The 109,584-nt window shown below is 71.8% G+C and carries 119 protein-coding genes and 2 pseudogenes (2 of these 121 only partly in view); 56 read left to right on the plus strand and 65 right to left on the minus strand.

The genetic code is table 11. The features are described from left to right. The 3 genes and pseudogenes from IEZ27_RS02365 to IEZ27_RS55420 form a co-directional block, all read left to right on the plus strand. Positions 1-149, plus strand: the 3' end of a protein-coding gene (locus tag IEZ27_RS02365; protein ID WP_189645643.1) for a recombinase family protein. It extends 829 nt beyond the left edge of the window; only the last 149 of its 978 coding nucleotides appear in the window; its start codon lies off the left edge, out of view; it ends in the stop codon at positions 147-149. Between the two features lie 6 nt (positions 150-155). Beyond that, positions 156-311: a hypothetical protein gene (locus tag IEZ27_RS02370; RefSeq protein ID WP_189645644.1), complete on the plus strand. Its 156-nt coding sequence runs from the start codon at positions 156-158 to the stop codon at positions 309-311. Positions 312-695: 384 nt separating this feature from the next. Next, positions 696-845, plus strand: a pseudogene (locus IEZ27_RS55420) (peptidoglycan-binding domain-containing protein); the annotation flags it as partial. 64 nt (positions 846-909) lie between these two features. Here IEZ27_RS55420 and IEZ27_RS53560 read toward each other — a convergent pair. Both IEZ27_RS53560 and IEZ27_RS02380 read right to left on the minus strand, forming a co-directional pair. Then, on the minus strand, positions 910-1,458 hold the full coding sequence (locus IEZ27_RS53560) for a hypothetical protein (RefSeq protein WP_229823109.1): 549 nt from the start codon (positions 1,456-1,458) through the stop codon (positions 910-912). Positions 1,459-2,861: 1,403 nt separating this feature from the next. Beyond that, entirely contained in the window at positions 2,862-3,434 is a 573-nt protein-coding gene (locus IEZ27_RS02380) for a hypothetical protein (RefSeq protein WP_189645645.1), read from the minus strand. Between the two features lie 665 nt (positions 3,435-4,099). Between IEZ27_RS02380 and IEZ27_RS02385 the strand changes: the two are divergent. The 4 genes and pseudogenes from IEZ27_RS02385 to IEZ27_RS55425 all read left to right on the plus strand — a co-directional run bounded on the left by IEZ27_RS02385 (position 4,100) and on the right by IEZ27_RS55425 (position 7,463). After that, positions 4,100-5,326: pseudogene (locus IEZ27_RS02385) on the plus strand (IS30 family transposase). 186 nt (positions 5,327-5,512) lie between these two features. Continuing rightward, entirely contained in the window at positions 5,513-6,637 is a 1,125-nt protein-coding gene (locus IEZ27_RS02390; protein ID WP_189645646.1) for a hypothetical protein, read from the plus strand. A 117-nt stretch (positions 6,638-6,754) separates the two neighbouring features. Continuing rightward, a complete protein-coding gene (locus IEZ27_RS02395) occupies positions 6,755-7,174 on the plus strand; it encodes a hypothetical protein (protein ID WP_189645647.1) in 420 nt (139 codons plus the stop codon). Further along, positions 7,149-7,463, plus strand: coding sequence for a helix-turn-helix domain-containing protein (locus tag IEZ27_RS55425; protein WP_379478540.1), 315 nt, complete (start codon positions 7,149-7,151; stop codon positions 7,461-7,463). The genes IEZ27_RS02395 and IEZ27_RS55425 overlap by 26 nt, the downstream gene beginning before the upstream one ends. 2 nt (positions 7,464-7,465) lie before the next feature. Here IEZ27_RS55425 and IEZ27_RS02400 read toward each other — a convergent pair whose 3' ends face one another. The 3 genes from IEZ27_RS02400 to IEZ27_RS02410 form a co-directional block, all read right to left on the minus strand. Next, positions 7,466-9,136, minus strand: a complete 1,671-nt coding sequence (locus IEZ27_RS02400; RefSeq protein ID WP_189645648.1) for a TROVE domain-containing protein — start codon at positions 9,134-9,136, stop codon at positions 7,466-7,468. 790 nt (positions 9,137-9,926) lie between these two features. Further along, on the minus strand, positions 9,927-10,571 hold the full coding sequence (locus tag IEZ27_RS02405; RefSeq protein ID WP_189645649.1) for a hypothetical protein: 645 nt from the start codon (positions 10,569-10,571) through the stop codon (positions 9,927-9,929). Positions 10,572-10,832: 261 nt separating this feature from the next. Further along, complete coding sequence (locus IEZ27_RS02410) at positions 10,833-11,192, minus strand: hypothetical protein (protein ID WP_189645650.1); 360 nt, start codon at positions 11,190-11,192, stop codon at positions 10,833-10,835. Positions 11,193-11,591: 399 nt separating this feature from the next. Here IEZ27_RS02410 and IEZ27_RS02415 point away from each other — a divergent pair, with 399 nt between their 5' ends. After that, positions 11,592-12,065 (plus strand): hypothetical protein, encoded by a 474-nt coding sequence (locus tag IEZ27_RS02415; RefSeq protein ID WP_189645651.1) that lies wholly within the window; start codon positions 11,592-11,594, stop codon positions 12,063-12,065. Positions 12,066-12,462: 397 nt separating this feature from the next. Next, positions 12,463-12,798 carry a hypothetical protein gene (locus IEZ27_RS02420; RefSeq protein ID WP_189645652.1) on the plus strand — a complete coding sequence of 112 codons (336 nt, stop codon included), beginning with the start codon at positions 12,463-12,465 and terminating at the stop codon, positions 12,796-12,798. Positions 12,799-13,093: 295 nt separating this feature from the next. Here the strand turns inward: IEZ27_RS02420 and IEZ27_RS02425 are convergent, their stop codons facing one another. After that, on the minus strand, positions 13,094-13,288 hold the full coding sequence (locus IEZ27_RS02425; RefSeq protein ID WP_125637715.1) for a CsbD family protein: 195 nt from the start codon (positions 13,286-13,288) through the stop codon (positions 13,094-13,096). Between the two features lie 152 nt (positions 13,289-13,440). Here IEZ27_RS02425 and purB point away from each other — a divergent pair, with 152 nt between their 5' ends. The 3 genes from purB to IEZ27_RS54860 all read left to right on the plus strand — a co-directional run bounded on the left by purB (position 13,441) and on the right by IEZ27_RS54860 (position 16,760). Next, positions 13,441-14,871 (plus strand): adenylosuccinate lyase, encoded by a 1,431-nt coding sequence (gene purB, locus IEZ27_RS02430; RefSeq protein WP_189645653.1) that lies wholly within the window; start codon positions 13,441-13,443, stop codon positions 14,869-14,871. Continuing rightward, entirely contained in the window at positions 14,868-15,650 is a 783-nt protein-coding gene (locus tag IEZ27_RS02435; protein WP_229823110.1) for a GNAT family N-acetyltransferase, read from the plus strand. Before purB ends, IEZ27_RS02435 begins: the two co-directional genes overlap by 4 nt. A gap of 123 nt (positions 15,651-15,773) precedes the next feature. After that, entirely contained in the window at positions 15,774-16,760 is a 987-nt protein-coding gene (locus IEZ27_RS54860; protein WP_268246032.1) for a DUF4037 domain-containing protein, read from the plus strand. Between the two features lie 70 nt (positions 16,761-16,830). On the opposite strand, the gene IEZ27_RS02445 is transcribed toward IEZ27_RS54860, so the two are convergent. After that, positions 16,831-17,583 (minus strand): MerR family transcriptional regulator, encoded by a 753-nt coding sequence (locus tag IEZ27_RS02445; protein ID WP_189645654.1) that lies wholly within the window; start codon positions 17,581-17,583, stop codon positions 16,831-16,833. 58 nt (positions 17,584-17,641) lie between these two features. On the opposite strand from IEZ27_RS02445, the gene IEZ27_RS02450 reads away from it, so the two are divergent. Further along, positions 17,642-18,439, plus strand: coding sequence for a MerR family transcriptional regulator (locus IEZ27_RS02450; RefSeq protein ID WP_229823111.1), 798 nt, complete (start codon positions 17,642-17,644; stop codon positions 18,437-18,439). Between the two features lie 3 nt (positions 18,440-18,442). On the opposite strand, the gene IEZ27_RS02455 is transcribed toward IEZ27_RS02450, so the two are convergent. Continuing rightward, on the minus strand, positions 18,443-19,141 hold the full coding sequence (locus IEZ27_RS02455; RefSeq protein ID WP_189645656.1) for a TetR/AcrR family transcriptional regulator: 699 nt from the start codon (positions 19,139-19,141) through the stop codon (positions 18,443-18,445). A 53-nt stretch (positions 19,142-19,194) separates the two neighbouring features. Between IEZ27_RS02455 and IEZ27_RS02460 the strand changes: the two genes are divergently transcribed. Further along, positions 19,195-20,385, plus strand: coding sequence for an FAD-dependent oxidoreductase (locus IEZ27_RS02460; RefSeq protein WP_189645657.1), 1,191 nt, complete (start codon positions 19,195-19,197; stop codon positions 20,383-20,385). A gap of 131 nt (positions 20,386-20,516) precedes the next feature. Here IEZ27_RS02460 and IEZ27_RS02465 read toward each other — a convergent pair whose 3' ends face one another. The 3 genes from IEZ27_RS02465 to IEZ27_RS02475 all read right to left on the minus strand — a co-directional run bounded on the left by IEZ27_RS02465 (position 20,517) and on the right by IEZ27_RS02475 (position 24,392). Beyond that, the gene (locus IEZ27_RS02465; RefSeq protein WP_189645658.1) at positions 20,517-22,340 is read right to left on the minus strand and encodes an FtsX-like permease family protein; all 1,824 of its coding nucleotides are present in this window, start codon (positions 22,338-22,340) and stop codon (positions 20,517-20,519) included. 5 nt (positions 22,341-22,345) lie between these two features. Next, complete coding sequence (locus IEZ27_RS02470; RefSeq protein WP_189645659.1) at positions 22,346-23,092, minus strand: ABC transporter ATP-binding protein; 747 nt, start codon at positions 23,090-23,092, stop codon at positions 22,346-22,348. Positions 23,093-23,201: 109 nt separating this feature from the next. Next, the gene (locus IEZ27_RS02475) at positions 23,202-24,392 is read right to left on the minus strand and encodes a S41 family peptidase (protein ID WP_229823113.1); all 1,191 of its coding nucleotides are present in this window, start codon (positions 24,390-24,392) and stop codon (positions 23,202-23,204) included. On the opposite strand from IEZ27_RS02475, the gene IEZ27_RS53570 reads away from it, so the two are divergent. From IEZ27_RS53570 to IEZ27_RS02490, 4 genes are all read left to right on the plus strand, one after another. Next, positions 24,385-24,576, plus strand: a complete 192-nt coding sequence (locus IEZ27_RS53570) for a hypothetical protein (protein ID WP_229823114.1) — start codon at positions 24,385-24,387, stop codon at positions 24,574-24,576. The genes IEZ27_RS02475 and IEZ27_RS53570 overlap by 8 nt on opposite strands. A gap of 68 nt (positions 24,577-24,644) precedes the next feature. After that, positions 24,645-25,298, plus strand: coding sequence for a response regulator transcription factor (locus tag IEZ27_RS02480; RefSeq protein WP_189645661.1), 654 nt, complete (start codon positions 24,645-24,647; stop codon positions 25,296-25,298). Beyond that, entirely contained in the window at positions 25,295-26,380 is a 1,086-nt protein-coding gene (locus IEZ27_RS02485; protein ID WP_189645662.1) for a HAMP domain-containing sensor histidine kinase, read from the plus strand. The genes IEZ27_RS02480 and IEZ27_RS02485 overlap by 4 nt, the downstream gene beginning before the upstream one ends. A gap of 431 nt (positions 26,381-26,811) precedes the next feature. After that, complete coding sequence (locus IEZ27_RS02490) at positions 26,812-27,696, plus strand: alpha/beta hydrolase (protein ID WP_189645663.1); 885 nt, start codon at positions 26,812-26,814, stop codon at positions 27,694-27,696. Positions 27,697-27,706: 10 nt separating this feature from the next. Here the strand turns inward: IEZ27_RS02490 and cynR are convergent, their stop codons facing one another. Then, a complete protein-coding gene (cynR, locus tag IEZ27_RS02495) occupies positions 27,707-28,615 on the minus strand; it encodes a transcriptional regulator CynR (protein ID WP_189645664.1) in 909 nt (302 codons plus the stop codon). Between the two features lie 123 nt (positions 28,616-28,738). On the opposite strand from cynR, the gene IEZ27_RS02500 reads away from it, so the two are divergent. The 6 genes from IEZ27_RS02500 (at position 28,739) to IEZ27_RS02525 (ending at position 32,366) form a co-directional block, all read left to right on the plus strand. Beyond that, positions 28,739-29,326 (plus strand): carbonic anhydrase, encoded by a 588-nt coding sequence (locus IEZ27_RS02500; protein ID WP_189645665.1) that lies wholly within the window; start codon positions 28,739-28,741, stop codon positions 29,324-29,326. A gap of 71 nt (positions 29,327-29,397) precedes the next feature. Continuing rightward, positions 29,398-29,868 carry a cyanase gene (gene cynS, locus IEZ27_RS02505; RefSeq protein ID WP_125637351.1) on the plus strand — a complete coding sequence of 157 codons (471 nt, stop codon included), beginning with the start codon at positions 29,398-29,400 and terminating at the stop codon, positions 29,866-29,868. A 30-nt stretch (positions 29,869-29,898) separates the two neighbouring features. Further along, positions 29,899-30,399: a nucleoside deaminase gene (locus IEZ27_RS02510; RefSeq protein WP_189645666.1), complete on the plus strand. Its 501-nt coding sequence runs from the start codon at positions 29,899-29,901 to the stop codon at positions 30,397-30,399. 189 nt (positions 30,400-30,588) lie between these two features. Then, positions 30,589-30,900, plus strand: coding sequence for a hypothetical protein (locus tag IEZ27_RS02515; RefSeq protein ID WP_125637349.1), 312 nt, complete (start codon positions 30,589-30,591; stop codon positions 30,898-30,900). Positions 30,901-31,111: 211 nt separating this feature from the next. Further along, positions 31,112-32,008, plus strand: coding sequence for an alpha/beta fold hydrolase (locus IEZ27_RS02520; protein ID WP_189645667.1), 897 nt, complete (start codon positions 31,112-31,114; stop codon positions 32,006-32,008). Positions 32,009-32,114: 106 nt separating this feature from the next. Next, positions 32,115-32,366, plus strand: coding sequence for a helix-turn-helix domain-containing protein (locus tag IEZ27_RS02525; RefSeq protein ID WP_125637347.1), 252 nt, complete (start codon positions 32,115-32,117; stop codon positions 32,364-32,366). Positions 32,367-32,387: 21 nt separating this feature from the next. Here the strand turns inward: IEZ27_RS02525 and IEZ27_RS02530 are convergent, their stop codons facing one another. From IEZ27_RS02530 to IEZ27_RS54865, 4 genes are all read right to left on the minus strand, one after another. Next, positions 32,388-33,200 (minus strand): dienelactone hydrolase family protein, encoded by an 813-nt coding sequence (locus IEZ27_RS02530; protein ID WP_189645668.1) that lies wholly within the window; start codon positions 33,198-33,200, stop codon positions 32,388-32,390. Positions 33,201-33,302: 102 nt separating this feature from the next. After that, positions 33,303-34,331 (minus strand): tyrosine-type recombinase/integrase, encoded by a 1,029-nt coding sequence (locus IEZ27_RS02535; RefSeq protein ID WP_189645669.1) that lies wholly within the window; start codon positions 34,329-34,331, stop codon positions 33,303-33,305. Between the two features lie 70 nt (positions 34,332-34,401). Then, on the minus strand, positions 34,402-35,931 hold the full coding sequence (locus IEZ27_RS02540; RefSeq protein ID WP_189645670.1) for a helix-turn-helix domain-containing protein: 1,530 nt from the start codon (positions 35,929-35,931) through the stop codon (positions 34,402-34,404). A 16-nt stretch (positions 35,932-35,947) separates the two neighbouring features. Next, a complete protein-coding gene (locus IEZ27_RS54865; protein WP_189645671.1) occupies positions 35,948-37,651 on the minus strand; it encodes an enoyl-CoA hydratase-related protein in 1,704 nt (567 codons plus the stop codon). Positions 37,652-37,972: 321 nt separating this feature from the next. Here IEZ27_RS54865 and IEZ27_RS02550 point away from each other — a divergent pair, with 321 nt between their 5' ends. Next, the gene (locus tag IEZ27_RS02550; protein ID WP_189645672.1) at positions 37,973-38,347 is read left to right on the plus strand and encodes a nuclear transport factor 2 family protein; all 375 of its coding nucleotides are present in this window, start codon (positions 37,973-37,975) and stop codon (positions 38,345-38,347) included. Positions 38,348-38,377: 30 nt separating this feature from the next. On the opposite strand, the gene IEZ27_RS02555 is transcribed toward IEZ27_RS02550, so the two are convergent. After that, a complete protein-coding gene (locus IEZ27_RS02555; RefSeq protein ID WP_189645673.1) occupies positions 38,378-38,524 on the minus strand; it encodes a hypothetical protein in 147 nt (48 codons plus the stop codon). Between the two features lie 488 nt (positions 38,525-39,012). On the opposite strand from IEZ27_RS02555, the gene IEZ27_RS02560 reads away from it, so the two are divergent. Both IEZ27_RS02560 and IEZ27_RS02565 read left to right on the plus strand, forming a co-directional pair. Then, positions 39,013-39,273, plus strand: a complete 261-nt coding sequence (locus IEZ27_RS02560; RefSeq protein ID WP_189645674.1) for a hypothetical protein — start codon at positions 39,013-39,015, stop codon at positions 39,271-39,273. Between the two features lie 300 nt (positions 39,274-39,573). Further along, positions 39,574-39,918, plus strand: coding sequence for an STAS domain-containing protein (locus tag IEZ27_RS02565; RefSeq protein WP_185844841.1), 345 nt, complete (start codon positions 39,574-39,576; stop codon positions 39,916-39,918). On the opposite strand, the gene IEZ27_RS02570 is transcribed toward IEZ27_RS02565, so the two are convergent. From IEZ27_RS02570 to IEZ27_RS02585, 4 genes are read right to left on the minus strand one after another with little or no spacing between them, the layout of a single operon-like run. After that, the gene (locus IEZ27_RS02570) at positions 39,906-40,202 is read right to left on the minus strand and encodes a DUF952 domain-containing protein (protein WP_189645946.1); all 297 of its coding nucleotides are present in this window, start codon (positions 40,200-40,202) and stop codon (positions 39,906-39,908) included. The two genes, IEZ27_RS02565 and IEZ27_RS02570, sit on opposite strands and share 13 nt — an antisense overlap. Continuing rightward, positions 40,199-40,753, minus strand: a complete 555-nt coding sequence (locus IEZ27_RS02575; RefSeq protein ID WP_125637337.1) for a GNAT family N-acetyltransferase — start codon at positions 40,751-40,753, stop codon at positions 40,199-40,201. The genes IEZ27_RS02570 and IEZ27_RS02575 overlap by 4 nt, the downstream gene beginning before the upstream one ends. After that, positions 40,750-41,334 carry a TetR/AcrR family transcriptional regulator gene (locus IEZ27_RS02580; protein WP_189645675.1) on the minus strand — a complete coding sequence of 195 codons (585 nt, stop codon included), beginning with the start codon at positions 41,332-41,334 and terminating at the stop codon, positions 40,750-40,752. The genes IEZ27_RS02575 and IEZ27_RS02580 overlap by 4 nt, the downstream gene beginning before the upstream one ends. Continuing rightward, positions 41,331-41,654 (minus strand): DMT family transporter, encoded by a 324-nt coding sequence (locus IEZ27_RS02585; protein WP_125637335.1) that lies wholly within the window; start codon positions 41,652-41,654, stop codon positions 41,331-41,333. Before IEZ27_RS02585 ends, IEZ27_RS02580 begins: the two co-directional genes overlap by 4 nt. A gap of 234 nt (positions 41,655-41,888) precedes the next feature. On the opposite strand from IEZ27_RS02585, the gene IEZ27_RS02590 reads away from it, so the two are divergent. Continuing rightward, the gene (locus tag IEZ27_RS02590) at positions 41,889-42,704 is read left to right on the plus strand and encodes a radical SAM protein (protein WP_379478543.1); all 816 of its coding nucleotides are present in this window, start codon (positions 41,889-41,891) and stop codon (positions 42,702-42,704) included. Between the two features lie 7 nt (positions 42,705-42,711). On the opposite strand, the gene IEZ27_RS02595 is transcribed toward IEZ27_RS02590, so the two are convergent. Then, complete coding sequence (locus tag IEZ27_RS02595; protein ID WP_229823118.1) at positions 42,712-43,209, minus strand: GNAT family N-acetyltransferase; 498 nt, start codon at positions 43,207-43,209, stop codon at positions 42,712-42,714. A gap of 376 nt (positions 43,210-43,585) precedes the next feature. On the opposite strand from IEZ27_RS02595, the gene recD2 reads away from it, so the two are divergent. The 6 genes from recD2 to IEZ27_RS02625 all read left to right on the plus strand — a co-directional run bounded on the left by recD2 (position 43,586) and on the right by IEZ27_RS02625 (position 51,728). Further along, complete coding sequence (gene recD2 / locus IEZ27_RS02600) at positions 43,586-45,757, plus strand: SF1B family DNA helicase RecD2 (RefSeq protein WP_229823121.1); 2,172 nt, start codon at positions 43,586-43,588, stop codon at positions 45,755-45,757. A gap of 147 nt (positions 45,758-45,904) precedes the next feature. Further along, on the plus strand, positions 45,905-47,098 hold the full coding sequence (locus tag IEZ27_RS02605) for a L,D-transpeptidase (RefSeq protein ID WP_189645677.1): 1,194 nt from the start codon (positions 45,905-45,907) through the stop codon (positions 47,096-47,098). Between the two features lie 191 nt (positions 47,099-47,289). Next, complete coding sequence (locus tag IEZ27_RS02610; protein WP_125637332.1) at positions 47,290-47,598, plus strand: MiAMP1 family antimicrobial peptide; 309 nt, start codon at positions 47,290-47,292, stop codon at positions 47,596-47,598. Between the two features lie 328 nt (positions 47,599-47,926). Further along, on the plus strand, positions 47,927-48,775 hold the full coding sequence (locus tag IEZ27_RS02615) for an alpha/beta hydrolase family esterase (protein WP_189645678.1): 849 nt from the start codon (positions 47,927-47,929) through the stop codon (positions 48,773-48,775). Positions 48,776-48,826: 51 nt separating this feature from the next. Continuing rightward, positions 48,827-50,377, plus strand: a complete 1,551-nt coding sequence (locus IEZ27_RS02620; protein WP_189645679.1) for a hypothetical protein — start codon at positions 48,827-48,829, stop codon at positions 50,375-50,377. A gap of 19 nt (positions 50,378-50,396) precedes the next feature. Beyond that, positions 50,397-51,728 carry a serine hydrolase domain-containing protein gene (locus IEZ27_RS02625; RefSeq protein WP_125637329.1) on the plus strand — a complete coding sequence of 444 codons (1,332 nt, stop codon included), beginning with the start codon at positions 50,397-50,399 and terminating at the stop codon, positions 51,726-51,728. Positions 51,729-51,815: 87 nt separating this feature from the next. On the opposite strand, the gene IEZ27_RS02630 is transcribed toward IEZ27_RS02625, so the two are convergent. Further along, entirely contained in the window at positions 51,816-52,679 is an 864-nt protein-coding gene (locus IEZ27_RS02630; RefSeq protein ID WP_189645680.1) for a LysR family transcriptional regulator, read from the minus strand. A 71-nt stretch (positions 52,680-52,750) separates the two neighbouring features. Between IEZ27_RS02630 and IEZ27_RS02635 the strand changes: the two genes are divergently transcribed. Next, positions 52,751-53,464: a CTP synthase C-terminal region-related (seleno)protein gene (locus IEZ27_RS02635; RefSeq protein WP_229823126.1), complete on the plus strand. Its 714-nt coding sequence runs from the start codon at positions 52,751-52,753 to the stop codon at positions 53,462-53,464. 41 nt (positions 53,465-53,505) lie between these two features. On the opposite strand, the gene IEZ27_RS02640 is transcribed toward IEZ27_RS02635, so the two are convergent. After that, entirely contained in the window at positions 53,506-54,594 is a 1,089-nt protein-coding gene (locus tag IEZ27_RS02640) for a hypothetical protein (RefSeq protein ID WP_189645682.1), read from the minus strand. A gap of 88 nt (positions 54,595-54,682) precedes the next feature. Between IEZ27_RS02640 and IEZ27_RS02645 the strand changes: the two genes are divergently transcribed. Beyond that, complete coding sequence (locus IEZ27_RS02645; protein ID WP_229823127.1) at positions 54,683-55,897, plus strand: sensor histidine kinase; 1,215 nt, start codon at positions 54,683-54,685, stop codon at positions 55,895-55,897. Further along, positions 55,890-56,549, plus strand: a complete 660-nt coding sequence (locus IEZ27_RS02650; protein WP_189645683.1) for a response regulator — start codon at positions 55,890-55,892, stop codon at positions 56,547-56,549. Before IEZ27_RS02645 ends, IEZ27_RS02650 begins: the two co-directional genes overlap by 8 nt. Here IEZ27_RS02650 and IEZ27_RS02655 read toward each other — a convergent pair. Further along, positions 56,546-56,977, minus strand: coding sequence for an SRPBCC family protein (locus IEZ27_RS02655; RefSeq protein ID WP_189645684.1), 432 nt, complete (start codon positions 56,975-56,977; stop codon positions 56,546-56,548). The two genes, IEZ27_RS02650 and IEZ27_RS02655, sit on opposite strands and share 4 nt — an antisense overlap. A 28-nt stretch (positions 56,978-57,005) precedes the next feature. Between IEZ27_RS02655 and IEZ27_RS02660 the strand changes: the two genes are divergently transcribed. Then, complete coding sequence (locus tag IEZ27_RS02660; RefSeq protein WP_189645685.1) at positions 57,006-57,335, plus strand: YciI family protein; 330 nt, start codon at positions 57,006-57,008, stop codon at positions 57,333-57,335. Further along, positions 57,332-58,549 (plus strand): RNA polymerase sigma factor, encoded by a 1,218-nt coding sequence (locus IEZ27_RS02665; RefSeq protein ID WP_189645686.1) that lies wholly within the window; start codon positions 57,332-57,334, stop codon positions 58,547-58,549. The genes IEZ27_RS02660 and IEZ27_RS02665 overlap by 4 nt, the downstream gene beginning before the upstream one ends. A gap of 330 nt (positions 58,550-58,879) precedes the next feature. On the opposite strand, the gene IEZ27_RS02670 is transcribed toward IEZ27_RS02665, so the two are convergent. Next, positions 58,880-59,416 (minus strand): dihydrofolate reductase family protein, encoded by a 537-nt coding sequence (locus IEZ27_RS02670; protein WP_189645687.1) that lies wholly within the window; start codon positions 59,414-59,416, stop codon positions 58,880-58,882. 234 nt (positions 59,417-59,650) lie between these two features. Then, a complete protein-coding gene (locus tag IEZ27_RS02675; protein ID WP_189645688.1) occupies positions 59,651-60,241 on the minus strand; it encodes a TetR/AcrR family transcriptional regulator in 591 nt (196 codons plus the stop codon). 80 nt (positions 60,242-60,321) lie between these two features. Between IEZ27_RS02675 and IEZ27_RS02680 the strand changes: the two genes are divergently transcribed. Then, positions 60,322-61,146, plus strand: a complete 825-nt coding sequence (locus IEZ27_RS02680) for an alpha/beta hydrolase family protein (RefSeq protein ID WP_189645689.1) — start codon at positions 60,322-60,324, stop codon at positions 61,144-61,146. A gap of 20 nt (positions 61,147-61,166) precedes the next feature. Here IEZ27_RS02680 and IEZ27_RS02685 read toward each other — a convergent pair whose 3' ends face one another. Together IEZ27_RS02685 and IEZ27_RS02690 are read right to left on the minus strand one after the other, a co-directional pair. Next, a complete protein-coding gene (locus IEZ27_RS02685; RefSeq protein WP_189645690.1) occupies positions 61,167-61,583 on the minus strand; it encodes an HIT family protein in 417 nt (138 codons plus the stop codon). Positions 61,584-61,641: 58 nt separating this feature from the next. After that, on the minus strand, positions 61,642-62,523 hold the full coding sequence (locus IEZ27_RS02690) for an RNA polymerase sigma-70 factor (RefSeq protein ID WP_189645691.1): 882 nt from the start codon (positions 62,521-62,523) through the stop codon (positions 61,642-61,644). A 140-nt stretch (positions 62,524-62,663) separates the two neighbouring features. On the opposite strand from IEZ27_RS02690, the gene IEZ27_RS02695 reads away from it, so the two are divergent. Further along, positions 62,664-63,317: a maleylpyruvate isomerase N-terminal domain-containing protein gene (locus IEZ27_RS02695; protein ID WP_229823130.1), complete on the plus strand. Its 654-nt coding sequence runs from the start codon at positions 62,664-62,666 to the stop codon at positions 63,315-63,317. A gap of 27 nt (positions 63,318-63,344) precedes the next feature. On the opposite strand, the gene IEZ27_RS02700 is transcribed toward IEZ27_RS02695, so the two are convergent. Together IEZ27_RS02700 and IEZ27_RS02705 are read right to left on the minus strand one after the other, a co-directional pair. After that, positions 63,345-63,944 (minus strand): SRPBCC family protein, encoded by a 600-nt coding sequence (locus IEZ27_RS02700; RefSeq protein WP_189645693.1) that lies wholly within the window; start codon positions 63,942-63,944, stop codon positions 63,345-63,347. A gap of 35 nt (positions 63,945-63,979) precedes the next feature. Continuing rightward, on the minus strand, positions 63,980-64,321 hold the full coding sequence (locus IEZ27_RS02705; protein WP_189645694.1) for a hypothetical protein: 342 nt from the start codon (positions 64,319-64,321) through the stop codon (positions 63,980-63,982). Positions 64,322-64,459: 138 nt separating this feature from the next. On the opposite strand from IEZ27_RS02705, the gene IEZ27_RS02710 reads away from it, so the two are divergent. Then, on the plus strand, positions 64,460-65,104 hold the full coding sequence (locus IEZ27_RS02710) for a TetR/AcrR family transcriptional regulator (RefSeq protein WP_189645695.1): 645 nt from the start codon (positions 64,460-64,462) through the stop codon (positions 65,102-65,104). Between the two features lie 21 nt (positions 65,105-65,125). Here IEZ27_RS02710 and IEZ27_RS02715 read toward each other — a convergent pair whose 3' ends face one another. Together IEZ27_RS02715 and IEZ27_RS02720 are read right to left on the minus strand one after the other, a co-directional pair. Beyond that, positions 65,126-65,734 carry a dihydrofolate reductase family protein gene (locus IEZ27_RS02715; protein ID WP_185845225.1) on the minus strand — a complete coding sequence of 203 codons (609 nt, stop codon included), beginning with the start codon at positions 65,732-65,734 and terminating at the stop codon, positions 65,126-65,128. 115 nt (positions 65,735-65,849) lie between these two features. Continuing rightward, positions 65,850-66,428: a TetR/AcrR family transcriptional regulator gene (locus IEZ27_RS02720; RefSeq protein WP_189645696.1), complete on the minus strand. Its 579-nt coding sequence runs from the start codon at positions 66,426-66,428 to the stop codon at positions 65,850-65,852. A 129-nt stretch (positions 66,429-66,557) separates the two neighbouring features. On the opposite strand from IEZ27_RS02720, the gene IEZ27_RS02725 reads away from it, so the two are divergent. Beyond that, a complete protein-coding gene (locus tag IEZ27_RS02725; RefSeq protein ID WP_379478541.1) occupies positions 66,558-67,277 on the plus strand; it encodes an alpha/beta hydrolase family protein in 720 nt (239 codons plus the stop codon). 57 nt (positions 67,278-67,334) lie between these two features. On the opposite strand, the gene IEZ27_RS02730 is transcribed toward IEZ27_RS02725, so the two are convergent. The 4 genes from IEZ27_RS02730 to IEZ27_RS02745 are packed head-to-tail and all read right to left on the minus strand — an operon-like array spanning position 67,335 to position 70,620. Next, complete coding sequence (locus tag IEZ27_RS02730) at positions 67,335-68,252, minus strand: GNAT family N-acetyltransferase (RefSeq protein ID WP_189645697.1); 918 nt, start codon at positions 68,250-68,252, stop codon at positions 67,335-67,337. Positions 68,253-68,283: 31 nt separating this feature from the next. Beyond that, complete coding sequence (locus IEZ27_RS02735) at positions 68,284-68,928, minus strand: response regulator (protein ID WP_189645698.1); 645 nt, start codon at positions 68,926-68,928, stop codon at positions 68,284-68,286. Then, positions 68,919-70,019 carry a sensor histidine kinase gene (locus IEZ27_RS02740; protein ID WP_189645699.1) on the minus strand — a complete coding sequence of 367 codons (1,101 nt, stop codon included), beginning with the start codon at positions 70,017-70,019 and terminating at the stop codon, positions 68,919-68,921. The genes IEZ27_RS02735 and IEZ27_RS02740 overlap by 10 nt, the downstream gene beginning before the upstream one ends. Then, on the minus strand, positions 70,003-70,620 hold the full coding sequence (locus tag IEZ27_RS02745; protein ID WP_189645700.1) for a DedA family protein: 618 nt from the start codon (positions 70,618-70,620) through the stop codon (positions 70,003-70,005). Before IEZ27_RS02745 ends, IEZ27_RS02740 begins: the two co-directional genes overlap by 17 nt. A gap of 101 nt (positions 70,621-70,721) precedes the next feature. Here IEZ27_RS02745 and IEZ27_RS02750 point away from each other — a divergent pair, with 101 nt between their 5' ends. Continuing rightward, positions 70,722-73,451 (plus strand): DEAD/DEAH box helicase, encoded by a 2,730-nt coding sequence (locus tag IEZ27_RS02750; RefSeq protein WP_189645701.1) that lies wholly within the window; start codon positions 70,722-70,724, stop codon positions 73,449-73,451. Next, entirely contained in the window at positions 73,448-74,590 is a 1,143-nt protein-coding gene (locus tag IEZ27_RS02755) for an SWIM zinc finger family protein (RefSeq protein WP_189645702.1), read from the plus strand. The genes IEZ27_RS02750 and IEZ27_RS02755 overlap by 4 nt, the downstream gene beginning before the upstream one ends. Before the next feature lie 23 nt (positions 74,591-74,613). On the opposite strand, the gene IEZ27_RS02760 is transcribed toward IEZ27_RS02755, so the two are convergent. Next, positions 74,614-76,101, minus strand: a complete 1,488-nt coding sequence (locus tag IEZ27_RS02760) for a pyridoxal phosphate-dependent decarboxylase family protein (RefSeq protein WP_229823132.1) — start codon at positions 76,099-76,101, stop codon at positions 74,614-74,616. Between the two features lie 134 nt (positions 76,102-76,235). On the opposite strand from IEZ27_RS02760, the gene IEZ27_RS02765 reads away from it, so the two are divergent. Beyond that, a complete protein-coding gene (locus IEZ27_RS02765) occupies positions 76,236-76,742 on the plus strand; it encodes an RICIN domain-containing protein (protein ID WP_125646528.1) in 507 nt (168 codons plus the stop codon). Positions 76,743-76,761: 19 nt separating this feature from the next. Here IEZ27_RS02765 and IEZ27_RS02770 read toward each other — a convergent pair whose 3' ends face one another. Continuing rightward, positions 76,762-77,331 carry a TetR/AcrR family transcriptional regulator gene (locus IEZ27_RS02770; RefSeq protein ID WP_189645703.1) on the minus strand — a complete coding sequence of 190 codons (570 nt, stop codon included), beginning with the start codon at positions 77,329-77,331 and terminating at the stop codon, positions 76,762-76,764. Positions 77,332-77,398: 67 nt separating this feature from the next. Here IEZ27_RS02770 and IEZ27_RS02775 point away from each other — a divergent pair, with 67 nt between their 5' ends. Then, entirely contained in the window at positions 77,399-77,896 is a 498-nt protein-coding gene (locus tag IEZ27_RS02775) for an FBP domain-containing protein (RefSeq protein ID WP_189645704.1), read from the plus strand. 8 nt (positions 77,897-77,904) lie between these two features. Here IEZ27_RS02775 and IEZ27_RS55245 read toward each other — a convergent pair whose 3' ends face one another. After that, positions 77,905-78,852: a GNAT family N-acetyltransferase gene (locus IEZ27_RS55245; RefSeq protein ID WP_308427248.1), complete on the minus strand. Its 948-nt coding sequence runs from the start codon at positions 78,850-78,852 to the stop codon at positions 77,905-77,907. Between the two features lie 45 nt (positions 78,853-78,897). Here IEZ27_RS55245 and IEZ27_RS02785 point away from each other — a divergent pair, with 45 nt between their 5' ends. Further along, positions 78,898-79,509, plus strand: coding sequence for a TetR/AcrR family transcriptional regulator (locus IEZ27_RS02785; RefSeq protein ID WP_189645705.1), 612 nt, complete (start codon positions 78,898-78,900; stop codon positions 79,507-79,509). Positions 79,510-79,518: 9 nt separating this feature from the next. Here IEZ27_RS02785 and IEZ27_RS02790 read toward each other — a convergent pair whose 3' ends face one another. Next, the gene (locus IEZ27_RS02790; RefSeq protein ID WP_189645706.1) at positions 79,519-80,157 is read right to left on the minus strand and encodes an NAD(P)-dependent oxidoreductase; all 639 of its coding nucleotides are present in this window, start codon (positions 80,155-80,157) and stop codon (positions 79,519-79,521) included. Between the two features lie 44 nt (positions 80,158-80,201). Next, positions 80,202-80,843 carry a TetR/AcrR family transcriptional regulator gene (locus tag IEZ27_RS02795; RefSeq protein ID WP_189645707.1) on the minus strand — a complete coding sequence of 214 codons (642 nt, stop codon included), beginning with the start codon at positions 80,841-80,843 and terminating at the stop codon, positions 80,202-80,204. A gap of 94 nt (positions 80,844-80,937) precedes the next feature. Here IEZ27_RS02795 and IEZ27_RS02800 point away from each other — a divergent pair, with 94 nt between their 5' ends. Further along, the gene (locus IEZ27_RS02800) at positions 80,938-81,720 is read left to right on the plus strand and encodes an SDR family oxidoreductase (RefSeq protein WP_189645708.1); all 783 of its coding nucleotides are present in this window, start codon (positions 80,938-80,940) and stop codon (positions 81,718-81,720) included. 30 nt (positions 81,721-81,750) lie between these two features. Here IEZ27_RS02800 and IEZ27_RS02805 read toward each other — a convergent pair whose 3' ends face one another. The 13 genes from IEZ27_RS02805 to thrC all read right to left on the minus strand — a co-directional run bounded on the left by IEZ27_RS02805 (position 81,751) and on the right by thrC (position 95,332). Then, on the minus strand, positions 81,751-82,149 hold the full coding sequence (locus IEZ27_RS02805) for a VOC family protein (RefSeq protein ID WP_189645709.1): 399 nt from the start codon (positions 82,147-82,149) through the stop codon (positions 81,751-81,753). After that, entirely contained in the window at positions 82,146-82,763 is a 618-nt protein-coding gene (locus IEZ27_RS02810; RefSeq protein ID WP_189645710.1) for an SRPBCC family protein, read from the minus strand. Before IEZ27_RS02810 ends, IEZ27_RS02805 begins: the two co-directional genes overlap by 4 nt. Continuing rightward, a complete protein-coding gene (locus IEZ27_RS02815; RefSeq protein ID WP_125646542.1) occupies positions 82,711-83,088 on the minus strand; it encodes an ArsR/SmtB family transcription factor in 378 nt (125 codons plus the stop codon). Before IEZ27_RS02815 ends, IEZ27_RS02810 begins: the two co-directional genes overlap by 53 nt. A gap of 32 nt (positions 83,089-83,120) precedes the next feature. Continuing rightward, positions 83,121-85,160, minus strand: a complete 2,040-nt coding sequence (locus IEZ27_RS02820; RefSeq protein WP_189645711.1) for a S9 family peptidase — start codon at positions 85,158-85,160, stop codon at positions 83,121-83,123. An 87-nt stretch (positions 85,161-85,247) separates the two neighbouring features. After that, positions 85,248-87,506 (minus strand): exo-alpha-sialidase, encoded by a 2,259-nt coding sequence (locus IEZ27_RS02825; protein WP_189645712.1) that lies wholly within the window; start codon positions 87,504-87,506, stop codon positions 85,248-85,250. Positions 87,507-87,639: 133 nt separating this feature from the next. Then, positions 87,640-88,245: an energy-coupling factor transporter transmembrane component T family protein gene (locus IEZ27_RS02830; RefSeq protein WP_189645713.1), complete on the minus strand. Its 606-nt coding sequence runs from the start codon at positions 88,243-88,245 to the stop codon at positions 87,640-87,642. Further along, on the minus strand, positions 88,242-88,916 hold the full coding sequence (locus IEZ27_RS02835; RefSeq protein ID WP_189645714.1) for an energy-coupling factor ABC transporter ATP-binding protein: 675 nt from the start codon (positions 88,914-88,916) through the stop codon (positions 88,242-88,244). Before IEZ27_RS02835 ends, IEZ27_RS02830 begins: the two co-directional genes overlap by 4 nt. Beyond that, positions 88,913-90,043, minus strand: coding sequence for a thiolase family protein (locus IEZ27_RS02840; RefSeq protein WP_189645715.1), 1,131 nt, complete (start codon positions 90,041-90,043; stop codon positions 88,913-88,915). Before IEZ27_RS02840 ends, IEZ27_RS02835 begins: the two co-directional genes overlap by 4 nt. A 1-nt stretch (position 90,044) precedes the next feature. After that, complete coding sequence (locus IEZ27_RS02845; RefSeq protein WP_189645716.1) at positions 90,045-91,385, minus strand: AMP-binding protein; 1,341 nt, start codon at positions 91,383-91,385, stop codon at positions 90,045-90,047. Then, on the minus strand, positions 91,385-91,978 hold the full coding sequence (locus IEZ27_RS02850) for a biotin transporter BioY (protein WP_189645717.1): 594 nt from the start codon (positions 91,976-91,978) through the stop codon (positions 91,385-91,387). Before IEZ27_RS02850 ends, IEZ27_RS02845 begins: the two co-directional genes overlap by 1 nt. 61 nt (positions 91,979-92,039) lie before the next feature. Next, entirely contained in the window at positions 92,040-92,699 is a 660-nt protein-coding gene (locus tag IEZ27_RS02855; RefSeq protein WP_189645718.1) for a DNA/RNA non-specific endonuclease, read from the minus strand. 182 nt (positions 92,700-92,881) lie between these two features. After that, positions 92,882-94,180 (minus strand): alpha-amylase family protein, encoded by a 1,299-nt coding sequence (locus tag IEZ27_RS02860; protein WP_189645719.1) that lies wholly within the window; start codon positions 94,178-94,180, stop codon positions 92,882-92,884. 87 nt (positions 94,181-94,267) lie between these two features. Beyond that, on the minus strand, positions 94,268-95,332 hold the full coding sequence (gene thrC / locus IEZ27_RS02865) for a threonine synthase (RefSeq protein ID WP_189645720.1): 1,065 nt from the start codon (positions 95,330-95,332) through the stop codon (positions 94,268-94,270). A 55-nt stretch (positions 95,333-95,387) separates the two neighbouring features. Here thrC and IEZ27_RS02870 point away from each other — a divergent pair, with 55 nt between their 5' ends. Further along, entirely contained in the window at positions 95,388-96,200 is an 813-nt protein-coding gene (locus IEZ27_RS02870; RefSeq protein WP_189645721.1) for a MurR/RpiR family transcriptional regulator, read from the plus strand. On the opposite strand, the gene IEZ27_RS02875 is transcribed toward IEZ27_RS02870, so the two are convergent. The 6 genes from IEZ27_RS02875 to IEZ27_RS02900 form a co-directional block, all read right to left on the minus strand. Further along, positions 96,184-96,714 (minus strand): GNAT family N-acetyltransferase, encoded by a 531-nt coding sequence (locus IEZ27_RS02875; RefSeq protein WP_189645722.1) that lies wholly within the window; start codon positions 96,712-96,714, stop codon positions 96,184-96,186. The two genes, IEZ27_RS02870 and IEZ27_RS02875, sit on opposite strands and share 17 nt — an antisense overlap. A 17-nt stretch (positions 96,715-96,731) precedes the next feature. Continuing rightward, complete coding sequence (locus IEZ27_RS02880; RefSeq protein ID WP_189645723.1) at positions 96,732-97,292, minus strand: helix-turn-helix domain-containing protein; 561 nt, start codon at positions 97,290-97,292, stop codon at positions 96,732-96,734. A 34-nt stretch (positions 97,293-97,326) separates the two neighbouring features. Continuing rightward, entirely contained in the window at positions 97,327-97,614 is a 288-nt protein-coding gene (locus tag IEZ27_RS02885; protein ID WP_229823137.1) for a DUF6204 family protein, read from the minus strand. Between the two features lie 12 nt (positions 97,615-97,626). Further along, positions 97,627-98,265: a TetR/AcrR family transcriptional regulator gene (locus IEZ27_RS02890; RefSeq protein WP_189645725.1), complete on the minus strand. Its 639-nt coding sequence runs from the start codon at positions 98,263-98,265 to the stop codon at positions 97,627-97,629. 45 nt (positions 98,266-98,310) lie between these two features. Then, a complete protein-coding gene (locus IEZ27_RS55430) occupies positions 98,311-98,757 on the minus strand; it encodes a ClpX C4-type zinc finger protein (RefSeq protein WP_189645726.1) in 447 nt (148 codons plus the stop codon). Between the two features lie 64 nt (positions 98,758-98,821). Next, on the minus strand, positions 98,822-99,709 hold the full coding sequence (locus IEZ27_RS02900) for a LysR family transcriptional regulator (protein ID WP_189645727.1): 888 nt from the start codon (positions 99,707-99,709) through the stop codon (positions 98,822-98,824). Positions 99,710-99,801: 92 nt separating this feature from the next. Here IEZ27_RS02900 and IEZ27_RS02905 point away from each other — a divergent pair, with 92 nt between their 5' ends. After that, positions 99,802-100,167, plus strand: coding sequence for a YybH family protein (locus tag IEZ27_RS02905; RefSeq protein WP_189645728.1), 366 nt, complete (start codon positions 99,802-99,804; stop codon positions 100,165-100,167). A gap of 6 nt (positions 100,168-100,173) precedes the next feature. Here the strand turns inward: IEZ27_RS02905 and IEZ27_RS02910 are convergent, their stop codons facing one another. Then, a complete protein-coding gene (locus IEZ27_RS02910; protein ID WP_189645729.1) occupies positions 100,174-101,118 on the minus strand; it encodes an SDR family NAD(P)-dependent oxidoreductase in 945 nt (314 codons plus the stop codon). Between the two features lie 68 nt (positions 101,119-101,186). Here IEZ27_RS02910 and IEZ27_RS02915 point away from each other — a divergent pair, with 68 nt between their 5' ends. Together IEZ27_RS02915 and IEZ27_RS02920 are read left to right on the plus strand one after the other, a co-directional pair. After that, a complete protein-coding gene (locus IEZ27_RS02915) occupies positions 101,187-101,762 on the plus strand; it encodes a TetR/AcrR family transcriptional regulator (protein ID WP_189645730.1) in 576 nt (191 codons plus the stop codon). Between the two features lie 75 nt (positions 101,763-101,837). Next, entirely contained in the window at positions 101,838-102,797 is a 960-nt protein-coding gene (locus IEZ27_RS02920; RefSeq protein ID WP_229823139.1) for an endonuclease/exonuclease/phosphatase family protein, read from the plus strand. Positions 102,798-102,850: 53 nt separating this feature from the next. Here IEZ27_RS02920 and IEZ27_RS02925 read toward each other — a convergent pair whose 3' ends face one another. Next, positions 102,851-104,392 carry a phosphodiester glycosidase family protein gene (locus IEZ27_RS02925; protein WP_189645731.1) on the minus strand — a complete coding sequence of 514 codons (1,542 nt, stop codon included), beginning with the start codon at positions 104,390-104,392 and terminating at the stop codon, positions 102,851-102,853. Positions 104,393-104,601: 209 nt separating this feature from the next. Between IEZ27_RS02925 and IEZ27_RS02930 the strand changes: the two genes are divergently transcribed. From IEZ27_RS02930 to IEZ27_RS02940, 3 genes are all read left to right on the plus strand, one after another. Then, a complete protein-coding gene (locus IEZ27_RS02930) occupies positions 104,602-105,498 on the plus strand; it encodes a hypothetical protein (RefSeq protein ID WP_229823147.1) in 897 nt (298 codons plus the stop codon). A gap of 165 nt (positions 105,499-105,663) precedes the next feature. Then, positions 105,664-106,506, plus strand: coding sequence for a hypothetical protein (locus IEZ27_RS02935; protein WP_189645732.1), 843 nt, complete (start codon positions 105,664-105,666; stop codon positions 106,504-106,506). Next, entirely contained in the window at positions 106,503-107,414 is a 912-nt protein-coding gene (locus IEZ27_RS02940) for a hypothetical protein (protein ID WP_189645733.1), read from the plus strand. Before IEZ27_RS02935 ends, IEZ27_RS02940 begins: the two co-directional genes overlap by 4 nt. 221 nt (positions 107,415-107,635) lie before the next feature. Here the strand turns inward: IEZ27_RS02940 and IEZ27_RS02945 are convergent, their stop codons facing one another. Then, complete coding sequence (locus tag IEZ27_RS02945) at positions 107,636-108,187, minus strand: DUF305 domain-containing protein (RefSeq protein WP_229823148.1); 552 nt, start codon at positions 108,185-108,187, stop codon at positions 107,636-107,638. A 255-nt stretch (positions 108,188-108,442) separates the two neighbouring features. Next, on the minus strand, positions 108,443-109,584 hold the 3' portion of the coding sequence (locus tag IEZ27_RS02950; protein ID WP_189645735.1) for a glycosyltransferase. Its footprint extends 73 nt past the window's final position; the window shows 1,142 of its 1,215 coding nt (coding positions 74-1,215); its start codon lies beyond the right edge, outside the window — the gene reads right to left on this strand; its stop codon occupies positions 108,443-108,445.

The following is a 109,584-nucleotide window of genomic DNA, read 5'->3' on the forward strand; positions in this document are numbered from 1 at the left end:
GGGAGGATCAGGTCCATCAAGGGCTAGCGAGAGAGCTCCTGCTATCCCTGCGGATGAGCAGCGGAGAGTACGTCAGCGTCGGCTTCATCGAGGGCACCGCCGTACTGTCCGGGGCCATCGGCGGCAGCATGGAGAGCTGGCTGGACTAAGCGATCTTGACTTCCCCTCCCGTCGGCACGGTCTTCCCGTACCAGGACGGCGTGCTTCTCGTGCCCGCTGTACTCCCGATCCACATTCCCGCCGCCGCGCTCGGCCTGACCGTGGCCGAGTGGCTCAACCTCCAGCCCTCACGAAACGAGGTGATCCCGTGAAGAAGATCTCGCCTGCCTCCTGGAACGCGATCACACCGTCCGGCCTCTACGCCACCTGCCTGCCGCGAACGGGCCCGGTCTCAACTCCGGTCACTACGCGGTGCTCGGCCTGGTCGGCAGTTCCGGGTTCACGAAGCCGAACAACGCCCTGCTGCACGCCCTGCGGGACGCGATCGAATACCTGCGCGAGGAGGGCGGCGCCGGAAACGAGATCAAGGGTCACCGTGACGGCTACTCCCCTCGTGCCCCGGCGAGGAGCTGTATGCGTGGGCGAAGCGGGGCGCTCCCCGGCCGGACGGGCCGCTGGAGAAGTCCATCAATATCAAGCATGAGGACGGCATCCCGCTCTGGCCAGGTCGCGTGATCAAGTTGGCGGACCCGTACATGCAGGGCAACGACGTCAAGACCTGGCAGTACCAGCTGAAGAAGCGCGGCTGGAAGATCGGCGTGGACGGCATCTACGGCCCGATGTCGAAGGCAGTGTGCGCCAGCTACCAGGACAAGGTCGGCGCCGAGTCGACTGGCGTCATCGAAGAGACGACCTGGGGTCTCACCTGGTCGTTGGAAACCGCCCGCCGAGTGACCGGCGTGCTGGAGCTCATCCCGCTGAGTCTTGGACAGGCGCGCGCACGTCAGCCTGCAGGGTTGTTGACCTTGATATTGGATGCATCGAAGTCCGTGCGCGTACCTGGTTCGAGGCGGCCTCGACGAAGGCTAGGAGCGCGCGCTGTGATCGCTCTGCCTGCTGATCTCTCGCGGCTTCATCCACGGCACGGTGGATGGCAGTGGTGGCCTCCAACGCCTCCGAGGCCAGCCGATTGAGCTCAGCGTCCGGGTTGAGCAGTCGGAGCCTGAACAACGCCGCCTTGGCGTTCGTGCGCTCGTTGAGTGACTCAGTTCGAGCGTTGATGTACGGCGCCCCGCTCGGGTTTTCGCGCTTGCGATACCAGCGAGCGTTCTGGCTGGATCGGTACGAGGTGATGGCGCCGGCGAACGCACTGTAGGCGGCGAGCTGTTCTTGCCAGAGCCGCTCATCGCGGGCTTCTAATCGCGCCTGCCTTGCGGCGCGTCCTTGGAAAAGGTAGGTGGCGGCAGCGCCGAGCAGTGTTCCGGCGATGGCGATGAGGCTCGTGATCGCAGTCTGCACCCCGTCAGTTGAGCATGCTCTGAGTGATCCTGGGAGAGGTCTTCTGAGTGGCCTCTCAGACCGTCGATCGAATCGCGTGCCCGAGGCGCTCCTTCCCCGCCGCGCCCTTGCGCCCGGCATCAGAGGCCCTGCTGAACGAAGCACTATCATCTAGTCCCACTTGGCCTTCAGCTACGTCATGGACAGGTACCGCCCCCAGACCAGATGGCTTGCGGCTTGGTGACCCAGCTTCACCTGCCGCGCCAAGTCCTGCTCAGCCGCGGCCCTGGCCGCGGTATGCACGATGTCGACCGCCCGCTTCGAGGCGCAGTGTTGCATGGTGCGTCTCCCGTGCGATCCCAGCGCAAACCCGCGTTGCGGGCGAGGTGGGCCCTGAGCTAGGACGCGTCAAGGGTCCGCTGTGCACAAGCGTGTGGTCTGTGTGACCTATGGGTGGAATGTGTGATCCTGGAGCGCGTCAGCGACATCCGACACGCGCTCGATCACCGGCCCGACGGCAGGCCATGGATTCACACCACAGGGCACAGTGGCTTGCCGGCTGGATCCGGCATCGCTTGTCGGCATGGATCACCCTGAAGGGCGGCACGCCGCTCCGTGGCCGATGCAACAACGAGCGGCCGAGCACGCGGAGTTGCGGGCCGATGGATACAGCGACAGGTGGTCACGTTGACCGGCTGGGCAGGCCCCGGCAAGGGCGCGGCAGAACGAGGGCACGATTATGATCTACATTGTAAAGGTGGTGAGTTAGTTTTCGATCAATAATTCAAGCTGCAACAACCACATCGACGACCAGGGTCCGCTGTTCGTGGATCAGCTCCGCGAGTGGCGGCTTCAGGATGGGGGCGTCCCTTGCGGCGCGCGCTCAGGCAGCATGTGGCTGGCTGCGCCGCGCGCCCCTACTCCCTCTAGGGAGATCGCCGGAGCGCAACCTGCTCCCTTGCCACGGCAGATCGCGGACTTTGCCCCCTTCTGGTCTGTCCCTGTGTTTCTGGCCGGGGACGCGCCGCCCTAGGCGGCGGCCGCTTCATGCGCCGGCAGCAAGAGCTTGCGTGGACGCCTGTGCGGCATGCGGCAACTCGCTCACCGGACCGGTGGTCACTGATCGGCGAACGAGGACATGTCGCACAGATGCGCCTGCACGCCTGCAGTATCACACGCGACGTAGGCGTCGGCCTGCGAGCCGACGCGCAGTACACGGCGGTTCCCCTGAACTCCTCGGCGACATGCCGGTCACTCGCGTGGCATCCACCATGATTACGAGTCCACTGCCTGGACGGCGACACAGCGCAATGCCCCTGACCATTGGCCCGACACGGGCCGAAAATGGTCGAGATCAACGCGAATGCCGTGCCCGGAGATTTCAGGGCACGGCAAGCGGCGTCAGCGGATCAGGCCCGGTCGACTCAGGCGGGCGGCGTGATGTCGACGAAGGGGCTGCAGTTGGCAGGCCAGGGCCGCGTCGTCATGGTGCCCGGAGGCGGGAAGACGGTGCACGTGCTCTGCGCTATGCGGGAGTGTGCGTTGAGGACGGTGACGTGCACTGTCGTCCCCTCGTCGGGCGCGGCCAGAGTGATGTCGACCAGGCGGCCGAAGTTCCTGGGCAGCCGCGAGGACAGGTCGTGCCATCGTGGCGTCGTCCGCGGGTCCCTGATCAGTACCTTGTGCTCCCGAATGACCCCTACGAACTTGGTCGGCAGCCTCTCCTCGTCCTCTGGGTCCCCCTGGAAGGCCGAGTCGATCGCGACAGCGTTGTCGTCGTCCGTCCCGATGGGGAAGGAGCGATTGTTCGCGTTCGCGACCTTGGCATCCGCGAGGCCGTGAACGCTGACGACCGATGTCGTGTGAACGTCGGCAAAGGCTGACGCTGGAATTGAAAGAGCCGTGAGTGCGCTGGTTGCCGTTGCGGCTAGAGCAAACGCCAGCGTACCTATGATGCCGAGTGGGTGCGAAGCGCGCCCGCTCTGGTGTTGAGCCACGTGTTTCCCCTGAAGATGCCAGATTCGAACGAAAGGGGCCAATAGCTGGCCCCTAAATGGTTACAAAATTGAGGTACCCCTTCGATGAAGCGATAAAGCGTGCGAATTTTCTGTAGAAGGTAAGGAGTATCGAAAGACAAATAAAAAGTAGCTATTTCAGCTATTTAGCAGCAAATAGGGCTGGGCGTGCATAATTGGGCAAAGTGGTCCCGGGTGAGGCGAGTGGGCTCCGGGCTTGCATGTACTGGTCCGCGTACGCGACCGGCCCGACCCGGGCGGCGCGTCCTGCCGTCTGTGCACCAGCGCCCGACACGGGCCAGCCAAGCAAGGGGTCCGGCAGGTCGCCGCCGCCTACTCGGCAGGACGGATTCGCCCCGGGGGCGGCATCTTCGCGATCCGCGCGAACCGGGCCGACCGCATGCCGCTTCCTCACAGAGCGCCCGGAGGACACGGATAAGACCTGCCCGCCCTCGCTCATACACGCATCCGCATCCGGCCGACCCCGCACCGTCCCCGACCGCCTCACCCCTCGTTCACGCCCTCGGAAGGAGAACCACGTGTCCGACTCCATGCCACCTGACGGCCGCCACCGCGTCGCAAGCGCCCCCGGAGGAGCCTCACCTTCCGTTCTAGCGGTTGTCGCAACACTCCAGCCTGGGGGTGCGATGGAAGAGTTCGAGATCCGCAAGATCCGAACGCCACAGGGCCGCAAGAAGCTCACGCGTGAGCGAGAGGCATACTTCCGCCTTATGGATCAAGGCTTCAGCAGCATGGAAGCGTGCCGGATCGTCGGGATCAACTACCGCACCGGGAAGCGGTGGCGGAATGGCTCGGTACCGAACAAGGCAAAGAAGAAGGGGGCCCCGCCGGTCAGACGACCGGCGGGCCCCCTTCTGGCGTGTCCCGCTATCTGCGGGAAGACGAACGCATCCATATCGCCGACCGGGTGCGGGAGAAGGTTTCGATCCGCGAGATCGCCCGCGAACTGGGTCGTGCGCCCTCCACCATCAGCCGGGAGATCCGCCGTAACCGGCACCCTGCCCGGCCAGTATCGGCCGCACGCGGCCCAGGCTCGAGCCGACGCGCGCCAGCCCCACCCCAAGCCCAGCAAGATCGGGCAGAACCCGGAGTTACGGGCATACGTCCAGGACCACCTGCACAAGCGCTGGAGCCCAGAGCAGATCGTCCAGAGCCTGCGCAGGACCTTCCCCGAGCGGCCGGAGATGCACGTGTGCCACGAGACCATCTACCAGGCGCTCTACGTCCAAGGCCGCGGCGAACTGCGCCGCGAGCTGACCAAGGCACTGCGCACCGGTCGCGCGATGCGCAAGCCGCGTCGACAGGCTCAGCAGCGCCAGCCCCGCTACAGCGCGCCCATGGTCATGATCAGTGAGCGGCCCGCCGAGGTGGACGGTCGCGCCGTTCCCGGACATTGGGAAGGCGACCTCATCATCGGCAAGAACCAGTTGTCCGCCATCGGCACCCTGGTCGAGCGCACCACTCGCTACGTCATGCTCGTTCATCTGCCGCTCGACCACAGTGCGATCAGCATGCGCGATGCCCTGCTGGACACTATCGCGACGCTGCCAGCGCATCTCCGGCGCTCCCTGACCTGGGATCAGGGCAGCGAGATGGGCCGCCACCACGAGTTCTCCGTCGCCGCCGACATGCCCGTCTACTTCTGCAACCCGGCCAGCCCGTGGCAGCGTGGCTCCAACGAGAACGCCAACGGCCTGCTACGCCAGTACTTCCCCAAGGGCACCGACTTGTCCATCCACACTCGCGACCAGCTCGACGCCGTTGCCGCCGAATTGAACTCCCGACCTCGCAAGACGCTCGACTGGGACACCCCGGCCCAACGCCTCGCGGAACTCCTGGGAACCTGCGCCTGACCGACCTGGGAGGAGCGGTGTGATTGGGTCGGTGACGAGCGGCAGCGCTTGCTGGTCGGTTGCGACAGCGCACAGCTTCCTGCGCGCGCCAGAAAAGTTGGTGAGAAATGGCAGCGCCCGTCCTCGCCTCGGAGATCTCGGCGGGCAACCAACGTGTTGTCATGATTTTCTGGGAGGGTGCCGAACATGCGAATCGTCGTCCTTGTGATGCTTGTCGCGCCGGGTCTGTCTATGCTTCTCCTGCTGGCCGGTCGTCTTGAACTCGCTGGAATGCTGACTGGCCTGGCGGCAGGGTTCCTTCTCCGCAGCGAACCCGCGCGGGCGGCTTTGGCCACGCTGTGCGGCAGCCTGTCGGCGGTCCTGATCGGCCAGGTCTTAGGCGACGGCGTCGACGGGCCTGACTTCGCCGACCAGATGGCGGGCTGGCCAGGCTGGCCCATCGGTGCCGTGCTCGCTTACCTGATCGCGGCCAAGGGCCTGCCCCCCACGAGCGCCAGAGGAACCAGCTCTGCCGTGCTGCCCGCCGCTGTCGCCGCACTGACCGCCGGGGCGCTCGGGTGCGGGCAACTCGTCGCGGCCAAGGTCCTGCAGATGACGCGGTGGGAGGACTACCACGAGTACGACGGACCGGGCTGGTATCGCGACCTCACCAGCGCCATCTTGTACCCCGCGGCCTCGGTCGTGATCGCCTCGGTGATCGCCAGCAGGATGACAGCGGGGCGAGAAAGGTTCCTCGTCGTACCACTGGCCGCATGGTTGGGCTGTGCCCTGACAGCGGGACCCGTGCAGTACGTCCAAGCCCTCGGCGTGTCCGGCGAGCCCGCGCTGGTCGCCTTGTTGGCCTCGCTCGCCGGCGGCGGTATCGGTGCCGCCGCGGCGGCCGCCGCGCTCCGCCATGGCGGAGCGCGGCTCGGATTGGTCTCCTTCATCCTGGCATTCACAGTCGGCAAGGTGACGGCGGCTTGGCTGGAGATCAGTGACGTCACCTGGGCTTGGCTGGAGCTCCTTTTCGCGCTGTTGGCATTGATCACTCCCCTGGTCCTGATCGCCTGGGTGTCGGCGAGGACGGCATCGCGGGACGCCAGCCTGGGATCAGGCGTCATCGCGGGCGTAGCCGGACCGCTGCTGATCTGGTCGGTCTACCTGACAGTCGGGCCCAGGTTCTACGATCACGCCTCGCAGAGCAACCCGTACTGGCTGGCCTGGGCAACCGTGCCCGTGGCGCTGGTCACTGCGCTGGGCGCGGCCAGTCTGGTCACGAGCGTCCATGGGACGCGGGAGTCTGTCAGACCTGACGCAGTCGAGTCCTGATGTGACGCGGAAACCCAGGCCTTCGCTAGGCTGATTGCCGCCAGCGACAAATCACTGTGTTGCGACGACCCCTAGAAAGCGTCCACCAGCCACGGGGCGCTCATCCGCGCGCTCGCGGTGATCGCTGCCCAGTGCGACCTCGTCCTTGTCGTCGTCAACCGGCCTGCCGAGCAGGACGCCCGCGACCGGTGGGGCAGCCACGGTCTGTGGTGGCACGTCGTCAAGAACCTGGTCGCCGGCCTGCGGCCGGTCGCGATCGTCGTCGTCGACACGGCGTTTATGTACGCCACCGGCGTCAACCGGGCCACCGGCTCGCACCCCAACGAGGAAACCGTCCTCGCGCGACTGACCGACCGCTACGGCCAGGGCCACCAGCTGAACGTCGGCCAGTCCGCGGCCCTCGTCCGCGCCGCGAATTCGCCACGCCAGACGAACTTGATCGCGGTAATGGTGGGCGCAGAGCCAGTTCATCCCACCGGGCCACCGGGCCAAGGCATGAGTTCGCCGTTGCTTGCAGCAAGACAAGCCAGGCCGTGAGCTGCGGGCTCTCCGCCTGGCGCGGGACCTCACCATTGCTCAAGCCGCCCGGACGTCAGGGTGCGCGAGCGGCGAGGTCTTTCGGGTCGAGAATGGCCTGACCTTGGGCAGGCCCAGGTTCCCGGGCTGGCCAAGATGTTCTTCCATGTCTGTGAGTGACAGGCAGGAAACGCCCGACGCCCAAGCGGGGCACCATGCCGGGGCGCGCAGCAGATCAGGCCGTTCGGGCTCCTGGCGCCTTCGAGGCGGGATCCGCTTCGAAGGCGCCTCCAGCGGATCCGAGGGTTGAGTTCAGTCTCGGATGAAGCCGTTGACGATCAGTGGCAGTGAGGCGTCCAGACCCGCCACGTTGAGGACGCCCTCGTCCCGAGGGGCGCCGATCGAGTGTCCCGCTGTCGTCATCGCGGCCAGGACCACGCGGGCCCCGGGGGCGACAGTACGGCGGTAGGTGTCGAGTTCCTGCGACGGGTGTGCCCGGCCGGCCCACGTCTCGTTGTCGGTGAAGATCACGATGCCGTCCGCCCGCATGCGCTGCTCGCGCGCCCACCGGAACGGCAGGGACAGGTCGGTGCCGCCGCCGGACGGCTGCCAGGAGGCGATCTCACGCAGGTTGGTGCGCGGGGTCACCTTCGAGGCATGGACGCTGGTGTCGACATCGATGACGTGGACGTTGCCGCGCTCGATGCGGGCGAGCATGACCGCCATCGCGTTGCCGACCTCGTACGGCGACCCGATCGGCGAACCGCCCACGCGGACACCGCCGCCCCAGCTCATCGACCCGGACGAGTCCACCGCGACCAGCAACCTCTTCCCGGACGGTTCGACCGTGCCGAAAGCCGCCTCGTACGTCTCCTCCAGCGCGTCCAGGATGGCCGGGACGGGATGCCAGGTCTGGTGGTCGGCGCGCGGGTTCGGCTGTGCCCGCCCGGAGGCGTAGACGCGCATGGCGAGCCATGCGTCCATCGGGTGGATGCGGGCCCGGAGGATCGCCTCGCGGTCGGTGAGTCGCAGCACCGCACGCGACGTCGCCGCCGCCGTCGGCGTGAGCGTGCCCAGCCGGGTCATCCGTGCCAGGTTACGGATGAGCGCCGTCATGCCGACCGTCTCGATCAGGGCCTCCCACACGGCAGGCTCGCGGAGCATGGCGTCCGGCAGGAACTCCCACGGCACCTTCGTCGTGGTCACGACTCGTACCGCCTCGGACGGACTCGTGACGGCCTTCGCGGTCAGGAACCGGTCCACCGCGGGCAGCGCCTGGCGTGCCTGCTCGTCGCCGACGTTGCCGGCGATCCACCCGAACAGGGTCCTGCGCTGGTCTCCGTCCGCTGCCGGGTGCGCGATCCGGAGTACGTCGCGCAGGTCGAACGCCTCACCTTGCGGGGTCTTGCGCTGGCGGGCCTTGCACGCCTTGAACGCCACGGCGTCGGGCGTCCCGTTCAGGAACCAGGAGCCGAGCGCGGTCCGCAGCGACCGGCCCATCGTCGGCGCGACACCGCGGGCGGTCGGCTTGCCGCCCAGGTTCTTGTAGTAGCCGAAGAACTGGGCCAGATGGTCCGTCGTGCGAGCGACCTTGGGAAGAGTCACCTTGGCGGCCTGGCGGGTGTCGGCGTCGCCGTTCGCGTAGCAGGCGGCCAGCGCGAACAGAGCGGGACGCTGCTTCGGCGCGCGCGGTGGACGTGCCGTGGAGATCGCGGTCAGCAGTTCGACCACACGCGGGCCGTCCTCGGCGATCGCCTGGAACAACACGCCGGCGTTCTCGGCGGTCAGCTTGTCCTCGCTCACGTAGTAGGTACCGCCTGTCGTGCCGAGGATCAGGAAGTCCTCCAGCTTGCGCCACACGTCCTTGGCGAAGACGTAGCCACCTGCCGCGTTCTGAACCTGGTCGGGGCGACCGGGCAGCGGCCGCGTCTGCGGCGTCGCGATGGCGGAGACGCCGGCGAGAGGGTCACGGTTGCGGGCCATGGAAGTGCCTCCATAGGGATGTTCGACCCGCCGGACGGCGGATGTGAGGGACGGCGGATATGGGTGCGTCGACCGGATCAAGACCGGAGCTCCACCGCTGAGCTGTGCGCGGCAAGCCGCGCAGCGGGGACTCGAACCCCGCGACCGCCGGTGCCGGGAGATAACCGAACGACTTCGACCCGCCGTCTATCGGTCGTCAGCTCTGCCGAAGGCACGGATGTGGGGCACCGGCCGGGTGCCCAGCCGACCTGGGCGACCGGCCCCACGAGGAGGGGCCGGAAGGAATCGAACCTCTACCCTGTGGTAACCGACCGGATTCGACCCGTGCCGACGGCAGGGCTGACGACGGACCGGCGAGGTCCGGAGAAGACACGGATGTGGGACGTTCACCGGCGTTCAGGTGCTCTGCCGACTGAGCTACCGGAGCGTTTGGCCCCGGGCAGGACTCGAACCTGCGACCGCCCCATTAGAAGTGGTAACCGACGAACTTCGACCCGTGCCCTCACCGGACCGCGCCGGGATCTGAGGGGGACTTGCGAGACAGACGCTAGCGGATCAACGATCGAACCTCGATCCATTTTCCTGCGGTCACGATTACCGGCCCAGGTTGCGCATCCCGCGTCCGGGGCGGCGCGCGACCGCGTGGCCGGGTTCGTCATTCACCAGTCGCCGCAACCGGCTTCCCGACATCCTCCCTGCGTGCAGGTGCCGCAGAGCGGCCCGCCGCAGCCGGCGCGGCCGGCCGGAACGACAGCGTGACATGACGGAAGCCCCACCGCCCGAGGAGAAGTCATCTCCAGAAGCGCAACCTTTTCTTGTCCAGCTTGTCCAGCAATTCTTTCCTGTGGCGCTGCGACATGCATATCAGGACGCGTTCATGCTGGTCGCCCAAGGTGTCCTCGATGCGCAACAGTATGTCGAACTCCACCAGCATCACCGTTGCCTTCTCGGTGAACGCGACCAGCTCCAGATCTGCGTTGGTCGCGCTGCCAAGTGGCAGCCCCGCCCCGTTGGCGATGTTGGGCAGCGCGAAGTCGACCCGGTCGCGCATGTTGTGGCCCTCCAGCTTGTCGAGGACGTCGTGCCAGTCCATCCAGTCAGTCAGGGGTCCCTTTGCGGTTCCGCTTCTCGGATCGGCTATCCGGTATCTGTATTTGAGCATGAGGACAACGGCGTGGCCGGCTCCGGCGTTGCGTACGTGAATGACACGATAGGGCTTCCTGATGAAGCGGCTCTTGTGCAGTATTGACGTGTAGCTGATCACTGGGCGGCTGGTCCGGGATAGTTGGGATCGTGCCAACAGGAGGGCCAGTGCGGCGCTCGCCAAAGTGGCGCTCGTCGTAACGTCGAGCACGGTCAGCTTCCACGGCCACGAGTTGGTGGAACTGAGAGGGATGTTCTTCTTTGTGATCTCCCAGATCACATTCGCTGTCATGGCTGCAAGGAAGACTCTGGGCCACCAGTAGCTGGATCGCTTCCGGTTGATCAACCTCTGTGCTGGTCTTTCTGGCCGGCTGCTCATGTCGGACGCCTTTCGGTGGCCCTTGCGACCTTTCGGGGGGGTGCGTCTCGTCCCGAGGGTGCTGATCCGGTCGGCAACAAATCCCTCATCACAACGCCAACGAACAAGGGCGCTTCATCGTTGCAAGTGATCACGACAGGCATGCCGCTCAGGAAGACCACGACGCTCACGGAATCACTCCACGCCGTCGAGGGAAACTTCGTGCGAGCCGGGGAGGTTCCAGACGAATTCGCCCTTGCCGTCGTTGTCGAGGTCATCATCGATGGTCACGTCAGCGGTCCAGCCTCCCGTGAGCGGGCTGTCGTACCACTTGCCGTTCGCCTCCTGCTGGCCTCCGGATTTAGAGTTGATCAGGTACGTGAGCCCGACGTGGGCCTGGTCCTTGGCGACGTCGTTGCGCTCAAGGCGTGTGTGGACCAGGAAATCGTCGAAGGCGTTGAGCGGTCCGCCGTTCGGGCGACTCCACGCGACGTTGACCTGAGCCTCATGCTTGGTGCCGGATTTGCCGACACACACCTTCACCGCGACCAGCACCGGGCCACGTCCCGGTGGATAGAAGGTCTTCGTGTTGTCCGGGATGGGCCAGCAGGAGTCTGCTGCATGAGCCGCTGACGGGGCCAGGGCGGCAGCGGTGAGTCGCCAACGCCTGTCCAAGGCGCCTACGAAAGGCGGTCGGAGTGACTGGCTGGAAGTGTCGCGGCAAGGGTGCCAGAGAAGGGGCGCCCGGCGTGCAGGCGGCACGGGCGGCAACCTTCAGGAAGGATGGAGCCTCTGGCAGTGCATGCTGCGGCGGGGGCCCGGGTCTGTCGTCGATTCTTTTCGCCTGACGGCATCTCCCTGCTGTCGGATCTGGTGGTGGGAGTCATGTGGTTGCCAGGCTGGGTTGTTGAATTGGTCATCATCCGACGAGTGTGTTTCTGGAGGGCGGCACGCATGGTGCTGACCGAGGCGGTTCCGGCCAGCTTATCGAGGCAGCGGCGGAGGAGGTGGCCGTTCTTCGTGGGGCTGGTGCTTCTTGCTGTCGTCGTCGCCTACGTCCTGGCGTTCAAGGTTCCCGAGTGGCGGAACGATGAGAGGCTGGCCCGGTTCGAGGAGCGGGTGAGCATGGCTCCGTATCCGCCTGACACGGAACCAGGGGATCGCCCTGTGCAGGGGGTCGTGGGTCTTCAGTCCGGCAACAGCAATCACTGCGACTTCGCGGTCCGCCTGTCCCTGCTCACCAAGCTGCCGGACGCCGAGATCGCGCGCTACTACGAGTCGCTGACCGTCGAAGGGGTTGACGGGCGCGGGATCGCCGGCAGCGTGTTCGTCAACCCGAGTGGATCGTGGCGGGCCGGATACAAGAGCGTCATCGTCGAGTTCTTCGACGGATTCCACGAGCCTGGTCTCGATTGGCGCTGTCACTGAGAAGCGACGGCGTCCGGCCCCGGGCCGCGGGTGCCGTGATCTGCGACCGAATCCGCTGAGGCGGAGGATCGAAGAGGCCGCAACGCGAGCGGCGCTCGGGTTGGATGTGGTCTCCGGAGGCGCCGCGACGTGGCGGCAGCCGTAAAAGAAGGGCGCGCAAAGGTAAAGCACGCATTTGGCGGTGGCTTTCTTATCGCCAGGACGATGTGTCCGAGAGTTTCTGTCGTGAAAATGCGTCCGGCGGCCGGGAAAGAAATTCGGGCCGCCCGTATTGACGTTTCCCGGTAATGGCGGGTCACCATGGAGGGGCCAAAGGAAGACGCGAACAGTGGGAGGAAACGTGCTCAAGGAAGCATGCGCTGTCAGCGCCCTTGTCGCTGCCGCCCTCGTCCCTTCGATGGCTTCGCAGGCGCTGGCGGATACAGTCCACACCACCGCCACGTCCGCCACCTCCGCCGCGCCGGACGACTGCGCCGCCAGGAACGCCGGGCACGCCCGGAACGCTCCGTGCAAATGGCTGGAGGAAGGCAACAAGAGGTGCTACTACTGCCGCGACAAGAAGGGCAGTGGGTACAAGAAGCAGTACTGCGAGAGCAAGCCCAAGCAGCAGGAGTCGACGGAGCGCGAATGCAAGACCACGAAGGAACCGCTCCCGACGGCTCCGGACCGTACGTGCAAGACGTGCACGGACACCAAGACCGGGAAGGTCCTTTCCCGGGAGTGCAACAGCTGACATCCGGTACGCGCTCGTGACGGTTCCGCCCGGCTCAAGGGGCTCAGAGGGTTCGGAGGGCCCAACGGGCTCCCGCGGGCGGTGAGCGACGGGAGGCGGCGCGGCGGCGAGTCGACGTGACCCGCCGTGCCGTCCCCCCGCCGTCCCCCCGCTTTCGCGGGCGGGCGCGCGCCCGCCGTCGGCCGACCCCTCGTCCATCGGGTCGTAGGGTTTCGGGGACGACCCGCCGTACCGAACCACCCGGGCCGGTACGGCGGCGGGCGAGCGGCTAACACACCCGAGCCGACGGCGGCCGTCACTTCTTGAAGGTGTCCTTGACCTTCTTGCCGGCGTCCTTGACCTTCTCGCCGGCCTGCTTCAGGCCGCCCTTGGTCTGATCGGAGCGCCCCTCGGACTGCATGCGCCGGTCGCCGGTGGCCTCGCCGACGTTCTCCTTCGCGCGTCCCTTGAGCTCCTGCGCCTTGTTACGGATCTTGTCCTTGCTGCCCATGTTCATGCCTTTCTGGTCGAATTGTCGCGACCTCTTGTACTGTCCAGCCGGCAGGGGCGGAAACCTGGTTCCGGTCAGGCCGATGCCCGGCGCGGCCCTCGCCGCCCGCTGGGTGCCGAGCGAGTGGGGGCGTGTGAATAGACTTGTCCAACGTGACTTCCAAGCCGCGCATCCCGAACGTCCTGGCCGCCCGTTACGCCTCACCTGGGCTGGCCCGCCTGTGGTCCCCCGAGTACAAGATCATCGCTGAGCGGCGGTTGTGGCTGGCGGTGCTGCGTGCCCAGGCCGAGCTCGGGATCGCGGTGCCCGAGGGCGCGGTCGCCGACTACGAGAAGATGGTCGAGCAGGTCGACCTGGAGTCCATCGCGGCGCGCGAGCGGGTGACCCGGCACGACGTCAAGGCCCGGATCGAGGAGTTCAACGCGCTGGCCGGGCACGAGCAGGTGCACAAGGGCATGACCTCGCGCGACCTGACCGAGAACGTCGAGCAGCTGCAGATCCGCGACAGCCTGCTGCTGGTACGCGACCGGGTGGTGGCGCTGCTGGCGCGCCTGGCGTCCCTGGCCGAGGAGCACACGGCCACGGTCATGGCGGGGCGTTCGCACAACGTGGCGGCGCAGGCGACGACGCTGGGCAAGCGCTTCGCCTCGGCCGCCGACGAGCTGCTGGTGGCCTACCGGCGGCTGGAGGAGCTCATCGGACGTTATCCGCTGCGCGGCGTCAAGGGCCCGGTCGGCACCTCCCAGGACATGCTCGACCTGCTCGGCGGCCAGGAGGACCGGCTGGCCGAGCTGGAGGAGAAGGTCACCGCCCACCTGGGGTTCTCGCGGCGGCTGACGAGCGTCGGCCAGGTCTATCCCCGTTCGCTGGACTTCGAGGTGGTCACGGCGCTGGTGCAGCTGGCCGCGGCGCCGTCCTCGCTGGCCAAGACGATCCGGCTGATGGCCGGGCACGAGCTGGTCACAGAGGGTTTCAAGGAGGGCCAGGTCGGCTCCTCGGCGATGCCCCACAAGATGAACACCCGTTCCTGCGAACGTGTCAACGGCCTGACCGTGGTGCTGCGCGGCTACGCCTCCATGGTGGGCGAGCTGGCCGGCGACCAGTGGAACGAGGGCGACGTGTCCTGCTCGGTGGTGCGCCGGGTCGCGCTGCCGGACGCGTTCTTCGCCTTCGACGGGCTGGTGGAGACGATGCTGACCGTGCTGGACGAGTTCGGGGCGTTCCCGGCGGTGATCTCCGCCGAGCTGGGCCGCTACCTGCCGTTCCTGGGCACGACGAAGATGCTGATGGCCGCGGTGCGCGCCGGCGTGGGCCGCGAGCAGGCCCACGAGCTGATCAAGGAGCACGCGGTGGCGGCGGCGCTGGCGATGCGCTCGCGCGGCGCCGCCAACGAGCTGCTCGACCTGCTCGGCGCCGACGAACGTTTCCCGCTGGACCGCCAGGAGCTGGAGGCCCTGCTGGCCGACCGGGTGTCGTTCACGGGAGCGGCGGCCGCGCAGGTCGCCGAGGTGGCGCGGCAGGTCGGGCAGGTCGTGGCCGAGCACCCGGAGGCCGCCGCGTACCGGCCGGGCGAGATCTTGTGATTCACGAGCTGCGCGATCTGGACGGCCTGCGGGCCGCGTGCGGCGACGACGACCTGATCGTGTGGGCCGCGCAGGACCTGCGCGGCCCGGCCCGCGCCTGGGCGGGCGGCAACGCGGTGGTGGCCGCGGCGCCGGACATCGCGCGCCACGACCGCCTGGCCGTGTGGGGCGACCCCCGCGACGCGGTGACGCTGGTCGGGCACGCGCTGGCCGAGCTGGGGCCCACCTACCGGCCGCTCGGCGAGCGCGAGCTGATGCGGCAGGTGATCGCCATGCTGGAGGGCTTACGCGACAGCGCCGAGTTCACCTGGATGAGCCTCGCGGCCACGCCTGACACAGCGCCTGGCACGGCGCCTGGCGCGGCGCCCGGCCCTGTGCCGCCTTCGGAGGTCGGCTGGCTGGACAGTGACGCCGAGCCGGAGATCACGGCCCTGCTGGCCGGGGACGCGCCCTCGTCGTACGCGGTGCCGGGCGCGTCCGGGGTGCGGCGCTGGGCCGGCGTGCGGGTGGGTGACGAGCTCGCGGCGGTGGCCGCCGACGCGTGGTCGGCGCCGTCGGTGGGGTTGCTGGCCGGTGTCGCCACGGCGGCCCGCTTCCGCGGGCGGGGGCTGGCCGAACGGGTGTGCGGCTGGGTGTCGTCCCAGCTCGTGGCCACCCACGGACGGGCCGCGCTGATGGTGGACGACGTCAACACCGCGGCGATCAAGGTCTACGAGCGCATCGGGTACCGCCGGCTCCCCGTCCTGGCCTGCCACGTCACCGCCCCCGCCTCCGCGTGACGGCCACGTGACGGCCGCCGGGAAAACCGGGTGAGGTTCGGGCGGGGCTCGTGCAGAGTTGACGGCGTGATGTGCGACTTTGTGCCTGGTATTGAGCTTTCTCGCGCCTTCTATGGCGAAGTGGTGGCGCCGCTGTTGCCCGGGGTGCGCCACAGTGCGGCGCTGATCGGCCCGGGGTCGGAGGTGCTCGCGTTCGACACGGCCCGTTCGGCCGACCACGACTGGGGGCCGCGGGTCCTGCTGTTCGTGCCCCCCGCGCAGGTGGAGCCGGTACGCGAGCGGGTCGCGGCCGGGTTGCCCGAGCGGTTCGGCGGGTTCGACACCGTGTTCGACTACCACGGTGTGCGGCAGCCGGGCGTCGTGGTCGCCGAGCTGGGGGAGTGGCTGGTGGAGCGGCTCGGGTTCGACCCTCGTGAAGGGGTGTCGCTGCTGGACTGGTTGTCGGTGCCGTGGCAGAGCCTGGCCGAGGTGACGCAGGGCGAGGTGTTCTGCGACGAGCTGTCCGGCGCCGGGCTGGAGACGGCCCGGCAGGCGTTGCGCTGGTACCCGCAGGACGTGTGGCGGTACGTGCTGGCCTGCCAATGGCAGCGCATCGGCCAGGAGGAGCCGTTCCCCGGCCGGTGCGCGGAGGTGGGCGACGAGCTGGGGTCGGCGGTGGTCGGGGCGCGGCTGGCGCGCGAGGTGATGCGGCTGGCGTTGTTGCTGCGGCGACGCTATCCGCCGTACGCCAAATGGCTGGGCAGCGCGCTGGCGCGGCTGCCGGGCTCGGCCGAGCTGGGCGAGGCGCTGGGGTCGGCGATGGCGGCGCGGTCGTGGCGCGAGCGCGAGGAGGGGCTGACGGCGGCCTACGGGCGGCTGGCGGCGCTGCAGAACCGCACGGCGCTGGCCGAACGGCAGGAGGAGCAGCTGCGGGGGTTCTTCGACCGGCCGTTCCGGGTGATCGGCGGGGAGCGGTTCGCGCGGGCGTTGATGGCGTCGGTGACGGATCCGGTGGTCAGGGGGCTGCCGGTGGCGGGGTGCGTGGATCAGTTGTCGGACACGGTGGAGCTGGTGACCTCGCCGCGGCGGGCTCGGGCGCTGACGGCCGCGGTTCTGGATCTCGGCGCTTAAAAATCTACGTTGTAAAGGTGTTGGGGTCGATGAAGATCATCTTTTTCGGTCATTCAAACCCTCTGCGACGTCAGCGGCGCGCGTTGGCGTGGATGGCCTGGCGGTAGTACGCGGCCAGGCCGGGGGCCAGGGCGTCGTAGGTGGCGGTGAAGCGGGGGTCGGTGGCGTACAGGTCGCCGAGGCAGCGGTGCATCTCCGGGGTGCAGTCGTAGAACCAGCGGGTGATGTGGGCGCGGTGGCGTTCTGCGATCTCCATGACCTCGGGGCTGTCGGCGGGACGGCCGGCTCGGCGGGCGGCGAGGAGGTCGTCGTTGATGGCTGCGGCCTCGGCGGTGAGCCGGCGCCAGTCGGCTTCGGTGTAGGTGGCGACGCGGCTCTGGCTCTGGGCGTAGGCGGCGGTGTGGCCCCAGCGGCGTTGGACTTCGGCCTGGTGGTCTTCGGGGCGGAAGTCGCCGAAGATCGCGAGGCGTTCTTCGGGGGTGAGGGGGATGTGCAGGGTTTGGGCTTGGATGGCGCGTTCGACGTTGGTGATGACCTGGTGGAGGCGTTCGGCTTTGCGGGTGAGGAGGTCGTGCTGGCGTTGGAGGTGGGTGAGTTCGTCGGTGTGGGGGTGGTCGAGGATGCCGGCGATGTCGTCGAGGGGGAAGCCGAGTTCGCGGTAGAGGAGGATCTGCTGGAGGCGGAGGAGGTCGTGGTCGGTGTAGCGGCGGTAGCCGGCGGTGGTGCGGGTGCTGGGGGTGAGCAGGGCGATCTCGTCGTAGTGGTGGAGGGTTCGTACGGTGATGCCGGCCAGTTTGGCGACCTGGCCGATGGACAGGGTCATGGGTCTGACGTTACGTGAGGGTGGACTCTCCTGTGATGGGAGGGTTCATGCTGGTGGGGTGGATGGGGATTTGTTGCCGATCGGTCAGTTCGCGCGGCTGGGCCGGTTGAGTGTGAAGCAGTTGCGGCATTACGACGAGTTGGGGTTGTTGCGTCCGGCGTATGTGGATGCGGGGACGGGTTACCGGTATTACCGGGCTGAGCAGGCGCGGGAGGCGTTGTCGATCGCGTTGTTGCGGTCGTTGGAGGTGCCGTTGCCGGTGGTGGGTCGGGTGTTGTCGGGGGAGACGGGGGCGTTGGAGTCGGTGCGGGTGTCGTTGGAGGCGGAGTTGGCGCGGCGGCGGCGGGTGCTCGCGTCGTTGGAGCGGGTGTTGGCTGAGGGGTTGCCGGCGCCTGAGGTGGGTTTGGTGCGTGAGGTGTCGTGGCGGGCGGCGTTCGTGGGTGAGCGGGCGTCGGGGGCGGAGGATGTGGGCCGGGCGACGTCTGTGGCGGTGGCGCGGGTGTTGGCGGGGGTTCGTGGGGTTTCGGGGGCGGTGCGGTTGGTGGGGTTGTTTCCGGTTGATGTGGGTGAGGTGGTTGATGTACGGGTGGCGTTGGTGTTGGAGGGGGATGGTGGTTGGGTCGTTGATGAGGGGGTCGAGGTGGGGGTGTTGCCGGGTGGGGTGTTCGCGCGGGCCACTCATGTGGGGCCTTATGACCAGATTTCGTTGACGGTGCATGCTGTTCTGGCGTGGTGTGCTGAGCGGCGGTTCGTGGTGCGTGGTGCGGTGCGGGAGGTGTATGTGTCGGATCCGGCGCGTACGTCGCCTGGTGAGTTGGTGACGCATGTGCTTGTTCCGGTGGATGAGGAGTTGTGAGGGTCAGGCCGGTGGGTGGGTGAGTTTGGCGGCGACGGCGTCGAGGATCCAGTCGAGGCCGGTGGTGAAGGATGTCTCGGCGTCGGTCTCGGTGCCGTCGTGGACGACTTTGGCCAGGGTGGGGAAGCGGCCGGTGGCGAGCATTCTGGTGACGTGGGGGCCGTGGGTGCGCTGCCAGTCGAGTTTGGACAGGCCGGTGGTGCGTTCGGCTCGTAGGTTGGCGATCTCGCGTCTGATGGCGCCGATGGTGTAGGCGCTGACGGTCTGTACGGCGCGCATGAGGGTGTCGAGGTCGGCGAGGCCGTCGAGGGCGGCCAGGGTGGTTTCGGTGGCGGCCAGGGCGTTGGGGCCCAGGGTGGGTCGGCCGCCGAGCAGGTCGGCGAGCCATTCGTGGCGGAGGGTGGCTTGTCTGGTGCGTTGGGCGTGGGTGTGTAGTGCTTGGCGCCAGTCGGCGGGCTGGTCTGTGGGGGTGGGGAGTATTTCGGCGTGGACTTCGTCGACCATGAGGTCGAAGAGTTCTTCTTTGGTGGTGATGTAGCCGTACAGGCGCATGGGGCCGGCGTCGAGGCGGGCGGCGACTTTGCGGAAGGAGACTGCTTCGAGTCCGCCTTCGTCGGCCAGGGCGATGGCGGCGGTGACGATGCGCTCCCGGTCGAGTGGCGCGGGGCGTGTCGGTGGTTCGGGCCGGTCCCACACAGTCATGGGTACATCGTACTGTTGCGATACATTGTCTCGGCCAAATACAGTGTATCGATATGAGACATCGTATCGCTGTGGTGGGTGCCGGTCCCGCCGGTCTGACCTTCGCGCGCGTCCTGCACCGGCACGGGCATCGTGTCACCGTCCTGGAGCGCGATCCCTCCCCTGAGGCCCGTCCTCCGGGTGGCACGCTGGACATGCACGAGAAGCTGGGGCAGCTCGCGCTGGACAAGGCGGGGCTGCTGGCGCGGTTCCGGGCGCTGTCGCGTCCGGAGGGGCAGGCCATGCGCATCCTGGACACGGACGGGACCGTGCTGCGCGACTGGGGGCCCGGTCCGGATGAGCAGGCCCATCCGGAGATCGATCGCGGGCAGCTGCGTGACCTGCTGCTCGGCCCGCTGGAGGTCCGGTGGGGGCAGGGCGTGACGGAGGTGGCGCCGGGGGCCGGGGACGGGGGCGGGGTGTCGGTCGGGTTCGCGGACGGGCGGCGGGAGACGTTCGATCTGGTGGTCGGCGCGGACGGCGCCTGGTCGCGGGTCCGTACGGCGGTCTCGCCGGTGAGGCCGCACTACACCGGCATCACGGCGGTGGAGACGTCCCTGGACGACGTCGATGCCCGTCACCCCGATCTGGCCCGGCTGGTCGGCGACGGTGCGATGGCGGTGTACGGCGTGAACCGCTCCCTCGTCGCCCAGCGCAACAGCGGCGGCCACGTCAAGGTGTACGCCCAGTTCCGCGCACCGCTGGACTGGCACACGAACGCGGAGCGCCATCTGGGCCTGAACCGGCACGCGAGCTCGAACGAGGGCGCGGATGAAGGCGCGGGCCTGGACCTGGCCGACGCCGAGGCCGTGCGGTCCGGTTTGCTGGCCCTGTTCGACGGCTGGGCCGCTCCCGTCCTCGACCTCCTGCGCCACGGCGCCGCGTTCGCCCACCGCCCCCTGTACGTCATGCCCGTGTCCCACACCTGGGCCCACGTCCCCGGGGTGACGTTGCTGGGCGACGCCGCCCACCTGATGCCTCCGCTGGGGGTGGGTGCGAACCTCGCGATGCTGGAGGGCGCCGAACTCGCCGAGTCCATCGCCGCCGGCTCCGGCGATCTGGACGAGATCGTCCGCGCCTTCGAGGAGCACATGTGGCCCCGGGCCGCCAAGTGGGCCGAGTTCACGGCGGCCGGCCTGGAACGCCTGGTCAGCCCGGACCCCGCCGAAGCCCTCGCCCTCTTCGACGACGTCCAGTCCTCCTGACCCTCCAAGGCGGGCACACCACCCCTGACGCCGGCCGGCCGGCGTCAGGGGTCCAAGGTGAGCGGGGTTGAGGAACAGTGGTACAGCCATGAGCGCTACGCGGCACCACCAGGCTTGCCGTGGTGGTCGGCTCAGAGAGTCGCGGCCACGGGACGGCGGCCGCCGAGGTGGGCGGGAACAGAGGTGAGCGCCGCCACCACGAGCACGGTTGCCGGCACCAGGGCGATCAGCTGCCAGGGTGCGGGAAGCGTGGCCTTGTCGCTGTCGCCGCCGGTGATCGTGGTGATGGAGGCGAACAGCAGGAAGCCTCCCGGGAAGACACCCATGACGGCGCCGAGGAGCGCGGGCAGCATCTGCGCGGTCGCCAGGGCGACGGTCACTTCCCGCGGGGTGGCGCCGAGGGCGCGTGCCAGCGCCGACGCATGCCGGTTGTCGAGCGCCGTCGCCCAGGTGATGACGATGGCGTTGACCGCCGCCAGGGTGAGCAGGATGACCGTCCAGACCAGGAGCACGTGCCGCAGCACTGTCACCTGGGCTTCGGTGTATGCGCCGGTGCCTGGCTGGTCGGCGAGGAAGGCGTTGAGCACCAGCAGGACGTAGATGCCGCTGACCGTGACCGCGATGCTGACCACGCCCAGCACGACCCGTCGCGGCCGGCGGGCGGCGACCCGCAGAGCGAGCAGCAGCGGGACGGGCAGTCGCGCCGAGACAGTGATCAGCCAACCGGTGCGGCGAGCTGGGCGTGCCGCGTCGGCCAGCGCGCTGACGGTGCTGGAGCGGGCGCCGCGCACGGCCGGAACAGCGGTCGCCACCACGGCGACGCCGAGTGCCACGGCGGTCACCAGACCGATCGTTGACCAGGTCAACGAGGCCGTCCCCGCGCTGCCGACGAGGCCGGCACTGGACTCGGTGAGCAACGGAGCGCTCAGCGCTGCGATCGTCAGCCCGGCCGCGGCCGCGACGACGGCCACGAGGAGATACTCCGCGAGCAGCACGGCGGCGACCAGACTCGGGGTGCCGCCGACTGCCTTGAGGAGTCCGACGCGTCGGTGCTGGTCGGCCATCCGGCCGCCGACCAGCACCGAGAGACTGGCCACGGCGAGCAGGCCGAGCAGCCAGGCGCCGATGAGCAGCAGGATCTGGGAGTCTTCGGCCAGGTCGGTGGCGTCGGCGAGGATGCTCTGCCAGGTCTGCATCGGCATGGCGTCGCCATGGTCGCCGCCGGTCCGGTCGACGAATACCTGCGCTTCGTCCGGCTCGGCCAGCTTCAGGTTCATCACGTAGGACAGGGAGCTCGGGTCCGAGGCGAGGCTCCGCACATCCGTCCGGGTGAGCCAGATCAGCCCGGGATTGTGCAGCAACCCTGCCGGCAGGTCCCGGTCGTCGGGGATGGCGCCGTTGATGCAGCCGGCGGAGACGATGCAGGACGCCCCGGGATAGGGCGGCATGGCGGCGGTGACCGCGACGCCGACGACCTTGAACGACCTTCCGCCCAGGGTGACCGAGTCACCGACGCCCACGTCGAGCGAGCCGGCGAAGGCGGCCTCGAGCACCGCACCGCCGTCGCTGACCCAACTGCCCTGCGTCACCTTCGGCTGATCGACCGCCGCGATGGTGGCGTCGCGCCCCATGGCCTGGACATCCGACGTCCGGCCGGACGCCTCGAACGTTCCCGCGATGACGGGGTACGGTCCGCTGTGCTCGGTGACGCCGGGGGCGGTGGCCAGCTTCCCGAGCTCAGCGAGGCCGGCGAGGCCGGCGCCCGCGACCACGTCGGGTCCGTTGGTCGCCGCCCGGGTGCTCTGGTACGGGTCGCCGGCCGCGTCGCGCAGGACGAGCCCGAGCGTCAGCGTCGTGGTGGCGGCCAGGATGGCGATCAGCACAAGCGCGGCCTCGGTACGGCGACGCCGGAGGTCTCGCAGGGCGAGACGGATCACGAGAAGGATGCGGCCCATCGCGGTCAATCCTCCAGTCCGACGAACGCGCCGAGCCGCCCGGTGGCGCCGCCGGTCAGCCAGGTCTCATCCACGAACGCGCCGTCGCGCATCGAGAACCTCCGGTCCGCGGTGGCCGCGATCCGCGCGTCGTGGCTGACGATGACCAGCGTCTGCCCGGACTCGTGCAGGTCCTTGAAGAGCTGGAGGACGTCCAAGGTGGCGGCGCTGTCGAGGTTTCCGGTCGGTTCGTCGGCGAGGACGACCAGCGGCTCGTTGCTCAGCGCCCGGGCGACCGCGACCCGCTGCCGCTGGCCGCCCGACAGCGCGGAGGGCAGGAACCGCGCCCGGCCGGCGAGCCCGAGCTGATCCAGCAGTTCCTCCGCGCGCCGCCGTGCGACCCGTGGCGAGCGTCCGGCCAGCAGCGCCGCCAGCTCGACGTTCTCGACGGCGGTGAGCTCCTCCATCAGGTGGAAGGATTGGAAGACGTAGCTGACCTCGGCCCGCCGCATCCGGGCCAGCGCCTTCTCGCTGATGTCGTCGATGCGCCGGCCGTTCAGCGACACCTCGCCGGCCGAGGGCCGGTCCAGCCCGCCGAGCAGGTGCAGCAGTGTGGACTTACCGCAGCCGCTGGGCCCCGTGATCGCCACCGTCTCTCCCGCGCTGACGTCGAGATCGACGCCGTCGACGGCGTGCACCAATCCTTCCCCTTTGCCGTGCTCCTTCCGCAGCCCGCGGGCGCTCAGTACGGGCGTGCCGACGGCATTGCTCACGATCCACTCCTTCCGATAGGTCCGGTTCTGCTTACGGGTCTTGAGCCGGCGCAGGTCCGCCTCAAGCGGCGGTGAGAGAGGCGGCCGCCCAGCCGCCGCGGCATGCGCGTCAAAGAAGCGCCAGCGCCTTGGCCACACCCGGGTCGCGCCCGGTGGTCAGGTCGAGGGCGGTCATGGGGACATGGTGGTCGACCGGTACGCCGATCGTGTCGATGATTTCGCGGGCGGGCCCGAGGTGCCGGACCTTGGGCAGGAGCACGGCGCTGCCGTCGTCGAGGAGGTATGCCTGGCTGGGGCCGGAGACGGCTCCGGCGGTGCGGGTTCCGATGAGGGTGCCCAGGCCGTTGTCCTTGACCGCCGCGCTGAAGTCCTCGCAGGCCGAGGCGCATCCGCGGTCGGTGAGGACGAGCAGGCGCGAGCCGAGCAGCGGGACGCTGTCGTCGGTCCGGTTGGGCACGCACTCGCCCTTGAGCGGGCAGAAGTAGCTGGTGACCTTGCCGTGCGCGAACGCGCCGAGCAGCCGGGTGACCTCGCGAGGTGACCCGCCGCCGTTGCCGCGCAGATCGAGGACCACGACCTCCGGTTTGTCCCGCAGCTTGGCGAGGACCTGGTCGGCGGCGCCTTCGGAGAATCCGGGCAGTTGAACGTAGGTGACGCCGTCGGCGAGCTTCTTCGACGTCACCGCCGGAGGCTGCCGCGTGATGGGGCCCTGTTTGAGCTCGACGGTGCGGGTTCGTCCTGTTGTGGGGCGCTTGAGCGTGAGCCGTACGGCGCCGGGGGTGGTGATGGCCTGGACGAGGCTCTGGTTCACGGTGTCGCCGATGAACGCCGGCACGCCGTTGGCCTTGACCACGATGTCCCCTGGCCTGATGCCGGCCTTGGCGGCGGGGCTGCCGGGCAGGACCCGGGTGATGAACAGCGGCGGCCGGGCCGCGGGGTCGAGCTGCGGGCCGTGCTCGGCCGACACGCCCGCGATGCCCGTCCCGATCGGCTCGCCCTGCGACGGGTCCGGCCGGACCCAGCGGGCGTGGTTGTCGTGGAGGCCGGCCAGCATGCCGGCGATCGCGGCGCGCAGCGCGGCGGGGTCGCCGTCACCGAGGGTCTTCGCGACGGCCGCCCAGTCGGTGTCGCGGTTCCCGCTCAGGGCGGGCAGCTGGAGGTGGCGCCGGTCGGCGCCGCGCCGCATCAGGTTCTGGGTGTAGGCGGCGAAGGCGCTCCGCAGCAGTTCCTTCGGGTCCATGCCGGGGCCGCTGTAGTAGTTGTCCAGCACGCAGAAGTACGCCTGCCGGAGCGTGTTCACCGATGTCGGCGGAGCCGATTGCGGCGGTGGCGCCGTACTGGTGGTGCAGCCCCCGCCTGGAGTGGCCGATGGGGACGCCGGCCGGGACGTCGTGGCCGATGCTGACGCGGGTGCGGACATGGAGCAGGCCGCCACCAGGACGGCCGCGCAGAGGGCTCTGATCATGGCCGCCAGCGTGGCCTGAAGCGGGTTACACGGTCGTGAACGGATCCGTTAACGCCACTGTAACCCCGGTTCGAGTATGAATGTCGGGTGCGCATTCTGGTGGCCGAGGACGAACGCGACCTGGCCGATCTCGTGGCGGTGGGATTGCGCCGCCATGCCATGGCCGTCGACGTGGTGTACGACGGGGCCGCCGCGGTGGAACGGTTGGCGGTGCACGACTACGACGTTCTCGTGCTGGATCGGGACCTGCCCGAGATGCACGGCGACCTCGTGTGTCGTGAGCTGGTGGCACGCGGGAGCCGTACGCGGATCCTGATGATGACGGCGGCGGCGTCGGTGCCGGAGCGAGTGGCGGGTCTGGGGATGGGGGCCGACGACTATCTGCCCAAACCGTTCGACTACGCCGAGCTGGTCGCGCGGGTGCAGGCGCTGGGACGGCGCAGCCAGTCGGCGGTGCCACCGGTGCTGATGCGGCACGGGATCGTGCTCGACAGGCACCGGCTGCAAGCCTCGCGGGACGGGCGGCACCTGCACCTGTCGCTCAAGGAGTTCGCCGTCCTGGAGGTGCTGATGAGGGCGGACGGCACCGTCGTGAGCTCCGAACGGCTGCTTGAAGAGGCCTGGGACGAGAACGCCGATCCGTTCACCACGGTGGTGCGGGTCCTGATCAGCCGCCTGCGGGCCAAGCTGGGCGGTCCGCCGTGCATTCAGACCGTTCCCGGCGCCGGATACCTGTTGTGACGACGATCCGGGTCCGGCTCACCCTGATCTACTCCGGACTGTTCCTGCTGACCTCGGTCGTGTTGCTGCTCACGGTCAACCTCCTGCTGCGCCAGGCGCTGAAGACGCGGATCGCCCGGCTACCCGGGGGAGTGATGGCACCGGGTGATCGGCCGCTGCGGCCGCGGCTACCCGAGCTGGTGAACGACGTGATCGGCTACCAGTGGGAGATGACCACCTTCACGGTGGGGATCTTGACGCTGGTCTCGTTGGCCGTCGGATGGCTGGTCGCCGGGCGGATCCTGCGGCCCATCCACCGGATCACCGCCACCGCTCAGCGACTGTCCCTGTCGACCCTGCACGAGCGGATCGCGCTCACCGGGCCGAAGGACGAGCTGAAGGAACTGGCCGACACCTTCGACGCGATGCTCGACCGGCTCGAACGCTCCGTCGAGGGGCAGCGGCGGTTCATCGCCAACGCCTCCCACGAGTTGCGGACCCCGCTGGCCGTCCAGCGGGCGGCGATCGAGATCGGGCTCCCCGAGGACGGCGCCGAGATCCGCGGCACGCTCCTGCGCCACAACCGCCGCGCGGAGAACCTCATCGACGCCCTGCTGGTCCTGGCCCAGGCGGAAAACGGCCTGGACAACCGGAGACCGGTGGCCCTGGACCAGGCGGTACGGCTCGTCCTGGCGGAAACAGGTTCGGACGGCGTCACCGTGACGGGGCGGGTAGAGCCGTTCGTCATCGATGGGGACCTCGTCCTGCTGAACCGGCTCCTCACCAACCTCCTCGACAACGCGGTCCGCTACAACCACCCCGGCGGAACCGTTGAGGTGACACTCTCCCGTGGAGTGCTGACGGTCCGTAACACCGGCCCGCACGTGCCCCAGGAACGTTTCGGCGACCTCTTCAAGCCCTTCCGGCGGCTCGACACGACCTCCGGACAGGGCGCCGGGCTCGGATTGTCGATCGTCGCGGCGATCGCGAAGGCTCACGGGGCCGACGTGCGAGCGAGCCCCGATCCGGGTGGCGGGCTGGAGCTCGTCGTGGTTTTCGCGGGATCGGAGGAGGCATCCCTCGCAGGAGAAGCAGCGCAGTGATGCATGTGACACAGAATCTGCGTCATCTGTCACACCGATCCCTGCGCCCGAGACGATGCCCAGTTCGCGAACTCCAGGCCAAGTCCCGCCGCCGGCATCGCGGCAGCCTCGGTCGCCACGTCCGGCCCGGCGAGGAGACTTCCGCCCGCGTCACCGCTGAGGCCGCCCCTGCCACCCGTCGCCATACTCGCCAACGCCCAGCTCCACGCCGAGATCATTCTCAGCGCTGTCGGCCGTACCGCTCAACCCCCGGTGACGCGAAGGGCATGGTGCTCAGCACCGATGGGGACGTACCGGGGGGCGATCCCTTCTGGGGCTCCTCCTTCGTCTGAGGCGGTTCGGCCACGGAGCGTTGGGCTCGCCGATGGGGAGGTTCACCATTCTCCGCCTCAGCGTGTTCGCCGTACCTCCATGCGATCGGACTGGTTCACATGTCATCCATGAGCACTCGACCCGCTTCCGGCGCCGCTCCCACGTTCGTGCTGGTCCACGGTTCCGGCACCAGTTCGTTCATGTGGGCCTCGGTCCAGCGTGAACTGGCGCTGCTCGGCCACCGCAGCTTCGCGGTCGACCTGCCGGGGCACGGCCTCGACGCGCAGTACCCCGTGGCCTATCAGGCTCCCCAGGACCTGCCTGCGTGGGCGGAGGAGCCGTCGACGCTGGCCGGGGTCACTCTGCGGGACAACGTCGAGGTGGTGCTCGACGTCGTCCGCCGTGTGGCCGAATATGGGCCGGTGGTGCTGGTGGGCGCCAGCCTCGGAGGGGTGACCATCAGCGGTGTGGGCAACGCGGCACCCGATCTGGTCGATCGGCTCGTGTACATCTCCGCGTGGTCATGTGTGGAGCTGGCCAACCCCGTCGAGTACATGCGGGCGCCCGAGTTCGGGGCCAGCCTGCTGCCGGCCCTGGCCGCGCTGAACGTCGGGGACCCGGCTCGACTCGGTGCCGGCCGGGCCAACTACCGTACCGCCGACCCGGCCCTGCTGGCCGGTCTCAAGGCGGCGACCATGGCCGATGTCAGCGACGAGCGGTTCCGGGCGTTTCTCAACATCCTGCAGCCGGATGAGTCCATCGCGGTGATGACGGCCGATGCCCGCGTTCAGGCGGGAACCTGGGGGACGATCGCCCGCAGCTACATCCGCCTCACCGGTGACCGGTCGCTGCCGATCGCGATGCAGGACCGGCTGATCGCCGAGGCGGACGCGCTGACGCCCGGCAATCCCTACGACGTGCACACGCTGGACACGACGCACGCGGGGTTCGTGTTCAGGGCGGCGGAGGTGGCCGCCGTTCTGGACGGACTGTCTTCGGCGTAGCGCGGGTGGTTCACGTCGGCGGGGCGTAGTCGCGGGTGCGGACGAAGTCGTGGGTGAGGTCGGTGAAGGCGCGGGTGGCGGCGCTGCAGTAGGCGCCCTCGCGGTGCAGGAGGGCGACCGTACGGATGGGCAGGGGCGGGTCGAGGGGCACGGGCGTGAGGTGGGGGTGGTCGTGGGTGATGGCGTCGGGCAGGACGGTGGCCAGCGGGGTACGCCGGACGATCTCGGTGAGCGCCTGGATGGAGTTGGCCTCGACCGCGATGCGGGGGACGGCCCGGTGGTGGGCGAAGTAGGCGTCGATGTGGCTGCGGGTGGCGAAGTCGCCGCTGAGCAGGGCGAGTTGCTCGTTCTTGATGGTGTGGACCGGTAGGGGGCTGGGCAACGTCTGGGCGCGCGGGGTGGCGGTGACGAGGCTGAGGGTCTCGGTGAACAGCGCGGTGGCGGTGATGCCGGGCAGGTGGGGGCCGGCGAAGGCGATGCCGAGGTCGAGGTCGTCGGCGAGCAGGGCCGCTTCGATGCGGTCCTGGGTCGTCTCGGTCAGGGTGAGGCTGATGCCGGGGTGGCGGGTGTGGGCCTCGGCGGTGAGCGGGCCGATCAGGTAGGCGGTGAAGGTGGGGGTGAGGCCCAGGCGCAGGTGGCCGCGGGAGAGGTCCTGGACGTCGTGGACGGCGCGTTCGGCGGCGGCCAGGTCGCGCAGCGCGCGCCGGGCGTGGTCGGCGTAGACGGCTCCCGCGTCGGTGAGCCGTACGGTGCGGCCGGTACGGTCCAGCAGCTGCACCCCGAGGGTCCGTTCCAGCTGCTTGATCTGCTGGGAGAGGGTGGGCTGCGAGATGTGCAGTACCTCGGCGGCGCGGGTGAAGTTGCCGTGTTCGGCCACGGCGAGCAGGTAGCGCAGGTGGCGAAGTTCGAGGACAGCCATGGATATGACTATAGATGCAGTCAATAGTTTTCAGGGAAGATGCCTCTTGGACACTATAGGACCAGGTCATGCATGATGGATGACGCCAGCCAAGAGGACCGGCCTTCACCGAAGGGAGTGATCATGCGGGACCTCACCGAGGGCGTCGCCCGTTTCCAGCGGGACGTCTTCCCGGCCATGGCGGAGCTCTTCGCCCGTCTGGCCACGCATCACACACCGCACACGCTGTTCATCGGCTGCTCCGACGCCCGCGTCGTCCCCGAGCTGATCACCGGCACCGAACCGGGTGACCTGTTCGTCATCCGTACCGCCGGCAACCTGGTGCCCGCCTACAGCCCCGAGGCCGACGGGGTGGCGGCCAGCATCGAGTACGCCGTCGCCGCCCTTGGGGTGCGGGACATCGTCGTCTGCGGCCACTCCGCGTGCGGCGCGATGACGGCTCTGGCCGAGGGGCACGACCTCAGCGGCGCCCCGACGGTCGCCGCCTGGCTGCGGCACGCGGACGCCTCCCGCGCCCGCGCCGCCGCCGACGGTGACGTTCCCGCCCTGGTGCGGCAGAACGTCCTCGCCCAGCTGGCGAGCCTGGCCACCCACCCCTCGGTCGCCCGCGCCCTGGCGGGAGGGAAGGTCGCCCTGCACGGCTGGGTCTACGACATCCCGACCGGCCGCGTGGAGGACCTGACCGCCGCCGGCCCCGCGCTGGCGGCCTGAGCCTCCCGCCCGGAGGCCGCCGGGAACCCGGTATCCACCATCACTTCACCTGAGAGAAGGACGTACCGATCATGGTGCACGCACAGTTCGACCCCACCGCCCGCGAGGCCCTGGCAGCCGCCGCAGTCGAGGCCAAGACCCGCAGGAACCTGTCCTGGCAGCAGATCGCCGACGCCGCCGGCCTGTCGGTGGCCTTCACCACCGCCGCCGTCCTGGGCCAGCACCCGCTGCCGGAGAGGTCCGCCAAGGCTGTGGCCGAACTGCTGGGCCTGGACGAGGACGCGGCGATCCTGCTGCAGACCATCCCGCTGCGCGGCTCGATCCCGGACCGGATCCCGACCGACCCGACCATCTACCGCTTCTACGAGATGCTCCAGGTCTACGGCACGACGCTCAAGGCGCTGGTCCACGAGCAGTTCGGCGACGGCATCATCTCCGCGATCAACTTCAGGCTCGACGTGAAGAAGGTCGCCGACCCCGAGGGCGGCGAGCGCGCCGTCATCACCCTGGACGGCAAGTACCTGCCGACCAAGCCCTTCTGACCGTCCGGCACCGACCTTCGGAGGACCTTCATGGACTTCGCCCAGCGCACCATCGACATCGCCCGCCAGAACGTCGCCGAGGGCGGCCGCCCGTTCGCCACCGTCATCGTCAAGGACGGCGAGATCGTGGCCGAGAGCCCCAACATGGTCGCCCAGACGGGCGACCCCACCGCCCACGCGGAGATCCTCGCCATCCGCGAGGCCTGCACCAAGCTCGGCACCGAGCACCTGAGCGACGCCACCATCTACGTGCTCGCCCACCCCTGCCCGATGTGCCTGGGCGCGCTGTACTACTGCTCCCCGGCCGAGGTCGTCTTCCTCACCACCCGCGACGCCTACGAGCCCCACTACGTGGACGACCGCAAGTACTTCGAGCTGGGCACCTTCTACGAAGAGATCGCCAAGCCCTGGCAGGAGCGCCGGTTGCCGATGCGCCACGAGCCGCGCGAGGACGCCGTCGAGGTGTACCGGTTCTGGCAGGAGCGCAACGGCGGCGAGCGCCGCGTCGCCGGTGCCCCCATCTCCGTCTGAACCGGGCGGCCGAGGTGGGCGCGTGAGGTTGCCGGTGCGCGCGGGGTTGACGCGCCGCGGTTGGCACGTATCTTTCGCTTAGGAAAGTTTCCTAAGAGTTCCCTCTGTGGCACATCCCCGGGAGCCGGACCTGCACCGGGGCGTACGGAACGTCGAACGGCCATCCGTCACCCAGTACAAGGAGAGGGTATGACAACAACCCTGCGCGTCCTGGCCGCGACCGTGCTCGCGGCAGGAGCCGTCACCGTCGGGTCGAGCATGCTGAGCCCGGCGTCGGCGAGAGCCGGCGACTGCGAGTACGGCATCGGCCAGAACTCCTTCTCCGCCCGATGCGCGACCAGCGGCCCCGCCTACGAGTTCCGCGCATGGGTCCAGTGCGTCAACGGCCGCAGGGACGGCGGCTGGGTGACCACCAACAGCGGCCAGTGGAGCGTGGCCAGCTGCGGCCCCTGGTGGATCGACCGCCAGAGCTACGGCATGGACGTCCGCCCGCTCCCGTAGGGGCTGGCCCCGGCACAACAGGACACCAGGACGAATCCGCAGCGCTGTTCGCCCGGCCCGGAGCCACGCGCACCGCCGCACCGGGCGAACAGCGCATCTGCGGCTCACGCGCCAGGCAGACGCCGGGGGAGCAGCTCCTCGACCGGCCCGGCGCGGACGAAGGCGCCGCTCCGCCTTCCGTTCCCCCGGGTGAGAGGGGATGGTGGAGGGCATGGCCGAGGAGAGGGTGTCCGGGGTCGGGCCCGCGGGCATCGAGATCGTCTACGAGCGGCTGGGAGACCCGGCCGCCCCGCCCGTCCTGCTGATCATGGGTGCGGGCGGGCAGCTCATCAACTGGCCGGACGGGCTGTGCGCCGCCCTGGTGGCCCACGGCCTGCGGCTGATCCGCTTCGACAACCGCGACAGCGGCCGCTCCACCCACTTCGACGACGCGCCCGAGCCCGACATCGCGGCGGCGCTGGCGGGTGACCTGTCCACGGTCGCCTACCGCCTGTCCGACCTGGCCGCCGACACCGTCGGCCTGCTGGACGCGCTCGGCCTGGACAGCGTCCACCTCGTGGGCGCCTCGCTCGGCGGCATGATCGCCCAGACGGTGGCCATCACCTGGCCGCGGCGGGTCAGATCGCTCACGTCGATCATGTCCACCCCCGGCGACCGCATGACACCCCCGCCGCGTCCCGGCGGCGCGCCACCGGTGACCGGCCCGCCGCCGACCACCCGGGAGCTGTACGTCGAGCGCATGGTGGCCGGCGCCGCGGCGGGCGGAGCCGTCACCGACCTGGAGACGGCACGGGCCACCGCGGGACGGGCGTGGGATCGCGGCTGGTCCCTGCCGGGCATGCTGCGGCAGGCGGCCTCGGTGATCGGATCGGGGGACCGTACGCCAGGACTGCGCGGCCTGGAGGTGCCCGCGCTGGTGATCCACGGCGCCGCCGACACCTCCGCCGACCCGGCCAGAGGACAGGCCACGGCCGAGGCGATCCCGGGAGCGCAGTTCGCGCTGGTCGAAGGCATGGGACACAACTTCCCGCCACGGGCGTGGCCCGAGGTCAGCGCCCGGATCGCCGCACTGGTCCACCGCGCCGAGCACGAGCTCGACAACGCCTGAGAACGCCTGAGAACGACACCCCCGGGCACCCCACCGGACCAGAGGCCCCCGAAACGGCTCCGATAGAAATACCGGTATTTGTATCCCGAGGTGTAGGGTGGGGGGCATGGTGCGATCCCCGCTGACTCCCGAGGAGCGGCTGCGCGGCGAGCAGCTCGGCCACATGTTGCGCCAGGCCCGGGGCGAACGCAGCATCGTCGAGGTCGCCGCCGCCGCCGGCATGTCCGCCGAGACCCTCCGCAAGATCGAGACGGGCCGCATCGCGACGCCGGCGTTCTTCACCATCGCCAGCCTGGCCGACGTGCTGGGCATCTCCCTGGAACTCCTGGCCGTCCGCACCACCCCCGCCCCCACCTGACCCTCACACCGCGGGCGCGGGTCACTCGCCGGCCCGGCCCAGCACCTCCTCGATCAGCTTCCACGCCTCCCGCGCCGAGTCCGCGTGGAAACTGTCCCGCTCGTCGGCCGCGAACCCATGACCGGCCCCCGCGAACGCCACCGTCTCCAGACGCTCGGCGATGGCCCGCTGCTGACCGGCGTCGATGATCGGATCGTCGGCGCCCAGCAGCACCACCAGCCGCCCCGCCGACAGCCCCGCCGCCCGCGCGGCCAGCTCCAGCGTCGGCACCGGCCGGCTCAGCGGCAGCTCCGTGCCCGTCAGCCAGCCCGGGTACAACGCCACCGCCGCCCGCAGGCCCAGCTCGCCCGCCACCGAGCACACCACGTGCCCGCCCAGGCTGAACCCGACCGCCGCCGCCGGATCGGCCCCCACCTGCCGCAGATGCTCCAGCGCCGCACCGGCGTCGGACAACACCTCCTCCCGCCGCAGCAACCAGGCCAGCTCCAGCCCCCGCTCCCGCCCGGCCGCATCGGCCGGCAACTCCACCACCCGCCCCTTGGGCCCGCCCGTCACCGGATCCACGGTGAGCGATACGGCGAGCGGCACCACGCCACCCGCCCCGGAAGCGGCCGACCGCCCCGCCCGGAGGCCATGGCGGTGGTTGAAGTCGGGCACGACGACCGCGTGCCCGAGACCGGCCAGCCGATCGGCCATCCGCCGCACGTACCCGCTCACCCCGAAGATCTCACCCGCGACCAGCACCCCCACAGGCCGCCGCACTCCAACGGGCAGCGCCGTGTAGGCCGTCATGCCCGCGATGTCCACCCATCCGGTGGTGATCCGTCCATTCACGCCGCCGAGGCTAACCACCCCCTGCCGGCCCCGGCCAATCACCGAGACGATGACCGCCATCACCAGAAAGATGCCAGGCAGAAGCCAGCCCCGGCGGCCGGATCAGCGGGAAGGTTTGTCCCGCAGCAGCGGATGCGACCGCATCGCCACCTCCAGCTCCCCGGGCAGCTCATCGCGGTAACGCCCCAGCGTCGACAGATCACTGTGCCCCAGCACCCGCCGCACCGCGTCCATGTCGACCGCGTCGGCCAGCAGGTGCGTGGCCGTGGTGTGCCGCAACCCGTGCGGCGTCACCGAACGCCGCTGGTCGGGATCGACATGCCGCTGCACCCGGTCGATCACCGCCTGCACGTCACCCCGCGCCAGCCGCCGCCCCCGCCACGACAACAACAGCGCCTTGTCACCGTCGGCCCCGGCCACCTGACCCCGCCCCCGCGCCAGATACGCCTGCAACACCTCGGCCACGTCGTCGGGCAGCGGCACATCCCGAGTACGGCCGCCCTTGCCGAAGATCCGCCAGTAGCGCACCCCGTCGTTGGTGAAGAAATCCTCCACATTGGCGCGCACCAGCTCCGACACCCGAGGCCCCATCGTCGACAACAGCAACACGATCACCGCGTCACGCAACTGCGTACGCTGATCACGCCGCTTGCTCTCCTGCTCCGGAGCCTCCCGCAACGCCCGCGCCGCCCCGATCAACCCCTGGGCCTGCTCCCGCGTCAACGCCCGCCGCTCCGGACGCAACCCGCCCCGCTGCTTGGCCGTCACCGTCGCCGCCGTCATCGGATTGATCTGCACCCACCCGGCCAGCGTCGCGTGCTTGAACAACGCCGAGATCGACCGCCGGAAACGCGCCTGCGAGGACGGCGACTGCCCCGCCCCCGACCCGCCCGCCTGCCGGGCGTCCGGCTTGCGCGCGAACGCCAGCAAGATCGCATCGACGTCCTCACCGGTCAGATCGTCGAGCACCACCTCGGCGCCGGCCAGCACCACCAGCGTGGCCACGTCACGCGCGTAGACCTCCGCCGTGGCCGGCGACAACGCCCCCGTGGACGTCCTGGCCACCACCAGCTCCACATAGCGGTCAGCCGCCTGTTGCACCGTCAACCTGTCGAGCTCCGCGGGCCGCACCGGCTCCCCTCCTCACATCCCGGAGATGCTGCTTGCAGAGGAGACGGTAGCGGCCGCCACCGACGAAAACTCAGATGTCGCGGAAGGTCTCGATCCGCGCCCCCAGCGCGTTCAGCCGCTCGGCCAGGTCCTCGTAACCCCGATTGATCACGTACACGTTGCGCAGCACCGACGTGCCCTCGGCGGCCATCATCGCCAGCAGCACCACCACGGCCGGACGCAACGCCGGCGGGCACATCATCTCCGCGCTGCGCCACCGCGTCGGACCCTCCACCAGCACCCGGTGCGGATCCAGCAGCTTGACCGAGGCGCCCAGCCGCGTCAGCTCCGTCAGATAGATCGCGCGGTTGTCGTAGACCCAGTCGTGGATCAGCGTCGACCCCTGCGCCGTGGCCGCGATCGCCGCGAAGAACGGCACGTTGTCGATGTTCAGCCCGGGGAACGGCATCGGATGGATCTTGTCGATGGGGGAGACCAGCTTGGAGGGCCGCACCGTCAGGTCCACCAGCCGGGTACGCCCGTTGGCCGCCTGATACTCACCCGTACGGTCGCAGTCGAGCCCCATCTCCTCCAGCACCGCCAGCTCGATCTCCAGGAACTCCACCGGCACCCGGCAGATCGTCAGCTCCGAACTGGTCACCACCGCCGCCGCCAGCAGGCTCATCGCCTCGACCGGGTCCTCGGAGGGGGAGTAGTCGACGTCCCGCTCGATCGTGGCCAGCCCGTGCACCGTCAGCGTCGTGGTGCCGATGCCCTCCACCCGCACGCCCAGCTGCTCCAGGAAGAAGCACAGGTCCTGCACCATGTAGTTGGAGGAGGCGTTGCGGATCACCGTCACCCCCGGATGACGGGCCGCGGCCAGCAGCGCGTTCTCCGTCACGGTGTCACCGCGCTCGGTCAGCACGATCGGCCGCGCCGGAGCCGCCCCGCCGTCCACCCGCGCGTGGTAGAAACCACCCGTCGCGGTGATGTCCAGCCCGAAGTGCCGCAGCGCCGACATGTGCGGCTGCACCGTACGCGTCCCCAGATCGCACCCACCCGCGTACGGGATCTGGAACTGCTCCGTCAGATGCATCAGCGGACCCAGGAACATGATCACACTACGGGTACGGCGAGCCGCCTCGGTGTCCATCGACTCCAGCTCCAGCCGAGCCGGCGGCACGATCTCCAGGTCGTTGCCCTCGTTGATCCACCGCGCCCGCACCCCGATCGAGGCCAGCACCTCCAGGATCCGGTAGACCTCCTCGATCCGCGCCACCTTGCGCAGGATCGTCCGGCCGTTGTTCAGCAACGACGCGCACAACAACGCCACACACGCGTTCTTGGACGTCTTGACGTCGATGCTGCCCGACAGCCGCCGGCCGCCCACCACCCGCAGATGCATCGGCCCGGCATACCCCAGCGACACGATCTCGCTGTCGAGCGCCTCCCCGATCCGGGCGATCATCTCAAGACTGATGTTCTGGTTGCCGCGCTCGATCCGGTTGACCGCGCTCTGACTCGTCGCCAGCGCATCGGCCAGCTGAAGCTGCGTCCATCCGCGATGCTGCCGCGCATCCCGGATCAGCCGGCCGATCCGCACAAGATAATCATCTGCCACAGCACCAGACCATATCTCACATATGAGATGCGGCCGGGACCGCGGCCCCCGACGCGCCGGACAACTCCCGATGCCGCGCCAGATGCGGGGGAGTGGCCACCGCCCGCGCCTTGCCCACGAACGCCCGCCGCGCCTCCCGGAACCCCGCCCGATCATCGAACATGTCCCGGCTCATCTCCGCCAGCTCCTCGGCCCGATAGGCGTCCAGCGGCCTACGCCGCTCATCGGCCTCCCGCGCCTGCCGCCGCGCCGCCAGCAACCCGTCATAGGAGGCATCCCCGGCCAGCCGCTGCGCGAAGTCCAGCACCCGCCGCTCGAACTCCTGCCGCGACCCGCCCGCCACCCGGTCGGCCAGCCCCAGCTCCACCGCCTCCGCCGCCCCGATCGGCAACGCCCGCCCCGTCAGCGCCGCCGCCCGCTCGGCCCCCACCCGGCGCGGCAACACGTACGTCCAGTACTCGCTGCCGAACAACCCCATCGTCCGGTAATGCGGATTGAGCACCACCGGCTCCCGCACGATCACCCGGTCGGCGCCCAGCCCCATCATCACCCCGCCCGCCCCCGCGTTCCCCGCGATCGACGTCACCACCAGCTGCGAGGTGCACCCGACGATCTCCCGGCACACCGCGTTGATCGCGTTGATGTTCATCCACGCCTCCAGCTCCGGATGACGCGCCGCCTCGATCACGTTCAGATGGATGCCGTTGGAGAACACCTCACCACCCCGCACCACCAGCACCCGCGTGTCCTGCGCCGCCGCGTACCGCAACGCCGCCGCCAGCCGCCGGCACTGATCGGTCGACATCGCCCCGTTGTAGAAGTCGAAGCTCACCACCCCCACCTCCTCGCCGCGGTCGTAGGTGATCTCGCTGTAGCCGGCCCGCTCACCTGCGCCCGCCACCCGCTCACCCAGCACCATCGCCGCCGGCAGCTTCAGGCCGCCCTCCTCCTCCAGGCGCAGATGACCCACCCACACCGTCCCCTGACCGGTGTGCACCAGCACCGCGCCCTCCCGCCGCGCCGCCACCGCACCCGGCACCCCCGCCAGATCAGGACCGTGATGCACGTCGAAGACCCGCACCGGCAGATCGCACAACCGCGCCCGCCCGCCCGGCGCGCCGTCGGCCGCCCGCACCACCCGCACGATCTCCTCGGCCGGCTGCTCGAAGGAGAACTCCCGGTCGGCATGCCGCATCGCCCGCCGCAACCGGCCCGTCACCCCGGGGGAGCGGTAGTCCAGCGGCACCGGCACGAACGACGGATCGGCCGCCTTGGCCGCCACCTCCGCCACCAGCTCCACCGCCGCGTCGGCCACCGGCCCGTTGTACAGCGCCGACTTGCGCGGCGGCTCGGCCGGCAGCGGGAAGGCCCGCCACCCCCAGATGGGGCCCGCGTCCATCTCCTCCACCGCCTGCAGCGCCGTCACCCCCCACTCGCGCTCGCCTTCGGCGATCGCCCAGTCCAGCGACGACGGCCCGCGGTCACCGGGCGGCCCCGGATGGATGATCACCGTACGATGCCCGCGCCACAACGCCTGCGGCACCCGCTCCTTCAGGAACGGGCAGATGACCAGATCCGGTTTGGCCAGCTCGGCCGCCTCCACCATGACGTGCTCCGAGACCGCCAGCTCGACGCTCACGTCATGGCCGGCCCGCCGCAACTCCAGCCAGGCACGCTGGGTCAGGCCGTTGAACGAGGAACAAAGGAGCAGGATACGCAACGCGGAACTTCCTTCGCGGGGACGTCAGACGGTGGGGCAGAGGGCGGGGCAGGGGAGAGGCGGGCGAACACCGCCGGTGCCGTCATTAACGGCAGTCCCATATGGCCCAGGCATCCCTAGATGTTGACACGGATCTTCCACCGATGCTGACAAATCACCGCAGAGACCTACGATGAGCAGCCCAAATTGACCCGGTTTGCCCAGAAAAATCCCGGCAGGGGAGACACCCCCACACCCACCAGGAGCCCCAACCGAAACCCCAACAAGAACGGGAAGACCACGCAAGACGGCGACAACGACAACCCACCCACAATGGTCACCATGGACACCAGAACAGCCGCCCAGCACTTCGCCGACACCTGGCAACACGGCTGGACCCACCACGACCCCACCGCCATCATCGCCCTCTACAGCGACGACGCCACCCACACCAGCATGCCCTTCCGCCCCCCACACCACGGAAAACACGCCATCGCCGACTACATCCGATGGTCCTTCGCCGGCGAAAGCGACCCCCACGTCACCTTCGCCACCCCCATCGTCGACGGCGACCAGGCCGCCATCGAATTCCGCGTCCACGCCCTCGACAACGGCCGGCCCATCACCCTCGCAGGCTGCGTCTTCGCCCGCTTCAACCCCGACGGCCTAGCCGTACAGACCCGCGACTACTGGCACACCACAGACGGCCACCAATGACCGGAAAACCCCCCGACAACCAACCAAACCTCAGCGGCGCACCATCGACACCGGCATCGGCGCCACCGGAGCGGCCTGCGGCGCCACCGGACGCGCAACCTGCTGCGTCTGCTGCTGCGCCTGCTCGGCCTCGGCACGCCGCTCGGCGCACCCACCCGCGCAATACCCGTTCGTCACGATCAACCGCCCCCGCAACGAGGTGTACGCCTCCTTCCCCGAAGCAGGCAGAACCCCCTGACACACCGGACATAAAACCGACTGAATCCCCACGTGCTGCTCCTCTCGCAACGCGAATGGCAGGACCTCTACCCTAAATCGGCCCCACCCGACAGGGACAGCGAATCCACAGAACGTCAAACCCCCCGTCAACCCACAGGGGAGAGCCCCCACGCAACCCCGGGAACCACCGAAACCCCAGCTCACCACCACACCGCCAATCCGACCGCCCCAACCCCGGCGGCGGCACGGACCCCGCGAGAATTTTCCCGGCAGCCCCACAAGCAACGCCTCGCCGCCCCCGCCCCGAGACCGGCCGAGGAAGGCGGAGGGGAGGCCCGCGATCCGGGTTACTTGACATAATGTTCATTATCGAGCAACCAGCCACACGCCACGACACGGTCAAAAGCTCCCGCATGAACAGTCACGCGCCGGGCAGATGCACACCCATGTCCAGCCCGCCCCTCGTCGCCTCGACGGCCGGCCTCGTCGCGCTCAGCGCCGTCGTCGTCGCCGGCGTCATCTGGCTGATCATCGTGGCCGTCCGTCTCACCAAAAGCCCGCGCAACCGCCCCAATCCCAGCGTCGACCTGGTGGACCAGGCTCGTGAGCTGAAGGCGCTCGGCCAGATCCAGGAAGCCGTCTTCCTGGTACGCGGCGAGACCGGTATGAGCCAGCGCGCCGCCGCCCGCTTCGTGAATCGCCTATAGGTGGACGAACTAGTCAAACCGTACAGAACGTGGATTCTGTTGGGTATGGGTAATTTGTTCGCATAAGTCCGCGTTGGCGGGTCCGGGCGTTCGCCGTGATTACGCACGGCGTTCGAGCCGCTGCTCTATGCTGTCGGATGTGCGGGTGTGTGAACAGGGGGCGTGAACGCCCTCGTCGCGGCGGAACCGCTGGTGCGCGGAGGGTCGGCGGGTCCGGTGCGCGTCATCTGCCGCACGGTCACGGTCCACTCCCCTCTTCCGAGACCGGGCGTGTGTGAGCCCGGGAATGGCGGCTTTGTCGTGAACAGCCCGGATCCCCGCGGGTGTGCGTCCCTCCCCCACCTGCTGTACGTCGATCACCAGTTGCGCATCACGTGTTGCCCGATGCCGGGGCCGTCGATCATCCGGCTGGTCGGCGAGGTGGACGCGACGAATCAGCAGGCGCTGGCCGAGACGCTGGGCCGGGCCCGGCGCATCGACGAGTGGCTGGTGCTGGACGTGAGTGAGCTGGAGTTTCTGGGGGTGGAGGGGGCGCGGATGCTGGTGGTGTTGTGCCGGGCGGGTCGTACGCGGTTGGTGGGGACGCCGCCGCATGTGGTGCGGTTGTTCCGGGCGATGGGGTGGGCCGGTGGTCAGGGGGTGTAGGGGTGGGTGGCGGTGACGGCGCTGGTGGGCAGGGGGCCGTAGAGGTGGGGGTAGTCGTTCTCGATGCGGATGTCGAGGCCGGTGGGGTCGATGTCGAGGACGAGCAGGGGTTCGGTGACGGTGGCGTAGTAGGTGTCGTGGACGGTGCGGAGCTGGGTGTGGTCGCGGCTGAGGTGGATGTAGCCGATGTCGTCGAGGGTGTGGCCGAGGGTGGAGATGCGGTACTCCCCCGCGGGTTGGGCGTGTTGCCAGTCGGTCTGCAGGGCCAGGTGGTGGACGGTCATGGGGTCCATTCGTTTTCGAGGATGGCGTAGATGGTTTCGCTGCTCCATTCGTCCTTGACGATCTCGTTGTCGACGAGGGTGGCTTCGTGGCGCATGCCGAGTTTTTCCAGGACGCGGGCGGAGGCTTTGTTGCGGGCGTCGAGGCGGCCGGTGATGCGGTGGAGGTGGAGGTGGGTGAAGCCGATGTGGAGCATTTGGCGGGCGGCTTCGGGGGCGTAGCCGTGTCCGTGGTGGTCGGGGTGCAGGACGTAGCCGATCTCGCCTTGGCGGTGTTGTTTGCTGGTCCAGATGAGCAGGGTGTTGCCGATGAGTTCGCCGGTGGTGCGCAGGGTGATGGCGAGGTCGATGGCGTCGCCTTCGTCGTGGATGGTGTGGCGGGTGATTTTTTTGTCGAGGAAGGTGCGGGTGGTGTCGCGGTCGCGGGGTTGCCAGTAGAGGTAGCGGGCGACGTCGGGGCGGGATTCGTAGGCGTGCAGGGCGTCGAGGTCGTCGGGGGTGAAGGGGCGTAGGTGGAGGCGGGGGGTGGTGAGGGGGTAGGTGGGTGTGATCACGGGGGCAGTGTAGGGAGGGGGTGGGGGGTGTTCAACGTGTTTTTCAGGGCGGTGTGCAGGAGGGTGCGGAGGTCGTCGAGGGGGCGTTGTTCGACGGTGTGCTGGAGCCAGAGGGTGGTCATGGTGGTGTGCAGGAGGTGGGTGCGGGGGTCGTCGGGGGTGAGGTGGTGGGCGGTGGCGATGAGGTGGCGGCAGCCGTCGGTCCAGCGGCGGGCGATGTGCTGGAGGGTGGGGTGGCGTCCGGCGTGGGTGTAGAGCTCCCAGAGGCTGAGTTGGCGGGCGCGGTCGGTGGTGGCGAGGTGGTCGGGTAGTGCGGTGATGCCGTGGGGGGTGAGCCAGGTGCGGGTGGTGTCGAGTTCGTTGTGGATGAGTTGGGCGAAGGCTTCGGCTTGGAGGTGGTCGCGTGAGGTGAAGTAGTAGGTGGTTGCGGCCAGGGGCAGGTGGGCGTGTTGGGCGACGGCGCGGTGGGTGAGGGCGGTGAAGCCGTTTTCGGTGAGGAGGGTGACGGCGGCGTCGAGGAGGGTGGCGCGGCGTCGGCGGCCGCGTTCTTGGGCGGGTTCTTGGGTGGGGTCGGGGGTCAATGGCCACCTGCGAGGTTGAGGACGATGACGCCGCCGATGATGAGGAGGATGCCGGTGATTTTGAGTGGGGTGAGGGTTTCGCCCATGAGGGTGGCGCCGATGAGGGCGATGGCGGCGGTGCCGGCGCCGGACCAGATGGCGTAGGCGGTGCCCATCTCGAGTTGGAGTTTGAGGGCGCGGGCGAGCAGGACGAAGGAGGTGATGTAGCCGGTGGCGACGGCGATGGTCCAGCCGATGTGGGTGAGGCCGTTGCTGAGTTTGAGTGCGGTGGTGGCCAGGACTTCGGAGGCGATGGCGAAGGCGAGCAGGATCCAGGCCATGGGTGTTCCTCGGGGGCGTGGAAGTGGTACGGGTGTGCCAGTTTAGTGGTGGGGTTCCGCTTGAAAAGGCAGTCGAATGCGTGTTCCACTGGTGGGGTGGGTTGGGATGCGCTTGCGCTTGTCGAGGCGGTTGATGACCGGTCGCCGGTCGTGCCGCGGGCGGTGGAGCGTGACGGGTTCTTCGAGACGCAGGCCCGTACGGTGATCGAGCGGGTGCCCTCGAGTGCGGGGATCGTGGAGCGGTGGGCGGTCTCGCCGTTTCGGGGGTGTGCTCATGCGTGTCTGGGGTGTGGGGCGCGGGGTGGTCATCGCCGGTTGGGGTTGGACGCGGGGGGTGATTTCGACTCGCGGATCGTGGTGAAGCCGAATGTGGTGGAGCGGTTGCGGGTGGAGTTGGGCCGGTGGGCGGGTGAGCCGCTGGCGGTGGGGGTCAGTGGTGATTGTTATCAGCCTGCTGAGGAGCGGTATCGGTTGATGCCGGGGGTGGTGGCCGCGCTGGGGGCGGCGGGGGTGCCGTTCACGGTGTACACGAAGAGTGCGTTGGTGTTGCGTGATGCGGGGGTGCTGGCTGCCGCGGGGGCGCGGGTGGCGGTGTCGATCGCGTTCGTGGACGAGCGGATCAGGCGTGCGGTGGAGCCTGGGGCGGTGGGGGCGCAGGCGCGGTTGGAGCTGGTGTCGGCGTTGGTGGAGGCCGGGGTGGAGTGCCGGGTGTTGATGTCCCCGGTGTTGCCGTTGCTGAGTGATGCGACCGATCAGTTGACGGCGACGGTGCGGCGGATCGCGGGTGCTGGGGCGGTGGCGGTGGAGCCGGTGGTGTTGCGGTTGCCGCCGGGGACGCGGGAGTGGTATTTGCGGTGGCTGGGGGGTGCGCATCCGCATCTGGTGGAGCGTTATGAGGAGCTCTACGATCGGGCGGGGTTCCCCTCCTCTGGTTATGAGCAGCGCATCACGGGGCAGATCGAGCAGTTGTGCCGGGTGTACGGGATGCGGTGCGGTGCGCCGGAGCCTGAGGGGCGGGGGCCGCGGGCGGCGCAGTTGGCGCTGGTGTGAGGGTGGTTCAGGGGCGGCGGTGGAGGATCATGCCGGGCCACTCCCCCACGGTGAAGGGCTGGTCGCGGGTGAATCCGCAGCTTTCGTAGTAGTTGACGAGGCGGCCGTCGTCGCCGGCGTAGCAGTCGACGCGTACGAGGCCGAGGTCGCGGGTGCGGGCTTCGTCGACGGCCCAGTCGAGCAGGCGGCGGCCGATGGCGTGGCCGGCGTGGTTCTGGTCGATGACGAGGACCTGGACGTAGAGCTCGGGTTCGGTGGCGGGGGTGACGTAGGGCATGGCGTCGCCGACGACGATGCAGCCGGCGGGTTGGTCGTCGATCTCGGCGATGCGCATGCCGCCGCCGGCGAGCCAGTCGGCGGCTTGCTGGGTGCGTTTGGGGTCGCCGGTGAAGGGGCGGGTGCCCCATTGGCCGGTGCGGTTTTGGGTGATGAGCCATTGGATGGCGCTGTCGAACATGGTCAGGACGGTGGCGTCGTCGCCGGGGCGGCCGTGGCGGATCTTCACCGGTGACACTGTAAGGGGTGGTGGGGTGTTTCGGTGATGACGGGTGGGGTGTCAGCCGCTGCCTTGGATGCCGGCGATGGCGGCCGTTGCCGTTGTGGCGAGGGCGAAGAGCGTGATGGTGAGGGTCAGGGTGAGGCGTTGCCGGCGTGTCATCGTGTGCCTCCTGGACGAGGGTCGGCGATTTCACCGTATACCTGTTGTTTTGGCGGCGGAACGGGTGAGGCCTCTCCCCCGGGTTCCCGGGCTGCGGGAGGGGCTCGCGCCGGGGCGCGTGGGTGTGCGGCGTTCCTCTACGCTGGCCCCGGAATGCGGCGACAGGAGGCGATGAACGGTGAGCCAAGGCGAGGCTGGCGCCCCCGCGGCCGAGCTTTCGGCGGTGTTGGAACGGATCACCTACGCCAATGAGGAGACCGGGTACACGATCGCCCGGGTGGCCGTCGAGCGGTCGGGGGCGGAGCTGCTGACGGTGGTGGGGCCGTTGCTGGGCGCGCAGGTGGGTGAGTCGTTGCGGCTGCGTGGGCGCTGGACGTCCCATCCGCGCTACGGGCGTCAGTTCGAGGTGTGGTCCTACACCACGGTGTTGCCGGCGACCGTTCAGGGCATCCGCCGTTACCTGGGGTCGGGGCTGATCAAGGGGATCGGGCCCAAGATGGCCGAGCGGATCGTCGATCATTTCGGCACCGGCACGCTGGAGGTCATCGAGCAGGAGCCCGGCCGGCTGGTGGAGGTGCCGGGGCTGGGGCCCAAGCGGACGAAGATGATCGCGGCGGCGTGGGAGGAGCAGAAGGTCATCAAGGAGGTGATGATCTTTCTGCAGGGGGTGGGGGTGTCCACCTCGATCGCGGTGCGGATCTTCAAGCAGTACGGGGACACGTCGATCTCGGTGGTGCGGGGGCAGCCGTACCGGCTGGCCGATGAGGTGTGGGGCATCGGGTTCAAGACGGCCGACACCATCGCCCAGGCCGTCGGCATCCCCCATGACAGCCCGGAGCGGGTCAAGGCCGGGCTGCGTTACACGTTGTCGCAGGCCGCCGACGACGGCCACTGCTACCTTCCGGCGCCCAATCTGGTGGCCGACGCGGTCAAGATCCTGGAGGTGCCGGCCGAGCTGGCCACGCGCTGCCTGCAGGAGCTGGCGGGTGAGGAGGAGGGGGTGGTGGGCGAGCAGGTGCCGGCCGGGGACAACACCGTGCCCGCGGTCTATCTGCCGCCCTTCCACCGGGCGGAGTTGTCGCTGGCGGGCGGGTTGTTGTCGTTGTTGCACAGTGGCCATGACCGGCTCAAGGCGTTCGCCGACGTCGACTGGGAGCGGGCCGAGCGGTGGCTGGCCGCCCAGACCGGCGCCGAGCTGGCGCCCGAGCAGCGCCAGGCCGTTCGGCTGGCGCTGACGTGCAAGGTCGCGGTGCTGACCGGCGGGCCGGGGTGCGGCAAGAGTTTCACCGTCCGTTCGATCGTGACGCTGGCGCGGGCCAGGCGGGCCAAGGTGATCCTGGCCGCGCCCACGGGCCGGGCGGCCAAGAGGTTGTCGGAGCTGACCGGGCACGAGGCGACGACCGTCCACCGGTTGCTGCAGTTGCGGCCGGGTGGGGAGGCCACGTTCGACCGTGACAATCCGCTGGACGCCGATCTGGTCGTGGTGGACGAGGCGTCGATGCTGGATCTGCTGCTGGCCAACAAGCTGCTCAAGGCCGTGGCGCCGGGTACGCATCTGCTGCTGGTGGGTGATGTGGACCAGCTTCCGTCGGTGGGGGCGGGTGAGGTGCTGAAGGATCTGCTGGCCGCCGCCGACGTGCCCCGGGTGCGGTTGACGCAGATCTTCCGTCAGGCGCAGGAGTCGGGCGTGGTCACCAACGCCCACCGGGTGAACACCGGGCATCATCCGATCCTGGCGGGGATGCGGGACTTCTTCCTGTTCCCGTGCGAGGAGCCGGAAGAGATCGCGGCGATGACGGTGGACGTGGTCGCCCGGCGCATCCCGTCCAGGTTCGGGCTCGACGCGCGGCGTGAGGTGCAGGTGCTGGCGCCGATGCATCGGGGCGCGGCGGGTGCGGGGGCGCTCAACATCGCGTTGCAGGAGGCGCTGACCCCCGCCCGTGAGGGGATGCCGGAGCGTCGTTACGGCGGGCGGGTCTTCCGTGTGGGCGACAAGGTCACCCAGTTGCGCAACAACTATGACAAGGGTGCGGCCGGGGTGTTCAACGGGACGGTCGGCATCGTGACCGGCATCCGTCCCGACGACCACAGCCTGACCGTGCGTACGGACGAGGACGAGGAGGTCGACTACGCCTTCGACGAGCTGGACGAGCTGGCGCACGCCTATGCGGTGTCCATCCATCGCAGTCAGGGCAGCGAGTACCCGGCGGTGGTGATCCCGCTGGCCACCAGCGCGTGGATGATGTTGCAGCGCAACCTGCTCTACACCGCGATCACGCGGGCCAAGAAGCTGGTGGTGATCGTCGGGTCGCGGCGGGCGCTGGCCCAGGCCGTACGGACCAGGGGTGCCGGGCGGCGGCACACGAGCCTGACCCACCGCCTGGAGCGGCGCTGATCACGCTCCTGACCGCACGTTGACCTGGGCGTTGACAGCAATTAGTGATGCAAATGTGACCGAACTCTCCTAAATGATTCTGCGTCATACATGCAGGAGCATTAAAGTCTTTGGGGTGGGTTTGCCGCCCTGGGGGAGAGGAAAGTCTTGAACGTTGCGCCCGCTTGGACGAAATCCGCCGCCGGCCTCGCGGTGCTGGCGGTGGCGGCCCTGACGGCCTCCTGCTCGAGCGGGAACGCCGCCTCGCGCGGGCCGGAGGCGCCCGAGGGCACCACCGTGGCGACCCCCCAGGCGCCCACCATCACCATCAGCCCCGCCGAGGGCAGCGCGAAGGTCAGCCCCGACAAGAAGGTCGTGGTCACCTCGGCCGGGGGCGCGCTGGAGGAGGTGACCGTCGACGGCGCCGGCCAGCAGGTCGAGGGCAAGTTCAACGCCGACAGGACCAAGTGGGTCTCCCGGACGCCGTTGAAGCCCTCCACCAACTACAGCGTCGCGGCCAAGGCCGGCGTCACCGCCGCCACCAGCGCCTTCACCACGCTCAAGCCCGAACGTGAGCTGCAGGTCGCCGACGTCACCCCCAACGCCAAGGGCGAGACGCTCGGCGTCGGCGCGCCGATCATCGTCACCTTCAACCAGCCGGTCACCGGCAAGGCGGCCGTCGAGCGCGCCCTGGAGGTCGAGGCCGAAAAGCCCGTCACCGGCGCCTGGCGGTGGATCAACGACACCACCGTGATCTACCGCACCGCCAAGTACTGGCCCGCCCACCAGAAGGTCACCCTCAACGCCCGCATCACCGGCGTCAAGGCCGGCAAGGGCCTGTACGGCGTGAAGGACTACACCGCCGACCTGAAGATCGGCGCCAAGGTCATCAGCAAGGTCAACACCAAGACCCACATGATGTACGTCTACCGCGACGGCAAGCGCGTGCAGACGATGCGCATCAGCGCCGGCATGGCCACCACCCGTGAGTACACCACGACCTCCGGCGTCCACCTGACGATGGAGCGTGGCAGCCCGGTGCGGATGATCTCCCCCGGCCGCAAGAAGGGCGACCCCGGCTACTACGACGTGATGATCGACCACGCCGTGCGCATCTCCAACTCCGGTGAGTACGTCCACGCCAAGGACAACGTGTGGGCCCAGGGCGTGCGCAACGTCAGCCACGGCTGCATCAACTCCCGCCCCGACCAGGCCAAGTGGTTCTACGACAACTTCCAGCGCGGCGACGTCGTCGACATCACCGGCACCGACCGCGAGCTGGAGTGGAACAACGGCTGGGGCTTTTGGCAGATGCCCTACTCCCAGTGGAAGAAGGGCAGCGCCCTGAACGCCAAGGCCTGACCCCCGCTCCCCCGGTTTCCGACAGCCGCACGCCGCCGCCCGTCTTGCGGTGGTGTGCGGCTTTCGCGTGTGGGGCGGGCGGGCCGCCGTGCCGCCCGCCATCAGCGAAAACGCCTCGACGGGCACAATCTGTTGCCATACGATTACTCCTCGTGGGCATTTCTTGTCAGGAAACCCCGAAGGAGAACACCATGAAGAAGGTCCTTCTCGTCCCCGCGATCGCCGCCGGAATCGTCCTCGCCTCCGCGGGCGCCGCCTACGCCTCCCAGTACGTCGCCTACGAGGGCCCCGGCTTCACGGGCCGCTCGGTCGTCCTGGACGCCTGCGGCGTGTCCAACATCCCCTACCACGGCTCCTACAAGTGGTACGGCGACGGCCAGAGCGGCCGCATGTACAACCAGCCCAACGCCACCGGCGTGACGCACTTCGAGCTGGCCTCCAACCGCAACGCCGAACAGCGCACCCCGGTGGGCTGGAAGAGCATCTTCATCGTCTGCTGACCTGACACCGCACGGGGCCGGCCGCCCCCAGGGTGAACACCTGGGGGCGGCCGGCCCCGTCGCGCGTGCGCACCCGGGGGCCGGGCGGGGCAGACTGCCATCACGACCATCGGCACACGCGGGGGGCGAGATGAGCGGGAACCGGGCCACGGCGGCCACGGCACTGCTGCTCGCCCTGCTGATCCCGGCAACCTCCTGCACCCCGGCGGCCACCCCCGGCCCGGCCACGCGAACAGCCCCACAAGCAGCCCCGCGATCAGCGCAGGCATCGGCACAGGCGTCAGCGGGGGCGTCGGCGCGAGGGACGGTGCGGGGCCGGGCGCGGGGGGTGGCCAGCAGCGGGTGCGCGGCGCGGGGCGGCCGGCTCGCCTCCGGCGCGCACCAGCTGACCTACGACGGCCTGACCCGCCACTACCTGCTGGCCGTCCCCGCCGGCCCCGGCCCCCACCCCGTGCTGCTCAACCTCCACGGCCTCGGCTCCGACGCCGCCGAGCAGGCCGCCTACAGCCGCCTGTCCCAGGCCGGCCCCCGCCGCGGCTACCTCGTCCTCACCCCGCAGGCCGCCCCCGGCCGGCTGGCCTGGACACTCCCCCACACCGCCGGCCCCGACGACACCGGCTACCTCGCCGCCCTGCTCGACCAGCTCGAACGCCGCCAATGCGTACAGACCGGCCGGGAGTTCGCCGCCGGCCTGTCCTACGGCGCCGGCCTGGCCGCCTCCCTGGTCTGCGCCCTGGACGGCCGCCTGAGCGGCGTGGCCGCCGTCGCCGGCATCCCCATCGCCCAGCCCTGCCCGCACCCCGCCCCCACCACGATCATCGCCTTCCACGGCACCGCCGACCACCTGGTCCCCTACCGCGGCGGCCACCCCCGGCCCGGCGGCGACCTGCAGAAACTGGCCGAACTCGTCGTGCTGCCGCCCGTCGGGCAGACCATGGACGCCTGGGCGGCCGCCCTGCGCTGCGCGGCCCCCGCCACCAGCCGCCCCCTCCCGCGTGTGCGCCTGCGCCTCTGGAAAACCTGCCCGGGGCGGACCACACTGCGCCTGTACACGGTCGACGGCGGCGGCCACACCTGGCCCGGCCCCATCGAGGTGCCCGGGCTCGGCGAGACCGCCCGCGACCTGGACGCCACCGAGCTCATCCTCGACACCTTCGACCGCGCCCCCACCCGCTGACCGGTCCCCCGCACCGGCGCCGGGAGGGCGCCGACAACGGGGAGTACAGCGATGCCCGACGTACGCGTCTTGATCGAAGCGGTCCCCCAGACCGGGCTGACCGCCGAACGGCTGCGCCAGGCCGTGGCCGGGCACCCCGAGGTGCTGACGGCCCTGGAAGTGGCCGACCCCGGCCTGCTGAGCATCGGATTCGCCCCCGGCCTGGGCCACGACCCCGCCGGCGACGCCCCCTTCCAGGCCACCGTGTTCGACCCGGCCGGCAACCGCGCCGTCGAACTGCGCGGCACCCTGGACCGGCCCGAACGCGCCGAGGTGCGCCCCTCCTCCTTCCGTCCCCGGCCCGGACGGGAGGAGGTTCAGGCCGCCGCGGCCGTGCTGCGCGCCGACCCGCGCTGCCCCACCGGGCAGGACGTGGTGATCTACCGGCCGATGCCGCCGCTGGCCGACCTGGAGAACCCCGACGGCACCACCGTGCGCCGCCCCACCCTGGGCATCTACACCCCGGGTGAGGCGACCGGGCTGCGCCACCGCATCGTCGCCGTCGACGTGGCGGCCGGCGTCGTGGACTGGACGCCGGCCGGGATCAACGTGCGCATGCACCACGACTGCGAGCACACCGTGCCCGAGGGCGTCGACGCCCTGGCCGACCACGGCGGCCCCGACCAGGTACGCGTCCGCGTCGTGGACGGGGAGAGCGAGTTGTGGAACCTGCTGGTCGTGCGCCCCCGCGCCTCGGCCCCGCAGAACCCCGGCAACGGCGGCGGCGTCGAACTGCGCCAGGTGCGCTACCGCGGGCGGCTGGTGCTGCGCCAGGCCCACGTGCCCGTCCTGAACGTCGAGTACGAGGAAGGCACCACCTTCCGCGACTGGGCCAGCTCCGAGACCCGTTTCAGCGCCACCGGCACCGACCCCGTCGGCTGGGGCTGGCGGCTGTGCACCAGCCCGCCCCGTACGATCCTGGAACGTCCCGGCAGCGACGCCGGAAACTTCCAGGGGGTGGCCATCCACCACGACGGCGAGCAGCTGCGCATCGTCAGCGAGCTGCAGGCCGGCTGGTACCGCTACGCCAGCGACTGGCGGCTGGCCGACAACGGCGACATCATGCCGCGCTTCGGGTTCGCCGCCACCGCCAACCCGATGACGTGCATGGTCCACCGCCACCACGTCTACTGGCGGCTCGACTTCGGCATCGACGGATCGGGCGGCGACGTCGTCGAGCAGATCGACGAGACCGGCTCGATCGTGCCCGAGCCGGTGCCCATCATCCGCGAGACCACCCGCCGGCGCCGCCACCCCGCCAGGTACTGGCAGGTACGCGACAAGTCCTCCGGCCGCGGCTACCAGATCCACCCCGGCGCGGCCGACGGCACCGCCGACGCCTACGGGGTGTCGGACCTGTGGTTCCTGCGCCACCACCCGCGCGAGCTCGACGACGGCAACCCCGGCCCCCGCGACCGTGCCGCCATCAGCCGCTTCCTGGACGGCCAGAGCATCAACGGCGCCGACGTCGTCGTCTGGTACGCCGGCCACTACCATCACGACCAGGCCCACCCCCAGCCGCACCAGGGCGAGCTGATAGGTCCGCACCTGGTGCTCATCTGACGCCGCTAGTCTTTCGGCCATGAGTCAGGTGGGACAGGTGACGGCCCGCGCGCTGCTGCGCAGGCTGGCCGTCGAGCAGGCCGAGTGCAGGGTGCCGTCGGTGACGGCGGCGATCGTCCGCGACGGGCGGACGGTATGGTTCGGCGGCAGGGGCCGCGTCGGCGACGGCCCGCCGACCCAGGCCACCCAATACCGGCTGGGATCGATCACCAAGTCGATCGTGGCCGTGGCCGTCATGCGGCTGCGCGACGAGGGCAGGCTCGCGCTGACCGACCCGCTGGAGCGCCACCTGCCCGGCACCTCCGCCGGGCAGGCGACCATCGCCCAGCTGCTGTCCCACACCTCCGGCCTGACGGCCGAACCCCCGACCGACTGGTGGGAGCGCACCCCCGGCCTGGAGATGCCCGACCTGCTCAAGCGGGTCGGGCCCGACCAGGTCAGACACCGTCCCGGCCGCCTCTACCACTACTCCAACGTCGGGTTCGCGTTGCTGGGCGAGCTGGTGGCCCGCCTGCGCGGCACCGGCTGGGCGCAGGCCGTACGGCAGGAGGTGCTGGCGCCGCTGGAGATGAACGCCACCACCGCCCGCCCCCGCGCCCCCCACGCCACCGGCTACGCCGTCCACCCGTGGGCCGACGTCGTGCTGGCCGAGCCCGAGCACGACGCCGTGGCCATGGCGCCGGCCGGGCAGCTGTGGTCCACCCCGCACGACCTGGCCCGCTGGGCCGCCTTCGTCGGCGGCGACACCGGCGGCGTGTTGTCGGCCGACACGCTGGCCGAGATGCGCGAACCGGCGGGCGTGGCCGACGGCGACTCCTGGACCGCCGGCTACGGGCTCGGCCTGCAACTGGCCCGCGTCGGCGGCCGCCGCCTGGCCGGCCACACCGGCTCCATGCCCGGGTTCCTGGCCACCGTGTGGGCCGACCCGGCCGAACGCGTCGGCGTGCTGTTCATGGCCAACACCACCAGCGGCATGACCGGCACCCTGACCACCGACCTGCTCGACATCCTCGACGAGCACGAGCCGCGCCTGCCCGAGGAATGGCAGCCCGCCGCCGCCGACCCCGCCCTGCTGGCCCTGACCGGGTTGTGGCACTGGGGGCCCAAGCCGTACGCGCTGCGGCTGCTGCCCGGACGCGGCCTGTCGCTGGCGCCCGTGGACGGCAGCGGCCGCGCCTCCCGGTTCGTGCCCCAGGACGACGGCACCTGGCTCGGGCTGGACGGCTACTACGCCGGTGAGAGGCTGCGCGTGGCGGCCGACCACCTCGACCTCAACACCTTCGTCTTCACCCGCGAGCCCTACGACCCCGACGCGCCGGTGCCCGGCGGCGTGACCGGCTGGCACGCCTGACCCACGCTCGGCCCGTCCCGCCCCCTCGTGGCGGGACGGGCCTCAAAGGAACGGGCCTCAAAGGAACGGGCCTCAAAGGAACGGGCCTCAACCCGGCGGGCCGGACAGGGCGCGGGCCAGGTCGGCGGCCGGGCCGGGCGGCAGCGCGCCGTGCAGCAGCTCCACCCGGTGCACCAGCCGCGGCGCGGCCAGCGGCACACCCCGCCCGGCCGAGGCCGGCAACAACGTCAGCCCGTGCCCGGCCGCGACCAGGTTGAGCACCGTGTGCACGTCGTCGCCCTCATAAACCAGCGCGGCCGGGAAACCGTCGCCGGCCAGGTCCCGCAGCCGCCGCAACGGGCACAGCGGCGTGTCCAGCCAGCGGGCGTCGATGAGGTCGGCCAGCCGCAACGCCGCCCTGCCCGCCAGCGGATGGTCCGGCGGCAGCGCCACCAGCAGCTCCTCCTCGCTCACGCCGATCGTCGTCATCGGCCCCGACTCCGGCAGGCGCAGCGGATCGCTGGGCGCGGCGATGCCGTCGGCCAGCCCCAGATCCGCCTCACCCCCGGCCAGCAGCTCGGCCAGCCGTTCGCGCCCGCACGTACGCAAGGACACCCGCAGCCGGGGCTGGGCGGCCCGCGCGGCGGCCAGGCGCGCCGCGAGCACGCCGTTGACCGCCAGCGGCGTGGCGGCCAGACGCAACCGGTGGGCGGGAACGGCCGCGGCCCGCAACACGTCCGAACGGGCCGCCCGCAGCCGCAGCAGCAGCGGTCCGGCATGCTCCAGCAGCCGTTCACCGGCCGGGGTCGGCCCGACCGGGCGGCGGGACAGCAGCGGCAGCCCCAGATCGGCCTCCAGGGCGGCGACCTGCTGCGAGATCGCCGACTGGGTGTAGCCCAGCTCGTGGGCGGCGGCCGAGAAGGAGCCCAGGCGGGCCACGGTGACGAAGGTACGCAACAAATTCGGGTCCATCAGTAATGCTTATAGCAGGTGCAGACATCATCGTTGGCGCTTAAGCGGTGTGCGGGGCCAGGATGGGAGACATGAAGATCGCCCTGGTCGCGGACCGTTCGCCCAGTGTCCGCTCGCACGCGCGGGTCCCCATGCTCATCGAGGCCCTGCGCGAACGCGACGGCATCGCCCTCGACCCCTACTGGATCCCCACCACCGAGGCCGGCGACCTCGACGGCTTCGACGGCATCTGGATCATGCCCGGCAGCCCGTACGCCAGCGAGGCCGGCGCGGTCGGCGCCGCCCGCACCGCCCGCGAGCGGCGCATCCCGTTCCTGGGCACCTGCGGCGGCTTCCAGCACATGCTGCTGGAGTACGGCCGCCACGTGTGCGGCCTGGACGTCGCCCACGCCGAGAACGACCCGCGCGCCCAGGCGGCGTTCCTGGTGCAGCCGCTGGCGTGCTCACTGGCCGGGCACGAGGGCGCCGTCCGCCTGACACCCGGCTCGCGCATCGAGCAGATCATGGGCAGCGACACGACCGTGGAGGCCTACAGCTGCTCCTACGGCCTCAACGACGCCTACCGCCGGACGCTCACCGACCACGGACTGGTCTTCTCCGGGTACGCCGAGGACGGCATGGTCCGCGTGGCCGAGCTGCCGGGACACCCGTTCTTCGTCGGCACGCTCTTCCAGCCCGAACTGGCCGGCGACGGACGGCGGCCGCACCCGCTGATCGCCGCGTTCGCCGCCGCCGCGGGCGAGCACGCGCGCTCCCGCACCGCGATGCGGGCCGCCGCCCGCTGATTCCGGCGCTCACCTGGTCCGGCGGTCATCTGGTCCGGCGCTCACCTGGTCCGGCGGGCCAGCAACGCCAGCGCGACGATCATCACCAGCCCGAGCCCGGCCAGCGACAGCCGGTCGGCGGCCGTGTCCCCGTTGGCCGCCACCCCGAAGGCGGTGTGCCCCGCCAGCGCGCCACCGGCCAGCGCCAGGCTGTGGCGGTCCCGCCAGCCGCCGTGCGCCGTCCACCGGCGCAGCAGCGTCCCGGCCGCCCCCGCCAGCAGCGCCGCCCCCGCCATCGGCGCCGCCACCCAGCCGCCCCGCGTGAAGGCCGGATGCTCGGCGCCGCCGAAGGGGAACAGCAGCGCCAGATACCCGAACGCGGCCACCAGCGCCGCGACCGCCACGACCGGCGGCGACGGCACCCGCGCCGCCCCGCCCGCAGGCCCGCCCGCCGCCACCGCCGGGCGGGGGACGACCCGCAGCGCGAGCACCGCCAGCCCCGCCACCAGCACCACGAACACCGCCGCCGCCGCTGCCGGCAGCACGTAGCCGGGGTCGACGAACGACGCCGTCCAGCGCAGCAGCAGCGCGCCCAGCACGAACACCGCGCCCGCCGTCACCAGCCCGGCCCGGCCCAGGTAGGGGCGGTGACGCAGCGAAGGGACGATCAGGTCGGCCAGCAGGATCGGCAGCGCCACGCTGAAGACCGCGTGGTAGGGCAGGTTCAGCTCGGTGTAGGCGCTGTTGAGGCCCAGGACGCGCGGCGCCCACCCGGCGGCGCCGTACAGGGCCGGGCTGGTCAGCGCCTGCAGCGCCAGCCCCTCCTCCACGATCCCGTACGCCAGGCCCAGCAGCAGGACCGACCCCCACCCGCGCCCGGCACGGCGTACCAGGTCGCGGATCAGGACCGTGCCCGCGCCGTAGATCGGCGTCCACAACAGCAGCAGCCACGCCTGGCGCAGCGGCGGATTGCCCAGCGAGAGCTCGGCGAGGACCGGGGTGAGCCCGGCCAGCAACAGCGCGGCCCATCGGCCGCGCGCCTGGAAGGAGACCATGACCCCACGCTCTCCCCCGCCGGTCCGGCGGCGCTGCTGCCCGGCGGCCGGACCGTGGCCACTTCGGTCGCCGCCGGAGGCGACTTCGGTTGCCACGGAAGGTGACGAAAGGTGAGGGGAGTTGCCGCGGGCGGTGACGCGGGTTGCTGCCCGCCGCGCGGGGCGGCGGCTACGATCGGCGACTGTGTGCGCGGCGCGGAGCCCGGAGACGGCCACCGGAGACGGCGGGCAGCAGGCGGACGGGGAACAGGAGGGCGGGCGGTCGCGGCGCGAGCGGGCCGCCACCGCCGGCGGCGTCGTGCTCGCCCTGGCCGGAGCCGCCTCGGTGGTGTGGGGCGACCTGGCCCCCGCCACACCCGGCTGGTACCTGTGGGCCGACGTGGCCGGCGGCGCGGCGGCCTGCGCGGCGCTGTGGTGGTGCCGCCGGTGGCCGGTCGGCGCCGCGCTGGCCGCCGTCGCCCTGTCGGTGCCGGCCGCCGCGGCCTCGATCGCCGCCGGGATCGCCACCCTCCTGACCGCCCTGTACCGGCGGCCGCCCGTGGCCCTGGCCGTCGGGGCGGCGTGGGTGGCGGCCGCGCTCGTCAGGTTCGCCTGGCGGCCCCCGGGGCTGGCGCCGTACGCGGTGTGGGCGCTGGTGGCGGTACTGTTCGGCGGCGCGGTCACCGGCTGGGGCATCGTGGCCAGGACCCGGCGCCACCTGCTGGCCTCGCTGGCCGAACGCGCCCGCCGCGCCGAGGCCGACCAGCGGCAGCGCGCCGAGGAGGCCCGCCGCGCCGAACGCCTGGGCATCGCCCGCGAGATGCACGACGTACTGGCCCACCGCCTGTCGCTGCTGGCCGTGCACGCCGGAGCACTGCGCTTCAACGCCGCCGCCACACCCGGCGAGGTCGCAGAGGCGGCCGAGGTCATCCGATCCAGCGCCCACCAGGCACTTCAGGAGCTGCGCGGCGTCATCTCCGTACTGCGCCACAGCCCCGCCGCGCAACTGCCGCTGGCCGGGCTGGCGCCGCTGGTGGAGGAGTCGCGGCAGGCCGGGACGCGCGTCGACCTGCGCGAGCACGACGTACGCCTGGCCGACCTGCCCGAGACGACCCGGCGCACCGCCTACCGCGTGGTCCAGGAGGGCCTGACCAACGCCCGCAAGCACGCCCCCGGCCGTCCCGTCACCGTCGAGCTGTCGGGCACACCCGGCGCGGGGCTGACCGTCGAGGTGCGCAACCGGCCACCGGCCGGGCCCGTAGGCGAGGCCAGGCGGGCGACGCCGGCCGAGACCGGCTCCGGCGCCGGGCTGGCCGGGCTGGAGGAACGGGTCACGCTGGCGGGCGGCCGGCTGGAACGGGGGGCCACCGGCGACGGCGGGTGGCGGCTGGCCGCACGGCTACCATGGCCCCGTGAGTGAGGCCGCCCCGATCCGGGTGCTGATCGTCGACGACGACGCGCTCGTCCGCACCGGACTGACGCTGATGCTCAAAGGCGCGCCCGACCTGCGCGTGGTGGGCGCGGTGGCCGACGGCGGCCAGGTCCAGGCCGCGGTCGGCGAGCACACCCCCGACGTGGTGCTGATGGACATCCGCATGGCCGGCCTCGACGGCATCGAGGCCACCCGCCTGCTGCGCGGCCGGGCCGGCGCGCCGCAGGTCATCATCCTGACCACCTTCGACGCCGACGAGCACGTCTTCCGCGCGCTGCGCGCCGGAGCCGGCGGGTTCCTGCTGAAGGACACCCCGCCCGAGGGCATCGTCGAGGCGATCAGGCGGGTGGCGGCCGGCGAGCCCAGCCTGTCGCCCAGCGTCACCCGGCGCCTGATCGCCCACCTGATGCCCGAGGAGGACGACCGGCGCCGCGCCGAGGCCCGGCGCGTCCTGTCGGCCCTCAGCCGGCGCGAACGCGAGGTGGCGCTCGCGGTCGGCCAGGGCAAACCCAACGCCGTCATCGCCGGCGAACTGCACATGAGCGTGGGCACGGTCAAGGGCTACATCTCCCGCATCCTGACCAAGGCGGGCCTGGACAACCGGGTGCAACTGGCCCTGGTCGTCCACGACGCCGGCTAGCGGGCCTCCCGGGCGGCCAGGCGGGCCAGCCGGCGCAGCGACAGGCGGGCCAGGGCGACCACCACCGGGCGTACCAGCGGCCACGCCAGCCGCCCCGCCACCCCGAACGGCAGCAGCAGCTCCTCGGCCCAGATCACCCGGCTGCCGCCCCGCCAGGGCCGCACCCGGATCGCGCCCCGCCCGCGCACCACAGTTCCGGTGTGCTCCATCAGCACGTACGACGGCGGCTCGCGGCGCACGATCGTCATCGTGTCCAGGAATCCCAGCGGCGCGATGCCGGTGTAGGCCTCCACCCGGTCCGCGCCCACCTGCCGGGCCGACGTCATGAACATCCACTCCCGATGCCGCGGCCAGTCGGTCACCAGCGCGAACACCTCCTGCGGCGGCGCCGCCACCTCCACGGCCGCACCCGCGTACACCGGCCTCATCCCGCACCTCCTGGCTATCCTCGGGGACATGAAGTACGTGCTCATGATCGGGCTGGACGAATCCGACGTGCCGGAGGAGATCGCGCTGCACGGGTGCGGCGGCTGGAGCGCGGAGATGACCAGGCGCGACGTCGTCAGGGGCGGGGTCGGGCTGCGGCCTGCCGCCGAGGCCACCACCGTACGCGTGCGCGGCGGCGACGTGCTGCTGACCGACGGCCCCTTCGCCGAGACCAAGGACCAGATCGGCGGGTTCACCCTGATCGAGTGCGACGGCATCGAGGAGGCCGTGCGGATCGCCGCCGCCCATCCCGTGGCCCGCTACGGCTCGATCGAGATCCGGCCCGTGCTGGAGCCGTGACCGACCCGGAGGCGCCGTCCGGCCTGGAGGCGGTGTTCCGGGCCGAGTGGGGCACGGTCGTGGCCACCCTCATCCGGCTCACCGGCGACTGGGACCTGGCCGAGGAATGCGCCCAGGACGCCTTCGCCGCCGCCCTGGAACGCTGGCCGCGCGACGGCGTACCGGAACGGCCGGGCGCCTGGCTGACCACGACCGCCCGCAACCGCGCCTTCGACCGGCTGCGCCGTGAGCGGGCCGGGGCCGCCAAGATGCGCCAGGCCGCCCAGCTCGCGCAGACCGAGCAGACCGGGGCGTCAGGGTCGCCGCCGGCCGACGGCTTTCCCGACGACCGGCTGCGGCTGATGTTCACCTGCTGCCATCCGGCGCTGTCCCTGCCGGCGCAGGTCGCCCTCACCCTGCGTACGCTGGCCGGGCTGGGCACCGCCGAGATCGCGCGGGCGTTCCTGGTGCCGGAGGCGACGATGTCGCAGCGGCTGGTCCGCGCCAAGCACAAGATCCGCCAGGCCGCGATCCCGTTCCGGGTGCCGCCGCCGCATCTGCTGCCCCAGCGCCTGCAAGCCGTGCTCGGCGTGCTGTACCTGCTGTTCAACGAGGGCTACTCCAGCCCCGGGCGGGAGGCCGTGCGCCGGGAGGCGATCCGGCTGGCCCGGCTGCTGGCCGCGCTGCTACCAGGCGAGCCCGAGACCGGCGGGCTGCTCGCCCTCATGCTGCTGCACCAGGCCCGCCAGCCGGGCAGGACCGCCGCCGACGGCACGCTGGTGCCGCTGGAGGAGCAGGACCGCGCGTTGTGGGACCGGGCCGGGATCGAGGAGGGGGTCGGGGTGCTGGAGGCGGCGCTGGGCCGCCGCGTCGCGGGGCCGTACCAGGTGCAGGCCGCGATCGCCGCCTGCCACGCCACCGCTCCCGACGCCGGCGCGACCGACTGGCCGCAGATCGCCGTCCTGTACGCGCGCCTGGCCGTCCTGCTGCCCTCCCCCGTGGTCGAGCTCAACCGGGCCGTGGCCGTCGCCATGGCCGACGGTCCGGCGGCCGGGCTGGAACTGGTGGACCGCCTGGCCGGGACCGGCGCGCTGCCCGCCACCCGGGCCGACCTGCTGCGCCGCCTGGAACGCCGGGCCGAGGCCGCCGGCGCCTACCGGCAGGCGCTCGAACTGGCCACCGCCGAGGCCGACCGCCGCTACCTGGCCAGGCGGCTGGCGGAGCTGGGTGCGTGAGAAGGCCCCGCCGCGGAGGCCGAGGACTGGGGAAGTCAGCCTGCGCGACGGGACCGGCACCTTGGGATCACAACCCGCAGTAGTCCGGCCTGCCGTGGCCGAAGCGGTCGCCGGCCAGGCCGTTCAGGGGTGTCGCTGAGGGCCGGCCTGTCATTCGCTGCTCCTCTCTGTGGTCGGCGACTCCGCCTCGGAACTACCCAATGTCACTCTCCGTGAAGCCCGGTGATCGAGTAAAATCCCGGGACCGCTGGTCATGAGGGGGTTCTGTCGCGGTCACGGGCGTCCACACGGACGGGTTGTGCACTCACCGTGACGGTCTTGGTGGCCGTGTCAGGCCCGCGTGTAGATCAGGTTCAGCACGCCGGTGCTGAAGGTGGTGGACGTGGTGAGGGTCAGCGGGATCTGCGTGCCGACGTCGTCGAACAGGCGCTTGCCCGAGCCCACGACGATGGGGTGGACCAGCAGGTTGAGCTCGTCGAGCAGGCCCTCGCGCAGCAGCGAGACGACCAGGGTGCCGCTGCCGACGACGGAGATGTTGCGGCCGGGGCGCTGCTTGAGCTCCGCCAGGCCGGCCAGGGTGACCAGCTCGGTGTTCTGCCAGGCGGGCGCGGTGAGCGTGGTGGAGACGACGTACTTGGTGGCCAAGTTCATCGCGTCGGCCAGGGGCTCCTTCTCGGGATCCTGGTGCGGCCAGTGCGCGGCGAACTCCTCGTAGGTGTGGCGGCCCAGCAGCATGGCGTCGGCGGCCTCCATCTGCTCGCCGACCGACTGGCCCATCTCGTCGTTGAAGTACGGGAAGTGCCAGGCGTCGGGGGCCTCGACGACGCCGTCGAGGGAGATGAACAGGCCCGCGGTGATCTTTCGCATGATGTGGTTCTCCTTGATGTCCCTGAGGTGGGTCAACCCTCCCACCGACAAATCAAGTTGTCAAGACGACTCTGTTTGTCTGGAAGGTGGGCCCCGGAAACACGAAAGACCCGGCGGTGACCGGGTCTTTCGCGGGAGTCGGCGCGGAGAGAGGGCTATCCGTCTCGGGCGCTCCAGGGGCCGTGCGGGCGCCCCTCGGGGTGAGCGGACAGCGGGCTCTGAGGAGGCGGAGGTCTAGAGGTGGTCGGGGGTGGTGGGGAGGAGGGCGAGGGCGGCTTGGCGGGCGTGGTCGGCGGTGTCGTCGCTGTCATGGTGGGCGGCCAGGACGGTCGCGCCCTCGACCAGCATGAGCAGCTGGCGCCCCAGGAGCCGGGGATCGGCGGCCCCGGCGCGCTCGGCGATGCCGGTCAGCAGGTCGAGGTAGCGGTCCAGGTGGCGCGCGGTGATGGCGCGTACGGGCTCGGCGTGGTGCTGGGCGGCCGCGTTCAGCATCGCGCAGCCCCGGAAGGCGGGGTCGTCGTACCACTCCCGCAGGGCGTCGAACACGGCGGCGAGCTGGGCGCGCGGATCGTCGCCGGCCGCTGCGGCCCGCGTGGCCAGCCATTGCCCCACCCGCTCGCTGCGCTCCCGCAACACGGCCTCGACCAGGCCGTCCTTGGTGCCGAAGTGGCGGTAGAGGGTCTCCTTGGAGATGCCGATCCCGGCGCACAGCTCGGCCACGCCGATGCCGTCGAGGCCGCGCTCGTACAGCAGCGCGGTGGCCGCCTCCAGGATGGTGGCGCGGGTGCGGGCGGGGTCGATCGTCGAGCCTTTGGCCACGGGCATGCAAGGGATAGTACCGGCCGGTTCGATGGGGTGCTAACGTCTCGGCTCGTACCGATCGGTTCGATCTTGGGGGTTCGCCCATGTCTGATCCGCTGGCCGCCGACCCGCCGTACGACCCCGGCTTCCCGGCCACCACGCCGGCCGTGACGTTCGACAGCGGCGGCGCGCGCCTGCTCGGGGTGCTGCACGTCCCGGCCGGCCCCGGGCCGCATCCCGTCGTCGTGCTGCTGCACGGGTTCCCCGGCAACGAACGCAACTTCGACCTCGCCCAGGCGCTGCGCCGCGCCGGGTACGCCGGCCTGGTGTTCCACTACCGCGGATCGTGGGGCGTCGGCGGCACGTACTCGTGGACGCACGTGCTGGAGGACTCCGCCGCCGTCGTCGCCGGGCTGCGCGGCCTGGCCGCCGCCCACCGGCTCGACCCGGGACGCCTGGCGGTGGTCGGCCACAGCCTGGGCGGCTTCGCGGCGCTGATGACCGCCGCGGCCGACCCGTCCGTCAAGGCCGTCGCCTCCGCCGCCGGGTTCGACCTGGGCGCCGCCGCCGAGCTGTGCGCGGCCGAGCCGAAGGCCCGCGCCGGGTACGTCGAGGCGTTCGACGGCGAGCTCGACCCCCTGCGCGGCACCAGCGGACAGGCACTGGTCGGCGAGATGGAGGCGGCCGGCGACACCTGGCGGCTGGCCGGGCTCGCGCCGCTGCTGGCCGGCCGTCCCGTGCTCCTGATCGGCACCGGCCGCGACGTCGTCACGCCGCACGAGATCCACCACGACCCCCTCGTCGCCGCCTACCGGGCACAACCCGTCGAACGGCTCGAACACCACCTGTTCCCCACCGACCACGCCCTGTCCGACCACCGCGTCGCCCTGGCCCGTACGATCATCGCCTTCCTGCGACGAGCCCTGTGACGCCCGCCGGGACAGGGCGGTCAGGCGAGCGCGTCGCGGATCAGCGCCGCGTCCCGGTCGAGCTGCTCACGCGAACGCCGCCGCCACTCGGCGCTCACCACGACGCCGTCCCCCCGGTAGCGTGGCACCACGTGCAGATGCAGGTGGAAGACGTCCTGCCCGGCCGCCTCCCCGTCGGCCAGCGACAGCCGTACCCCCTCACAACGCAGCCCCGAGACCCGCAACGCGGCCGCCACCCGCCGGGCCGCCCGCCAGATCGGCGCGCCGACCGCGTCGCCGGCCTCGGCCAGCCCCGACGCGTGCACACGCGGGATCACCGGGACGTGCCCCGGCGTGGCCGGACGATGGTCCAGGACGGCCACCACGTCGTCGTCGCCGTGGACGACGCTCGCCTCGGCCCGGCCCGCCACGATCTCGCAGAAGACGCATGATTCCATGCCGCCATGATCGGCGACGGGCCCGGCGCCCCGCACCCGGGTTTCCCGCGCCGCCCGGTCAGCGGCTCACGACCGTCTCGTGCTCCAGGCGCGACAGCTTGCCGGGGTTGCGCACCGCGTACAGGCCGCTGATCAGGCCGTCGTCGAGGCGGAGCGCCAGGACGGTGTCGATCTCGCCACCCAGCTGGACGATCAGCGCGGGATGCCCGTTGACCTGCGCCGGACGCAGGGACGCCGCGCCGGCGATCCTGCTCAGCACGGCGGCCACCGTCTCCGCGCCCTCGACGGGGGCCAGCGCGGCCCGCACCACGCCGCCGCCGTCGGTGAGCAGCACGACGTCGGGGGCGAGCAGGTCCAGCAGCCCGCGCAGATCACCGGTCTCGACGGCACGCTGGAACGCCCCCAGCGCCTGGCGTGTCTGCTCGGCCGAGACGGCCGCCCGGGGACGGCGCGCGGCGACGTGCCCCCGAGCGCGGTGGGCGATCTGGCGGACCGTGACCGGGGTCTTGCCCACGGCCTCGGCGATCTCGTCGTAGTCCAGCCCGAACACCTCACGCAGCACGAACACCGCCCGCTCGGTCGGCTGAAGCGTCTCCAGCACCAGCAACATCGCCATCGACACGCTGTCGGCCAGTTCGACGTCCTCGGCGACGTCCGGCGCGGTCAGCAGCGGCTCGGGCAGCCAGGGGCCCACGTAGGACTCCTTGCGCCGCCGCAGCGTACGCAGCCGCGTCAGCGCCTGTCGGGTGACGACCCGCACCAGGAACGCCCGATGGTCGCGCACCGCGCCGAGATCGACCGACGACCACCGCAACCACGTCTCCTGAAGGACGTCCTCGGCGTCGGCGGCCGAACCGAGCATCTCGTACGCGACGGTGAACAGCAGGTTGCGATGGGTGACGAACGCCTCCGTGGCGGTGTCGGCGTTTCGTGCGCTCATGTCCGGCTCCTGCCTGTCGGTTCTCGACCTTGCCACACGCACAAGACGCCGCCCACCGCCGCCCTGTGACAGTGACGCCCATCACAAAGGCACACGCAGGGCGCTTGTCCCGCCGGGCGGCGGCCCACTACCGTGCCGATGTGGCGGATCTGTTCTCACGTTCGTGGTCGGCGTTGCTCGCGGCGGTCGCCGCTCTCCGGGACGAGGACTTCGCGCGGCCCTCCGGCTGCGCCGGCTGGCTCGTCCGCGACCTGGTGTGCCACCTGGTCATCGACGCCCAGGACGTCCTGATCACCCTGGCGACCCCCGCCGAGGGCGAGCCCACGCGGGACGCGATCACCTACTGGGAGGTCGCCCAGAGCCCGCCCACCGGCGACGACCCGCTCGACGCGCTGACCGTCCGGCTGGCCGCCGCCTACCAGGAGCCCTGGCTGCTGAAGTTCCACCTCGACGACCTGGGCTCCGCCGCCGGCCGCGCCGCCGCGCTCGCCGACCCGGGGTCGCGCGTCGGCACCCGCGACCAGGTCCTCACCGCCGGCGACTACCTGTCGGCCTACGTCCTGGAATGGACGCTGCACCACCTCGACCTGACCGCCCACCTCCCGCACGTCGCCGGACCGCCCGCCGACGGCCTGGCCCGCACCCGCCGGATGCTGGAGGAGATCGCCGCCGAACCGTACCCCGCGTCGTTCTCCGACGCCGACGCCCTCCTGGTCGGCACCGGGCGGCGCGCACCGACCGCCGCCGAACGGGCCGAGCTGGGCACGCGGAAGGTCCCGCTCATCCTGGGATGAGCGGGACCTTCGGCCAAGGGGTCCGCGTCAGCGGGCCTCGGCGGCCGTCTTCAGATCGCGCAGCCACGCCTCCAGCCCCGCGCCCAGGAGCTCGGTGGCCGTGGGCACGTCGGCCTCGACCTGGCCGCCGGTCCAGGTCTCCTCGGTGTGTACGCGCACACCGCCCTTGACCTCGGTGAACGTCCACAGGTGAACGCCCCGGTCGATGCGCACGCCCTTGCCGACCGCCGGCCCGCTCCACAGGATGCACACATCGCGCTCGATCCGGCGGACGGTGGAGGTGATGCGCATGGTGGTGGCCGGGGTCGTGGCCGTGGCCGGCGCGGGCGTGGTCCATCGCCACGACGAGCGCTCACGCAGGGGGCCGTGGTCGAGGCGCTTGCTGGTCAGGACGGGCTTTTGCCAGTCGGGCCAGCGTTCCACGGCGGTCTGCAGCTTGAAGATCCGGCTCACCGGCGCCTTGATGACGACGTCGGCGCTGTAGCGGATGCGGGCGCCGGCGTCCACGCCCTCCCCCCGGCACTGGGGCCTGCCCTCGTGGGCGGCGGCCTGCGCGGCCGGGACGGTACCTGCCAGGACGACGGCGAGCGGGATCACGAAAGCGGCGATGCGGACGTTGCTGGACATGGTGTTCCTTCCGTCGAGGGTTCGAAGTAGGCGGGTCAGCGCCGGGCGGCGCGCAGGACGGCCACGACGAGCGCGGCGGACGCGGCGACGATCAGCGCGGCGAAGGCGGGATGCATGTCCTTCGACAGGCTCGGCGCGCCGTCGGGCCGCACCAGCCACCCGACCAGCGGCACCGCGTAGGCGAGGGCCACCGCCACGGCCGCCCACCGGACCGCCCGGTCCCGCACCCGCGCCAGAGCGCCTGCCAGCACGACCGTGACCGGAACGACCGCCAGCAGCGCGAACCCGCCGAGGATCATCACGGGGATCGCGAAGGAGGCGACGGTCACCGGCATCGAACGAGCGCGCGGCGCCGACAAGGCAGACGTGGTGGTCATGACATTCCCTTCACCCGACCGGAGAGCTAGATGCTCATGCGTTCGTTAGAAGTTATAACTGCACGGGCGAAGGAGTGTCAACAACGTTCGTGATACCCTCTAACAGAATCTCCTGGCTGTAACAGCGGAAGGCGGACGATGGCGGAAACGGCCCAGCAGACCCCGCGCGAGCGCTACCGCGCCCAGGTCCGCGCCGAGATCAAGGACCACGCCTGGCAGCAGATCGCCACGACGGGGGCCTCGGCGTTGTCCCTCAACGCCATCGCCAAACAGATGGGCATGAGCGGCCCCGCGCTCTACCGCTACTACGCCAACCGCGACGAACTGATCACCGAGCTCATCCGCGACGCCTACCGCAGCCTCGCCGACACCCTGCGCTCGGCCGCCGCCCCGGGCGCCGACCTGGGCGTCCTGGCCCACGCCGTACGCGGATGGGCGCTGGAGGACCCCCAGCGCTACCTGCTCATCTACGGCACCCCCGTGCCCGGCTACCACGCCCCCGACGACATCACGGCCATCTCCGCGCAGATCATGGCGCTCCTGCTCGACGCCGGCTCGGCCGCCCCCCTGCGGCCCGCCACCCCGTTCGGCCGTCACCTGGAGGACCACCGTGACTGGGCGGCCGGCCACCCCGCCCCGCCCGAGGTCCTGCACCGGGCCCTGAGCTTCTGGACGCGCGTCCACGGCGTCCTGTCCCTGGAGCTCGCCGGCCACTTCACCGCGATGGGCTTCGACCCCGCCCTGCTCTTCGCGGCCGAGCTGGACGACCTGCTGGCCACGTGAGCGGGGACGACACCACGCGAGCTAGCCGACGTCCTGGGGCAGGTGGGTCTTGGCGTCGTCGTAGGAGCCCTCACCGGCCGACCCGGCCGGCTTGTAGACCAGGTAGAGCACGCCCGTCGTGAACACCTGCGACCTGACCAGCTCCAGCGGGATCGTGTCGTCCCCCTCGTCGAACAGCCGATCACCCTTGCGCACCGCGATCGGGTGCACGAGCAGGTGCAGCTCGTCCAGCAGACCGGCGGCCAGGAGCCGGCGGACCACCGAGACCGAGCCGCTCATCCCGATCGGGCCGCCCGGCTCGGCCTTCAGCGCGGCCACGGCCTCGGTCAGCTCACCCCGCAGCAGCTCGGAGTTGCGCCAGGTGAACTCCAGCGGCTGACGGGACACCACGATCTTGCGGGCGTCGCCGATCGTCTTGGCGAAGGCCGCGTCCTCACCCCCCGCCGCCTCGCGCTCCGGCCACGCCCCGGCGAAGCTGTCGTAGGTCTCGCGGCCCAGCAGCAGGGTGTCGGTCATCTGCTCGGTCACCGCCGCGCCCATCTCCTCGTTGAAGTACGGGAAATGCCAGTCCGCCGGGTCCTGGATGACACCGTCGAGCGAGATGAACAGGTTCGCGCTGATCTTCCTCATGATGATGACTCTCCAGTGAAGGACCAGACCGTCCGGCCTGGTCGCGGGTCGATGTGTACGAAGTCTCGCGGAAGGCGCTTACGGAAGTCTTAAGGTGCTCCTCCCGCGACGGGGCTCACCGGCCCAGCCCCGCCACCAGCAGGCCGACCAGGCGGCGGGCGTCGTAGCCGGGATCGCTGTCGGCCCCGATGCACAGGTTCCCCACGCCGCGCATCAGCTCCAGCGCCTTCAGATCGGCCCGGATCTCACCGGCCGCCGCCGCCGCGTCGAGCAGGCGCGTGCACACGGGCACGAGCCGGTCCAGGAAGTAGGCGTGCAACGCCTGGAAGCCGGTGTTGTCCGGTTGCAGCACGGCCGCGAGCCCGTGCTTGGTGACCAGGAAGTCGACGAACAGGCCGATCCACTCCCGAAGCGCCGCGTACGGGCTCGCGCTCGACTCCAACAGCGCCGGACCGGCCTCGGCGCAGGACTCGACCTGGTGACGGTAGACGGCGATCACGAGGTCGGCCCGTGTCGGGAAATGCCGGTAGATCGTGGCGGTCCCGACGCCGGCCTCGGCCGCGATGTCGCGGATCGGCGCCTCCACCCCCGAGGCGACGAAGACCGCCGCCGCCGCGCGCAGCAGGTTCTCCTCGTTGCGCCGGGCATCGGCCCGCTTGGGACGGGCCGCCCGCTCGTCGCTGTCCTTGACCACGCCGCTTCCTCCACAGCCGTGTTGCTGAACGGGACGCTGTCCCGTACCGTCGAAACGGGACACAGTCCCGCTTGTTCATGATGCCAGAGCCGCGCGCCGGCGGCCAACGCCCGCGCCCCTGGCCGACCATTGGGCCGCCCACGGCTTCGTGGTCCTGCAACCACCCACCTCGACTCCCGCACCCTCGCCCTGGCCGCCGACGACCCCCGTACGCCGCTGATCTGGCGCATCAGGGTCGAGGATCTCAGGCGCGCCATCGACGGCCTCGACCTGCTGGAGGCCGCCGTACCGGGCCTGGCCGGGCGCGTCGACCACGGCCGCGTCGCCGTCGCCGGCCACTCCTGGGGAGCCCAGAGCGCGAGCATGCTGCTGGGCGCGCGGGTCCTCGACGCCGACGGCGTACCGGGAGAGGACCTGTCCGACCCGCGCGTCGGCGCCGGCGTGCTGCTCGCGCTGACCGGCCTGGGCGGCGCGGACCTGTCGCCGTTCGCCGCCGGGCACTTCCCCTTCATGAACCCCTCCTTCGACGGCATGACCACCCCGGCCCTGCTGGTCGCCGGGGACAAGGACCAGTCCGCGCTGACGGTCCGCGGACCGGACTGGTTCACCGACGGCTACACCCTCAGCCCCGGGGACAAGAGCCTGCTCACCCTGTACGGCGCCGAGCACTCCCTCGGCGGCATCGCCGGCCACCGCGTCGCCGAGACCACCGACGAGAGCCCCGAACACGTGGCCCTCTTCCAGCGGCTCACCACGGCCTACCTGCACCCCGGCGACCCCGCCTGGCCCGCCGCCCGCACCGCCCTGGACCCCGCCCCCCACCCGCTCGGCCGCATCCAGAGCAAGTAGACCAGGGCAGGTAGACCAGGGCAGGTAGATCAGGGCAGGTAGATCAGGGCAGGTAGATCAGCCGGAGGACGGCATGGCCGCGGCCGGGCGGCGGAAACCGTACGTCTCGTGCCGCCGTACGAAACCGAGCGAACGGTACAACTCGCGGGCCGCCGCGTTGCCCGCGTCGTGGTTCACCGTCACCGCCGTCAGGCCCAGCGCCCGCATCCGGCGCATCGCGTGCGACATCGCCGCCCGCGCCAGGCCCCGCCGCCAGAACGCCGGATGCGTGCCGACCGGCTCGAAATGACCGATCCCGTTGCGCCCGTCGATCCAGCCGACCGCGAACGCCGCCACACCCCCGCCGGGCGCCTCGACCACGATCTCGTCCCGCGGGTCGTAGCCGGGGCGCTCCATCACCGCCGAACGGTACGACGGCCCGGTCCAGTCGTCGCCGAACGCCGCGTTGCGCGCCTCGGCCAGCCCCTGCGCGTCCCGCGGCAGGGCGTGCCGCAACCGGAACCCGGCGGGCAGCTGCGGCTCGGGCACCGGGTCGCGCAGGTCCCGCTCGTTGACGTGGTCCCACACCCGGAAACGCGAGAAACCGGCCCGCCCCAGCAACTCGATCCTGGTGGCGTCGCAGTCGAAGACGTCGGTCAGCACGTACGGCTCGGCCGCGTCCATGGCCCGCGCGGTCGCCCCGGCGGCCCACTCCAGCATGCTCAGCTCCAGCGGCCCGCCGCGCAGCCGCGGCGCGGCGAAGACGTCGAAGGCGCAGCCGAACCGCAACGTGATCGCGATCCCGGCCGGGCCGTCCGCGTCCTGCCACCACCGCACCAGCTCACCGGCCGGACGGCGATCACGCAGATTGTCATAGACGCGGTGCGGCAGCTCGCCGGTGTGGTCGTAGCCGCACCGGCCGGCCTCGGCGATCCACCCCGCCATGACCGACCGCAGGAAGGGCAGGTCGTCGTGGCGGAAGGCACGCGCGCGCATGACAGTGCTCCCCAGTTCTCTTCAGCGCTTCTCAGGACTTCAGGAAGTGCAGGACGGCCAGCACCCGGCGGCTGTAACCGCTGGCGTGCGACAGGCCGAGCTTGTCGAACAGCGAGTTGACGTGCTTTTCCACCGCGCTCTGCGAGACGTGCAACTGCTGGGCGATCGAGGCGTTGGTCATGCCCTGGGCCATGCGCTCCAGCACCTCCCGCTCGCGCACCGTCAACCGGGACAGTGGATCGACCTGCGTGGTACGGGCCAGCAACTGGCGCACCACCTCCGGATCGAAGGCCGCGCCGCCCGCGCCCACCCGCTCCAGCGCGTCCAGGAAGTCGCCGACCTGCCCGACACGGTCCTTCAGCAGGTAGCCGACGCCCTCGACGTCCGCGCTCATCAGCTCGGTGGCGTAGCGCTTCTCCACGTACTGCGACAACACCAGCACCTTGACCCCCGGCCAGCGCCGCCTGATCTCCAGCGCCGCCCGCAGCCCCTCGTCGGTGTGGGTCGGCGGCATGCGCACGTCCACCACCACGATGTCGGGACCGTGCTCGGCCACCGCCGCCACCAGCGCCTCGCCGTCGCTCACGGCCGCCGGCACCTCGTGCCCCTCATCGGCCAGCAGCCGCACCAGGCCCTCGCGCAGCAGCGTGGAGTCCTCGGCCAGGATCACCCGCACGGCAGCACCGCCGTGACCTCGGTCGGGCCGCCGGGCGGACTGACCACGTCGAACACGCCGTCCAGCGCCGCCACCCGCCTGGCCAGCCCCGAAAGCCCGCCACCCGAAGGGCGCGCGCCGCCCGTCCCGTCGTCGCCCACCCGTACGAACACCCTGTCCTCCTCCTGCCTGACCTCGACCCTCACCAGCGTGGCGGCCGCGTGCTTGGCGGCGTTGGTCACCGCCTCGCTCACCACGAAGTACGCCGCCGTCTCCACCGCCATCGGCGGCCTGCCCGGCAGGTCGCACACCACCGTGACCGGCACACCCGCGCGTTCGGCCACCCCCGCCAGCGCCTCGCCGAGCCCGAGGGAGTCCAGCCCGCTCGGATAGACCCGCCAGGCCACCTCGCGCAGCTCGGTCAACGCCTGCTGGGCCTCCTGGTGCGCCTGCTCCAGCAGCTCGGGACGCCCCCGCCTGGACCGCCCGATGAGCATCGACAACGCCACCAGGCGCTGCTGCAGCCCGTCGTGCAGGTCGCGCTCGATCCTGCGGCGCTCGGAGTCGACCGCCGCCACGATCCCGGCCCGGCTCTCGGCCAGCTCGGCGATCCGGCGCTCCAGCATCTCGGTACGGTCGGGCCCCAGCATCCGCCCGGCCAGCCGCCGCTCCAGCGCGTGCACCCCCACCAGCCCCGACAGGTCCATGAACAACAACACGCACCCGCCCACCACCACGTACAGGACCAGCGGCAGCGATCTGCTCATCCCGTCGAACGGCTCGTCACGGGCCCACGCCCAGGTGATCTGCGCCCCGGCGCCCGCGCCGATGACCAGCAGCGCGACCATCAGCCCGCCCAGCACCCCGGCCGGGACCCGCGCGGCCAGGTAGCGCGCCGGCCGCGTGTCCAGCCCGCCGAGGGCGTCGAGGGTGGCGGTGCCCAGGCGCAGCCGGCGGGCCTCCAGCGCGGCCAGCCGCGCCGCCGCCACCCGTACGCCGGGCCGGTTCACGAAGGGCAGCGTGAGCAGCAGGAACAGCGCCCCGGCCAGTGCGGTGAGCGCGCCCAGGGTCACCGCGCCCAGCACCTTCAGCCCCTCAGCGGCGGTTCGCATGCCTCCCCTTGCGCCGTTCCGTCAGGCGTACCGTGACGAAGACCGCGATCGCCAGCACCACGAGGCCGATCACCACGTTGGTGCCGATCCCCACGTACGCCTCCACCAGCGACCAGTTCTCGCCGAGAAAGTATCCCGCAAGCACGAAGATGGTGTTCCAGATGGCGCTGCCGGCCGTCGTAAGCAGGGTGAACGTCACCAGCGGCATACGTTCCACCCCGGCCGGCACCGAGATCAGGCTGCGGAAAATGGGGATCATCCGGCCGAAGAACACCGTCTTGCGGCCGTGCCGCAGGAACCACGCCTCGGTCTTCTCGATGTCGGACACCTTGACCAGCGGCAGCTTGGCGGCGATGGCCAGTGTGCGCTCGCGGCCGAGCAGCGCCCCCACCCAGTACAGCGCCAAGGCCCCGGCGACCGAACCGAGCGTGGTGAACAGCAGCACGTCCAGCAGGTCCAGCTCGCCCCTGCCGGCGGTGAAACCGGACAGGGGGAGGATGACCTCGCTCGGCAACGGCGGGAACAAGTTCTCCAGCATGATCGCCAACCCGGCCCCGAAGGCGCCGAGGTTCTCCATCATTGCGATAAGCCAATCCGTCATGTCCCCCAGGCTACGAACGATCAGACATGTCGGTAATGAGGCGTACTGCCGAGGCGCCCTGTGGTAAACCACACCCCCACGTACCGTACACTGTACGGCCTATGAGTGCTCTTCCGGATCTGGCGCGACACCCAGTGATCTTCGAACCCGGCGATCCCCCCAGGTCCGGTCACCTGGTCTTCCTCCACGACGAGGGCGACGACACGGCCACGGTGATCGAACAGGACGACGACGGCCGTCCCCGCCCGCGCGAGCGGGCCGCCACCAGGATCCCGGCCGCCGACGCGGTGGCCGTCCTGGCCAGGGCACGCGCCGACGCCGCCGCCCACCCCGCCGCCCGTTTCTGGGGCGCGGCCGCGCTGGTCGCCCTCCAGCTCGTCACCCGCGGACGCATCCTGCCCGCCGTCACACCCGGCGGCCACGACTCCTGGCGGGCCGGGCCCCTGGACGCCGCCGACGCCCGGCGGGTGCGCGAGCTGGCCGAGGCCATGCCCGCCGCCGCCCGCGCCATCCCCGTACGCGACCTGCTGCTGCCCGACGCCGAGAGCCTCCTGCGCGCCTTCCTCGACGCCGTGGCCGACGCCATGCCGCGCTCGCCCGGAGCCGTACGCGCCACCGGCACCACGGCCTTCGCCGCCGTCAAGCCCGTCAAGGTGCCCCACCTGCGCCCCTGGGCCGAGGAGGTCTCGGCCGGGCTCGACAGCGGCGTACGGCTCTCGCTCCGGCTGGAGGCCGACGACCTGGCCGCGGCCGAGTTCCGGGCCGTCGTCCAGGTGCACGGCCTGGCCGACCCCTCGCTCGTCGTGGACGCCGCCGACCTGTGGGAAGGCCGCGACCCCGGGTTCGGCCCCCGCGCCCGCATCGAGGTCACCCTCGCCCTGCGCCGCGCCGCCCGCGCCTGGGCCCGCCTGGAACGGCTGCTCGACCACGCCGTCCCCGACGAGCTCGCCCTCACCGACGGCGACGTCGAGGACCTGCTGTCCGGCGCGGCCGACCGGCTCACCGCCGCCGGCGTCGAGGTCCACTGGCCGCGCTCCCTCGTACGCGGCCTCAGCGCCCAGGCCGTCGTCGGCGAACGCGACAACGCGCCCTCCGACCTGCCCTCCTTCCTCGGCGGCCACCACCTGACCAGCTTCAACTGGCGGCTGGCGCTCGGCGGCGCCCCGCTGACCGCCGCCGAGATGGACCTGCTGGCCGAGTCCCACCGTCCCGTCGTACGGCTGCGCGACCAATGGGTACTCATCGACCCCGCCCTGGCCCGCAAGGCCCGCCGCCCCGACCTCAAGCCCCTGACCGGCCTCCAGGCGCTCGGCGCCGCGCTCACCGGCACGGTCGAACTCGATGGGGAGGGCAAGGGCGAGCCGGAACAGGTCGCCGTCGAGCCCACCGCCTGGCTCGCCGAGCTGCGCGACCGGCTCACCGACCCCGACCCCGTCGATCCGCCGCCCGGCCTGGCCGCCACCCTGCGCGACTACCAGCTCCAAGGGCTGCGCTGGCTGGCCAGGATGACCTCACTCGGGCTCGGCGGCTGCCTGGCCGACGACATGGGCCTGGGCAAGACGATCACCCTGATCGCGCTCCACCTGCACCGCGCCGGCACCGGCCCCACGCTCGTGGTCTGCCCGGCCTCGCTGCTGGGCAACTGGGAACGCGAGATCACCAGGTTCGCCCCCGGCGTCCCGGTCCGCCGCTACCACGGCAGCGCCCGCACCCTGGCCGACGAGGGCTTCGTGCTCACCACGTACGGCACCATGCGCCTGGACGCGGCCACCCTCGGCGCCCACCCGTGGGGCCTGCTGGTCGCCGACGAGGCCCAGCACGTCAAGAACCCGACCTCCGGCACCGCCAAGGCGCTGCGCGAGATCCCCGCCGCCGCCCGCGTCGCCCTGACCGGCACCCCCGTGGAGAACAACCTGTCGGAACTGTGGGCCATCCTCGACTGGACCACCCCCGGACTGCTCGGCCCCCTCGGACGCTTCAGGGCACGATGGGCCAAACCGGTCGAGTCCGGCGACACCGAGACGGCCGCCCGGCTGGCCAGGCTCGTCGGCCCGTTCCTGCTGCGCCGCCGCAAGAGCGACCCCGGCATCGCCCCCGAACTGCCGCCCAAGACCGAGACCGACCGGCCCGTCCCCCTCACCACCGAACAGGCCGCCCTGTACGAGGCCACCGTCCGCGAGATCATGACCCAGATCGAGAGCGCCCAGGGCATGGCCAGGCGCGGCCTGATCGTCAAACTGCTCACCGGGCTCAAGCAGATCTGCAACCATCCCGCCCACTACCTGCACGAATCGGCCCCCCGGCTGACCGGCCGCTCCGGCAAGCTCGAACTGCTCGACGAGCTCGTCGACACGATCGTCGCCGAGGACGGCGCCGTCCTGGTCTTCACCCAGTACGTCGCCATGGCCAGGCTCCTGGACCGGCACCTGACCGCCCGCGGCGTCGGCACGCAGCTCCTGCACGGCGGCACCCCGGTCGCCCGCCGCGAGGAGATGGTCCGCCGCTTCCAGGACGGCCAGGCCCCCGTCTTCCTCCTCTCCCTCAAGGCCGCCGGCACCGGCCTGAACCTCACCCGCGCCGACCACGTCATCCACTACGACCGCTGGTGGAACCCCGCCGTGGAGGACCAGGCCACCGACCGCGCCTACCGCATCGGCCAGACCAGGCCCGTCCAGGTCCACCGCCTCATCGCCGAAGGCACGATCGAGGACCGCATCGCCGCCATGCTGGGCGCCAAGCGCTCGCTCGCCGACGCCGTCCTGGCCTCCGGAGAGGCCGCCTTCACCGAGCTGACCGACGCCGAACTCGCCGCCCTCGTGGAGCTCAGATGACCGCCGTACGCGGATTCCCCGCCTTCCCCCCGCAACGCGCCGGAGCCCGCTTCGCCACCACCTGGTGGGGCCAGGCATGGATCAAGGCCCTGGAGGACACCTCGCTCGACCAGACCCTGCTGCGCAAGGGCCGCGCCTACGCCAAGACCGGCCAGGTCGGCCCGATCACCGTCAGCCCCGGCCGGCTCGCCGCCATCACCGAGCACGAGTACGACACCGTCGTCCGCGTCGAACAGCTCACCGACGCCGCCTGGGAACGTTTCCTGGACCAGGTCGCCGCCAAGGCCGGGCACATCGCCGCCCTGCTGGACCGCGACGTCCCGCACGACCTGGTCGAGGCCGCCGAGGACGCCGCCGTCCCGCTGCTGCCCACCGTCGGCGACCTGGAGCCCGAATGCTCCTGCCCCGACTGGGGACACCCGTGCAAGCACGCCGCAGCCCTGTGCTACCAGGCGTCCTGGCTGCTGGACGGCGACCCGTTCGTCCTGCTGCTGCTGCGCGGGCGCGGCGAGCGGGAACTGATCGACGCACTGCAGAACCGCGACCTGCCCCCCGCCCGGTCCGGAGCCGCGCCCGACGCCGCGCCCGATGCCCCGGCCGGGGGCGTGCCCGCCGCGCAGGCGTTCGCGCTCGGCGAGCCGCCCCTGCCCGACCCGCCACCCGCGGAGACCGCCTTCACACCGCTCGCGCTCGACCCGGCACCCGGCGTGGACGTGGCCGCTCTGGCCGTCCTGGCCGCCTCGGCCGCCGGGCGCGCCCGCGAGATCCTGCTGCGCGGCCGGCTGGAGCCGCTGAGCGAATACCAGGACCGCGTCCGCCTGGCCGCCGACCACGACCTCGACCTGGGCCTGGAGCCCGCCGTCCAGGCCTGGCGGTACGGCGGCGCCGCCGGGCTCGACGTGCTCGACACCGCCTGGACCCCGCCCCGCCAGGACCTGGCCAGGGCCCAGGCGCTGCTGGAGTCCGGCTGGGACGGCGAGCCCCCGCCGCACCTGGAGACCTGGCGCAACCGCTGGACCCTCGGCGCCCGCCAGGTGCGCTACGGCCGCGACGGCCGCTGGTACCCCTTCACCGAGCACGACGGCCACTGGTGGCCCTCCGGCCCACCCGAACGCGACCCCTCCACCCTCCTTCCCTGACCCCGCCGACAGGCAGGCAGGGGTCAGGGACCGGACTCCTCGGCCTCGCCCGCCGCCGCCACCGCCCGTAGCAGGCGGTCGAGGTCGGACGTCGTGGTGTGCGGGTTGAGCAGGGTGAGCTTGAGCCGGACCCGCCCCGGACCGGCGCCGGGCTCCCCGGCAAGGCCCTCGGGGAGCTCGGTGCGGCCGACCACCGCCGTGCCCTCGCGCAGCAGCCTGCGGCGCAGCGCGGCGTTCACCGCGTCCGACCGCGCCGGATCCGCCGTCGCGTACCGGAACAGGAACGCGGTCAGCACCGGCTCGGCGTGCAGCTCCAGCCGCGGATGGGCGCGCACCCCGGCGGCGGCGTACCGGGCCAGGTCGTGGCAGGCGTCCACCAGACGGCCCAGCCCCGCCCGGCCCAGCGTGCGCAACGTGACCGCGATCTTGAACGCGTCGGCGCGCCGGGTCGTGCGCAGCGAGTACCCCAGCAGGCTCGGGTAACCGGCCTCCTCGTCGTCGGCCGGGTTGAGGTAGACAGCCCGCCGGGCCAGCGAGGCGTACGTCTCTGCCCTGCGTACCAGGAAGACGCCCGCCGCGGCCGGCTGCCAGCCGAGCTTGTGCCAGTCCAGCGACACCGAGTCGGCCAGCGCGATGCCGTCCAGGAGCGGGGCGAGCCGGTCCGACAGCAGCGCGCCACCGCCGTAGGCGGCATCGACGTGCAGCCAGGCGCCGTACTCGGCGGCCGGCTCGGCGCACTCGCGCAACGGGTCGATCGCCCCGGTGTCCGTCGTGCCCGCCGTGGCCACCACGGCCACCGGCCGCTCGCCACGACCCGCGCTCTCCCGCAGCGCCGCCGCCAGCGCCCCGGCGTCCATACGCAGCTCCCGATCGACCGGGACGGCGACGACCGCGTCCTCGCCGAGCCCGAGCAGCGCGGCCGCCCGCCGGGTCGAGAAATGCGCGGCCTCGGAGGCGAACACCCTGGGCCGCGGCCCGCCCCCGGGCAGCCCCGACAACTCGATCCGCTCTCCCGAGGCCCGGCCCAGCACCAGGTCCCTGGCCAGCATCAGGCCCATCAGGTTGGACTCGGTGCCGCCGGAGGTCAGCACGCCCGCCGCCGACGTCCCGTACCCCACCAGCCGGGCCAGCTCGGCCAGCAGCGACGTCTCCAGCACGGTCGCGGCCGGCGCCTGGTCCCAGGAGTCCAGCGACGGGTTGAGCGCCGAGACCGCCAGATCGGCGGCCACCGCCACGGCCAGCGGCGGGCAGTGCAGATGCGCCGCGCACAGCGGATCGGCCGGATCGGCGCTCCCGTACGCCAGCGCCGCCGTCAACACCCCCAGCCACCCCCCGGCGGACTCACTCGCCACGCGGTCGAGCTCGGCGGCCAGCTCGCCGGGCGTACGGGCGGGGATCGGCCCGGCCCGCCGCCGCGCGCCCTCGGCCAGGGCGTCCAGCACGGTACGCAGCAGCGGCTCCAGAGCGCCGGCCCCGCCGACGCCACCCGACAGGGCCTCACCTTCGGTCACATCCGTCACCCCGCCACTGTGCGGCACCGGCGGCCACCGGGCCAACAAGCCGCCACGCGAACCCCCGATGGAACGCCATGGAACGCCACCACAGATAGGCACCCACTCATCACCAGGAGAACAAGGAGACCCACATGAGACCTCTACGCTGGATCGTGTCCGCGACGGCCGCCGTACTGACCGTCTGGATCCTCCCCGGCGCCGCCCACGCCGCCGCCCCCGTGCACATCAAGGAGGCCGAGCAGAGCAAGTGCCTCGACATCCGGACCGAGGACGACATCTTCGTCCCCGGCGCCCGGCTGCAGCGCTTCACCTGCCACAGCGTCCGCGAGCAGCAGTGGGAGATCGTCCCGCTGCCCGGCGACTCCTTCGTCCTGCGCAACCCGGCCACGCAGCTGTGCGTCGCCGTGGACTCGGCCGCCTTCGGCGCGCAGGTGGTGGAACGGGCCTGCAGCGACACCAACCCGGGCGTCCGGTGGTTCACGCTGGGCGGCGTGCCGTTCGTCAAGGGGTCGGGGTTCAACCAGATCCGCTCGTCGCTGGCCTCCGGAAGCTGCCTGGACACCCTCGACACCTTCGTCAAGATCTTCCCCTGCTCGCCGGGGCTGAACAACAAGGCCCAGCTCTGGGCCGCGGTCTGAGGGTCCGCGCCCCCTGCCCTCAGGCCGGGGGCCAGTTCCTGAGCACGGAGTCGAGGGCGTCCAGAGTCCTGGACCAGGAGGCGTCCGCCGCGCGGGAGTGGCGGCGGAACCCGCCGGCCGTCTCCAGGGTCACATAGCCGTGCAGCGTGCTGTGAAGCATGCGTACGGCGTCGGTCTGGTCGGGTTCGGCCAGGTCGTAGCCGCGCAGGATGGCCCGCGTCAGGTCCGAGTGCCGGCGGCCCGCGTCGAGGTCCAGCGACTCGGAGTCGAGCTCGATCTGCGTGGCGGCGTAGCGGCCAGGATGCTCCTTGGCGTAGTCGCGGTAGGCGTCGGCGAAGGGGATCAGCGCGTCCTTGCCCGACCGGCCGGCCAGCGCGGCGGCGGCCCGGTCGGCCATCTCGCCCAGAGCCAGCTCAGCGACCCTGACCCGCAGCTCCTGGAGGTCCTTGACGTGCGCGTACAGGGCGGCGGGTTTGACGCCGAAGCCGCGGGCCAGCGCGGAGACGGTCACGTTGTGGAAGCCGACCTCGTCGGCCAGCTCGGCCGCCGCCCTGACCAGCCGCTCCACCGTCACACCCGCCCGTGCCATGCGCCACCCTTCTTACAGGTTTTAAGTATTTGCATACTACCCTTAAGAAGGATTAGCCTCCACGCCCATGAGACCCCTGACCGAACACGACATCCGCACGTCGTTCATCAACTGCTCCAAGGGCGAGGCCAAGCGCGCCGAGCTGCCCAGAGACCTGCCCGACCTGCCTTGGGACGACCTCGACTTCCTGGGCTGGCGAGATCCGGGCGCCCCCGAGCGCGCCTACCTGGTCGCCGGCGGCGACGGCCCCCTGGTGGGGGTCGCGCTGCGGGTGACCTCCGGCGCCGCGCGCGCCTTCACCTCACGCAGCATGTGCTCACTCTGCCTGACCACGCACACCAGCGGCGGCGTGGCCCTGATGACCGCCCGGCGCACCGGCGAGCCCGGCCGCCAGGGCAACACGGTCGGGCAGTACATGTGCGCCGACCTCGCCTGCCCCCTCTACCTGCGCGGGAAGAGGCAGGCCGCGGGGGCCGGGGTCGTCGAGGAGTCGCTGACCCTTGAGGAGAAGCTCGCCCGCACCCACGCCAACGTGCGCGCCTTCCTGGACAAGGTGGCCGCCTGACCGGCCGCCTACTCGTCGTCCCAGGCCATCGAGCTGATCCGCCACCCGGCGGGCGTCCGGACGAACTGGGTGATCTTACGGCCCGCGCCCTCGAACCGCGCGCCGTCCCGGACGCCGGACTTGCGGTAGTCGCTGAACCGGTGGGCGATCGACCCGGAGATCTCGGTGCGCTCGGCCACCTCCCACTCGGAGAACTCCGTGAGCGTCCCGTCGGTCAGCAGCTTCTGCCGGGGCTCGACGAAGCCGTCGAGGTCGTAGGCCACCGGCTCGCCCCCGGTGTTGTTGACGATCGTGACCTGCGGGATGCACAGGTCGCGGACGGCGGCGACGTCCGCGACGCGTCCGGCGGTGTTGGTGAAGGCGTCCAGGAAGGCGGCCATCAGCCCGTCGAGCTCGGCCTTGGCGCCCGTGGCGGGCGCGTCGCCGGCCAGCAGCGCCCAGACCTCGCTGTCGTGCCGCTCGCCCCGGTGCGGGTAACGCGCGCGCAGCACGCCCTCGCGGGTCATGCCGAGCCGGCGCGCGACCTCGATGCTGCGGGTGTTGCCCGCCGAGACCCACCACTCGACCCGGGTCATGCCGCGTTCCCCGAACGCCCAGTCGATCAGCAGCCGGCAGGCCCGGGTCACCAGCCCGTGGCCCTGCCCGGCGGGCTCCAGCCAGCAGCCGACCTCGCACACCCCCGACACGGCGTCGAACCTGGTGAACATGACGCCGCCGACCAGCGTGCCGGCCAGCCAGATCCCGTAGATGCGGCCGCCGTCGGCGGCCTGGTCGTCGGCGTACCGCTGCAGGACCGCCGTGGCGGAGGCGAGGTCGGTGCTGCGCGCCGCCCAGGGGATCCACGGATCCACGATCGCGCGGGCACGGTCGATGTGGTCGAGGAACTCCTGCGCCTGCCAGGGCTCCAAGGGGCGCAGCAGGGCGTCGTCGCCGAGCGGCAGTGTGAACACGGACACCGTCCAATGGGTACGTAACGAGCGTTCGGTATGTAAGGTAGCAGCATGGCACCCGCTCCCGGAGACCGTGAAGCCCGCCGCGAGGACGTTTCCCAGGCGGTCTGGCAGGTGCTGGCCGACAAGGGGTTCGGCGGGCTGACCCTGCGCGCCGTCGCCACCGCCATGGGCGCCTCGACCGGCCTGCTCATGCACTACTTCCCGACCAAACGGGCCCTGGTCGCACACGCCCTCGACCTGCTGGAGAAACGTACGGCCGCCCGTCCCCGGCGCGAGCCGCCGGCCGCCGGGCTGGCCGCGCTCAGGGCCGCGCTGCTCGACATCCTGCCGCTGGCCCCCGGCGATGTCGCCCGCAACCGTATCTGGGTCAGCTCATGGGACCTGGCCCTGGCCGACGACGACCTCGGCGCCGACCAGGGCGCCCGCTACGAACGGCTGCGCTCGTCGCTGCTGCGCCACCTGGAGACCGCCCGCGACCTCGGCGAACTGCCCCCGGCCGCCGACCCGGGACGGCTCGCGGCCACCGTCGTCGCCTTCACGCACGGCCTGGTCGTCCAGGCGCTGTTCGACCCCGCCCGCTTCCCCGAGGACGTGCAGACGTCCCTGCTCGACGACTTCCTCGCCTCGATCGCGGAGCCTCTGCCGGCCCGCGGTCCGTGACGCCGTCCCTCAGGTGGCCACGGAGACGACGTGGCCGATCGAGGCGGGGTCGCCGGCCAGCCTCAGCATGCAGTGGGCCAGGTCGGCGCGGGTGGTGGACCGGCCGCCGCGCACGTTGAGGTCCACGGCCGTGCGGTAGCGGCCGGTCAGCCCGCTGTTCAGCAGCCGGGCCGGGCGCACGATCGTCCAGTCCAGATCGCGGGCCCGCAGCAGGCGCTCGGCCGCGGCCAGGTCGGTGTAGGAGTTCTTGAACAGCGGCTGCACGACGAGGGGCTTGAGCACGTACCGGGTGAACGGGCCGTCACCGGCGTCGGTGACCAGGCCGGCGGCGCTCACCAGCAGCAGCCGCCGGGCGGAGACACGTTCCATGGCCTGCGTGATCGAGCGCATGCTCGTGGTGTGCACGGTGGTCGGGCCCCGGTCGCGCGAGCCGAGCGCGATCAGCACGGCGTCCCTGCCCTTGATCGCCGGGGCGATGGCCTGGGGATCGGCCACGTCGGCGGTCACGGTCTCGACCCGGTCGCGCAGGTCGGCGGGCAACCGGGCGGGATCGCGGACGACGGCGGTGACCTCGTGCCCCAGATCGAGCGCCTGCCGGACGAGCTCACGCCCGGTGCCGCCGGTCGCGCCGAAGATGACGAGCCTCATGTCGTGTTCCCCTTCACCGGAGAGTGGGTGAATACTTACTCACCCTACTCGCCGGAGGGTCCGGCGGCGCCCGAGGGCTCCCGCGTGCGCGAAGGCCCTGCGGCGCCGCCGGAGGCGTGGGCGGCCGCCAGGATCCGGGCCGTCTCCACGACCGCCGCACGGCGCCGGGCCAGCGCCCTGCCGGGATCGGGCTCGTCGAGGATGAGCCGGCGCATCTGCGGTACGGCGAAGTTCCAGGCCACCAGCCCGAGGACGGTGAACAGCCAGTCCTGGGCGGTGGGCCGGTCGCTCATGCCGGCCGCGGTCAGGCCGTCGACGTGCCCGACGTAGGACTCCCTGCGCTCGCCTTCCCCCTCGACCGGGGCCTCGCCCACCTCCAGCGCCTCCCACATCAGCAGCCGCAGCAGCTCCGGATGCTCCTGGTACCAGTCGAACAGCACGCCGACGGCCTCGGGCAACGTACGCGGGTCGAGGCTCACCGCGTGGCAGATCTCGTCGATCTTGGCCCGTACGACCGTGCCGAACAACTTCTCCTTGCCGCCGAAGTAGAGGTAGATCGCCTGCTTGTTGGCCCGGGCGGCGGCCGAGATGCGGTCGATCCTGGCCCCGGCCAGGCCGTGCTCGGCGTACTCGGCCGTGGCGGCGGCGAGGATGCGCTGTCTGGTGGCCTCCGCGTCGTAGGTCATGCGAACAATTAAACCATCCAGTTGACATTTGCCCGGGAGCGCGCCAGGGTTCTCTTAAACCAACCGTATGGTTTATTTGTTGAGGAGAGAGATCATGACTGTCGACACCCTTGCCCCCGTGCCCGTCGGCCTGCCGCTGCCCGCCGCGCTGGACGGCCGTACCGTGGTGGTCGTCGGGGGCAGCTCCGGCATCGGGCTCGCGGCCGGCGCGCTGCTGGCCTCCGTCGGGGCCCGCGTGGTGCTCGTGGCCCGCGACCGCGACCGCCTGGCCGCCGCCGTCGAGCAGGTACGCACCCCCGCGAGCACCGTGATCGGGATCGCCGCCGACGGCACCGACGAGGACGACCTGCGGCGCGTTCTGGACGAGGCCGGCGGCCCGGTGGACCACGTGCTGGTCACCGCGGGCGGCCTGGCCGGCGGGCCGTTCCTCGACACGCCCGCCGACCGGCTCCGGCAGGCCGTGGACGGCCGGTTCTGGGGCGCCTACGGCGCGGCCCGCGTCGCGGCCCGGGCCATGGCGCCCGGCGGATCCATCACCTTCAGCTCCGGCCTCTACCTCCAGCGGCCCATCCCCGGAGCCGCCGCCGCCATCGCGATCCTCGGCGCCGTCGAAGGGCTCACCAGGACCCTGGCCGTCGAGCTCGCGCCCCTGCGGCTGCGGGTCAACGCCGTCAGGTACGGCGTGGTGGACACCCCGCTCTCGCGCGGCAGCCTCGGCCTCGACGGGGACGAGGCGGTGGCCGCGGCCGGCCGTGGCATGCCGCTCGGCCGGTTCGGCACGGCGCAGGAGGCGGCCTCGGCCTCGTTGTTCCTCATGACCAACAACTTCGTGACCGGGACCGTGCTCACCGTGGACGGGGGCCAGACCCTGGTCTGACACCCCCGCCCGTGGCCGCCGCCGGGGGCGTCAGGCCAGGTTGAGCTGCCAGGACACGCCGAACCGGTCAGCCAGCCAGCCGAACCTGGTGCTGAAGCCGTACGAGCCGATCGGCATCAGCGCCTGGCCGCCCTCCAGCAGCGCCGCGTACAGCCGGTCGATCTCCTCCTCGGTGTCGCAGGCGACCCAGATCGAGATCGAGGGCGTGAAACCGAAGGCGTGCTGCTGGTTGCTGTCGATGCACATGTACTCCTGGCCGGCCAGGGTGAACGTGGCGTGCTTGACGGTGCCCTCGGGGCCCGGCTCGCCAGGGCCGTAGTGGGAGACGGCCACCACCTTGGAGTCCTCGAACAGGGACACGTAGAAGGTCATGGCCTCCTCGGCGTCGCCGTTCTGGAACATCAGGAACGTCGTGGTCTTCTGGCTCATGCCTGGTCCTCCGGAGGCAGGTAGAAGGCGGTGGTGCCGGCGACGGCGGTGGCGGCGGTCTCGGGCGCGGCGCCCGAGCGTTCGAAGGCCGCCCCCCACGCCTGGCTGCTGGCGGTGATGAAACGCCGGCCGTCGCCGGTCAGCTCGAAGCCGCTCTTGTCGGGCGGCGGCCCGCCCGCGAGGTGCAGGCCCAGGCCCAGCAGCGCCAGGTCCCAGCCGACGCCGACCGCTCCGGGGCCGTAGCGCCCCCACATCTCCGGCGGCACCTCGGCGGTGTGCCGCAGCTCGAACAGGGTGCCCTCGTCCTCGGCCGACAGGCGCACCTCGACCTCCGAGAAGCCGGGGTCGGGCCCGAACAGCCAGCTCACCCTGAGGTAGGCGGGCGGCTCGCAGTCGAGGATTTCCCCGCCCGCGTTGCCTTCGAGCTGGTACGTGCCCCCGAGCCGCAGGTCGCCCGAGACGGGCAGGAACCAGCGGGCCAGGCGCTCGGCGTCGGTGCAGGCGTCCCAGACGTCCTTCACCTCGGCGTCGTAGTGCCTGGTCAGTACAACGGTCTTGCGCTCACCGTCCTTCAGCTCCCGCCTGATCCGGGATATCTCGTCCAGACTGTCCATCTTGTTTCTTTCTCCTGCCCCGCACCAGTTCGGTGGCCAGCGCGTCGAGGCGCTGCTCCCAGAACCCGCGGAAATGATCGAGCCAGAGGTCGACCTCCCGCAGCGGCGCGAACTCCACGGCGTAGAGCCGTCGCGTGCCCTGGGCCCGCACGGTGGCGAACCCGTTGTCGCGCAGCACCTTCAGGTGCTGGGAGACGGCCGGCTGGGAGATGCCGAACTCTCGCTGGATGACTGTGGTGACCTCGCCGGAACTCTGCTCGCCGCCGGCCAGCAGCTCCAGGATCCGGCGGCGGACCGGATCACCGAGGACGTCGAACGCGTGCACGACCTCAGTGTTTCAGGGCAGGCTTATATAAGTCAAACCTGGGATAGATGGGCGCGCACGAAGTCCAGCTCCAGCAGCAGCAGGTTCTCGGCCACGTCCTCCTGCGAGGTCATGTGGGTGACGCCGGTCAGGGGCAACACCGTGTGCGGGCGGCCCGCGGCCAGCAGCGCCCCCGACAGGCGCAGGGTGTGGGCGGCGAAGACGTTGTCGTCGGCCAGGCCGTGCACCAGCATCAGCGGACGGCTCAGGCGCGGCGCGTCGGGCAGGAGCGAGCTGCGGTCGTAGGCATCGGGGTGCTCGTCGGGGTGGCCGAGGTAACGCTCCTGCCAGTGGGTGTCGTACAGGCGGGGGTCGGTCACCGGCGCGCCCGCGACGGCCACGTGGAAGACGTCGGGATGACGCAGCACGGCCGCGGCCGACAGGTAGCCGCCGTAGGACCAGCCGCGGATCGCCACCCGGTCCAGGTCGAGGTCGGGATGGCGGGCGGCGGCGGCGTGCAGCGCGTCGACCTGGTCCTCCAGCGCCGCGCTCAGCTTGTCGAAGCGGATGGCGCGCTCCCAGGACGGCCCCCGGCCCGGCGTGCCCCGGCCGTCGGTGACCAGCACCGCGAAGCCCTGGTCGGCGAACCACTGCTCGATCGCGAAGGCGTCGAGGCTGCGCAGCACCCGCGTCCCCATGGGCCCGGCGTACGGCGAGAGCAACACCGGCAGCCGCCCCGACCCCGGCACGTGCCCCGAGGGGAACAGGACCGCCGTACGCAGGTCGCGCTTGCCCAGCGACACCAGCTCCACGCCCGGCCGCAGCACCGGCACCGCGCCGTGGGAGACGATCGCCTTCCCGCCCGCGCTCACCCCCACCCCATGCTCCTCCAGGCTGCGGCGCACCACGACCGTCGTCCCGCCGGCGCGGGCGCCGGTGTGCACACCCGGCTCGGACGTCACCCTGACCAGGCCGTCGGCCCTGGACCAGGTGTACAGGTGCCGCTCGGTCGGCTCCTCGCAACACTGCGCCAGCACGCTCTCGCCATCCACCGCCAGGACCTCCAGCACCTGGAGGCCGGGCGGCGTCACCACGTCCTCGCCCACCATCAGGCGGCGGGTGTCGTCGCGGTCCACCGTCCAGACCAGCTCGCCCGCGGCCGTCCGCGCCGGGACGCCCGGCACCAGCTCCAGCCAGGCGTCGTCGGTGTCCTCGCGCACCAGGGTGGTCGCGCCGGTGGCCGGATCGACCTCCAGGACGCGGGTGGTGCGCTGGTCACGGCTCTGCACCAGCACCAGCAGGCCCTGGCCGGTCCACGACACCGCCGCCACGTACTCGAAGGCCCTGCGGTCCCACACCACCTGGGTGCGCCGGCCCTCCAGCGTGACCAGCCACAACGACACGTCGGCGTTGGCCGTTCCGGCCGGCGGGTAGGCCATCACCCGCGGCGGCCTGCCGGGCTCGGCGGGCTCGGCCAGGCACCACTTCTGCACGGCGGAGTTGTCCACCCGGGCGGCCAGCAGGCGGCTCCCGTCCGGGGCCCACCAGTAGCCGCGGTGGCGGCCCATCGACTCGCCCGCCACGTGCTCGGGCAGCCCCCACGTCACGTCCGTGCCGCCGGGGACGAGCAACGGGCGCTCCCCGACGTGCAGCGCGCCGCCGGAGACGAACGCGACCTGCTCGCCCGAGGGGTCGAGCCGCGGGTCGGAGCCGGTGAGGCCGAGCGCGCTCACCTCGCCGGTCAGCAGGTCGACGGTGTGCAGCGCGCCGTCGACCGCGTAGACGGCCTTGGTGACCGCGGCGTCGGTGGCGTAGGCGACGATGCCGGCGGCGTGCTCGCGGGTGCGTTCCCGGCGGGTGCGCTCGGCCTCCGACAGGCGCGCGCCGGGCGCCGGCGCGCCGGGGTCGGCGAGCAGGCGCTCCTCCCCCGTGGCCACGTCGAACGACCACAGCCGGTTCACCGGGTCCTCGCCCGAGGAGGACCGCAGGAAGATCACCCGCGTGCCGTCCGGGGAGATCGTGAAGTTCCGCGGCACGCCGTGCGTGAAGCGAGCCGTCCGCGCGTGCTGGCGGGGAAGCGTGAGGGGAGGCATGGCGCGATCATAGACACGGCCCGTCGAGACGGCGCAAGGCAGGCCAGGGTGGCGGCGCGGGCACGCTCCCGCGCCGCCACGCCGGGGTCAGCGGTCCTCGAAGCGCACGTCGTCGAACAGCGCCTCGTCACCGGCGGGGACGGTGCCCGCGCTGCTGAAGGCGTAGCCGTTCATCGAGGTCACGGCGGCCGTGCGGGGCAACGTGGCGACCTGGCGGTCGTTGACGTACAGGGTGGCCGTGGAGGTGGTGGCCTCCAGGCGGATCCTGCTCCAGCCGGAGCCGACCGTCCCGGCCGGGGCCAGGGTCGTCCACTTGCCGGTGGCCGCGTCGTAGCGGCTGAGCGCGCCGGCCCCGCTGATGCTCAGGTGGTACGCCGACGTCGTCCCGCCGGTCACCGTGAACAGGAAGGAGTTGGGCACGCTGACCGGCTGGTAGCGGAACTCCAGCGTCTTGCGGGTGCTCGCGGTCGTGGTGCGGGCGGCCTTGGCCATGAGCCCGGTGGACTTGTCGGACAGGGTCAGCGCGCGGTCGGCCCCCACCTCGTACGGCGAGACCCACGCCGCCGACAGGCTCTGGTAACCGCGCGGCCGCAACCAGATCGGGTCGTTGTCGAAGGTGTCGGTCGTGGAGTACAGCTCGACCTCGTTGAGCATCGCGCAGCTCGCGCCGATCTCGGCGTCGCAGTCCGGCGTGGCCTCGACGACGATCCTGACGTGCCGGCCGGTGGCGTTGACCGGCTGGTAACGCAGCGCGTAGTCGGTGCGCCCGCTCACCGTGGTCACGGGCTGCCCCCAGTCGAGGCCGTCCTTGGAGACGTAGACGCGGGCGCCGGCCGGATGCCCGGGGCGCAGGCTGAGGCCGATCCGGTTGAAGGTGTGGTCGCGGTCCAGGTGCATGACGTACTCGCCGGGGCCCTGGGAGACGGCGCCGGACCAGTACGAGGTGCTGCCGTCGAAGGCGCCGTCGGGACGCACCCGCGGCCGGTTCGTGGCGGACCAGGTCATGTTCGTCTCGACGGTCAGCTCGCCGTTCCTGTGCTTGGCGGCCAGGTCGATACGGCCGGCGCCGGGGGCCAGGATGTCCAGGTGGCGGCGTTTGACGCCGTACCAGCCACCGTTCTCGAACTTGCCGCTCGCCGGGCAGGCGGTCTCGTTCAGGCTGTCGTCGGCGTTGAGGCCCGGCAGCTTGCAGTTGTCGAAGACCTGGACCAGGCGGTTGGCGCCCACGGCGGCCAGACCGGTGTAGCCCGACGAGCCGTGCGCGTCGTAGACGCCGTCGCGGTTGTGGTGGGTCACGCGCTGCTGCGTCCAGGAGTCGCCGCGGCCGTCGGGGGAGATCGCCAGCCAGGTGTCCGGGCGGCCCGCGCTGAGCACGAGCACGTCGTTCGGCATGAGCAGCAGACGCGGGGCCACGCCGCGTACCGTGCAGCTCTGGCCGGACAGTTGCAGATCGCGCACCGGCGACCAGGTCCGGCCCTCGTCGGTGGAGCGGCTCCAGGCCAGCGTGGAGTAGGTGCCGCCGTCCTTGCGCAGGACGGCGAGCAGGCTGCCGTCCGCGGTCTGCTCGACGGCCGTCTCGTTGTAGGTGGCGGTGCCCGCCGGGCGGGCGATCACGCCGCGCCGGGTGAAGGTCTTGCCGCCGTCGGCGCTGGCGTACAGCTCGGCCTGGTTCTTCCCGCCGGTGGCGGTGTAGCGGGCGTAGACGGTCACCAGGATCGTGCCGTCGGGGAGCTGGACCGGCACGCCGTGCGCGACGCCGCCGCCGACCAGCTCGTCCGGACTGGTGAAGGTGGCCTTGGCGGTGTCCCAGGTCTGGCCGAGGTCGGCGGAGGTGTGGACGTCCAGCTCGTTGGCGCGGGCGTCGACCTTGGACAGGTAGTAGGCGGTGCCGAACAGGCGGCCGTCGTGCAGCTGCACCGGGGCCTCGCGCAGCGGGGTGGCGCGCGCCGGGCCGAAGGTGCGGCCGCCGTCGTCGGAGACGGCCAGGCCGCTGGTCTGGGCCATGACCGCGTCCACGTTGGTGGACCAGGTGGCGAACAGCTTCTGGCCGGGCGTGCCGTCGGGCCTGACGACGTCGACGGCGCTGAGGTTGGGGAAGCCGGCGTAGTCACGGCGCTGGGCCGCCGTCGGCTCCTTGGCCGCCGGGCGGGGGCTGGGGTAGATCCAGTCCACGAACGCGTCGCTGCCCGAACCGGCCAGATATCCCTCGCGGGGTCCCGACTCCTGGGCGGTGAGGGCGGGGGTGTCGGGGATCGAGCAGTACGTGGCCGCGTGCGCCGTGCCCGGGAGGACGGCGGGAAGGGGAAGCAGCAGGCATGCGGCGAGCAATGCTCTTGTGGGCAGCACGGGGGAGAACTCCTTGCGCAACGAACGATCTACGTCCGTTTTGTCGTTTATTTACGCAAGAAGGCTATATTTGACCAAAAGGGCAGGTGTAAGTTGTAACTGCCTTATGCCTGTTTTGTGATGATCGGCGGGTTCAGTCGTCGAGGCCGCGTGCCGACAGCGCCTCGCCCAGCGCGTCCGCGTGCCGCAGCGCCCCCACCACCAGCGGCACCGCGAAGGCCCGCACGCTGCGCTCCACCCCCCGCGCCCGCTGCGCCTCCCTGACCCGCCCGGCCAGCGACGCCACGACCGGCACGCTGCGCACGGTCAGCGAGAGCAACAACGACAACCGGAACGGGTCCAGCCCCACGAACCTGGCCGGTGACAGGCCGCGCTCCAGCGTCGCGAGCATCGCCGCCGTCCGCGTGGTCAGCGTCACCAGCCCCGCCAGCGCCACGGCCAGCACCACCCGCAACGTCGAGGACACCGCCGCGTCCAGGTCCGCGAACACCAGTTGCAGGCCGAACAGCGCGACGGCGAACCAGCGCACCGGCCTGACCTGCGACCACGCCGCCCGCACCCCCACCCGCGAGGACGCGTACAACGCCACCACCACGACCGCCGCCCCCGCCAGCGCCGCCGCCGGACGCAGCAGCACCAGCACCGTGCACGACAACGCCAGACCGGCCAGCTTGACCCCGGCCGGCGACCGGTGCAGCCACGAGCCGCCCGGCACGTACGCCCCGGTGAGACCGTTCACGCCATCAGGGCGGTGTAGTGGCCGATCGCCTCGGCGGGCGTGCCGTCGGCGACGACCCGGCCCCCGTCGAGCACCAGCACCCGGTCGAACCCGGCCAGCAGCGGCAGGTCGTGCGTGACGACCACCACCTGCTGCGGCATCTCCCGCAGCAGGTCGGCGACCTGGCGCGAGTGGCGCAGGTCGAGCAGGGTCGTGGGCTCGTCCATGACCAGGATGTCGGGTTCGAGCACCATGACCGCGCACAGGGCGAGCAACTGCTTCTGGCCGCCGGACAACTGGTGCGCGGGATGGTCGGCGTGCCCGTCCAGCCCGTAGCGGGCCAGTACGTCGTGCACGCGGCGCTCGACCTCCTCACGGGACAGGCCCTTGCGGCGCAGCGAGAACGCGACGTCCTCGGCCACGGTCGGCATGACGATCTGCGCGTCCGGATCGGTGAACAGGAACCCCACCCGCCGCCTGATCTTCGCGGCCTGGCGCCGGGTGTCCAGCCCGAGCACCGTGACCTCGCCCGAGGTGGGCACGGCCAGGCCGTTGATCAGACGGGCCAGCGTGCTCTTGCCCGAGCCGTTCGCGCCGACCACGCCCACCCGGCGCTCGCCCAGGCTCGCGGTGACGCCGCGCAGCACGTCCCGCGTGCCCAGCCGGACGTGCACGTCGGCGAACTCGATCACACGACCACCTCGAACAGCGCGGCCACGCCCAGGCCGCCGCCGACCGCCGCGGCGGCCAGGCCCAGCGTGCCGGCGGGGGCTCCGGACCGTACCAGCCTGGAGAAGAGCCTGGTCACCACCACCGCGCCGGTCGCGCCCCACGGGTGGCCGAGCGCCAGCGCGCCGCCGCCGGCGCACACCCGTTCGCGGTCGGCCGCCAGCGGGTCGAGGCCGAGCGCGTCGGTGACGGCCAGCACCTGCGCCGCGAACGCCTCCACGATCTCCACCGCCGCCACCTGTCCCATGTCCACCCCCGCACGTACGAGCACCCGGCGCACCGCGGGCACCGGCCCCCACCCGGGCAGCGCCGGATCGCACCCGACGACGGACCCGGCCACCAGCCGCAGCCCCGGCAGGCCGCCACGCGACCCGTCGGCCACCAGCGCCACGGCGGCCGCGCCGTCGCTGACCGGGGAGGAATTGCCGGCGGTCACTGTACCGCCCGCCACGAACGCCGCGGGCAGCCGGGCCAGCGAGGCGGCGCGCAGCGCCCTCGGGCGCTGGTCCTCCGCCCGGCCGCCGACGGGCACGACCTCCTCCTCGAACGCGCCCGCCGCGCGGGCGGCCAGCGCCTTGGCGTGGCTGAGGCGGGCGTACTCGTCCTGGCGGACGCGGGTGATGCCGTACCGGGCCGCCAGGGCCTCCGCCGCCGGGCCCATGTCGGGGTCGGGGTGGCCGCCGGGCGCGAAGGGGGCCCGCTCGTACGGGCGGTCCGCGCCGCGCGGCGTACGCAGCGGCGCGGTCGAGGCGCTCTCGGCCCCTCCGGCGATCACCACGTCCATCTCCCCCGAGGCCACCGCCTGACCGGCCACCAGGATCGCGGCCAGCCCGCTGCCGCACTGCCGGTCGACGGTCAGGCCCGGCACACCGTGGCCGAGCCCGGCGGCCAGCGCCGACACCCTGGCCACGTTGCCGCCGGGGCCCGTGCAGTTGCCGAGTACGACGTCGTCCACCGGCCGGCCCACCTCACCGGCCACCGCCTCGATGACGGGGGCGGCCAGCCCGTCCACGGCGACGTCCTTGAAGGCGTGCCCGGCCGTGCCGATCGGCGTACGGCGGGCCGCCACGACGACGGGTCTGCCGCCCACGTCAGGCCAGCCGCCGGATCTCGGGGTCGCCGCCGGCCAGCCGGTCGGCCACCAGGCCGCGCGCCGGCTTGCCCGACCCGGTGCGCGGCAGCGCGGGGACGGCGTACCAGCGGCGGGGCCGCTGCGCCACGTCGAGCCCGCCGCGGGCGACGGCCTCCAGCAGCGCGCGCGGCGGCGGCGAGGCGCCCTCCACCACGGCGGTCACCACCGAGCCGAGCGACGGGTGCGGCGAGCCGATCACCACGATGTCCCCCACGCCCGGCACCTTCCGCAACACCGCCTCGACGTCCTCGGGCACGACGGTCGCCCCGCCGGTCTGGATCGCGCCGTCGCCGCGCCCGCGCACCCGCAACACCTGCCCCGCCCGGTACGGTTCGGCCAGGTCGCCGACCGTCGTCCAGCCATCGCCGTCGCGGCGCAGCGGACCGGCGGCGCCGCCCAGGTAGCCGTCGGCCAGCCACGGCGAACGCGCCCACACCTCGCCGAGCCTGCGCCCCGGCTCGGCCCTGACCTCGATCTCGACGCCAGGAAAGGGACGCATCCCGCCCCCGTCGGCGTCGCAGGCCACGAACGACAACTCGGTCGCGCCGTAGTACGACAACACCCGCACCCCCGCCCGCCCGGCCCGGTCACGTGCCTCCCGGCTCAGCGCCGCGCCCCCGACGACGGCCGTACGCAGGCCGGGAGCCTGCTCCAGCAGCTCGGCCAGCCGGTGGGGCACCACGTGGACCGCGGTCGCCGCGCGCAGCAGCGCCGCCGCAGGACGCCCCCCGGGCACCAGGGCGGTCGCACCGGCCGCCAGGGTGTGCACGGCGGCGAAGGCGTACAGGGAGGAGACCAGCGGGCCGGGCACGAGGACGACGTCGTCCGCGCCGATCCCGGCCAGCTCGTCCAGGTACGGGAAGGAATGCGTCCACGAGGCCCGGGTGCGGACGACCGCGCGCGGCCGGCCGGTGCTGCCGGAGGTGAAGCAGGCCCAGGCCCGGTCGCCGGGACGCGGCTCGGGCACGAGCGGCGCGCCCGGCACGTACGGCAGCGGCTCCCTGACCCGCAGGTCGGCGCCCGCCGCCGCGGTGATGCGCGCCCACCGCTCCGGACTCCAGGCATGGTCGCCCACCAGCGGCGTCACCCCGGCCAGATCGGCCGCCAGCACGGCGACCAGCAGCTCGACCGGGTCCTCAAGAGCGATCGCGGCCAGCGTGCCACGCCCCTTGAGATACCGCGCGCCGCCCTGGACCCGCCCGGCCAGCTCGCCGTACGTCAGCGAGCCGAGCGGCCCGCGCAGGGCGACCCTGGACGGGCTCCCCGCGGCGTGCCGCAGGACGTGCTCGGCGACGGGCATCAGCGCACCCGTTCGTTGTGAACGGCCGGGACCGCGTCGGGATAGGCACGCTGCGTGCCCCTGGCCACCAGCGCGGCGATCACCGCCTTGACCAGGTCACCCGGCAGGAACACGGCGCTGAGCCGCATCGCCTCGGTCAGCGGCAGGCCGGTGATCAGCGCCTGCACGGGCACGCCGATCAGGTAGACCACCCCGATGCCGCCCACCACGCAGGCCACCAGCAGTCGCAGCAGGCTCGGCGTGCGGCCCGCCCGCTCGACCAGCAGCCCGGTGACCGCGGCCGCGGGGATCCAGCCGATGAGGAACCCGGCCGAGGGGGCGGTGAACACGCCGATCCCGCCGCGTCCGCCCGCCAGCAGCGGCAACCCGGCCGCGACCAGCACGAGCAGCACGACCACCGCCAGTGCCGCCCGCCAGCTCCCGAGGACGGCCCCGGCCAGCATGACGCCGAGCGTCTGCAGCGTGATCGGCACCGGGTTGCCGAAGACGTTGAACGAGCCCGGCGCGCCCAGCACCGCGATCAGCGCGGCGAACACGGCGATCCTGGCCAGGTCTCCCATGAGGAACCCGCGCTGTCCTCCTGCGTTCTTCATGAGGACGATCCCACACCAGAACGGGGCGATCACGCATGCAGGGTTCCCACAACGCCGACGGCTACGCCTTGTCGGAGGCGGTCATGCAGTGGGCCGCCCGGAAGGCGTTGGCGATCTTCGTGTGCCAGGAGTCCAGCTCCCCCGCCGACAGGGTGGTGTTGGGGAAGGTGACCGTGACCTGCCTGGACACCCCGGAGATCGTCGCCGCCATGGACACGTGGATCCGGTCGGGCACCAGCGTCACGGCGTCGGGATAGTGCACCTGGACGCGGTAGTCGGCCACCGCGCCGCCCTTGGACCCCAGGCAGGCGCGGGCGCCGTTCTCGACGCGGAGCATCAGGCCCTGGTTGATCTGCCTGCCGCGCATGGGGACCAGGTTGTAGCGCTTGCTGACGCCGGAGAAGGAGGAGGCGAGGAGATGGCCGCCCTGCCAGTCGCCGCTGCCTCCCCAGTTGCCGACGGTGGCCTCGCAGTCGCTGCGGGGGGCCGCCTTCCTGGCCAGCTCGGTGGACAGGGCCTGGGCCGGCCGTCCCGCGCCGTCGGTGGTGTAGGTGTTGGAGCCGTCCTTGTAGGTGTGGTTCCTGGCCAGGTGGCGGACGCAGGCGGCGGCGTCGGTGTCGGCCGCGTGCGGCGCCGGGGCCGCTTGGGCTGCTGAAGGTGGGGCCGTCAGGGTGGCGATCGCCAGGGCGGCGGCGCACAGGGCAGGGGGGAGCCTTGTCATGGGCATGAGCGGGATGTCCTCTCGCGGGGAAAGGCGACAGACCGCGCGCTCCCGCCATCGCGGGTTGCTTCACGCTATTGGCGGCCTCGTCGGCTTTGTCGCGACATTCATGCCCGTGGAAGTCGTAGCGGAACGTTGCTACAACGCTACTTTTGGTAGTGATTGCAGGTAGGTTGTCCTGTTCAGTGTTCGACGACGGCCCAGCCGTGCGGGGGCAGGGTCAGCAGGGTGCCGTCCAGGTCGCCGTCCCCGGCGCCGAGCCGGCCGGGGAAGGGCAGGGTGACCTGCGACGGCTCGTCGCCGGTGCTCAGCGCGACCGCCAGGGCATGCTCGCCGGAGCGGCTCTCGTAGGCGTAGAGCTGGTTGGACAGGGTCAGATCGGTGGTGTGGGCACGCGACAACCACGGGTGGCGGCGGCGCAGGGCGATCAACCGCCGGTGCAGCTCCAGCACCGGCAGGCCGTCCGGCGGCAGCCCGGCCGGGGAGGCGGGGAACGCCGGGCGTACGGCGTCGTCGCCGCCCTCGCGTTCCTCCTTGACGCCGCGCATGGCGTACTCGTCGCCGGCGTACAGCGAGGGTGTGCCGGCGACCGTCATCAGCACGGCCAGGGCGTGGGGCAGGTGGCGTACGTCGGTCAGGCGGCTGGCGATGCGCGTGACGTCGTGGTTGCCGACGAAGGTCATCGGGACGAACGACTCGGCGAAGGCGGTGTGCCGCTTGAGCGCCCAGGCCAGCTCGAAGGCGTTGCGGTCGTTGAGCGAGCTCCAGATCGCCTTCCACAACTCGTACTGGGTCACCGCGTCCACGCCGGTCTCGGCCACGAACGCGGCGTAGTCGCCGTGGATGACCTCCCCCACCACGTACGTGCCGGGCCGCCCGCCGCGTACTCGCGGCAGCACCCGCGCCCAGAACCGCGGCGGCACGGCGTAGGCGGCGTCCAGCCGCCAGCCGTCGGCGCCGCGGTCGAGCCAGTGGGCCATCACCGCCGCGACGTGCTCGGCGACGGCCGGCTCTGCGTGGTCGAGCGCGACGAGCGACTGATGCCCCTCGAAGTCGTCGTGCGCGGGAGGGCCGCCGTCGGCGGGCCAGCGCAGCCGGAACCAGCGGGCGGCCGCCGAGCCCGGCCCCTCGCGCAGGGCCTGCTGGAAACGCGGGAAACCCTGCCCGACGTGGTTGAAGACGCCGTCGAGGACCACCCGCAGCCCGCGCTCGTGCGCGGCGGACACCAGCACGTCGAAGTCGCCGTCGTCGCCGAGGCGCGGGTCGATGCGGAAGTGGTCGAGGGTGTCGTAGCCGTGGGTCTCGGCGGCGAAGACCGGGCCGAGTTGCAGTGCGTCGGCGCCCAGCGCGACGGCGTGGTCCAGCCACGGCACCAGCCCCCTGAGCCGGTGGGTCACCTCCGGTACGGCGGCGCGCTCGGCGCCCAGGAAGCCCAGGGGATAGACGTGCCAGAAGATCGCCTGCTCTGCCCAGGACGGCACGTCAACCCCCCATCGAAGATCCACAGCCCATTCTAGGCGGGCCCCCGCCGCACGCCCCTCGCCGGGGGCCATCGTGGCGAGGGCGGGTCAGGAGGTCAGGGCGAGGGCGCGGGCCACTTCGGCGGTGGCCGAGGACGTGCGGGTCGGGCCGCCGCCGTCGCGCAGGGAGGCGTCCGGGTCCTTCAGGCCGTTGCCGCTGAGGGTGATCACGATGAGCCGGCCCGGCGCGACGGCGCCGCTTGCGTGCCGGTCGAGCAGGCCGGCGATCCCGGCGGCCGAGGCGGGCTCGGCGAAGACGCCGTCACGGCGGGCCACCTCCCGGTAGGCCGCGAAGATCTGCTCGTCGCTCACCGCGCCGATCAGGCCGCCGGACTCGTCGCGGGCCCGGACGGCGCCGTCCCAGGTGGCCGGGCTGCCGACGCGGATCGCGGTCGCCGCCGTCTGCGGCGCGGCCACCGGCGCGCCGTGCACGAGCGGGGCCGCGCCGGCCGCCTGGAAGCCCCACATGCGCGGCAGCCGGGTGGCCAGGCCCTCGCGCAGGTAGGTGCGGTAGCCGCCCCACGTGGCCGTGATGTTGCCGCCGTTGCCCACCGGCAGGCAGTGGATGTCGGGCGCCTCGCCCAGCGCGTCGACGATCTCGTACGCGACCGTGCGCTGACCGGCCAGGCGCAGCTCGTTGCCGACCGAGTTGACCAGCGCGATCGGGTGATGGCCGGCCAGTTCGCGGGCGACACGCAGGCAGTCGTCGAACGTGCCGTCGATCTCGACGACGTGCGCGCCGTGGCGTACGGCCTGGCCCAGCTTGCCGGCCGCGACGCCGCCCCTGGGCACCAGCACGGCGGCGGCGAGCCCGGCGCGGGCGGCGTAGGCGGCGGCCGAGGCGCTGGTGTTGCCGGTGGAGGCGCACAGGACCAGCTCGGCCCCGGCCTGCGCGGCCCGGCTGATCGCCACGGTCATGCCGCGGTCCTTGAACGATCCCGTGGGGTTGGCGCCCTCGACCTTGAGCCAGACGTCGCAGCCGGTCAGCCCGGACAGGTGCGCCGAGCGCAGCAGCGGCGTGTTGCCCTCGTTGAGCGAGACGGAGGGGGTGTCGGCGGTGACCGGCAGCCAGCGCCGGTAGCCGCTGTCGATCAGTCCGTTCCAGGTACTCATGCGTGCACCGTAACACTTGTTTCATGATGTTCGGATTGATGTAACATTTGTCAGCATGGACGACGATCCGGTGGCGAGCCGCCTCAGCGCGGTCTATCCCGACCTGCCGCCCGGGGAGCGGGCGATCGTACGGGTGCTCCTCGACGACTACCCCTTCGCCGCGCTCGGCTCGCTGCGCGCCCTGGCCGAGCGGGCCGGGGTCAGCCCGCCGACCGCCTCGCGCCTGTTCGACCGGCTCGGATACGCCGGCTTCGCCGGGTTCCAGTCGGCCGTACGCGACGGGGCCCGCGACCGGTCGCGCCTGCGCGAGTTCGTCACCCGTTCGCCCGGCATGCGGCGTGCCGCCGAAGACCTCCGGGCCGGCCTGGACAGCACCCTGGCCGCCGTCACCGAGCAGTTGCTCGACTCCGTGGGGACGCTGCTGTCGCAGGCCGCGTCCGTGTGGGCGATGGGCGGGCCGCTGAGCGAGCTGGCCGCCGAGTACCTGATCAGGCAGCTCGCCGGTTTGCGGCCCGGCGTCCACCGCGTGCCCGGATCCGCGCCCGCCCGCGCCCGCGCGCTGCTCGACCTGCCCGGTCCGGCGGCCCTGGTCGCCTACGACTTCCGCCGCTACTCCCCCGGCACCGCCCGCTTCGCCGAGGCCGCGTGCGCGCGCGGAGCACGGCTGGTGCTGATCACCGACGCCTGGGAGTCGCCGCTCGCCGCGCGGGCCGAGACGCTGATCCGGCTGCCGCCCGAGGCCGCCGGGCCCATCGCGCCGCTGGCGCACCAGATCGCGGTCACCGAGCTGCTGCTGGTGGCCGCCGCCGCCCGGCTCGACCCGGCCCGCCGCCTGGCCGACCTCGACGAGCTCACGCAGGCGTTGTGAGCCGCTTGTAGAAGAAGCTGCAGTCGAGGAGCGTGCCGTCGGGCGCGCCGGCGTAGCCGGGCACGATGCCGTACCGGGTCCAGCCGCCGGTCAGGTAGACGTGCTCGGCGGGGCTGCCGGTCTCGGTGTCGAGCACCAGCAGCCCGGCCCCGGCCGCGGCGGCTCCCCGCTCGGCGGCGGCCAGCAGCAGGCGCGACAGGCCGCGGCCCCGCGCCGCACGGTGCACCAGGAGCTTGGCGACCTCGGCGCGGTGCCGCGAGTTGGGCTTGCGGGCCAGGACGACGCTGACCGTGCCGGCCAGGCGGCCGTCCGCGTCGCGGCAGGCCCACACCGCCAGGCCGCCGTCGGCCACCGCCGCCTCCTGCTCGCGCCACCACACGGCGGCCTCCGCCGGCCCGAACGGCTTCAGGAACCCGACGGACGCGCCGCCGTCCACGGCGTCGGCCAGCAACACGGCCAGCTCCTCGACGCTCGCGGCGAACTCCTCGGCCGACAGCAGGGCGACGGTGTGCATGGGGACTCCTTCGGTGCTCAGGGGAGGACGACCAGCAGGGCGTAGCGGACCGGCGAAGGGCCGGGGCAGCGGAAGCGCGAGCTCCCCCACAGGCGGAAGCGCAGGCAGTCGCCCGCCTCCAGCCGGTGGACGCGGCCGTCGGCGGTGACCTCGACCACGCCCTCCATGACCCAGATGTGCTGTTCGAGCCCAGGGACCGGCGGCTGGTCGTAGGCGATGTCCGCCCCCGGTCGCAGCCGCCCCTCGACGACCTCGCCGCGCAGCCCGGGATGCGGCGGCGACACCGAACGGCGTTCGAAGCCGGAGCTCTCGTCCCGCCACACCGCCTGCGCCCCGGCCCGCACCACCTGCGCCGGCTCGGACTCCACCTCGGCCAGCAGGCGCGACATCGTCCGGCCGTAGACCGCGCACAGCTTGTTGAGCAGGGCGGCGGTCGGGCTGATCTCCCCGCGTTCCAGCCGGGACAACGTCGAGCGGCTGACACCGGCGCGCCGGCCCAGCTCGTCGAGCGACCAGTCGTGCTCGACCCGCAGCTCGGCGAGCCGTCCGGCCAGCCGCTCGTCCAAATCTTGTCCCATATCCGGGAGCATATCCCACATGCGGGACAAGGGGTCAGGTGCGCCGGCCCTTGTGGCGGATCTTGATGTCCCGCATATCCGTCACCGCGATCCGCAACACCTGGTACGGCACCCCGTACGCCTCCAGCGCCGCCACCGCCCGCCCGGTCGCCTCCCGCTCGCCGTCCTCGGGCCCGGCGGGCACCTGGCAGCGGAACGTGAACGCCGACACGGTCCCGTCATGGGTGAACGTGCCCGAGTCGGTGAAGGCGGCCGCCTCCGCCGCCAGCACCTTGGCGCGTCCCTCCTCGTCCAGCCCGTCGAACTTCCCGCGAATGGTCACCCGGAACAACGCTCAGCCCTCCCGTACGGCATAGGTCAGCAGCCGCTCGCCGAGCAGCCCTTCGGTCACGTCCAGCAGCTCCAGCACGGCCCCGGCGATGGCCTCGGGCCGCTCGCCGGCCGCCACCCGCCTGCCGACCTCGGCGAACACCAGCGAGTGCAGGCAGCCGATCTGCCAGGCGACGGCCCGCGGCAGCGGATCGCCCGGCGCGGCGCCCGCCTCCTCGGCCAGTGCCTCCGCCAGCGCGTCGGTCATCTGCGTGCCCAGCTCCTCCAGCCGCGCCCGGAGCGTGGGGGCGGCGAGCATCATCTCCAGCACCCGGCCGAACCCGGCCGTCAGCCCCAGCCTGCGGTCCTGCCCGCGCAGCTCCTCGCGCAGCCGGGCCAGCACCGCGCCCGCCGCCGACTCGCCCGGCGCGCGGTCGCGCACGATGTCGGCCAGCCGCTGCGGCGAGGCCTCTTCGGGAGGCAGCACGAGGTCTTCCTTGGCGGCGAAGTAGTTGTAGAGCGTGTTGACCGACACCTCCGCCGCGGCGGCGATCTCGGCGATCGTGACCTGGTCGAACCCGCGGTCCACGAACAGCCCGATCGCCACGTCGGAGAGGTGCCGGCGGGTCTTGCGCTTCTTGCGCTCACGAAGCCCTTCGGTCATGAAGGGACTCTACTGCAAAATTGCAGTGAATTGCAGTTTTTCCGCTCACCGGGACTCGACGTCGGCGGCGAAGCGATCCCACGCCGCCTGGCGGGTGATGCCCAGGGCCTCGCCGATCCTGGCCCAGGTCACCTCGCGGTCGCGGAGGATGCCGACCCAGGCGCGCAGGTCGCGTTCGGCCTGCGCGACGGTGAGCGCCTGGCGCGGCAGGGCGGCCAGGACGTCCTCGTCGGACGTGCCCGACACGTACTGGTCGGTCGGGTCGGGGCCCCAGTGCACGCTCGCGGTCCGGTCGCCCTCGGCCGTGTCGCCCTCGGCCTTCTGCAGCTCGCCGGCGATGATCTCGTGGCACAGCTCGACGCAGGAGTCGCAGATGTAGACGCCGGGCCCGGCGACCACCTTCCTGGCCTCCTCGTGCGGCTTGCCGCAGAACGAACACCTCGTCGCCACCTGCTCGACGGGCCTCACCTCTGGGGTGCTTGATGTCGTCATGCTGTCAGCCTGTCCTTGACAGGCATCCGTGTCAAGGACAGGCTGACAGCATGACGTTCCGGGGTCACAGGGGTTGGGCGGAGAACGTCCGGCGGGCGTGGCGGAGCAGCGCCCGGACCGCGGGGCCGCCGCCCTCCCGCCAGACCAGGGCGAGCAGCGCGGGCGCGCGTACGTCCTCGACGGGCAGCGCGGTGAGCCGGTCGCGGTACCGCGCGGCCATCGACTCGCTGAGCATCGCCACCCCGAGCCCGCGTACGGCCAGGTCGGCGATGGTGTCGGCGGCGCCGGCCTGGAGCGCGATCACCGGCCGCAGCCCTCGCGCGGCGCACGCCTCGTCGAACACCGCGCGCAGCCCGGTGCCCTGCGGCATGCACACGATCGGGTGGTCGGCCAGGTCGGGCAGGGTGACCCGGCGCCGCGCGGCCAGGGGATGGCCGGGCGGGACCGCCGCGACCAGCCGCTCGCTGATGATCGTCAGGGCTTCCAGGCCCTCGGGGACGGCGTTCGCGGTGCCGATGAGCGCCAGGTCGAGCGCGCCCGACCGAACCCCTTCGACAAGCCTGTCGGAGTTGTCCTCCAGCAGCGCGAGCTCCACACCCGGATGGGCCTCGTGGAAGGCGGCCAGCGCGTCGAACAGAGGAGTGATCGTGCAGCCGAGCACCATGCCGACCGTGAGCGTGCCGCGGATGAGGTCGGTCACCTCGCCCACCGCCTGGCCGACCGCCCCGGCGGCGGCCAGCGCGGCGCGGGCGTGTTCGAGCGCCGCCTTGCCCGCCACGGTGAGGGTGGCCACGCGGGCCGACCGGTCGAACAGCTCGGCGCCCAGCTCACGTTCGAGCCGGCGGATCTGGGCGCTGACCCCGGACTGGCTGATGTGCACCCGTTCGGCCGCCCGGGTGAAGCTGCGTTCCTCGGCCACCGCGACGAAGTACTCCAACTGCCTCAGTTCCATAACTGCAGATTCTAGATGTCATCACAACCATCTGTTGGACTTCTGGTACGGGCCCAGGCAGCCTGGAAGGAGAAACCGGAAAGGACGTCACCATGACCGCATATGAGAAGGCCATGCGCCCCGAGGACATCACCCGCCTGTTCGTCGAGCGTTCCAACGCCGGCGACGCGGCCGGGGTCGCCGCGCTCTACGAGGAGGACGCCGTGCTGGCCTACCCGCCGGGCGCGCAGACCGTGGGGCGGGCGGCGATCCAGGCGCTGTGGGAGAAAGTGCTGGCCGGGGGCCCGCGCTTCGAGCCGGAGCAGCCGCTGCCGACGCTGGTAAGCGGCGACCTGGCCCTCACCTCCACCCCGCCCAAGGACGGCTCCGGCGCCCGTGCCCAGGTCGTCCGCCGCCAGCCCGACGGGAGCTGGCTGCGTGTGCTGGACCAGCCCGAGTTCGTCGACCCCAACGGCTGAGCACGATCACGCCCCGGCGGGTCCGGCCGCGGCCGGGGCCAGGCCGGTCAGGTCGGCGCTGGCGGCCCACAGGGCGGCCGCCAGCGCGGTGTCGGCCAGGTCGCCGCGTACGGGCTCGGGGACGGGCCGGCCGCGCAAACCGAGCACCCGCGGCCCCCACAACTGGCCGCCGCGTACGGACGGGTCGAGCACGGCCCGTACGGCGGGCCAGGCCGCGGCCTCCTTGCCCTGCACGAGCAGCCCGGCGGGCAGGCCGCGCAGCAGCTCGCCGGCGGTGCGGGAGCGCACCGGACGCGAGGGTGTCAGGGAGTCGAGCGCCCCGCCGGGATGGGTCACCACGCTCGACGTCGAGGCGCCCGCGGCGCGCAGCCGGCGGTCCAGCTCGAAGCCGAAGAGCATCTGTGCCAGTTTCGAGCGCGCGTACGCGCGTTTCGGCCGGTAGTCGCGCAGGCTCTGGAGATCCTCCAGATCGAGGGTCACGGACTTGGCGGTGAGGCTGCCGACGGTCACCACCCTGGCGGCCGGAGCGGCCGCCAGCAGCGGCGCCAGCCACGAGACCAGCGCGAAGTGTCCGAGGTGGTTGGTGGCGAACATCAGCTCGTGCCCGTTGTCCGTCTCGCGCCGCGGCGGGTGGTCGAGCAGCACCCCGGCGTTGCACACGACCGCGTCCAGGCTTTCCAGCCGCAGCGCCGCGACCCCGGCCACGATCGAGGCCGGGTCGGCCAGGTCGAGCGGCACGTGCCGGACCCGCGCGCCGGGGACGCGACCGCCGATGGACCGCGCGGCGGCCGACGCCTTGGCGGGGGCGCGGCTGCCGAGGATCACGGTGGCGCCGGTGCCGGCGAGCTGTTCGGCCACGAAATAGCCGATGCCCGCGTTGCCGCCGGTGACCAGGAAGCTCCTGCCCTCGGCGGACGGCAGGCGCCGGACGTCCCATGAGTGGGCGGACATGGCGGCTCCTTCATTTCTGAACTGACTATGAAACTAGAATCACTATAGTTTTACGCTAGTCTGGCAGCATGACGACCGGGCGCCGCGAGCGCAAGAAGGCACAGACCCGCAGGGCCCTGGCCGAGGCCGCGGTGCGGCTGTTCGCCGAGCACGGCTACGACGGCGTCACCGTCGCCCAGATCGCCGACGAGGCCGACGTGTCCGTCGCCACCCTGTTCGCGCACGTGCCCGACGGCAAGGACGCCCTGATCTTCGACGACGGCGACGAGCGGCACGTCTGGCTGGCCGCCGCCGTGCTCGACCGGCCGGCGGGACAGAGTGTCCTGGAGGCCCTGCGCCGCTGCCTGGCGGCGCGCGGGCCGTTCGCCGCCGCCCTGCCGCCCGAGCAGCGGCGCAAGCGCGACCTCATCGTGCGCACGCCCGCCCTGCGGGAGTACTCGCGCAGGTTGTGGATCGCCGCCGAACGCCCGCTGGCCGAGGCGATCGCCGCCGCGACCGGGCGCGAGGCCGCCGACATGACGGTGCGCGCGCTGGCCCGGTACGTGCTGGAGATCCCCGAGCTCGCGGGCGCCGAGCCCGACCCGCGCGCCGCGCTGGACGCCGTCTTCGACCTCCTCGAATCCGGCTGGCCGGAGCCCGCCTGAACAGGGCGGTTGACGCGGCGGACCGGGCTCTGGTCCGCTGTACGTTCCTGATCATCGACTTCGGGGAGGAAGCCCGTGCGGTTCCCCAGGCTCCTGGCCACCATGATCGCCGCTGTGATCGCCGCTGTGACCGCCACCGTGATCGTCCCGTCGGTCCTGGCCGCCTCTGCCGTGCCGGCCACCGCGGCCGCCGCCGCTTCCTACACCGTCTGGCACTGGAACGCGGCCGGCAACACCCTGAACCACGGCTCCACGGGCAACGGCATGGTCCGGGCGGCCGTGAGCTCGATCGTCGCGCGGGGCGCGAACCTGGTGTCGTTCAACGAGTTGTGCGCCGGCCAGTACCAGGCGCTGGTGAGCGGCCTGCGGGACGCCGGCTGGCCGGCCGACCGGGACAACTTCGCGCGGTTCGCCGCCACGTACCCGGCGACGGCGGGCGGGCCGTGCGGCGGGGGCGAGTACGGCAACGCCATCTTCAGCAGGCAACCCCTGGGCGCCGCCGAGCGCGTCACCCTGCCCGACGACGGCAAGACCGAGCAGCGCAAGATGCTCTGCGCCCCCTTGCAGGCCCGCCCCCACCTGCGGTTCTGCTCCACGCACACCACGTACGTCGACGCCTACCGCGCGGCCCAGCTCAACGCCGTGCTGGCCAAGCTGGAGGCGTACCACGCCGCCGGGGACACCGTGGTCGTGGCGGGCGACTTCAACCTCACGCCCGACGCCGCCCGGCTGAACGGCTACTACTCCCCCACCGTGAACACCGCCAACAACCGCGGCAACACCGGCGAATACCACGAGCTGGACGACGCCGACCCCGGCAACTGCCCCGGCTACGGCGAGCTGACCGTCAGCACGCCGGACGGCAAGGGCCCGTGCGGCTCGGGGACGAAGCTCGACCTGATCTTCGCCAGGGAGGACAGGATCGTGGGCGCGTACTCGGCCGACTCGCTCGCCCCGCCGGCCACGTGCACCGGCAACCCCGGCGACCTGTGCTCCGACCACCGCGTCGTGGTCGGAACCGTGACCCTGTCGTAGGAACGAAGGCCCGCCGCCGGGGCTGCCCCGGGGCGGGCCTTCTCAGCCGACGATCACCGGCCCGGCCGGACGAGCAGCACGTTGCCCAGGGCGCGCTGTCCGGTGGCGTCGGAGGGATGGTTGAGAATGCCGTCCCGGGACGTCGCCATCACGCTGGAGCCGCCGCCGTCGAGGTTCATGGCCTCCACCGCGCCCAGCCGCTTCATCAGCTCGGCGCCCTGGGCGATGCCGAGGCCCTCGCTGTAACCGTCCTGCCGCCCGTCCACGACCACGAGCATCAGGCGGCCCCGGTCGTCCACGCCGACCATCGAGCGCGGGTTGGCCCGTACGGTCCAGTTGTAGGTGAACGTCTGGTCCGCGCCGTCGCGGATGATGCCGTCGGCGGCGGCGTTGACCGACACCCGCCCGTCACGGACGAGAGTGGGGCCGACCTGGAGGATGGTGGTGTCCGGGGTGAGCGGGACGCGGCGGCCCCTGCTGTCCTCGACCCGCTCGGTGACGGTCAGCCGGCGACCCGGCGCCGCGTGCGCGAGCAGCCAGTCGGCGCTGTCGCCGATCGCCTGGATGGTCGAGCCGCCCGCCGGCACGGCCGCGCCGCGCGCGGTGTTGACCGCCAGCACCTTGCCGCGCGCGTCCAGCACGGCCTCCGCGCCCGCGCCCACCGGAGGAGTGCCCCACTCGGGGGTGAAGCGGACCAGCTCGCTGGGGTCGGTGCACTTGAAGTCGTGCTGAGGCTTCTCGGTGGGCACGTCGCCGCCGACGCCGCCGCAGTTCCAGATCTCGCCGGGCAGCCGGTTGACGCCGTCGATCTCGACGGTGTCGCCGCCCGCGCGGAGCGTCACGTGGGCGGTGTAGGCGTCGGTCTCCAGCCGGCGGCCGCCCTGCGTGATCCTGATGCCGCCGCGTCCCTGGGTGGCGCTGCCGATCAGCCTGCCGTCCTTGACGTACAGGCCGGTGGGCGAGCTGTTGAGGAACCACTGCGCGTTGACGCCCGCCACGGCGCCGGAGGAGGAGATCAGGTCGGTGAGCGTCTCCATGCCGCTCAGCGTGGGACCGAAGTCGGTGTCCACGGTGCCGCGGAAACGGCGGAAGTCGACGCGCAACACGTGGACGCGCTGCGGCGCCCCGGCGTCGGTGCCGTCCTGGGCGGTGTAGCGGGTGCCGCCCGTCAGGCCCGCCGCCTTGACCTGGGCCAGGCCGGTGGCGGCCTCGGCGGCGGTGGCGTACCGTCCGACCCGGACGATCCAGCCGAGCACGCCCGCCGGCCGGTCGGCGAAGGCGGGCAGGTCCACCTGCTCGACGCGGGGCTCGAAACCCTTCTCCCGCAGCGTCGCGGCGACGCGGTCGGCGATCTCCCGGGGGCCCAGCGCCGTGGCCGCCCGGTTGAGCGGGCCGTCGATCACGGCCGGCAGGTACACGTGGACGGTCCAGAAGTCGTCGTCGTTCTTGGCGCCGAGGGTGAGCTGCGTCAGCGTCACGCCGGGGGCCACGTCCACGGTCCCGGGGGCGGCGGTGGCCGCCGTGGCCGTGGTCGCCGGGGCCGTGACCAGCAGCGACGCGGCTGCAAGGAGAGCGGGGAGAGCTTTGCGGTACATGCGCGCCACTCCATCGCAGGCGGGTGACGCCCGCGCGCCCTGGGCGGGACGCGCCCGGAGCCGCCGCCGGAAGATCACGTGAACGGCCCGCCCCCGGGACCGGCGCGAACGCGTGCTGACAAGCGCTTGTCAAACAGCGGCCACGCACCTTGTCCGGCGGGGGAAGCGGGCGCACAGTCAAGGCACGATCGACCGGCTCAGGAGGATGGATGAACGGAAACCCCGCGTCCCCACGCCACGCACGAACCGCGGTAAGACGTCTCTTATCGGCCGCCCTGGCGGTGTTCGCCGCCGCCTTCCTCGTCGCGACCCCCGCCGGGGCGCTGGCGGCGCCCACGGCCAAGGAGTTCGTGTCGAACCTCGACCTGGACTGCTACAAGACGACGACGTACCAGCCGCCCGCCGTGGCGCTGTCACTGCGGCACATCAACCCGGTGCTGGCCAACCTGCCGCCCGTGCAGGTCACGCTCGGCCCGCGTGAGCAGATGTGCGTCCCGGTGGCCAAGAACAACGTGATCCCGCCCGCGACCGTGCTGGACTACGTCAGGTTCGTCGACCTGTCGTGCTACCGGGTGAGCGCGCCCCAGATCAACCAGAACCTCGCGTTGCGCCACCTCAACCCCGTCCTTCAGGGCGTGCCGGGCATCAGCGTCACGCTCAACGTGCCGCAGAACCTCTGCGTGCCGGTCGCCAAGAACGGCGTGACCCCGCCGCCGGACGTCCTGCGCGTCGTCTCGCACATCGACCTGCTGTGCTACGCGCACACGCCGAACCCGGCGATGAACAAGGCGCTGAACCTCACCCAGCTCAACCCCGTACTCGTCAACCAGATCCCGCCCAGGACCGTGCAGGTCGGCGCCGCCCGGCAGCTGTGCGTACCGGTGCAAAAGGGCGGCGACCAGATCCCGGCGGACGTGTTCGACATCGTGCGCTGGGTGGACCTGGAGAAGTTCGACATCGCCGGCCCCACGATCTCCGCGGTTCCGCTGACGCTGAAGCACCTGAACCCGGTGCTGGCGAACCTGCCCGCCGAGGAGCTGCGGCTCACCGGCGCCACGCAGCTCGCCGTACCGGTCTCCAAGAACGGCGTGACGCCGCCCGCCTGACATCCGACCGCGGCCGGGCCGGACGACCGGCCCGGCCGCCCTCCCTCCTGATCGCGCAGGTCAAAGGATTCTCCAGCTTCCAGCGATCGGGGAGTTCGCCGCGAGTACCGTCCCCTTCGATGCGGTACGACCTGTTCCGACAGGTACGGAGCAATCGGGGGAACAGTGGGCAGGACCTGGCCGGCCGCGGTGACGCTGCTCGCCGCCGTGGTGCTGACCGGCGGCTGTGGCGACGGCCCGGAGGGGCCCGGGGCGGGCGAGGCCGGGCCCGGCGCGCCCCGGCAGGCACGGCCGGTCATCACGCCGCAGGGCCGGCTCGTCCCCGAGGAGGACACCGGCGACCTGCCCGAGCCCACCGCCCAGGTGGGGCTGGACTGCCAGAACATGCTGAACGACCACGACTTCGCCGGCGCGGCGGGCAAGATGGACGCGGTGGTCGCCGACCCGGGCAGTTCCGACAGCGAGAAGGCCGTGGCGCGGGTCTGCGGGGCGGCGGCCAAGGCCAACAGCGGGCAGTGGCGCCAGGCGCTCGACCGGGTCGACTCCGCCAAGAAGCACCAGGCCGCCCTTCCCCGCCAGATGCGCCCGCAACTGATGGGCCTGCTCGACCAGACGGAACTGGTCAGCGCCGTAGCCCTGGGCGAGAACGAGCGGGCCCGGGAGGTCATCGGCCGCTTGGAGAAGCTCGGCCCGCTCCCGGCGGGGTACCTCAGGAACGCGTGCGCGGTGGCGTCCGATCCCGGCAGCCTGCCGGAGTGCGCCACGGTCACCGCGTCGCCCGGCCCGGCCGGACCGGGGCCGAGCGGCCCGGCGCCGGGGCCCGGGGAGCCCGGCACCGGCTCGCCCGGCGGGCCCGTGGACACCGGCGGCGCGACCGAGCCACCCGGCGGCTCCGGAACCCCCGGCGAGGGGCCCTCCAAACCGCCCGGCGAAGGCAACTCCGGCCCGCCGGGCGAGGGTCCGCCGGGGCCGCCCGACGACACCGGCCCGGCGCCGGGCCCGTCGTGACCGAGCCGCATCCCACAGGCGACCCGGCTGGCGGCGACGGCGGGGCCGGTCAGGACCTGTCACGCATGTGGACCGTCCTCGCCCACGTCGTGACCCCGACCACCCTCGTCACGGCGATCCTGGTGTACTTCGGGGCAGTACGGGCCAACACGATGTACGGGCGCCTCGGCGTGGACCAGAGCATGCTGGGCCTGTCCTTGCAGGACTACGCGCTGCGCAGCGTCACGCTGACGATAGAACCGCTGATCGTGGTGCTGGTGGCGGCCCTGATCGCGCCACCGGTGCACGCCTGGCTGGCCCGTACCGCCGAACGGCACCGTACCGCTGCGAAGTGGGCGATCAGGGGCGCCGCCGTTCTCGGGACCGGGTGCGCCGCGGTGGGCATCGCGGGCATGGCCGGGTGGGTGGAGCTGCCGCCCTTCGGCATGCCGTTCTGCCTGGGTCTGGGGGTCTTCGTTCTCGTCTACGGCGCCTCGCTGCACCAGCGGCTCAACCCCCGGCGTACGTCGTCGGCCACGGAACAGATCGTCCGGCGTACGGTCTGCATGACGCTCCTGCTGGTCCTGCTGCTGTGGGTGATCACCGAGTTCGCCGAGTCGCGCGGCCGGGCGGCGGCCGACCTGTACCGCCTGGACCCCGGACGGCTGCCCAGCACGGTGGTGTACGCGACCCGGCGGCTCTACCTGGAAGGCCCCGGCATCACCGAGACCACGCTGCCCGACCCCAACGCGATGTACCGCTACCGCTACACCGGCCTGCGCCTGCTGATCCACTCCAACCAGCGGTACTTCCTCCTGCCCGCCTGCTGGGCGACCGACCCGTGGGCGCGGGCGATCGCCCTTCCCGCCGACGACTCGCTACGGCTGGAGTTCGGGGTGCTCAAGATGCCCCCGGACTGCCCGTCCTGACGCCGCCGGCGCGTCAGGGGCCCAGCCGGTCGCCGGAGGTCGGGAAGCGGGAACAAAGCGTCAGCGGGCGGGTGTGGCGGCTCGTTCTCCGGGCGGAGTGTCCGTCCGGGCCTCGGCGTGGCCGGGCACGAGGGCTCCACCGTCATCGTCGGCCTCAACGGGCTGCGCCTGCTGCGCGACGCCGCCTGGAAGCGGGCCGCCGCGACCCCGGGCGTTCGCCGCTAGGGGGTTTCCGAATGCGGCCCCGGCGGCATGCCAGGCATTCCCGACATGTGAGGTCCTGGCGTCATGTCCGGCATGCCGGGCATGTTCGGGACGCAGGGCAGGTTCTGCGCCCCGAACCACCGGGTCAGGTACTGCCGCATCGTACGGACCTCCGCCCACTGGTCGTCGCGTACCTTGCGGGCGAAGCCGGCGACCTCGGCGTGCTGCGCCTCGCCGTGCATGAGGAGCTGCTGCGACATCATGATCGCCATCATGTGGTGCGGGATCATGTGCTGCAGGAACGCCTTGTCGAGCTGATCCCCGGAGAGCCCCGACAGGTCGGGCATGGTGGTCCCGCTCGGGCTCGGCGCCGGGCTCTGCCGGTACCACTGTTCCAGCCACCCCTTCATCCGGCCGACCTCGGCCGTCTGCGTCGTGACGATGGACTGCCCGAGCCGCCGCATCTCAGGTCTGCCGGAACGTTGCAGCTGCCGGGCCGCGGTGATGGCGTCCTCGTGGTGCGGCACCATCTGCGACAGGTAGTCGTACTCGCCGGTGACGGGGTGCATCTGCCCCATTCCCGGGCACGTCGACTGCGGACCCGTTGGAGAAGGGCTCGGGGACGGCATCGGCGGAGATCCCACGGCCGACGCGGTGGCCCCCGAACCCACAGTGCCGGCGGCCAGGAATGCCCCGACGGCGATCGCGGTCTTCACAGAGCGTCGCTTCATGCGTCCCCCTAACGCCGATTCGACACCTGTATCCACGATAGCCCCGACGCCCTGACCTGCCGACGGGCCACCACGTACGCCCAAAGAACCTCGTCAGCCTGCGCGGGTGACCTGGAGGCGGTTCACGGCCTCGACGACGGGCGCCGCGCCGTCCTCCGCCGAGATCCCGGCCGCCAGGGACCGGGCTCGCTGCCGGTGGACCGGGTCGGTGACCGCTGCGGTGAGCGCGGCGGCCAGCCGTACGGGCGTCAGGCGGCGGAACGGGATCGCGGCCGGAGCCACACCGAGCGCCGTCAGTCTGGACGCCCAGAACGGCTGGTCGTTCATGACCGGCACGGCCACGGCGGGCACCCCCGCCCGCACGCCGATCCCCGTGGTGCCGGCGCCGCAGTGGTGGGCGACGGCGGCCAGCCGGGGGAACAGCCAGTCGTGCGGCACTTCGCCGACCGCCAGCACGTCGTCCGAGAGCTGTCCCCGCACGCCGGTCTGCAACACGCCGCGCAACCCGGCCCGCCGCAGCGCCTGCACGGCCAGCTCGGTGTACTGCTCGGCCCGCGTTTCCGCCAGGCTGCCGAAGCCGACGAAGACCGGCGGCGGCCCGGACGCCAGGAAGCCGAGCAACACCGGATCCGGCTGCCAGTCCCGCGGCCGGGGCGGCCACCAGTAACCCGTGATCTCCAGCCCAGGCCGCCAGTCGGCCGGACGCGGCAGCACCAGCGGGCTGATCCCGTGGAAGACCGGCCAGCGTGTGCTCTCCCGGCGACGGTAGACGGCGCGCGGGCTCATCGGGGGCAGCCCCAGCCGGGCCCGCATCCTGGTGCCCAACCCGGAGATCAGCGGACCGGCGGCCGGCAACTCGAACGCGAGCCGGGCCGCCCTGCGGTTCCCCCACCGCCCGAGCGACCCGTGGAACAGGCTCGTGACCGGTGGAAAGTCCCCCGTAGGGTCGATCGGCTGGAGGTGCACCCCCATGCTCGGCACGCCCATCGCCTCGGCGAGGTGACAGCCCAGCGCTCCGGCCACGCCGAGCAGGAGCAGGTCGGCGTCCTGCCCGGCGAGCCCGGCCAAGCCCTCCGTGAGGTGCTCGCTGTACTGCTTGAAGGCGCTGATGGACAGGCGGCCGGTCAGCGCGGTGAGCGGGTCTCCGGGAAGCGGCAGATACTTCAGGTCCGCGTCGGTGACCAGCTCCGCGTACGGCTCGTGCGCGGCGATCGTCACCTCGTGCCCGGCCTCGC

It is taken from the genome of Nonomuraea spiralis (genome assembly GCF_014648435.1).
Taxonomy (GTDB): Bacteria; Actinomycetota; Actinomycetes; order Streptosporangiales; family Streptosporangiaceae; genus Nonomuraea; species Nonomuraea spiralis.

Excerpts from the sequence above, each read along its gene's own strand:
- IEZ27_RS02905 (WP_189645728.1), top strand. The coding sequence starts at position 99,802 with ATGACCGCATATGAGAAGGCCATGCGCCCCGAGGACATCACCCGCCTG.
- IEZ27_RS02525 (WP_125637347.1), top strand. The coding sequence starts at position 32,115 with ATGGTGCGATCCCCGCTGACTCCCGAGGAGCGGCTGCGCGGCGAGCAG.
- IEZ27_RS02755 (WP_189645702.1), top strand. The coding sequence starts at position 73,448 with ATGACCGCCGTACGCGGATTCCCCGCCTTCCCCCCGCAACGCGCCGGA.
- IEZ27_RS02915 (WP_189645730.1), top strand. The coding sequence starts at position 101,187 with ATGACGACCGGGCGCCGCGAGCGCAAGAAGGCACAGACCCGCAGGGCC.
- IEZ27_RS02730 (WP_189645697.1), bottom strand. The coding sequence starts at position 68,252 with ATGCGCGCGCGTGCCTTCCGCCACGACGACCTGCCCTTCCTGCGGTCG.
- IEZ27_RS02570 (WP_189645946.1), bottom strand. The coding sequence starts at position 40,202 with ATGACCGTCCACCACCTGGCCCTGCAGACCGACTGGCAACACGCCCAA.
- IEZ27_RS02425 (WP_125637715.1), bottom strand. The coding sequence starts at position 13,288 with ATGGGCAGCAAGGACAAGATCCGTAACAAGGCGCAGGAGCTCAAGGGA.
- IEZ27_RS02790 (WP_189645706.1), bottom strand. The coding sequence starts at position 80,157 with ATGAGGCTCGTCATCTTCGGCGCGACCGGCGGCACCGGGCGTGAGCTC.
- IEZ27_RS02415 (WP_189645651.1), top strand. The coding sequence starts at position 11,592 with ATGGTGCTGACCGAGGCGGTTCCGGCCAGCTTATCGAGGCAGCGGCGG.
- IEZ27_RS02455 (WP_189645656.1), bottom strand. The coding sequence starts at position 19,141 with ATGACTGTGTGGGACCGGCCCGAACCACCGACACGCCCCGCGCCACTC.
- cynS (WP_125637351.1), top strand. The coding sequence starts at position 29,398 with ATGGTGCACGCACAGTTCGACCCCACCGCCCGCGAGGCCCTGGCAGCC.
- IEZ27_RS02655 (WP_189645684.1), bottom strand. The coding sequence starts at position 56,977 with ATGAGGCCGGTGTACGCGGGTGCGGCCGTGGAGGTGGCGGCGCCGCCG.
- IEZ27_RS02635 (WP_229823126.1), top strand. The coding sequence starts at position 52,751 with ATGAAGATCGCCCTGGTCGCGGACCGTTCGCCCAGTGTCCGCTCGCAC.
- IEZ27_RS02585 (WP_125637335.1), bottom strand. The coding sequence starts at position 41,654 with ATGGCCTGGATCCTGCTCGCCTTCGCCATCGCCTCCGAAGTCCTGGCC.
- IEZ27_RS02785 (WP_189645705.1), top strand. The coding sequence starts at position 78,898 with ATGGCACCCGCTCCCGGAGACCGTGAAGCCCGCCGCGAGGACGTTTCC.
- IEZ27_RS02700 (WP_189645693.1), bottom strand. The coding sequence starts at position 63,944 with ATGTCCAGCAACGTCCGCATCGCCGCTTTCGTGATCCCGCTCGCCGTC.
- IEZ27_RS02810 (WP_189645710.1), bottom strand. The coding sequence starts at position 82,763 with ATGGACAGTCTGGACGAGATATCCCGGATCAGGCGGGAGCTGAAGGAC.
- IEZ27_RS55430 (WP_189645726.1), bottom strand. The coding sequence starts at position 98,757 with ATGACGACATCAAGCACCCCAGAGGTGAGGCCCGTCGAGCAGGTGGCG.
- IEZ27_RS02930 (WP_229823147.1), top strand. The coding sequence starts at position 104,602 with ATGAACGGAAACCCCGCGTCCCCACGCCACGCACGAACCGCGGTAAGA.
- IEZ27_RS02855 (WP_189645718.1), bottom strand. The coding sequence starts at position 92,699 with ATGACAAGGCTCCCCCCTGCCCTGTGCGCCGCCGCCCTGGCGATCGCC.
- IEZ27_RS02445 (WP_189645654.1), bottom strand. The coding sequence starts at position 17,583 with ATGACCCTGTCCATCGGCCAGGTCGCCAAACTGGCCGGCATCACCGTA.
- IEZ27_RS02750 (WP_189645701.1), top strand. The coding sequence starts at position 70,722 with ATGAGTGCTCTTCCGGATCTGGCGCGACACCCAGTGATCTTCGAACCC.
- IEZ27_RS02520 (WP_189645667.1), top strand. The coding sequence starts at position 31,112 with ATGGCCGAGGAGAGGGTGTCCGGGGTCGGGCCCGCGGGCATCGAGATC.
- IEZ27_RS02500 (WP_189645665.1), top strand. The coding sequence starts at position 28,739 with ATGCGGGACCTCACCGAGGGCGTCGCCCGTTTCCAGCGGGACGTCTTC.
- IEZ27_RS02690 (WP_189645691.1), bottom strand. The coding sequence starts at position 62,523 with ATGAGCGCACGAAACGCCGACACCGCCACGGAGGCGTTCGTCACCCAT.
- IEZ27_RS02925 (WP_189645731.1), bottom strand. The coding sequence starts at position 104,392 with ATGTACCGCAAAGCTCTCCCCGCTCTCCTTGCAGCCGCGTCGCTGCTG.
- IEZ27_RS02400 (WP_189645648.1), bottom strand. The coding sequence starts at position 9,136 with ATGGCCCGCAACCGTGACCCTCTCGCCGGCGTCTCCGCCATCGCGACG.
- IEZ27_RS02560 (WP_189645674.1), top strand. The coding sequence starts at position 39,013 with ATGTCCAGCCCGCCCCTCGTCGCCTCGACGGCCGGCCTCGTCGCGCTC.
- IEZ27_RS02490 (WP_189645663.1), top strand. The coding sequence starts at position 26,812 with ATGTCATCCATGAGCACTCGACCCGCTTCCGGCGCCGCTCCCACGTTC.
- IEZ27_RS02715 (WP_185845225.1), bottom strand. The coding sequence starts at position 65,734 with ATGAGGAAGATCAGCGCGAACCTGTTCATCTCGCTCGACGGTGTCATC.
- IEZ27_RS02685 (WP_189645690.1), bottom strand. The coding sequence starts at position 61,583 with ATGGAATCATGCGTCTTCTGCGAGATCGTGGCGGGCCGGGCCGAGGCG.
- IEZ27_RS02880 (WP_189645723.1), bottom strand. The coding sequence starts at position 97,292 with ATGGGACAAGATTTGGACGAGCGGCTGGCCGGACGGCTCGCCGAGCTG.
- IEZ27_RS02850 (WP_189645717.1), bottom strand. The coding sequence starts at position 91,978 with ATGAAGAACGCAGGAGGACAGCGCGGGTTCCTCATGGGAGACCTGGCC.
- IEZ27_RS02870 (WP_189645721.1), top strand. The coding sequence starts at position 95,388 with ATGGACGACGATCCGGTGGCGAGCCGCCTCAGCGCGGTCTATCCCGAC.
- IEZ27_RS02800 (WP_189645708.1), top strand. The coding sequence starts at position 80,938 with ATGACTGTCGACACCCTTGCCCCCGTGCCCGTCGGCCTGCCGCTGCCC.
- IEZ27_RS02405 (WP_189645649.1), bottom strand. The coding sequence starts at position 10,571 with ATGACAGCGAATGTGATCTGGGAGATCACAAAGAAGAACATCCCTCTC.
- IEZ27_RS02945 (WP_229823148.1), bottom strand. The coding sequence starts at position 108,187 with ATGCACCCCGTCACCGGCGAGTACGACTACCTGTCGCAGATGGTGCCG.
- IEZ27_RS02775 (WP_189645704.1), top strand. The coding sequence starts at position 77,399 with ATGAGACCCCTGACCGAACACGACATCCGCACGTCGTTCATCAACTGC.
- IEZ27_RS02515 (WP_125637349.1), top strand. The coding sequence starts at position 30,589 with ATGACAACAACCCTGCGCGTCCTGGCCGCGACCGTGCTCGCGGCAGGA.
- IEZ27_RS02610 (WP_125637332.1), top strand. The coding sequence starts at position 47,290 with ATGAAGAAGGTCCTTCTCGTCCCCGCGATCGCCGCCGGAATCGTCCTC.
- IEZ27_RS02890 (WP_189645725.1), bottom strand. The coding sequence starts at position 98,265 with ATGACCGAAGGGCTTCGTGAGCGCAAGAAGCGCAAGACCCGCCGGCAC.
- IEZ27_RS02875 (WP_189645722.1), bottom strand. The coding sequence starts at position 96,714 with ATGCACACCGTCGCCCTGCTGTCGGCCGAGGAGTTCGCCGCGAGCGTC.
- IEZ27_RS02900 (WP_189645727.1), bottom strand. The coding sequence starts at position 99,709 with ATGGAACTGAGGCAGTTGGAGTACTTCGTCGCGGTGGCCGAGGAACGC.
- IEZ27_RS02770 (WP_189645703.1), bottom strand. The coding sequence starts at position 77,331 with ATGGCACGGGCGGGTGTGACGGTGGAGCGGCTGGTCAGGGCGGCGGCC.
- IEZ27_RS02620 (WP_189645679.1), top strand. The coding sequence starts at position 48,827 with ATGCCCGACGTACGCGTCTTGATCGAAGCGGTCCCCCAGACCGGGCTG.
- IEZ27_RS02805 (WP_189645709.1), bottom strand. The coding sequence starts at position 82,149 with ATGAGCCAGAAGACCACGACGTTCCTGATGTTCCAGAACGGCGACGCC.
- IEZ27_RS02820 (WP_189645711.1), bottom strand. The coding sequence starts at position 85,160 with ATGCCTCCCCTCACGCTTCCCCGCCAGCACGCGCGGACGGCTCGCTTC.
- IEZ27_RS02795 (WP_189645707.1), bottom strand. The coding sequence starts at position 80,843 with ATGACCTACGACGCGGAGGCCACCAGACAGCGCATCCTCGCCGCCGCC.
- thrC (WP_189645720.1), bottom strand. The coding sequence starts at position 95,332 with ATGAGTACCTGGAACGGACTGATCGACAGCGGCTACCGGCGCTGGCTG.
- IEZ27_RS02740 (WP_189645699.1), bottom strand. The coding sequence starts at position 70,019 with ATGCGAACCGCCGCTGAGGGGCTGAAGGTGCTGGGCGCGGTGACCCTG.
- IEZ27_RS02670 (WP_189645687.1), bottom strand. The coding sequence starts at position 59,416 with ATGCGAAAGATCACCGCGGGCCTGTTCATCTCCCTCGACGGCGTCGTC.
- IEZ27_RS02550 (WP_189645672.1), top strand. The coding sequence starts at position 37,973 with ATGGACACCAGAACAGCCGCCCAGCACTTCGCCGACACCTGGCAACAC.
- cynR (WP_189645664.1), bottom strand. The coding sequence starts at position 28,615 with ATGGCTGTCCTCGAACTTCGCCACCTGCGCTACCTGCTCGCCGTGGCC.
- IEZ27_RS02675 (WP_189645688.1), bottom strand. The coding sequence starts at position 60,241 with ATGCCCGTGGCCAAAGGCTCGACGATCGACCCCGCCCGCACCCGCGCC.
- IEZ27_RS02660 (WP_189645685.1), top strand. The coding sequence starts at position 57,006 with ATGAAGTACGTGCTCATGATCGGGCTGGACGAATCCGACGTGCCGGAG.
- IEZ27_RS02710 (WP_189645695.1), top strand. The coding sequence starts at position 64,460 with ATGGCGGAAACGGCCCAGCAGACCCCGCGCGAGCGCTACCGCGCCCAG.
- IEZ27_RS02390 (WP_189645646.1), top strand. The coding sequence starts at position 5,513 with ATGCGAATCGTCGTCCTTGTGATGCTTGTCGCGCCGGGTCTGTCTATG.
- IEZ27_RS02465 (WP_189645658.1), bottom strand. The coding sequence starts at position 22,340 with ATGGGCCGCATCCTTCTCGTGATCCGTCTCGCCCTGCGAGACCTCCGG.
- IEZ27_RS02910 (WP_189645729.1), bottom strand. The coding sequence starts at position 101,118 with ATGTCCGCCCACTCATGGGACGTCCGGCGCCTGCCGTCCGCCGAGGGC.
- IEZ27_RS02680 (WP_189645689.1), top strand. The coding sequence starts at position 60,322 with ATGTCTGATCCGCTGGCCGCCGACCCGCCGTACGACCCCGGCTTCCCG.
- IEZ27_RS02845 (WP_189645716.1), bottom strand. The coding sequence starts at position 91,385 with ATGCCCGTCGCCGAGCACGTCCTGCGGCACGCCGCGGGGAGCCCGTCC.
- IEZ27_RS02745 (WP_189645700.1), bottom strand. The coding sequence starts at position 70,620 with ATGACGGATTGGCTTATCGCAATGATGGAGAACCTCGGCGCCTTCGGG.
- IEZ27_RS02460 (WP_189645657.1), top strand. The coding sequence starts at position 19,195 with ATGAGACATCGTATCGCTGTGGTGGGTGCCGGTCCCGCCGGTCTGACC.
- IEZ27_RS02420 (WP_189645652.1), top strand. The coding sequence starts at position 12,463 with ATGGCTTCGCAGGCGCTGGCGGATACAGTCCACACCACCGCCACGTCC.
- IEZ27_RS02705 (WP_189645694.1), bottom strand. The coding sequence starts at position 64,321 with ATGACCACCACGTCTGCCTTGTCGGCGCCGCGCGCTCGTTCGATGCCG.
- IEZ27_RS02625 (WP_125637329.1), top strand. The coding sequence starts at position 50,397 with ATGAGTCAGGTGGGACAGGTGACGGCCCGCGCGCTGCTGCGCAGGCTG.
- IEZ27_RS02630 (WP_189645680.1), bottom strand. The coding sequence starts at position 52,679 with ATGGACCCGAATTTGTTGCGTACCTTCGTCACCGTGGCCCGCCTGGGC.
- IEZ27_RS02510 (WP_189645666.1), top strand. The coding sequence starts at position 29,899 with ATGGACTTCGCCCAGCGCACCATCGACATCGCCCGCCAGAACGTCGCC.
- IEZ27_RS02765 (WP_125646528.1), top strand. The coding sequence starts at position 76,236 with ATGAGACCTCTACGCTGGATCGTGTCCGCGACGGCCGCCGTACTGACC.